The sequence below is a fragment of the Kitasatospora sp. DSM 101779 genome (genome assembly GCF_025655475.1).
Taxonomy (GTDB): domain Bacteria; phylum Actinomycetota; class Actinomycetes; order Streptomycetales; family Streptomycetaceae; genus Kitasatospora.
Genome location: NZ_JAHTIK010000001.1, coordinates 8,124,606 through 8,239,948, shown reverse-complemented (window position 1 = coordinate 8,239,948; position 115,343 = coordinate 8,124,606). Strand labels below are relative to the sequence as shown.

At 71.1% G+C, this 115,343-nt stretch carries 83 protein-coding genes and 12 pseudogenes (1 of these 95 only partly in view); 60 read left to right on the top strand and 35 right to left on the bottom strand.

Going from position 1 to position 115,343, the window contains the following annotated elements; genetic code table 11:
* Both KSNIM_RS37705 and KSNIM_RS37700 read left to right on the top strand, forming a co-directional pair.
* Positions 1 to 600: the 3' portion of an alpha/beta hydrolase gene (locus tag KSNIM_RS37705; RefSeq protein ID WP_263107689.1), read on the top strand. The gene continues 369 nt to the left of window position 1, outside the view; the window shows 600 of its 969 coding nt (coding positions 370-969); its start codon lies off the left edge, out of view; it ends in the stop codon at positions 598 to 600.
* A gap of 173 nt (positions 601 to 773) precedes the next feature.
* The gene (locus KSNIM_RS37700) at positions 774 to 1,361 is read left to right on the top strand and encodes a histidine phosphatase family protein (RefSeq protein WP_263107688.1); all 588 of its coding nucleotides are present in this window, start codon (positions 774 to 776) and stop codon (positions 1,359 to 1,361) included.
* A 13-nt stretch (positions 1,362 to 1,374) separates the two neighbouring features.
* On the opposite strand, the gene KSNIM_RS37695 is transcribed toward KSNIM_RS37700, so the two are convergent.
* A protein-coding gene (locus KSNIM_RS37695; RefSeq protein WP_411543912.1) for an IS5 family transposase occupies positions 1,375 to 2,174 on the bottom strand; the annotation gives its coding sequence in 2 pieces (ribosomal slippage) (positions 1,375 to 1,841 and positions 1,841 to 2,174; 801 coding nt in all).
* 321 nt (positions 2,175 to 2,495) lie between these two features.
* Between KSNIM_RS37695 and KSNIM_RS37690 the strand changes: the two genes are divergently transcribed.
* Entirely contained in the window at positions 2,496 to 3,278 is a 783-nt protein-coding gene (locus KSNIM_RS37690) for an IS5 family transposase (RefSeq protein WP_263107687.1), read from the top strand.
* Here KSNIM_RS37690 and KSNIM_RS37685 read toward each other — a convergent pair.
* On the bottom strand, positions 3,244 to 3,738 hold the full coding sequence (locus KSNIM_RS37685) for a hypothetical protein (protein ID WP_263107686.1): 495 nt from the start codon (positions 3,736 to 3,738) through the stop codon (positions 3,244 to 3,246). The genes KSNIM_RS37690 and KSNIM_RS37685 overlap by 35 nt on opposite strands.
* A gap of 345 nt (positions 3,739 to 4,083) precedes the next feature.
* Positions 4,084 to 5,334 (bottom strand): hypothetical protein, encoded by a 1,251-nt coding sequence (locus KSNIM_RS37680; protein ID WP_263107685.1) that lies wholly within the window; start codon positions 5,332 to 5,334, stop codon positions 4,084 to 4,086.
* A 161-nt stretch (positions 5,335 to 5,495) separates the two neighbouring features.
* Here KSNIM_RS37680 and KSNIM_RS37675 point away from each other — a divergent pair, with 161 nt between their 5' ends.
* The 7 genes and pseudogenes from KSNIM_RS37675 to KSNIM_RS37645 all read left to right on the top strand — a co-directional run.
* Entirely contained in the window at positions 5,496 to 8,504 is a 3,009-nt protein-coding gene (locus KSNIM_RS37675; RefSeq protein WP_263107684.1) for an AfsR/SARP family transcriptional regulator, read from the top strand.
* A 206-nt stretch (positions 8,505 to 8,710) separates the two neighbouring features.
* Positions 8,711 to 9,217, top strand: coding sequence for a hypothetical protein (locus KSNIM_RS37670; protein ID WP_263107683.1), 507 nt, complete (start codon positions 8,711 to 8,713; stop codon positions 9,215 to 9,217).
* Between the two features lie 911 nt (positions 9,218 to 10,128).
* Positions 10,129 to 10,311: a hypothetical protein gene (locus tag KSNIM_RS37665; RefSeq protein WP_263107682.1), complete on the top strand. Its 183-nt coding sequence runs from the start codon at positions 10,129 to 10,131 to the stop codon at positions 10,309 to 10,311.
* A gap of 692 nt (positions 10,312 to 11,003) precedes the next feature.
* Positions 11,004 to 12,020 (top strand): sigma-70 family RNA polymerase sigma factor, encoded by a 1,017-nt coding sequence (locus tag KSNIM_RS37660; protein ID WP_263107681.1) that lies wholly within the window; start codon positions 11,004 to 11,006, stop codon positions 12,018 to 12,020.
* 47 nt (positions 12,021 to 12,067) lie between these two features.
* Positions 12,068 to 12,478 (top strand): SgcJ/EcaC family oxidoreductase, encoded by a 411-nt coding sequence (locus KSNIM_RS37655; RefSeq protein ID WP_263107680.1) that lies wholly within the window; start codon positions 12,068 to 12,070, stop codon positions 12,476 to 12,478.
* 275 nt (positions 12,479 to 12,753) lie between these two features.
* On the top strand, positions 12,754 to 12,963 hold the full coding sequence (locus KSNIM_RS37650) for a transposase (protein WP_263107679.1): 210 nt from the start codon (positions 12,754 to 12,756) through the stop codon (positions 12,961 to 12,963).
* A gap of 138 nt (positions 12,964 to 13,101) precedes the next feature.
* Positions 13,102 to 13,182, top strand: a pseudogene (locus KSNIM_RS37645) (hypothetical protein); the annotation flags it as partial.
* 34 nt (positions 13,183 to 13,216) lie between these two features.
* Here the strand turns inward: KSNIM_RS37645 and KSNIM_RS37640 are convergent.
* On the bottom strand, positions 13,217 to 13,516 hold the full coding sequence (locus KSNIM_RS37640; RefSeq protein WP_317634122.1) for a hypothetical protein: 300 nt from the start codon (positions 13,514 to 13,516) through the stop codon (positions 13,217 to 13,219).
* A gap of 39 nt (positions 13,517 to 13,555) precedes the next feature.
* Between KSNIM_RS37640 and KSNIM_RS37635 the strand changes: the two genes are divergently transcribed.
* The 4 genes and pseudogenes from KSNIM_RS37635 to KSNIM_RS37620 all read left to right on the top strand — a co-directional run bounded on the left by KSNIM_RS37635 (position 13,556) and on the right by KSNIM_RS37620 (position 17,385).
* Positions 13,556 to 13,786: a helicase associated domain-containing protein gene (locus tag KSNIM_RS37635; RefSeq protein ID WP_263107678.1), complete on the top strand. Its 231-nt coding sequence runs from the start codon at positions 13,556 to 13,558 to the stop codon at positions 13,784 to 13,786.
* A gap of 215 nt (positions 13,787 to 14,001) precedes the next feature.
* Positions 14,002 to 15,448: pseudogene (locus KSNIM_RS37630) on the top strand (NF041680 family putative transposase).
* Positions 15,449 to 15,662: 214 nt separating this feature from the next.
* A complete protein-coding gene (locus KSNIM_RS37625; RefSeq protein WP_263107677.1) occupies positions 15,663 to 16,277 on the top strand; it encodes a hypothetical protein in 615 nt (204 codons plus the stop codon).
* A gap of 325 nt (positions 16,278 to 16,602) precedes the next feature.
* Entirely contained in the window at positions 16,603 to 17,385 is a 783-nt protein-coding gene (locus tag KSNIM_RS37620) for an IS5 family transposase (protein WP_263107676.1), read from the top strand.
* Here KSNIM_RS37620 and KSNIM_RS37615 read toward each other — a convergent pair.
* Positions 17,351 to 17,833 (bottom strand): hypothetical protein, encoded by a 483-nt coding sequence (locus KSNIM_RS37615; RefSeq protein ID WP_263107675.1) that lies wholly within the window; start codon positions 17,831 to 17,833, stop codon positions 17,351 to 17,353. The genes KSNIM_RS37620 and KSNIM_RS37615 overlap by 35 nt on opposite strands.
* A gap of 262 nt (positions 17,834 to 18,095) precedes the next feature.
* Here KSNIM_RS37615 and KSNIM_RS37610 point away from each other — a divergent pair, with 262 nt between their 5' ends.
* The 4 genes and pseudogenes from KSNIM_RS37610 to KSNIM_RS39585 all read left to right on the top strand — a co-directional run bounded on the left by KSNIM_RS37610 (position 18,096) and on the right by KSNIM_RS39585 (position 21,616).
* Positions 18,096 to 20,375 (top strand): ATP-dependent RecD-like DNA helicase, encoded by a 2,280-nt coding sequence (locus KSNIM_RS37610; protein ID WP_263107674.1) that lies wholly within the window; start codon positions 18,096 to 18,098, stop codon positions 20,373 to 20,375.
* A 105-nt stretch (positions 20,376 to 20,480) separates the two neighbouring features.
* A pseudogene (locus KSNIM_RS39590) lies at positions 20,481 to 20,651 on the top strand (hypothetical protein); the annotation flags it as partial.
* Positions 20,652 to 20,698: 47 nt separating this feature from the next.
* Entirely contained in the window at positions 20,699 to 20,905 is a 207-nt protein-coding gene (locus KSNIM_RS37605; RefSeq protein WP_263107673.1) for a DUF6283 family protein, read from the top strand.
* A gap of 369 nt (positions 20,906 to 21,274) precedes the next feature.
* On the top strand, positions 21,275 to 21,616 hold the full coding sequence (locus KSNIM_RS39585; protein WP_411543911.1) for a Uma2 family endonuclease: 342 nt from the start codon (positions 21,275 to 21,277) through the stop codon (positions 21,614 to 21,616).
* A 335-nt stretch (positions 21,617 to 21,951) separates the two neighbouring features.
* On the opposite strand, the gene KSNIM_RS37600 is transcribed toward KSNIM_RS39585, so the two are convergent.
* The 3 genes from KSNIM_RS37600 to KSNIM_RS37590 all read right to left on the bottom strand — a co-directional run bounded on the left by KSNIM_RS37600 (position 21,952) and on the right by KSNIM_RS37590 (position 24,051).
* Entirely contained in the window at positions 21,952 to 22,806 is an 855-nt protein-coding gene (locus KSNIM_RS37600) for an NmrA family NAD(P)-binding protein (RefSeq protein WP_317634098.1), read from the bottom strand.
* 114 nt (positions 22,807 to 22,920) lie between these two features.
* On the bottom strand, positions 22,921 to 23,385 hold the full coding sequence (locus KSNIM_RS37595) for a hypothetical protein (RefSeq protein ID WP_263107671.1): 465 nt from the start codon (positions 23,383 to 23,385) through the stop codon (positions 22,921 to 22,923).
* Positions 23,386 to 23,532: 147 nt separating this feature from the next.
* Positions 23,533 to 24,051 carry a MarR family winged helix-turn-helix transcriptional regulator gene (locus KSNIM_RS37590; protein WP_263107670.1) on the bottom strand — a complete coding sequence of 173 codons (519 nt, stop codon included), beginning with the start codon at positions 24,049 to 24,051 and terminating at the stop codon, positions 23,533 to 23,535.
* Between the two features lie 269 nt (positions 24,052 to 24,320).
* On the opposite strand from KSNIM_RS37590, the pseudogene KSNIM_RS37585 reads away from it, so the two are divergent.
* Together KSNIM_RS37585 and KSNIM_RS37580 are read left to right on the top strand one after the other, a co-directional pair.
* Positions 24,321 to 24,485: pseudogene (locus KSNIM_RS37585) on the top strand (transposase); the annotation flags it as partial.
* A gap of 33 nt (positions 24,486 to 24,518) precedes the next feature.
* A complete protein-coding gene (locus KSNIM_RS37580; RefSeq protein WP_263107669.1) occupies positions 24,519 to 25,238 on the top strand; it encodes a DUF6193 family natural product biosynthesis protein in 720 nt (239 codons plus the stop codon).
* 61 nt (positions 25,239 to 25,299) lie between these two features.
* On the opposite strand, the gene KSNIM_RS37575 is transcribed toward KSNIM_RS37580, so the two are convergent.
* Together KSNIM_RS37575 and KSNIM_RS39580 are read right to left on the bottom strand one after the other, a co-directional pair.
* A complete protein-coding gene (locus KSNIM_RS37575; RefSeq protein WP_411543910.1) occupies positions 25,300 to 25,917 on the bottom strand; it encodes an IS5 family transposase in 618 nt (205 codons plus the stop codon).
* The gene (locus KSNIM_RS39580) at positions 25,811 to 26,143 is read right to left on the bottom strand and encodes a transposase (protein ID WP_411543909.1); all 333 of its coding nucleotides are present in this window, start codon (positions 26,141 to 26,143) and stop codon (positions 25,811 to 25,813) included. The genes KSNIM_RS37575 and KSNIM_RS39580 overlap by 107 nt, the downstream gene beginning before the upstream one ends.
* A gap of 759 nt (positions 26,144 to 26,902) precedes the next feature.
* Here KSNIM_RS39580 and KSNIM_RS37570 point away from each other — a divergent pair.
* The 3 genes from KSNIM_RS37570 (at position 26,903) to KSNIM_RS37560 (ending at position 31,945) form a co-directional block, all read left to right on the top strand.
* Positions 26,903 to 28,453: an alpha-L-arabinofuranosidase B gene (locus KSNIM_RS37570; RefSeq protein ID WP_263107668.1), complete on the top strand. Its 1,551-nt coding sequence runs from the start codon at positions 26,903 to 26,905 to the stop codon at positions 28,451 to 28,453.
* A 147-nt stretch (positions 28,454 to 28,600) separates the two neighbouring features.
* A complete protein-coding gene (locus KSNIM_RS37565; protein ID WP_263107667.1) occupies positions 28,601 to 30,154 on the top strand; it encodes an alpha-L-arabinofuranosidase B in 1,554 nt (517 codons plus the stop codon).
* Between the two features lie 138 nt (positions 30,155 to 30,292).
* Entirely contained in the window at positions 30,293 to 31,945 is a 1,653-nt protein-coding gene (locus KSNIM_RS37560) for a glycoside hydrolase family 27 protein (RefSeq protein WP_263107666.1), read from the top strand.
* Between the two features lie 76 nt (positions 31,946 to 32,021).
* Here the strand turns inward: KSNIM_RS37560 and KSNIM_RS39575 are convergent, their stop codons facing one another.
* The 3 genes from KSNIM_RS39575 to KSNIM_RS37545 form a co-directional block, all read right to left on the bottom strand.
* Positions 32,022 to 32,840, bottom strand: a complete 819-nt coding sequence (locus KSNIM_RS39575; protein ID WP_411543828.1) for a helix-turn-helix domain-containing protein — start codon at positions 32,838 to 32,840, stop codon at positions 32,022 to 32,024.
* 279 nt (positions 32,841 to 33,119) lie between these two features.
* Positions 33,120 to 35,828 (bottom strand): beta-L-arabinofuranosidase domain-containing protein, encoded by a 2,709-nt coding sequence (locus KSNIM_RS37550; RefSeq protein WP_263107665.1) that lies wholly within the window; start codon positions 35,826 to 35,828, stop codon positions 33,120 to 33,122.
* A gap of 568 nt (positions 35,829 to 36,396) precedes the next feature.
* A complete protein-coding gene (locus tag KSNIM_RS37545; RefSeq protein WP_263107664.1) occupies positions 36,397 to 37,743 on the bottom strand; it encodes a PHB depolymerase family esterase in 1,347 nt (448 codons plus the stop codon).
* 452 nt (positions 37,744 to 38,195) lie between these two features.
* On the opposite strand from KSNIM_RS37545, the pseudogene KSNIM_RS37540 reads away from it, so the two are divergent.
* The 3 genes and pseudogenes from KSNIM_RS37540 to KSNIM_RS37530 form a co-directional block, all read left to right on the top strand.
* Positions 38,196 to 39,656 (top strand): annotated as a pseudogene (locus KSNIM_RS37540) (endo-1,4-beta-xylanase); the annotation flags it as partial.
* Between the two features lie 171 nt (positions 39,657 to 39,827).
* Complete coding sequence (locus tag KSNIM_RS37535) at positions 39,828 to 41,261, top strand: non-reducing end alpha-L-arabinofuranosidase family hydrolase (protein WP_263107663.1); 1,434 nt, start codon at positions 39,828 to 39,830, stop codon at positions 41,259 to 41,261.
* Between the two features lie 1,073 nt (positions 41,262 to 42,334).
* Positions 42,335 to 42,589: a hypothetical protein gene (locus KSNIM_RS37530; protein WP_263107662.1), complete on the top strand. Its 255-nt coding sequence runs from the start codon at positions 42,335 to 42,337 to the stop codon at positions 42,587 to 42,589.
* Positions 42,590 to 42,716: 127 nt separating this feature from the next.
* On the opposite strand, the gene KSNIM_RS37525 is transcribed toward KSNIM_RS37530, so the two are convergent.
* Positions 42,717 to 43,127 (bottom strand): spore-associated protein A, encoded by a 411-nt coding sequence (locus KSNIM_RS37525; protein ID WP_263107661.1) that lies wholly within the window; start codon positions 43,125 to 43,127, stop codon positions 42,717 to 42,719.
* Between the two features lie 654 nt (positions 43,128 to 43,781).
* Here KSNIM_RS37525 and KSNIM_RS37520 point away from each other — a divergent pair.
* Positions 43,782 to 44,102, top strand: coding sequence for a hypothetical protein (locus KSNIM_RS37520; RefSeq protein WP_263107660.1), 321 nt, complete (start codon positions 43,782 to 43,784; stop codon positions 44,100 to 44,102).
* 224 nt (positions 44,103 to 44,326) lie between these two features.
* On the opposite strand, the pseudogene KSNIM_RS39570 reads toward KSNIM_RS37520, so the two are convergent.
* The 8 genes and pseudogenes from KSNIM_RS39570 to KSNIM_RS37485 all read right to left on the bottom strand — a co-directional run.
* A pseudogene (locus tag KSNIM_RS39570) lies at positions 44,327 to 44,650 on the bottom strand (STAS domain-containing protein); the annotation flags it as partial.
* A gap of 421 nt (positions 44,651 to 45,071) precedes the next feature.
* The gene (locus KSNIM_RS37515; protein WP_263107659.1) at positions 45,072 to 46,790 is read right to left on the bottom strand and encodes a DUF4012 domain-containing protein; all 1,719 of its coding nucleotides are present in this window, start codon (positions 46,788 to 46,790) and stop codon (positions 45,072 to 45,074) included.
* Positions 46,791 to 46,878: 88 nt separating this feature from the next.
* Positions 46,879 to 47,439 (bottom strand): hypothetical protein, encoded by a 561-nt coding sequence (locus KSNIM_RS37510; protein ID WP_263107658.1) that lies wholly within the window; start codon positions 47,437 to 47,439, stop codon positions 46,879 to 46,881.
* Between the two features lie 232 nt (positions 47,440 to 47,671).
* Entirely contained in the window at positions 47,672 to 48,886 is a 1,215-nt protein-coding gene (locus KSNIM_RS37505; RefSeq protein WP_263107657.1) for a DegT/DnrJ/EryC1/StrS family aminotransferase, read from the bottom strand.
* A 77-nt stretch (positions 48,887 to 48,963) separates the two neighbouring features.
* Positions 48,964 to 49,632, bottom strand: a complete 669-nt coding sequence (locus KSNIM_RS37500) for a hypothetical protein (protein ID WP_263107656.1) — start codon at positions 49,630 to 49,632, stop codon at positions 48,964 to 48,966.
* 16 nt (positions 49,633 to 49,648) lie between these two features.
* Entirely contained in the window at positions 49,649 to 51,151 is a 1,503-nt protein-coding gene (locus KSNIM_RS37495) for a polysaccharide biosynthesis tyrosine autokinase (protein ID WP_263107655.1), read from the bottom strand.
* Positions 51,152 to 51,312: 161 nt separating this feature from the next.
* Entirely contained in the window at positions 51,313 to 51,483 is a 171-nt protein-coding gene (locus KSNIM_RS37490; RefSeq protein WP_263107654.1) for a hypothetical protein, read from the bottom strand.
* 38 nt (positions 51,484 to 51,521) lie between these two features.
* Positions 51,522 to 51,764 (bottom strand): annotated as a pseudogene (locus KSNIM_RS37485) (glycosyl hydrolase family 28-related protein); the annotation flags it as partial.
* A 767-nt stretch (positions 51,765 to 52,531) separates the two neighbouring features.
* Here KSNIM_RS37485 and KSNIM_RS37480 point away from each other — a divergent pair.
* Positions 52,532 to 53,342 (top strand): annotated as a pseudogene (locus tag KSNIM_RS37480) (IS5 family transposase).
* A gap of 330 nt (positions 53,343 to 53,672) precedes the next feature.
* Here KSNIM_RS37480 and KSNIM_RS37475 read toward each other — a convergent pair.
* The gene (locus KSNIM_RS37475) at positions 53,673 to 53,894 is read right to left on the bottom strand and encodes a hypothetical protein (RefSeq protein ID WP_263107653.1); all 222 of its coding nucleotides are present in this window, start codon (positions 53,892 to 53,894) and stop codon (positions 53,673 to 53,675) included.
* A gap of 7 nt (positions 53,895 to 53,901) precedes the next feature.
* Here KSNIM_RS37475 and KSNIM_RS37470 point away from each other — a divergent pair, with 7 nt between their 5' ends.
* Genes KSNIM_RS37470 through KSNIM_RS37450 form a run of 5 tightly spaced genes read left to right on the top strand, consistent with a single transcriptional unit; the run spans position 53,902 to position 59,839 of the window.
* Positions 53,902 to 55,350, top strand: coding sequence for an SDR family NAD(P)-dependent oxidoreductase (locus KSNIM_RS37470; protein ID WP_263107652.1), 1,449 nt, complete (start codon positions 53,902 to 53,904; stop codon positions 55,348 to 55,350).
* The gene (locus tag KSNIM_RS37465; RefSeq protein WP_263107651.1) at positions 55,347 to 56,060 is read left to right on the top strand and encodes a sugar transferase; all 714 of its coding nucleotides are present in this window, start codon (positions 55,347 to 55,349) and stop codon (positions 56,058 to 56,060) included. The genes KSNIM_RS37470 and KSNIM_RS37465 overlap by 4 nt, the downstream gene beginning before the upstream one ends.
* Positions 56,053 to 57,303 carry a DegT/DnrJ/EryC1/StrS family aminotransferase gene (locus KSNIM_RS37460; protein ID WP_263107650.1) on the top strand — a complete coding sequence of 417 codons (1,251 nt, stop codon included), beginning with the start codon at positions 56,053 to 56,055 and terminating at the stop codon, positions 57,301 to 57,303. Before KSNIM_RS37465 ends, KSNIM_RS37460 begins: the two co-directional genes overlap by 8 nt.
* Before the next feature lie 35 nt (positions 57,304 to 57,338).
* On the top strand, positions 57,339 to 58,472 hold the full coding sequence (locus tag KSNIM_RS37455) for a Gfo/Idh/MocA family oxidoreductase (RefSeq protein ID WP_411543827.1): 1,134 nt from the start codon (positions 57,339 to 57,341) through the stop codon (positions 58,470 to 58,472).
* Positions 58,472 to 59,839: a nucleotide sugar dehydrogenase gene (locus KSNIM_RS37450; RefSeq protein WP_263107648.1), complete on the top strand. Its 1,368-nt coding sequence runs from the start codon at positions 58,472 to 58,474 to the stop codon at positions 59,837 to 59,839. Before KSNIM_RS37455 ends, KSNIM_RS37450 begins: the two co-directional genes overlap by 1 nt.
* Before the next feature lie 219 nt (positions 59,840 to 60,058).
* Here KSNIM_RS37450 and KSNIM_RS37445 read toward each other — a convergent pair whose 3' ends face one another.
* Complete coding sequence (locus KSNIM_RS37445; protein WP_263107647.1) at positions 60,059 to 61,369, bottom strand: glycosyltransferase family 4 protein; 1,311 nt, start codon at positions 61,367 to 61,369, stop codon at positions 60,059 to 60,061.
* Positions 61,370 to 61,522: 153 nt separating this feature from the next.
* On the opposite strand from KSNIM_RS37445, the gene KSNIM_RS37440 reads away from it, so the two are divergent.
* Entirely contained in the window at positions 61,523 to 61,705 is a 183-nt protein-coding gene (locus KSNIM_RS37440; protein WP_263107646.1) for a helix-turn-helix domain-containing protein, read from the top strand.
* Here the strand turns inward: KSNIM_RS37440 and wecB are convergent.
* A complete protein-coding gene (gene wecB / locus KSNIM_RS37435; protein WP_263107645.1) occupies positions 61,632 to 62,744 on the bottom strand; it encodes a non-hydrolyzing UDP-N-acetylglucosamine 2-epimerase in 1,113 nt (370 codons plus the stop codon). The genes KSNIM_RS37440 and wecB overlap by 74 nt on opposite strands.
* Positions 62,745 to 62,940: 196 nt before the next feature.
* Here wecB and KSNIM_RS37430 point away from each other — a divergent pair, with 196 nt between their 5' ends.
* The 4 genes from KSNIM_RS37430 (at position 62,941) to KSNIM_RS37415 (ending at position 69,113) form a co-directional block, all read left to right on the top strand.
* Entirely contained in the window at positions 62,941 to 65,754 is a 2,814-nt protein-coding gene (locus KSNIM_RS37430) for an O-antigen ligase family protein (protein ID WP_263107644.1), read from the top strand.
* Complete coding sequence (locus KSNIM_RS37425; RefSeq protein WP_263107643.1) at positions 65,751 to 66,974, top strand: glycosyltransferase family 4 protein; 1,224 nt, start codon at positions 65,751 to 65,753, stop codon at positions 66,972 to 66,974. The genes KSNIM_RS37430 and KSNIM_RS37425 overlap by 4 nt, the downstream gene beginning before the upstream one ends.
* Before the next feature lie 149 nt (positions 66,975 to 67,123).
* Positions 67,124 to 67,933, top strand: a complete 810-nt coding sequence (locus KSNIM_RS37420; RefSeq protein WP_263107642.1) for a D-glucuronyl C5-epimerase family protein — start codon at positions 67,124 to 67,126, stop codon at positions 67,931 to 67,933.
* Complete coding sequence (locus tag KSNIM_RS37415; RefSeq protein ID WP_263107641.1) at positions 67,920 to 69,113, top strand: glycosyltransferase family 4 protein; 1,194 nt, start codon at positions 67,920 to 67,922, stop codon at positions 69,111 to 69,113. Before KSNIM_RS37420 ends, KSNIM_RS37415 begins: the two co-directional genes overlap by 14 nt.
* 232 nt (positions 69,114 to 69,345) lie before the next feature.
* Here the strand turns inward: KSNIM_RS37415 and KSNIM_RS37410 are convergent.
* Positions 69,346 to 70,032, bottom strand: a pseudogene (locus tag KSNIM_RS37410) (IS3 family transposase); the annotation flags it as partial.
* 109 nt (positions 70,033 to 70,141) lie between these two features.
* Complete coding sequence (locus tag KSNIM_RS37405) at positions 70,142 to 70,810, bottom strand: hypothetical protein (protein ID WP_263107640.1); 669 nt, start codon at positions 70,808 to 70,810, stop codon at positions 70,142 to 70,144.
* Between the two features lie 420 nt (positions 70,811 to 71,230).
* Between KSNIM_RS37405 and KSNIM_RS37400 the strand changes: the two genes are divergently transcribed.
* The 6 genes from KSNIM_RS37400 (at position 71,231) to KSNIM_RS37375 (ending at position 80,312) form a co-directional block, all read left to right on the top strand.
* The gene (locus KSNIM_RS37400; RefSeq protein WP_263107639.1) at positions 71,231 to 71,788 is read left to right on the top strand and encodes a TetR/AcrR family transcriptional regulator; all 558 of its coding nucleotides are present in this window, start codon (positions 71,231 to 71,233) and stop codon (positions 71,786 to 71,788) included.
* Positions 71,785 to 72,678 carry an aldo/keto reductase gene (locus tag KSNIM_RS37395; RefSeq protein ID WP_263107638.1) on the top strand — a complete coding sequence of 298 codons (894 nt, stop codon included), beginning with the start codon at positions 71,785 to 71,787 and terminating at the stop codon, positions 72,676 to 72,678. Before KSNIM_RS37400 ends, KSNIM_RS37395 begins: the two co-directional genes overlap by 4 nt.
* 24 nt (positions 72,679 to 72,702) lie before the next feature.
* Entirely contained in the window at positions 72,703 to 73,722 is a 1,020-nt protein-coding gene (locus KSNIM_RS37390; RefSeq protein ID WP_263107637.1) for an NADPH:quinone reductase, read from the top strand.
* A gap of 762 nt (positions 73,723 to 74,484) precedes the next feature.
* Entirely contained in the window at positions 74,485 to 76,590 is a 2,106-nt protein-coding gene (locus KSNIM_RS37385) for a SpoIIE family protein phosphatase (RefSeq protein WP_263107636.1), read from the top strand.
* 1,744 nt (positions 76,591 to 78,334) lie between these two features.
* Positions 78,335 to 78,580, top strand: a complete 246-nt coding sequence (locus KSNIM_RS37380; protein WP_263107635.1) for a hypothetical protein — start codon at positions 78,335 to 78,337, stop codon at positions 78,578 to 78,580.
* Between the two features lie 439 nt (positions 78,581 to 79,019).
* Entirely contained in the window at positions 79,020 to 80,312 is a 1,293-nt protein-coding gene (locus KSNIM_RS37375) for a hypothetical protein (protein WP_263107634.1), read from the top strand.
* 51 nt (positions 80,313 to 80,363) lie between these two features.
* Here the strand turns inward: KSNIM_RS37375 and KSNIM_RS37370 are convergent, their stop codons facing one another.
* On the bottom strand, positions 80,364 to 81,431 hold the full coding sequence (locus tag KSNIM_RS37370; RefSeq protein WP_263107633.1) for a peptidase: 1,068 nt from the start codon (positions 81,429 to 81,431) through the stop codon (positions 80,364 to 80,366).
* Positions 81,432 to 81,459: 28 nt separating this feature from the next.
* Entirely contained in the window at positions 81,460 to 81,990 is a 531-nt protein-coding gene (locus KSNIM_RS37365) for a hypothetical protein (protein WP_263107632.1), read from the bottom strand.
* Positions 81,991 to 82,595: 605 nt separating this feature from the next.
* Between KSNIM_RS37365 and KSNIM_RS37360 the strand changes: the two genes are divergently transcribed.
* Entirely contained in the window at positions 82,596 to 83,534 is a 939-nt protein-coding gene (locus KSNIM_RS37360; protein WP_263107631.1) for a virginiamycin B lyase, read from the top strand.
* 638 nt (positions 83,535 to 84,172) lie between these two features.
* On the opposite strand, the gene KSNIM_RS37355 is transcribed toward KSNIM_RS37360, so the two are convergent.
* A complete protein-coding gene (locus KSNIM_RS37355) occupies positions 84,173 to 87,496 on the bottom strand; it encodes a S8 family serine peptidase (protein WP_263107630.1) in 3,324 nt (1,107 codons plus the stop codon).
* Between the two features lie 140 nt (positions 87,497 to 87,636).
* A pseudogene (locus tag KSNIM_RS37350) lies at positions 87,637 to 87,933 on the bottom strand (YibE/F family protein); the annotation flags it as partial.
* A 106-nt stretch (positions 87,934 to 88,039) separates the two neighbouring features.
* Here KSNIM_RS37350 and KSNIM_RS37345 point away from each other — a divergent pair.
* Entirely contained in the window at positions 88,040 to 88,270 is a 231-nt protein-coding gene (locus tag KSNIM_RS37345; RefSeq protein WP_263107629.1) for a hypothetical protein, read from the top strand.
* 102 nt (positions 88,271 to 88,372) lie between these two features.
* Complete coding sequence (locus KSNIM_RS37340) at positions 88,373 to 88,729, top strand: hypothetical protein (RefSeq protein WP_263107628.1); 357 nt, start codon at positions 88,373 to 88,375, stop codon at positions 88,727 to 88,729.
* 407 nt (positions 88,730 to 89,136) lie between these two features.
* Here the strand turns inward: KSNIM_RS37340 and KSNIM_RS37335 are convergent, their stop codons facing one another.
* Positions 89,137 to 89,622: a hypothetical protein gene (locus tag KSNIM_RS37335; protein WP_263108250.1), complete on the bottom strand. Its 486-nt coding sequence runs from the start codon at positions 89,620 to 89,622 to the stop codon at positions 89,137 to 89,139.
* 496 nt (positions 89,623 to 90,118) lie between these two features.
* Here KSNIM_RS37335 and KSNIM_RS37330 point away from each other — a divergent pair, with 496 nt between their 5' ends.
* Both KSNIM_RS37330 and KSNIM_RS37325 read left to right on the top strand, forming a co-directional pair.
* The gene (locus KSNIM_RS37330) at positions 90,119 to 90,826 is read left to right on the top strand and encodes a hypothetical protein (RefSeq protein WP_263107627.1); all 708 of its coding nucleotides are present in this window, start codon (positions 90,119 to 90,121) and stop codon (positions 90,824 to 90,826) included.
* A 93-nt stretch (positions 90,827 to 90,919) separates the two neighbouring features.
* Entirely contained in the window at positions 90,920 to 91,657 is a 738-nt protein-coding gene (locus tag KSNIM_RS37325; RefSeq protein ID WP_263107626.1) for a class F sortase, read from the top strand.
* A 763-nt stretch (positions 91,658 to 92,420) separates the two neighbouring features.
* Here the strand turns inward: KSNIM_RS37325 and KSNIM_RS39565 are convergent.
* Positions 92,421 to 92,564 (bottom strand): annotated as a pseudogene (locus KSNIM_RS39565) (IS630 family transposase); the annotation flags it as partial.
* 826 nt (positions 92,565 to 93,390) lie between these two features.
* Between KSNIM_RS39565 and KSNIM_RS37320 the strand changes: the two are divergent.
* The 3 genes and pseudogenes from KSNIM_RS37320 to KSNIM_RS37315 all read left to right on the top strand — a co-directional run bounded on the left by KSNIM_RS37320 (position 93,391) and on the right by KSNIM_RS37315 (position 99,571).
* Positions 93,391 to 97,470: a Pls/PosA family non-ribosomal peptide synthetase gene (locus KSNIM_RS37320; RefSeq protein ID WP_263107625.1), complete on the top strand. Its 4,080-nt coding sequence runs from the start codon at positions 93,391 to 93,393 to the stop codon at positions 97,468 to 97,470.
* 163 nt (positions 97,471 to 97,633) lie between these two features.
* Positions 97,634 to 98,367 (top strand): annotated as a pseudogene (locus tag KSNIM_RS39560) (serine/threonine-protein kinase).
* Positions 98,368 to 99,220: 853 nt separating this feature from the next.
* Complete coding sequence (locus tag KSNIM_RS37315) at positions 99,221 to 99,571, top strand: zinc ribbon domain-containing protein YjdM (RefSeq protein ID WP_263107624.1); 351 nt, start codon at positions 99,221 to 99,223, stop codon at positions 99,569 to 99,571.
* Positions 99,572 to 100,111: 540 nt separating this feature from the next.
* On the opposite strand, the gene KSNIM_RS37310 is transcribed toward KSNIM_RS37315, so the two are convergent.
* Together KSNIM_RS37310 and KSNIM_RS37305 are read right to left on the bottom strand one after the other, a co-directional pair.
* Positions 100,112 to 100,804, bottom strand: coding sequence for an ester cyclase (locus KSNIM_RS37310; RefSeq protein WP_263107623.1), 693 nt, complete (start codon positions 100,802 to 100,804; stop codon positions 100,112 to 100,114).
* A 777-nt stretch (positions 100,805 to 101,581) separates the two neighbouring features.
* Positions 101,582 to 103,126, bottom strand: a complete 1,545-nt coding sequence (locus KSNIM_RS37305; protein ID WP_263107622.1) for an FMN-binding glutamate synthase family protein — start codon at positions 103,124 to 103,126, stop codon at positions 101,582 to 101,584.
* A 664-nt stretch (positions 103,127 to 103,790) separates the two neighbouring features.
* On the opposite strand from KSNIM_RS37305, the gene KSNIM_RS37300 reads away from it, so the two are divergent.
* The 8 genes from KSNIM_RS37300 to KSNIM_RS37265 form a co-directional block, all read left to right on the top strand.
* The gene (locus tag KSNIM_RS37300; protein WP_263107621.1) at positions 103,791 to 104,081 is read left to right on the top strand and encodes a hypothetical protein; all 291 of its coding nucleotides are present in this window, start codon (positions 103,791 to 103,793) and stop codon (positions 104,079 to 104,081) included.
* A 1,047-nt stretch (positions 104,082 to 105,128) separates the two neighbouring features.
* The gene (locus KSNIM_RS37295; RefSeq protein ID WP_411543908.1) at positions 105,129 to 106,625 is read left to right on the top strand and encodes a sugar transferase; all 1,497 of its coding nucleotides are present in this window, start codon (positions 105,129 to 105,131) and stop codon (positions 106,623 to 106,625) included.
* Between the two features lie 73 nt (positions 106,626 to 106,698).
* Entirely contained in the window at positions 106,699 to 108,015 is a 1,317-nt protein-coding gene (locus tag KSNIM_RS37290) for a nucleotide sugar dehydrogenase (protein ID WP_263107619.1), read from the top strand.
* Positions 108,005 to 109,270, top strand: coding sequence for a glycosyltransferase family 4 protein (locus tag KSNIM_RS37285; protein WP_263107618.1), 1,266 nt, complete (start codon positions 108,005 to 108,007; stop codon positions 109,268 to 109,270). Before KSNIM_RS37290 ends, KSNIM_RS37285 begins: the two co-directional genes overlap by 11 nt.
* Entirely contained in the window at positions 109,267 to 110,664 is a 1,398-nt protein-coding gene (locus KSNIM_RS37280; protein ID WP_263107617.1) for a polysaccharide biosynthesis protein, read from the top strand. Before KSNIM_RS37285 ends, KSNIM_RS37280 begins: the two co-directional genes overlap by 4 nt.
* A complete protein-coding gene (locus tag KSNIM_RS37275) occupies positions 110,661 to 112,190 on the top strand; it encodes a Wzz/FepE/Etk N-terminal domain-containing protein (RefSeq protein ID WP_263107616.1) in 1,530 nt (509 codons plus the stop codon). The genes KSNIM_RS37280 and KSNIM_RS37275 overlap by 4 nt, the downstream gene beginning before the upstream one ends.
* A 3-nt stretch (positions 112,191 to 112,193) precedes the next feature.
* Positions 112,194 to 114,128: an asparagine synthase (glutamine-hydrolyzing) gene (gene asnB / locus KSNIM_RS37270; RefSeq protein ID WP_263107615.1), complete on the top strand. Its 1,935-nt coding sequence runs from the start codon at positions 112,194 to 112,196 to the stop codon at positions 114,126 to 114,128.
* A 36-nt stretch (positions 114,129 to 114,164) separates the two neighbouring features.
* Positions 114,165 to 115,343 (top strand): zinc-dependent alcohol dehydrogenase (locus KSNIM_RS37265; protein WP_263107614.1); only part of this gene is annotated, 1,179 nt, incomplete at its 3' end.

Sequence of the window (115,343 nt, the reverse complement as noted above, 5' to 3'; positions counted from 1 at the left end):
CCCGAGTCCACCGGCACCATCCCGGTCGACGACTGCTACCAGGGACTGCTCTGGATCGCCGACCACGCCGCCGAACTCGGCATCGACCCCGCCCGGATCATCGTCGCAGGCGCCAGCGCGGGCGGCGGCCTCGCCGCCGGCGTCACCCTGCTGGCCCGCGACCTCGGCACCCCGCCGATCGCCGCCCAAGTCCTGATCGGCCCCATGCTCGACCACCGCAACACCACCACCTCCAGCCTCCAGTACTCGAACGGGCCCGGCGTCTGGACCCGCGAGATGAACGGATTCGGATGGCGCTGCCTCCTCGGCGACCTCACCGACGACGAGGTACCCGCATACGTCTCACCCGCCCTGGCCGACGACCTCGCGGGCCTGCCGACCACCTACATCGACACCGGCTCCGCCGAAGTCTTCCGCGACGAGGACACCGACTACGCCACCCGCATCTGGGCGGCCGGCGGCCAGGCCGAACTCCACGTCTGGGCAGGCGGCTTCCACGGATTCGACGCCCTGTACCCGCAGGCACCCATCTCGGCCACAGCCCGCCGAACCCGCACCGACTGGCTCGCCCGGCTCCTGCCCACGAACCCCGCCGCATAGGTGAAGTCGACGAGTTTCGGTCGTACGCTTCAGCCTTGGCCTAATAAGTCATCTCATTTGGCTGGCTGGCGAGGATGGGTTCGGTCATGTCAGGCTCCGCGCGTCCCGGACCGTGCTCTCCATGAATTGACCTCCGGGGCTGGCCGACGGGTCATCAGATATCGTGCACGGCCATGGGAGAGTTGATAGTTGTCCGGCATGGCCAGACCGAGTGGAGCCTGTCGGGCCAGCACGCCGGCCGCACCGACGTTGCGCTGACCGATGCGGGTGAGGCCGCAGCCAGGGCGCTCGCTCCGAGGCTGGCCCAGCGCCGTCTGGCCGCTGTGTTCAGCAGCCCGCTGAGTCGTGCGATGCGGACGGCCGAGCTTGCGGGCCTGACTGGTGTCAAGCCTGATCCGGACCTGGTGGAGTGGGATTACGGCGGCTACGAGGGGCTGACCTCCGAGCAGATCCAAGGGACGCGGCCGGGCTGGGACCTGTGGCGGGACGGTGTCATTGCCGGGGATGCCGCCCATCCTGGCGAGCGGCTCCAGCAGGTGGCCGCGCGCACGGACGCGGTGCTGGACCGGATTCGGCCGTTGCTGGGCGGGGGCGATGTCGCCGTGGTCGCGCACGGTCATCTGGCGCGAGTGATCGCCGTGCGCTGGCTCGGGCTCGATGCGTCCGCCGCCCGCCTGCTCGGCCACCCGCACCCGGGCTCTCTCAGTTTCCTGGCCATTGAGCACGGGCAGCCGGTCATCTCCGCCTGGAACGTCCCGTAGCGGCAGGCCGGCGTCACGTCTGCCGTGCGACGCGCCGGTAGCAGATGAGAGCCGCGGCGATGCTGGCGAACCCGGCGAAGTGGTCGGCCTTGTACTCGTAGCGGCGGTGGAGGCGGCGGAAGCCGTTGAGCCAGGCCACGGTCCTCTCGATTACCCAGCGGTGCCGGCCGAGGCGGGTGGAGGACTCGACGCCACGTCGGGCGATGCGGGCCGTGATCTGCCGACGGCGCAGGTAGGAGCGTATGAACCGGTGGTCGTAGGCTTTGTCGCCGTGCAGTTTGCCGGGTCGGCGTCGCCTGGGTCCGCGCCGAGAGCGGATCGGTGGGATGGCGTCGGTCAAAGGGATCAGGGCCTGGCTGTCGTGGACGTTGGCTCCCGAGATCGCGAGCGACAGGGGCAGACCGGTGCGTTCGGTGAGCAAGTGGATCTTCGACCCGTACTTGCCCCGATCGACAGGATTCGGACCCGTCAGTTCCCCCTTTTCAGGGCCCGCATGTTGACCGAGTCGACCGCGCACCGGGACCAGTCCAGCTCACCCCTGGAGCCGAGTTCGTCCAGGAGGACCCGGTGGAGCTTGGCCCACACTCGGGCCTTGCTCCACTCAGTGAAGCGGCGGTGAGCCGTCGGGCCGGACGGGCCGAAGCACTGCGGCAGCTGGGCCCACGTGCAGCCCGATGTCGCAACGAACACGATCGCTGCCAGCACCTCACGGTCCCCGTACCGACGTCGGCCACCGCCCTGCGGGCGCACCGGAGCCGTCGGCACCACCAACTGGAACAGCTCCCACAACGCGTCCGGCACCAGGCGCTCCACGATCGTCACGCCCCGCAGCCTACTCAACCGCCCAAATGAGATGATCTCTAAGTGACCGTTGCTCTATCGATCTTGGTGGACGTGGGTTCGACTGGAACAGCTCGGTCGGGTGATCTTGCCGCGTGCCGTGCATGAAGACAGGGCCTCTGGTGCAGCTCGGGGTTGTCGAGACCGTGAGCACGCCAGGAGGCCCTGTTGTCGTTGTTGTACGCCCTCGCACCGGCTGGATCCAACTCGGCTGCCCGGGAGTGTGATTGCCTCGCTCACCGGTTCGGGAATGCCGGGGATCGTCCGTACAGACGGCCGAAGTATCCCTCGGACATGAGCCATGCGGAGTGGGCGGTGGTGCGCGATGCATTGCCGGTGCCGGGCTGGCTGGAGGGCAGGGGTGGGCAGCCGGAGGGCTATTGCCACCGGCAGATGGTGGACGCGGTGCGCTACCTGGTCGCGGGCGGCATCGCCTGGCGGGCGATGCCCGCGGACTTCCCCACATGGGACCGCGTCTACGCCTTCTTCCGGCGCTGGCGGGACAAGGGCCTGGTCACCGAGTTCCACGACCGGCTGCGCGACCGGGTCCGTGAAGCAGCGGGCCGGGATCGGGAGCCGACAGCGGGGATCATCGACGCCCAGTCGGTGAAGGCAGCCGCGTCGGTGCCGGCCGCCACACGGGGATTCGACGGCGGGAAGAAGGTCAACGGCCGCAAGCGGCACATCGTGGTCGACACCCTCGGCCTGCTGCTGGCGGTGATGGTCACCGCGGCGTCGGTCACCGACCGCGAGGCCGGCGGGACGCTGCTGGCCCGGCTGCGCGAGCGGCACTGGCGCATCACGATCGTGTGGGCCGATGGCGGCTACACCGGACGCCTGGTCGACCTCGCCCGCGACGTCCTGCGCGTCGCGCTGAGCGTGGTCAAACGCAACGACGACACCACGGGCTTCGTGGTGCTGCCGAAGAGGTGGCTGGTCGAGCGGACGTTCGCCCGGCTGATGCACTCACGCCGCCTGGCCCGCGACCACGAGGGCCGCACCGACACGTCCGAGGCGATGATCCGCTGGTCGATGAGCATGGTCATGAGCCGCCGACTCGCCCGGCGGGCACGCTGAACAGCCCCGGGCGTCCCTCGGCCAGCCAGCCCCGCGCGGCCAGGCGCTTCGCCTTCGACCGCACCCCCTCGACCTTCCCGGGAACCACCTCCAGCCCAAGTGCCGCCGCGAGTTGGCGACAGTCCATCGCCCCGCCGACCGTCCCGCTCCCGTCGTCCAGGACGTCCATGATCCGCCGATAGTCCGGCGCCAGCACCGTCGGAGCGAACCCCTCCCGCCAGTGCGGCACCACCGACCCCGGCACCGCTGCCGCGATCGGCGCCGGCCGCTCACCGTCCACCACGGCCCGCGCCACCTCCTTGCCGCCGGGAGATTCCGCCAGGACCTCGCCCACCGTCTCGCGGGCGATCACGAACCGCTCCCACACGGCCTCCGCCTCCCGCAGCTCGGCCTGAAGAGCCTCCACCCGCTGCCGGGCGGCGCGTTCGCGTTCCTCCAGCAACCCCATCACCGACGGCATCCCAGCACCTCCACCGAAGAGTCGAAACGACACCCCGTCCCTGCCGCTGAAGCACCAGCCCCATGTCTGACCAGCGGAAACGCGCCCATCATTCTCGGAAAGACAACGGCTTCTGAAGGTCAACCGGGGTCTGGACGCTCCCTTCCGGAGCGTCCAGACCCCGGGTTCAAAGGTCTGGTGATCGCGTGAGTCCGCATGTCGCGGCCGCGCAAGAGGTGCGCCACCTGTTCATGGCGGTGCTGCAGGTCAGCGCCTTGGCAGTCGTCGCCGGCACTCGCGCGTCTAGCGGCGGCGGCCAGCGGGTCGGCCGTACAAGTCGGTGACGACGTTCGGGAGGGCGCATGACTACCACTGGCCGACGATGGGGGTGTCGCCGGGGTTGCCGAAGCGGGCGCTGTAGATGACGGTGTTGGAATCCTTGGCGGCGCCGTAGAAGTCGGAGTAGGCGGGCCGGTAGACGCCGACCTTGTCGGTGCCGGTGCCGTCCCAGTCGCCCTTGATCGGAACGTCGCCGGGGTTGCCGAACCTGATGGAGTGCTGCACGGTCGCCGAGGTGGTCGAGTCGGTCAGGTAGAAGGCCTGGTCGGAGGGCCGGTACACGCCGATGGTGTCGGTGCCGTTGCCGTCCCAGTCACCGACGATCGGCTTGTCGCCCAGGACGCCCATCCTCAGCGCGTACGCCACGGTCGCGTTGTCGTTCGACACGTAGAAGGTCTGGTCGGAGGGCCGGTACACGCCGATGGTGTCGGTGCCGTTGCCGTCCCAGTCACCGACGACGGGTACGTCGTCCGGGTTGCCGAACTTCCGGGCGACCGCCACCGACGAGTTGTCGTTGGTCAGGTAGAAGGTCTGGTCGGAGGGCCGGTACACGCCAAAGGTGTCCTTGCCATCGCCGTTCCAGTCGCCGGTCAGCGGGACGTCGCCGCTCGCGCCGAATCCCGCATAGCCGCTCATCGCACCACTGGTGTCGCTGACGTAGAACACCGAGTTCGACGACCGGTACACACCAGCAGTGGACTTCGTCACGCCGCCGACGATGTTGTTGTAGCGGAACGGCTTGAATCCGCCATCGGTCATTTCGGATTTGTACATTGTCCGGGTCCGCGCAGTCGTCCCGGCGTGTGCCTCCTCGTAGATCACTGCGGCCGTGCGGCTCGAATCCGTCCAGCGTGCGAACAACACCATGTGGGTAGAGATGTTGTTGATCGCGTCGCCCGGCTGGAGATCGTCGAGGCTGGCCAACTGCGTCTCGTACGGCCCGGCCGTGTCGGTAGTGAACCCGAAGTTGGTTCCTGCCGTGTTGATGTGCCAGGCCATCGAGACGAGTCCCGAGCAATCCTGGCGGTACTTGCCATTGCTGTCGCTCCAGTAGGAGCTCTGGCTGTACGGCACACCCTGGTCGACCCAAGATTGCGCACGCGCCAGCACCTCGCTCCGAGTGATCTGGCCGCCGACGCTGGACGAGCCGACGGCGTGCGCAGCGGTAGTGGTGAGCGCGGTGGTCGCTATGGCCCCACTGACCGTGATGGCGGTGGCCAGGAGGGTGGCGGCGAGCTTGGAAGTCTTGGACGACGTGGCGATGGTCCTTGCTGGCACGGGTGCGAGCTCCTTGTGTGTGAGAGGTAAGGCGGGACGCTGCGGGTGTTTCCAGGCGGCGCGGCCTGTGGGGATGACCCGGGTGTCCCGCGCTCGCCGACCCGACGATCGTCGTGGGGCCCTCAAACGGATCGACAATGCCCGTCCGTGGTCTGAGACTCGTGCGGCAACGTCGCGACAACGGATGGATAATCGGATCTTCATGCGGCCTGAGTTCTCATTCGAGTGCTCCGAGGGAGGCCGTTCAGGTTCTATGGGGCGGGTGGTACGTGCGGTTCGGTCTCTTGGGCGATCTGCTGATCCAGGACGAGTCGGGCGCTGCGGTCCCACTGGCCTCGGCCCACGGCCGCGCTCTGCTCGCAGCGCTGCTGCTGGCACCGAACCGGCCGGTGTCTCGCGAACGGCTGACCAGCGCGCTGTGGGGCGACAGTCCGCCGCCCACGGCTGCGACGGCGCTCAGCAACCAGGTCGTCCGGCTGCGCCGGGTCCTCGGCCCGCACGGCGGCGATCGCCTGCAGACCGTGCCGTCCGGTTACCTGCTGCGGATCGGCCCGGCCGAGCTGGACACCGAGGAGTTCATCCAGGCGGTCGCCGCCGCCGACACCGCGCGCCGACAGGGCGACTGGCACGGTGCCAGTGGCTCTGCGCGGTGCGCGCTCGGCCTGTGGCGAGGCACGCCGCTCGGTGAGCTTCCCTTGCTGGCCGAGGAAGCGCTCCCGTCCGTCCGGTCCTTCGAGGAGGCGCGGCTCCAGGCCGCCGAGTGGTTCTTCGAGGCCGAGTTGAGCCTCGGCCGGCACGCGAGCGCACTCGTGGAGCTCACCCGCTGGGCGGCCCTCAATCCGCTGCACGAGGGCCTCCACGCCCACTTGGTCACCGCGCTGTACCGCAACGGCCGGCAGGCCGACGCGCTCGAAGCCTTCGAGGGCATCCGGGCCCGCCTCGCCGAGGAGCTCGGCGTCGACCCGGGGCCGGCCCTTCGCACCGTGCACCAGCGGGTCCTGCAGGCAGACCCGGACTTCCTGCAGCCGCCGGCGCCTACCGCTGCTGTCCCCCAGGGCGTCGCCGGCCCGGCCGCCGCACCGGAGTGTCCGACGGCGCCCGAGCCGGCAGAAGCAGAACCGGCCTCCTGGCCTGCTCCGGCACAGCTCCCAGCAGATATCTCCGATTTCACCGGCCGCGCCGACGGACTGACCGCGCTCACGAGCCGGTTGGAAGCGGCCGCTTCCAGCGCAGGCACCTGTGTGCTGGCCGTGTCCGGCATGGGCGGCGTCGGCAAAACGGCCCTGGCCGTCCATACCGCGCACCGGGTACGACACCTTTTCCCGGACGGGCAGCTCTACGTCGACCTGCACGGCTTCGGCAATGCCGAACCGCGCGAAGCACACGACGTCGTGGCGCGCTTCCTGGGAGATCTCGACTCCGAGCTGCGAGGCACTCCGCTACCCACGCACACCGACGACCGCTCCGCCCGCCTGCGCAGCGTCCTGGCCAACCGCCGGGTCCTCCTGGTTCTGGACAACGCCCGTGACGCCGAACAGGTGCTCCCCCTGCTCCCCGGCCACGGCCACTGCGCCGTGCTCATCACCAGCCGAACCACACTGACCGACCTGCCGGGCGCCGTCCACGTACCTCTGGAGCCGCTGGACGTCGACGAGCAGCGCGACCTGCTGGCCCGGGTGTGCGGTGCCGAGCGCGTCAACGCCGAGCCGAACAGCGCTCTGCGGCTCCTCGCGGCCTGCGGCGGGCTGCCGCTGGCCCTGCGGATTGCCACCGCACGACTCTGTTCTCGGCCCTCCTGGTCCCTGGGCCTCCTGGCCGACTTGCTGACCGGCGACGGGGCACGGCTGCGCACGCTCGCGGCGGGGCACCTGTCCGTGCGAACCACCTTGGCCTCCAGCTATCTGGCCCTTCGAGACAGCGATGACCCCGTGGAACGCGATGCGGCCCGCCTGTTCCGGTTGCTGGGCTTGTGGCCGGGGCTGATGTTCGGTATCAAGCAGGCCTCGGCGCTGGCGGAGCGCCCGGAACACGTCACGGCCGAACTGCTGGAGACTCTGGTCGACTTCCAACTGCTGCAGAGCCCCGAGCCCCTGCGGTACCGCTTCCACGACCTGCTGAGCGAGTTCGCCGCGGAGAGCGCCCTCGCAGAGGAGAGTCGCGAGGACCGCGACACCGCGCAGGTACGGCTCATGGTCTGGTACTGCGCCGCGCTGCAGAACGCCGCACGCACCCTGCTCCCGGGTGTATGGCGTTTCGCCGTCCTGACGGAGGAGCCCGCTGCGGCGCCGCCCGACTTCGCCGACGGTCCGCAGGTGACGGCATGGTGCACCCAGGAACTGAGCAACATCACTGCAGTGGTCCGTCAGGCCGCCGCTTCCTCCCGCCCCGACCTCGCCTGGCGGATCGCCTCCGGTCTCACATGCCACATGACCGCCGACTGGTGGACCGGCGCAGCCGACGAATGCCGCGAGCTGGCTCTGCGCACCGCCGAGCGGGAAGATGACCTTCTGGGCCAGGCCCTGATGCTCGAACGGATCGGCGTCGTCCACGGCAGTTCCGACCGCTATCCAGAGGCCTCCGACGCTCTCACGGCCGCCCTCGAAAGGGCCGAACGGGCCGGCCGTGACAACGTCACGACCAGCATCCTCAAGAATCTCGCCGCCCTCCACAACCAGCTCGGCGACGGCAAGGCCGCACTGGCGTACGCCCGGCGGGCCCTCGAACTCGACGAGGCGTCGAGGGAGGACAGCGTCATGCTGACCACCATGGCTGCGGTCCACCTGAAAATGGCGGACTTTGCATCGGCCGAGGCCGGGTTCCGGCGAGCGGCCGGAATCTGGCGACGACACGGAAACCTGTACAACACCGCCGTGGCCTTGGCCAACCTCGGCGACAGCCTACGAGCACTAGGGCGCCGCGACGAGGCCCTGGCCGCCCTCGACGAGGCCCTCCACATCAACGAGCAACTCGGCAACCTCAAGAGCACCACCGACTGCCTGCTGATCACGGGCCGCACCCACCTCCACTTCCGCCAGTGGGACGAAGCCGCCGCCGCCTTCCAACAGGCCGTCGACCTCGCCCGCGAACAACGCCTGCCCGCCTACGTCCAAGAGGGCATCGAAGGACTCGACAAACTCCAACGCCTCCGAGCCGGAGCCCCGCCGGCCTGACCACCAGCCGAGTGCCCCTCAGGGATACCATGATCACTGCCCGAAACCGAGCCGTCGGCGCCGCGTCGTCGCCGGTGCGCAGCGTGGTAGCCCAGGTAGTCGGGGCGAGAGAGCGGATACCCAGCCAGTAGGCGAGCTCCAGGACACCGCCAGTGTCGGCGAAGGCCCCCGGTAGGGCTGGGCGGACCGCACCCCTGCCGCCGTGGATGTCGCAGCACACCACCACGGTGCCGGCGGGTGAGCCGGGGGCACTCGACCCGGAACGCAGGGCGGCGCTGGAGGAGATCGACCCGTGGTGGTGCCCGAGCTGGCCGATCACCTGGCAGCGCACCCACGCCACCGCCCGGCAGTGGTGGCTGGAGTGCGACGGCCAGGTCGACTGGGCCGACCTGCCGATGGAGACCGAGTTCGGGTACGAGCAGTCGGGCCGGTGGGTGCGGGCGCAGCGGGCCGGCTTCGCTCAGCTCGACCAGGAACAGCAGGACCTGCTCGCGGCGATCGGCATCGCCGCGGACCAGGAGCCGGCCGCGGCGCGGGCGGCGGTTGCGGCCCGGCCGAAGGTGTCCCGCACGGACCGCTTCCAGCAGGGCTCGGCGGCCTTGGCGCAGTTCGTGGAGCGGGAACGCCACGCAAGCGTCCGGCGCCCACACAATCGAGGTGCTGCGCGCCGAAGCCCGCACCACTGGCATCGTCGCCGGTCAGACTGGCCTTGAACTCGCGTCTTGCCGCGCCGCCTGTCGCGCCCTGCACCGCCGCCTTCAGGACACCTCTCCCGGTGCAACGCGGCCCGGCCGCACGGGGGGAGCGGCCGGGCCGGGCATCCAAGGGGCAGCGGCGGCAGCACGTCGCCCTGCGCCCTCGACGATACGGCGGCGTCCGGTCGGCTGGAGGCAGACTCGCTCGAATGCCCGCCCGCAGGACAGCGATCGGCCTACGGGCGGGTGCGGGCTTCCTCGTGATCGTGCAGGTGCTCGTCAGGGAGGCCGAGTTCGGTGTGCAGGAAGCGTGCATAGGTCTCGAGCGCGTCGGTGCCGGCGTGCGCCCCGGTGCGAGGGCCAGCGCGATCCTGGCGGCGAGGTCCTCCTCGCGCTGGAGCGAGCCGAAGGTGACGAACTGCCCCCAGAGCCACCAGACCGGGTGGCGGAGCATTCGCAGCACGCCCTCCGGCTTCATCCGGAATGGGACCGCCTCCCCTGGCTCTGTCGGCTCCTCGGACGCGAGGCCGAGAACGCTGCCGAGGATGGCCACCGTCTGCAAGCTGGTGGCTGTGAGCGTCGCCCGGGCTGCCCGCAGCAGTTCCTCGTCGGACGCCACGGCCACTGCCACGATCATCGACTCGGCATCGAGGGCAGCGGCGGGCGGGGGCCACGGGTTCTCGCCACGGTGCAGCGCCTCGATCTCGTGGGCGGCGGCCGAGCCCACCATGTCGTCGATCTTCTCCTCGGGCAGACCGAGGGCGTGGCCCACGGCCTCCGCGATCTCGTCCGGTCCGATGGCGTCTGGTCCGCCGGCGAAGAGCCGTAGTCCGGCCGCCAGCAGGTGGCCCGGGGTGTTTCCACTCGGGTATCCGCGGGATGCCGTGGGTGTCCACGTGCTGCTCGGCGGCCATGTCGAGGAGGAAGGTGTGGGACTCCAGCAGGCCTCCGGCCGCGCTCTCGGCGTGCCGGTGAGCAGTGGCGAGCAGGGCCTCGGCGCGTGCGTCGTCCGCCGCCTCGCCCGACAGGCTGGTGCCCGGCGTGTGGGCGGTGAGCTCGGCGATGGAACGGCGCAGGGCCGCGGTGACGGCCTCGCGCAGCGCGGCGGGTGATGAGTCCCGCAGTCTCGGCAGGAGAGGGCCGGCGGCGAGGGAGGCCGGGGCGCGGCCCTGGCGGGTGGTGCGGGCGAGCATCTCGGCCTGCGCCACAGTGGCCGGCAGGAGCACGGAGCTGCTGCCGCGTCCCCGGCCGAGACCGCTGCGGGGGTGGCGCGCAAGGAGCCCGGCCGTGCGCCAGCGCTCCAGCTGGGGCACCGTCACGGTGACGCTGCCGTCCGCGAGGGTCTTGATCAATTCGGTGTCTGCGCCGGACGGCGGGGTTCGAGGCACCCCGCGATTACAACCCCGCGAAGTTCACGGCAGCAACACGCCTGCGGCATGAGAAGCCGTTGTCGTACCGATCATGGTGGGCATCGGTTCGAGCGGGGAGCCACGGTGGAGTGATCTGCGGCCAGTGTGCGCATGAAGGCAGGGCCTCCTGGTCAGCTCGGGATTGTCGAAGTCCGATGCCCAGGAGGCCCTGTGTTGCAGTCTTGCGCTGTCTTGCCGGTGGAGTCCAACTCGGCCGCCTGGTCGTGTGATTGCCTCGCTCACCGGTTCAGGAATGCCAGCGACCGTCCGGATCGCGAGCCCTGTTATCCCTCCGACATGACGGACGCGGTTTTCCGGCGCCGCCTCACGCCAGGACGCCCCCGCCGGAGCCGCTGGATATAGTGGCCGCGAGTGGAGCGGTGAAGGGCGGGGGCATGACGGCGAAGGTGGAGAGCTTCGATCGCCTGATCGAACCGTTCCGGACAGAGCTGCTGGCGTACTGCTACCGGATGCTCGGCTCGGCTCACGACGCGGAGGACCTGGTCCAGGACACGTTCCTGAGGGCATGGCGGGCGCGGGAGCAGTACGACGAGACCCGCAGCTCACTGCGCACCTGGCTGTACCGGATCGCGACCAACGTCTGCCTGACCGCCTTGGAGGTCCGCGGCCGCCGGCCGCTGCCGGCGGGTCTGGTGGCCGCGTCGCACCCGCTCGGGCCACTTGTCCGGGGCGAGAACGCTGTCTGGCTCCAGCCTTTGCCGGACGCGCTGCTGGACGCGGGCGATCCGGCCGCGGCCGTCGTCGACCGCAGCAGCCTGCGGTTGGCGTTCGCCGCCGCTTTGCAGCATCTGTCGGCGCGTCAGCGCGGAGCGCTGATCCTGCGTGACGTGCTCGGCTTCTCCGCGTCCGAGGCAGCAGACATCCTCGGCGCCACCGTCGCCTCGGTGAACAGTTCCCTGCATCGGGCGCGTACCCGGGTACAGGAAGTCGAGGCCCAGCCGGAACGTCTCAGCGAGCCGTCCGCGGCCGAGCAGCGCGCCTGGGTCGACCGCTACATGAAGGCGTTCGAGCAGGCCGACGTCGAGGGCCTCAAGCGGCTGCTCACCGAGGACGTCATCATGGAGATGCCGCCGATGCTCAACTGGTTCACCGGCCCCGGCAACTACGGCCTGTTCATGGAATGGGTCTTCCAGGCGGCCGGAACGGACTGGCGCCTCACCGCGGTCACGGCCAACGGCCAGCACGGGTTCGCCGCCTACCGACGCGTCGGCGACGGATACGAACTGCACACACTGCAGATCTTCACCGTCACCGCCGAGGGCATCAGCCGGAACTCGGTGTTCCAAGACTCCGAGATCTTCGCCTCCTTCGGTCTGGCCGCCGAACTCGACCCCGGAGAATTCCCCGCCGCGGACGCGAACAGTTCCAGCCCAGCCGCCGGTATGTACTGACGAGTTCGCCGGAGCACCCGGGCGAACCGCTCACAAGGGAGACTCCGATGTCAGACAACCGCGCGGCAGACGCGGCCGCCATCCAGGCCGTCCTGGTCGACTCCTACAAGGCATGGGAGGCCGGCGACGCCGACGGCATGGTCGCCGACTACACCGCGGACGCGACCGCCATCATGACCGGCTCGCTGCGCGACAGCCGCGACGCCATCCGCGACGCCATGGCCATGGCCTTCGCCGGGCCCCTCAAGGGCACCTCGACCTACAACAAGCAGCTCAGCCTGCGCTTCGTCGGCAGGGACGCCGCGATCGTCATCAGCGAATCCGGCATCCTGTTCGCCGGCCAGGCCGAGGTGCCGGACGCGGGCAAGGTGAACGCGACCTGGGTCTTCGAGAAGCAGGACGGCCAGTGGCTGATCGCCGCTTATCACAACAGCCCGGTGCTGGCGACTGGAAACTGAGCCCTTTGCTGAAGCCGTTGTCGTACTGATCATGGTGGGCATCGGTTCCAGCGAGGAGCCACGGTGGAGTGATCTCCGGCCAGTGTGCGCATGAAGGCAGGGCCTCCTGGTCAGCTCGGGATTGTCGAAGTCCGATGCCCAGGAGGCCCTGTGTTGCAGTCTTGTGCTGTCTCGCCGGTGGAGTCCAACTCGGCCGCCTGGTCGTGTGATTGCCTCGCTCACCGGTTCGGGAATGCCGGCGACCGTCCGGATCGCGAACCCTTTATCCCTCCGACATGACGGACGCGGAGTGGGCGGTCGTGCGGGACGCGATGCCAGTGCCGGCGTGGCTGGAGGGCCGTGGCGGGCAGCCGGATTGCTACTGCCACCGGCAGATGCTTGACGCCGTGCGCTGTGGGATCACCTGGCGGGCGATGCCGGCGGACTACCCCGCCTGGGACCGGGTCTACGCCTTCTACCGGCGCTGGCGGGACCAGGGCCGGTAGAAGGCGTAGACGCGGTCCCAGGGCCTGATCAAGGAGCTCCACGACCGGCTGCGTGGGAAGGTCCGCGAGGCCGCCGGGCGGGATCCGGAGCCGACGGCGGGGATCATCGACGCCCAGTCGGTTCCGGCCGCCGCGTCGGTGCCCTCCGCCACGTCCGGCTACGACGGAGGGAAGAAGGTACCGGGGCGCAAGCGGCACATCGTGGTGGACAGCCTCGGGTTGCTGCTGACCGTCCTGGTCACCGCCGCATCCGTCACCGACCGCGACGCCGCCCGGACTCCTCACGGAAGCTCATCTCACCGGCGCTCAGGACCTCTTCGCCGCCGGCGCACACCACGTGCTCGCTGCGGCGCGGAGCCAGTCGCAGCACCCCGCCGGCATCGACGACGAACGTGAACGGCTCGGCCAACTCATCCAGGGTCAGCGCGGAGACGCACTCGCCCAAGTCCGCCGACGAGCGGACGCTCCGACCCTCACCACCCGCCCGGACGAGCGCCTTCAGCTCCGCCGGACCCACATACCGATACATCCGCCCCCGCATCGTCACGCTCACCAACCTAGCCCCTCACACAGCCACGACCTGGGGAATTGCGTGACCAGAGCTCTTGGGGAATTACGTGACCGTCCACACGGGACTGGTGGCGGCCAAGGCCGCAGCCGACGCGAAGCCGAAGGTGTCCGGGAGGGCCATGCGCGTGTGCCCAGGCCCCATCGCGAGGGCGGAACATCGCTGGGCACCTGGTTGAACAACCAGAAGAGCAGACGAGACAAGCTCACTCCGGAGCAGCTCGGGCGGCTGGAGGCCCTGGGCGTGGCCTGGTAGGCCCGCCCAGGGTAGGGCCACCGGGATCGTGCTGGCTCGCGCCGTGGGCTGGCCTTCGGGGTGCGCTGGCGGGCTGCACCCTGACGTTAGCTTTCCGTTTAACCTCGCAGGTCACCCGACCTGCTGATCCGCGGTTCTTCCCGGGACAGCGGAGGCGGCCGTTCTCCACGCTTCGAGATGTCTAGTCACGAAGCACGAGAGAACGGCCGCTGCGTATGAGTCTCCCCCTCGATCCGCCCGCAGGCGACGGGTTGGGCATCTTGTCCCGCTTTCGGGTTGAGTTCTACGACTGCCTGTACGCCCGCGCTGACGCGCTCTTCGAGCTCACCGACGCGGTGCTGTGCACGGACGGGCCGGTGAAGACGCTGGTCGAGTTGTCGCTCGCGGCCGAGCACCGGCGCGGGCACGGCGCGTTGTACCAGGCGCTGGACCGGGGCTGGATGGAGCCGACGCGGCTGCGCCGCACTCTGGCCGGGCTGCCGCTGCCGCGGCTCGCGGACGGGAGGATCGCTCTGGCCGTGGATGTCTCCAACTGGCTGCGGCCCGACGCCCCGACCAGCGACGAGCGCCTGTTCTGCCACGTCTACGGTCGCGGGCGAAGCGCCGATCAGCTCGTCCCCGGCTGGCCGTACTCCTTCGTCGCCGCCCTGGAGTCCGGGCGCACGTCGTGGGTCGGGCTGCTGGACGCGGTCCGGCTGGGACCGGCCGACGACGCGACCGCCGTCACCGCGGCCCAGCTGCGCGAGGTCGTCGACCGCGTCATCGCGGCAGGCCACTGGCGCCAGGGCGATCCGGACATCCTCGTCGTCATGGACGCCGGCTACGACGTGACCCGCCTGGCCTACGTCCTGGCCGACCTGCCCGTCGAGCTGATCGGCCGACTGCGCTCGGACCGGGTCATGCTCCGCGACCCGAGCGAGCCCCGCTCCGGCCCCAAGGGCGGACGCCCGCGCAAGCACGGCGGCGTCTTCACCTTCGCCAAGCCCGACAGCTGGCACACCCCGGACGCGACCACCACCACGGACACCACCCGCTACGGCAAGGCCGAGGCGAGATCGTGGGACCGGATGCACCAGCGCCTGCAAAAGCGCGGGCCGTGGCTGGACCACCAGGGCGAAATCCCGCTGATCCACGGCACGTTGGTCCGCCTCAAGGCCGAGCACCTGCCCGGCGAACGGGACGCGAAGCCACTGTGGTTGTGGTCATCCGCCACCGGCATCGACGCCGAGCACCTGAACCGGATCTGGCGCACGTTCCTACGCAGATTCGACCTTGAACACACCTTCCGGCTCATGAAGCAGACACTCGGATGGACCGCCCCGAAGATCCGCCGCTCGGACACCGCCGACCTGTGGACCTGGCTGATCATCGCCGCACACACCCAGCTCCGCCTCGCCCGCCCCCTCGCCGAGGACCTACGCCGGCCCTGGGAGAAACCTGCCCCGCCGAACAAGCTCACGCCCGCCCGAGTCCGACGCGGGTTCCGCAACATCCGCGCGAAGACGCCCTGTCCGGCAGCCGTGCCACAACCGACACGCCCCGGCCCCGGCCGCCCCCGGCGCGAAGAACCGCAGGCCGACACCCCGCTACGACGTCGGGAAGACCGTCAAACGCGAACCCACGCTCGAAGCCCACCTCGCCAAGATCGCAGCAGCAGCTTAAAAATCAAGGTTAGAAGCCGTTGCTCAATCGAGCTTGGTGATCGTGAGTTCGAGTCTGCTGCCTCGGTCGGATGATCCTCTGGTCGTCTGGGCATGGAAGTGGGACCTCCCGCACAGTTCGGGTGCCAGGACGCTGCGGGGCTGGGCCCTGCCGCCTGCGGTGTCACCGCAGGCGGATAGCCTCCGGCGGGAACGGGCGACCGATGGGAGTGGGCATGGACATCGAGGAGATGCTGGATCGACTCGGCGTGGTGATCGGGCCGCCGCCCGCGGACGGCGTGACCCCGGTCCCGTGGGAGCTCGCACCTGCGGCGATCGGCTTCCAGCTGCCCGCGGACTACCGGGCGTTCGCCGACCGGTACGGGTCGGTCAGCATCAGCAACGAGCTGCACATTTTCACACCAACGGAAGTCCCCAGTCCCCACGCCGCGGTGCCGTCCGGCTTCGAGGGGTTCCTGTACGACACGACGGAGCCCTACGGATACTGTGCCTGGCTGGCCGAGTGCTACCGGGACGGGGACTACAGGGAGTGCCCGTATCCGCTGTTCCCGGCCGAGGGCGGCCTGCTGAAGTGGGGTAACAACTACAATTCCGACCACTTCTTCTGGCTGATGCGGGGCCCGGATCCGGACCGGTGGCCGGTGGCCGCCAAGTTCCACTCGATGTGGGAGTGGGACGTGTTCGAGGGCGGCTTCCTGGAGTTCCTGCTGGCGGCAGTGACCGAACAGTATCCGTACCACGGGGACGTCGTTCCCGGCGGGACGAAGCAGGTCGGTGACAGCCGTGCCTATCGCCCTCGGGGTGACTGGTCGAAAAACCTTCGGGAATGAGCCCGCGGACACGGTCAACGGCCGGCTCCGAGCGGCTCCGGCTCGGTGACCTGGCCAGCCGTTGTCGTCCCGAGCTTGGTGGGCACGAGTTCGAGTGGATCAGCTCGGTCGGGTGACCTTGTCGCGTGCCGGGCATGAAGGCAGGGCCTCTGGTGCAGCTCGGGTCTGTCGAAGACCTTGAGCACGCCAGGAGGCCAGGTTGCCGCCGTTGTACGCCCTCACGCCTGCCGGTTCCAACTCGGCTGCACGATCGTGTGATTGTCTCGCTCACCGGTTCGGGAACGCCGGTGACCGGCCGCACAGGCGGCCGAGGTATCCGTCCGACATGAGTGACGTGGAGTGGGCCGTCGTACGCGACGCGATGCCCGTGCCCGCCTGGTTGGAAGGCCGCGGCGGGCAGCCGGAGGGCTATTGCCACCGGCAGCTGGTCGACGCGGTGCGCTACCTGGTCGCGGGCGGCATCGCCTGGAGGGCGGTGCCCGCTGACTTCCCCGCCTGGGACCGCGTCTACGCCTTCTTCCGGCGCTGGCGTGACAAGGGCCTGGTCGTCGAGTTCCACGACCGGCTGCGGGACCGGGTCCGCGAGGCGGCGGGCCGCGATCCGGAGCCGACCGCAGGGATCATCGACGCGCAGTCGGTGAAGGGTGCCGCATCGGTGCCGGCCGCCACGCGGGGATTCGACGGCGGGAAGAAGGTCAACGGCCGCAAACGACACATCGCGGTGGATACCCTCGGGCTGCTGCTGACGGTGCTGGTCACCGCGGCCTCCGTCACCGACGGCGACGCCGGCGGGACGCTGCTGGCCCGGCTGCGTCAGCGGCACTGGCGCATCTCGCTGGTGTGGGCCGACGGCGGCTACACCGGACGCCTGGTCGACCTCGCCCGCGATGTCCTGAACATCGCGCTGACAGTGGTCAAACGCAGCGACGACGCCACGGGCTTCGTGGTGCTACCGAAAAGGTGGCTGGTGGAACGGACGTTCGCGTGGCTGATGCGATCACGCCGCCTGGCCCGCGACTACGAGACCCGCACCGACACCTCCGAGGCGATGATCCGTTGGTCGATGAGCGTGGTCATGAGTCGCCGGCTCGCCCGGCGAGCACGCTGAAAATCCCCGGGCGTTCCTCGGCCAGCCAGCCCCGCGCGGCCAGGCGCTTCACCTTCGACCGCACTCCCTCCACCTTCGCCGCGACCACCTCCAGACCCAGGGCCGCCGCGAGCTGCCGACAGTCCATCTCTTCCCCGCTTCCCGCCAGGACCTCCACGAGCCGCTGGTAGTCCGGCGCAAGCGAGTCGAGAGCGAGCCCTTCCCTCCAGACCGGCACCACCGATCCGGGCACGGCACCGACGACCCGCGCAGGCCGTTCACCAGCTGCGCCAGCCGGCGGCACCTCCTCGCCCGCAGCAGGTTCTGCCAGGACTTCGGCCACCGTCTGACGGGCGATCACGAACCGCTCCCACGCGGCTTCCGCCTCCTGCAACTCGGCCTGCAGGACCTCCACCCGCTGCCGAGCAGCACGCTCGCGCTCCTCCAGCAGCCCCATCACCGACGGCATCCGGCACCTCCACCGAAGAGACGACACGACACCCCGCCTCTGCCACCGAGGCACCAGCACTATGCCTGACCAGCGGAAACGCACCCGTCACAATCGGAAAGACAACGGCTTCTAAGCGGGCCCGGTCACAGCCCCGAGTCCGGCGCAACATCACGCACCCCGACGGCTGAGGACATCCTGCTCAGCCTGTCTGTGACAGGCGGTACACCGGAGGGAGGTCTTTCCGCCGACACGAAGCAGAGACCGCAGCGAAGGGTGGGACATGGCAGAGCAGCAGCTGGAGACGGTGGACGGCATCGTCGAGCGGATCCTGTACGTGAGCAGCGGCGGCTTCACCGCGCTGCGTCTGGGCCTGGAGCACGGCGGGAGTCTGACCGCGAAGGGTGAGGCGCTGCTGGGGGTGCAGCCCGGGGAGACGCTGCAGCTGACGGGTCGTCGGGGTCGGCACCTGGCGTACGGCGAGGAGTTCCACGCCGTGGAGTGCCGTTACCTCGAGCCGGCAACGCTGCAGGCGATCCGCAAGTACCTGGCTTCCGGGTTGGTGCGGGGCATCGGGCCGAAGCTGGCGGACGCGATCGTGGACACCTTCAAGCTGGACACCCTGCAGGTGATCGACACGACGCCGGAGCGGCTGCGCGAGGTACACCTGATCGGGCCGGCCCGGTACACGGAGATCGTCGCCGCGTGGCAGGTGCATCAGGAGATCCGGCAGCTGATGGTGCTGCTGCAGGGCGCCGGTGTCTCCCCCACCCACGCGCCGCGGATCGCCCACCACTTCCGCACCGTCCGCCGGGAGGCCCACGACGTCGCGGACGTCCTGGACATCGTGCAGGAGCACCCCTACCGGCTCACCGAGGTCTACGGGATCGGCTTCACCACCGCCGACAAGCTCGCACTGTGGCTCGGCCTGCCGGAGCGCAGCCCCGAGCGGCTGCGGGCGGCCCTGCTGCACGCGCTCGAGACGGCGGCGGTCCGCGACGGCCAGTGCTTCCTGTTCGAACGCCAGCTGCTCCACCGCACGCTGCAGAACCTCCGCGACGAGACGCTCGCCGAGCTGCTGCCCGACCAGCTCGGCGTGCTGGTCGCCTCCGGTAGCGTCGTGGTGCAGGACGTCCCGCGGGACGGACGGCTGCAGGCGGCGGTGTTCACCCCTCGCCTGCACGCCGCCGAGGTCTCCGTGGCCGCCCGGATCGCCCGCCTGCGCAGCGCCACCACCCGCCTGGCATCGATCGGGCCGTGGCGCGGCGGCGGCCCGCTGCCCGTGTTCGACAGCGCCCTGGTGCTCGCCCCGGCGCAGGAGACGGCGGCACGGATGGCCCTCACCGAACCGGTGTCCGTGCTGACCGGCGGCCCGGGCTGCGGCAAGTCGTTCACCGTGAAGACGATCGTCGACCTCGTGGAGGCTGCCGGCGGCCGGGTGGGGCTCGCGGCGCCCACCGGCCGCGCAGCCAAACGTCTGCAGAACCTCACCGGCCGCACGGCCACCACCGTGCACCGCATGATCGGCAATCGCCGCGACGACGACACCGGGCCCCTGAACCTCTTCGACGCCTGGGACCCGCTCGAGGCGGACCTGATCGTCATCGACGAAGCATCCATGCTCGACCTGCCCCTCCTCGACCGCCTCCTCGGCAAACTCACACCCGGCGTCCACCTGCTGCTGGTCGGAGACGTCCACCAGCTCCCCAGCGTCGGTCCCGGCCAGGTCCTGCGCGACCTCCTCGCCGTCGACGCGATCCCCCGCACCGAACTCGACGAAGTCTTCCGCCAGAGCGCAGACAGCGCCATCATCCGCAACGCCGCCCAGATCCGACACGGGCAACCCATCCGCAGCGGCGGCGACTTCTGGTTCCTCCCCGTCCCCGACCCCGAAATCCCCGCCACCGTCGTCGACCTCGTCACCCGCCGCCTGCCCACCACCTACGGCATCACCCCCGACGACGTCCAGGTCCTCGCCCCCAGCACCAAAGGCCCGGCCGGTACCCAAGAACTCGCCGCCGCCATCCAGGCCAAGGTCAACCCCCACCACGACGGCCAAGCGCAGCACTGGGGCGACGGCCGTCCCTTCCGCCTGAACGACCGCGTCATCGCCGTCCGCAACGACCTGCGCAAAGGCGTCCTCAACGGCTCCACCGGCCGCGTCACCGCCATCGACGACAAAGACCGCCACATCCACGTCACCCTCGACGACGACGGCAGCACCATCCTCTACGCCTTCGAAGAACTGGACGAACTCCTCCACGCCTACGCCATCACCGTCCACCGCGCCCAAGGCAGCGAATACCCCCACGTCATCGTCCCCCTCACCAAGACAGGCCCCTCCTACCTCCTGCTGCGCCGCAATCTCCTCTACACCGCCGTCACCCGCGCGAGGCAGATGCTCGTCCTGGTCGGCGACCCCGAGGCCCTGGACACGGCGATCAAACAGCCCGCGGCCGGCCGCAACTCCTCCCTCGCCGTCCGGCTGCACGAAGCCCTCACCAGTACCGCGGTCCTTCCCGACCCCGTCCGCACCAACAACGCCCCGGCGTCTCTGTACTGAAGCAACTGGCTGGCTTCCCGGCACAGCAGCAGCCGCACCACCCGGTCGCTGGGCGCGGCCGCGCGACCAGCCGTCGCGCGCAGCCACCGCTCCGGCATCCACGGCGTGCGGCGGCGAGCCCAGGACTGCGCCGTCCACGGGACGGGGCGCAGGCGTCTCGAGCACACTGTCCGGGGCCGCATCGTACGAATCCAGGGGTCTGCGTGGATAGGAGGGCCCGCGCCGCGGCCGTGCGAGAGCTGCCCGCATCGACGAGACGTGCCAGCGGGGATTTGGGCGCCGGAGGAGTACGACAAGCTCGTCCGGTACGACGCACCGACTCCGTGGCGCTGCGAATCGCAGTGGTGCAGGGTCGACTCGATGCGGTCACGTACCGGGCGATCGCCGAGTATGTGTCGCTGGTGCCCTTGTTCTCCTCAGGCACTGAAGCGGCCGAGCACGGCCTGTCCGGCATCAGCGAACCCGGCGACGAGGCCCGCCGAGTCATCGGCAAAGTCACCCGAGTCCGTTCGGACCTGCGCCAGTCCTGAGATGCGGACGGTGGCGGCGAGGTCAGCGACGCCGCGCCCAGCGCCAAAGGGCTGCGAACCAGCCACCACGCCACCGTCGCAACCGCCCGCACCGCACGAGCCCCCGCCACTCCGCCGCACCCAGTCCGGAAGCCGACACCCAGCACCGGGGCCCCATGACGCCCCACACCATCCCGATGCACACCCACCCGGGTGCGCCTCGCAACAGTGCTTCCTGATGGTCCCGACTGCTCACTCGATGCCGAGTACCCTCACACCGAAGGACTGGAGTGCCGCCATGAGTCAGCCTGTGCACGACGGAGCCGAGCCCATCCCCCGGCCTGAGCAGAACCCCGCCGCGCTCAAGGCCGCGCTGGCAGTGGTTGTGTAATCGTGCCCGACGGTCTGCCCGTCCCGGACCTGCTGGTTGCCGACGCGACCACGGCCGCCAAAGCCACCCGCACTCAAGGGGCCGATGCCATCGTGGTCGCGATCGAGATCACCACGCCGTCCACACGCGTGGGCGATACCGTGCTCAAGTCCGCGCTGTACGCCGCGGCCGGCATCCCGCACTACTGGCGCCTCGAGCTCGACCCCGCCCCCGGCTCTACCTCGGCCACCTTGAACGCGGCACTACACCGACCGCCTCGTCCAGGCCAGCGATGCCACCGCGCTCACCGATCCCTTCCCTCTCGACCTCGGCCCCGCGGCGCCGCGCCGGTAGCGCGATGAGCAGGGACTTGGCGGCCCGGGAGTCTCTGATCAACGGTGTAACCCGATCTGACAGGGTGGGTCGCTGACGTGCCCGGGAAGAGGAAGCACCGCATGGCTGACGTGACGATTCAGGCTTCCGGTACTGGTGGGCTCTCGCATTCAACTGTCACCGGTTCTCCGCTGATCCCAACCGCACGGTGACCGTGTGTGATACCCGGCGGTGTATCGGTCGCTCCACGTGCGCCCGGCCGTGCGGAGATTCACCCGCTTCGCCCACCACACAGCCGATGTCTGATCATCTGCCTTGTGTGGCAGAACGGTTCGCGGTTTCGTGGCCAGGCGTGAGCGGCGTCTTATCGGCGGAAGTGGGCGTGGTGTTCGTGCAGGAAGGCGTCGACGGTGCGGGGCCGGCGGCCGAGGATGTCGGTGACAGTGGTGGTGGGGGTTTCGGGTCGGGCGATGGCAAGTTGCTGGATCTCCGTCACGTGGTCGGCGAGCCAGGTGGGCATATGGGCGTTGCGGATGAGGTTGTCGCGCAGTTCGTCCGGGGTGAGGTTGAGGTAGCGGATCTGGTGGCCGGTCAGAGCGGTCAGTCGTGACGCGAGTTCGGGGAATGCGACGGCTTCGGGTCCGGTCAGGGTGTAGGTGCCGCCGGCGATGTCGGGCCTGGTGAGGGCTGCGGCGGCGACGTCGCCGATGTCGCGGCAGTCGATGTAGTTGCAGGGCGCGTCGCCCATCGTGCCCAGGATGATGCCCCGGGCGACGGAGGGGGCCAGGCGCAGGAGGTTTTGCATGAACGCGTAGGGGCGCAAGATGGTATGGCTGAGGCCGCTGGCGCGCAGGTGTTCCTCGACGGCGTGGTGTCCGCGGGAGATGGCGACCGGGGAGTCGGGTTCGGCGGCGGGTGCGGAGATCTTGACGATGTGTCCGATGCCCGTGTGGGCGGCGATGTCGATGACGCGGGTTTCGAGTTCGACCTGCGCGGGGCTGTTGGCCATGGCGAGGAAGAGCTGGCTGGCGCCGTTGAAGGCGGTGCGCATCGAGTGGGGGTCGGTGGCGTCGGCGTACTGGACCTCGACGGGCGGTCGGTGTGGGCCGGTTATGCCGGGGATCGGCCTGTCCGGGGTGCGGGTCAACGCGCGGACGGGTGTACCGAGCGTGAGGAGGCTGTGGAGCAGGGCGTTCCCGGTTGCTCCGGTCGCTCCCATGACAACGATCATCGTGTGCTCATTCCTTGACGACTTCCCGGCGGCGGGTGCTGCCGGGGGTGGGCTCGGTCGGGCTTGGGTTCGTGGGGTGGGTGGGCCCGGTGCCGGGGTGGGCTATGTCGGGGATGCTGCGGCGGTGCTGCGCCAGCGCAGTGTGACGATGGTGGTGGCGAGGGCTGCGGAGACGGGCAGGTCGATGCGCAGGCGCTCCAGCCACGGGGTGGCGGGGATCGGGGTATGGGCGGGTAGCCATTGGGCGGTGAACCATCCCAGCAGGGCTGCCGCGCCGACGGCGGTGATGACGAGTGCCGCGATCAGGGCGACGCGGGGCGTGGTGATGGTCCACCGTCGGGGCTGCCCGCCGTGCCGCAGCCAGGTGCCGACCAGGAACGCCACCACGGCGGAGGTGCCGGCGATGGAGGTGCAGGCAGCCACGGCCAGGTCCTGCTGCCCGGTGACGACTCCGGCGGTACCGGCCGTCAGCGCGGGGGCGGCGTAGGCGGTCAGTACCTCGCGCCACAGGGTGAACGGCCGGGAGGCTGCCCGGTTTCGGCTGGTTCTGTCCTTCTTTGCGGGCACGTTGGCCCCTTTCTCGTTCGTGTGAGGGAAGCGAAAGGTTGCGGTGGGGAGCATCAGGCTTACTCGGCCAAATTAATTAGGCACCTAACTATTGCCTCGAAAAAAGGGCCCTACCCGGAGGGCGGGGCCAACCGGCTGAGAGCCGGGTCAGTCAGCGGCCAGGGCTGCACTGCCGCGCACCACGCGGGCGAGCAGATCCAGGAACATCGCACGCTCCTCGACGGAAAGCCCACCCACCATCGCCTCCAGCCGCCCGAAGTGCTCGGACGCCATGTCACGCAGGCGCTGCGCACCGCGCGCGGTCAGGACGGCCACCGTGCCCCGGCCGTCCTCTGCGGACGGGCGGCGGGCGATCAGGCCTGCTCGCTCGAGGCCATCCAGCAGGCCGGTGACCGTGGCCCTGGAGACATCGAGGTCGAGTGCAAGGCGTGAGGGGGATTTCTCCCCGCCGTGGTCTTCGAGGTCGGCGAGCAGGCGGTAGCGCCCCGTCGACAGGCCGAACTTGGCAAAGTGCGCCTCGGCCGCCCGGCCGACCCTCGCGCCTGCCGAGATCAGCCGCACCGCGACCAGCACCGCCTGCGGATCGACCTCCAGGCCGTAGCGCTCGACCTGCCGTCTGGCCTGGTCCAGCGTGGGTGTCTCGCCATCGATGCCATCCCTCGTCATGCACATAATATGGCGGCTAATCACTTTGCCTGTCAAGGCGCCCCGATTACTGGTGGGCTCTCGTACTCAACCGTCGCGGGTTCCCTCGGGAGCCCAGCCCGCCGGTGACCGGCTGCGGTCGCCAGCGGCGTATCGGCTCCAGGTCCCGCCGCTTTCTCTGAGGAGGCGGCTGGCGGCCTCGTCGTGCTAAGGCGTGTCTCTTTGATGGGCTGAGCAGTTGATCGGACGTTGCTGTCCTGCTGGTGGTCAGTGATGCGATGTGAGGCCGGATCGAGCCGTTGGTGCCGGCCTGTCCGGTCCGGGGCGGTGGTGGGCCGACCATCGGCGCACGCCAGGGCGATCGCGTGGAAGTACCGCACGTCCTCGCCCTGGCGTGGCCTTCCGGAAGGGCTCGGACTCGTTCAGGACCGCGCAAGAGGTTGCTGCGGTGGGCGGTCCGTTGACACGCTCGGCGGCATACTGAGCGGATGAACTTCGGGGTGGGGTCTGGCAGGAGCAACTGGGGTCGCGGGGTACTGCGGGAGCTGCTGAGGCAGACCGCAGAGGGGGTCGGGGTCGTCCTGCACGAGTCGGACGATGAGTGGGGGTCCCTCGCGAAGTACGTCGACGCGGGGCTCGGTCGGCGGGTGACGGTGTATCCGCCCGACGAGCAGCGCCGGGCCTTCCGGGTGGTCCTCGCAAGCGACCTTCCGAGTAACTTCCCGCGTCTGGCCGGCGGGTGGACCGCCGATCCGGCCGAGGTGGTCAGGGCGGTGGTGACCTGGACCGGCGGAGCGGGGCTCGAGGAGACCAAGGCGCAGGCCCCGTGCATCGAATTTCGGCCCTGGGCCCTCGTGCACGAGCGGGAGCCGTTCGGCGGGGTCGAGTTGGAGTGGCACCTCCAGTTGGACCGCATCCACTTTCCGCCGGGCGACCGAGACCTACGCACGCATGCGTTGCTGGCTGCGGCGTACGCCGAGCCGGTGCTCCGCCGGCTGACACCGGCGACCAGCATGATGAACGTCTGGTTCTCCACCAGTGTCAGGGCGAACTGGAAGACTCATGTCGGGCACATCCTGTGGGTGCACGAAAAGGGGGTCTACGGGGTGCACAACGGGAGCGAGGTGATCGCGCGCTTCGAGACGGCGCAGGAGGCCGTCGCCCTGGTGGTGGCCACCCTGCCGGAGGGGATCGGGCCGGCACGTTAAGGGTGGTCGGTCACAGGACGGGCACGCTTCAGGCGAGGCAGGGCCTACGGACTCTCCTAGGTCATCTGCGGAGCCAGATGAGGATGGCTGCGAGGTGGAGTGCGGCCTGGTAGGCGATGGCGAGTTTGTCGGTGCGCATGGCCAGACCGCGCCACTGCTTCAGGCGGCTGATGCACCGCTCGACCGTGTTCCGCTCCTTGTAAGCCTCACGGTCGAAGCCGGGGGGGGGCGGCCACCGCGTGAGCCGCGCCTCAGCCGGTGGCGGACCTGGTCCACCGGTTGCGGGATGACCGCACGGATGTGCCGGTCGCGCAGGTGGGAGCGGATCGAGAGCCGAGTAGGCACGGTCCGCGATCACCGTGTCGGGCCTGGTGCGTGCCCGCCCGGGACCTGTTCGAGGAACCCTGATCGCGGCCATGACGGCCGTGAACGCGGGTGCGTCGCCAGCCTGTCCGGCCGTCACGACGAGGGCCAGCGGCCGCGCCCGGGCATCACTGGCCAGGTGAACCTTGGTGCTCAGGCCTCCACGCGAGCGGCCGAGGGCGTGATCGGCAGGCTCGCCCCGACCGCGGTCACCCTTTGCGGGCGCCGGCGGCGTGCTGGTGGGCCCGGCACACGGTGGAGTCCACCGATGCCGTCCAGCCGATGTCGTCGTTGGCGTCCGCCGCGGCCAGGACAGCAGCGAAGATCCGCTGCCACGTGCCGTCGACCGCCCGTCGCAGCAACCGCTTGTGCGCCGTCTGGAACGGCCCCAGCTCCTCCGGCAAGTCCCGCCAGGGCGAGCAGGTGCGGTACCTCCATGCGATCGCCTCCAACGTGCGGCGATGGTCCGCCCATCGCCGCCCACGAACCGGATCGGCCGGCATCAACGGCTCGATCCGGTCCCACATCGCATCACTGATCACCAACCGGACAAACACATCCGATCAACTGCTCAGCCCATCAAAGAGACACGCCTTAGCCGAGGGCGTCCGCGACGCCTCTCCGCCGTGGAGCACGTCGTCGACCGTCAGCTGGACGATCCGGGTCAGCAGCACCCGCCCCTCCAGCGGAAGACACCGCGGCCGGCCCCTCGGCGGACCATCCACTCTGTTGGGGATCTTGATTTCCGGCTGCCTGTGATCATGGTTCTGCGGCAGTCTCGCGGGCGCATGGGTCCGATCTCGTCTCTCCGCACCGGGCGGTGCGGAGGGACCAGCGCGCCCGGTCCGCACTCGCGGCCCGGCTCACCCAGGCAACACAGGCCGGCACTGTGCCACTCGAAGTCCTGCCCGAAGTCCCTGTAATCGTGCCCGACGGTCTGCCCATCCCGGACCTGCTGGTGGGGCTTCGCCCTGATGCACTCCGGTGGTCTGACCGTCCTCCTTCTCGGCCAGAGCTCCCCCCTCCCCCGCACGAGTGCAGTGTCCCGTCGAACCCGGCTCGGATGCCGGGAGTGGAAGGATCCGATCACGACCTTCACCGCGCGAACTGCCATAGCTTTTGTGTGCGTTAACAGTCCGATGCCTTGACGGTACATCAGCGTGTAGCCATAGTGATGGTCGGCGCAGCACTACCAGGGGGTTCCGACCCGTCTTGCGTGCACCTCTTCCTCGCCAAAATTGTTAGCGCTAACAATTTGGGGAGCGTCTTCTTCCTTCTCCCACCCGCGAAGGAGTTCGTTCATGACCATGCGATCGTGGCCGAGCCACGCCCGGCGGGCGCTGACGGCGGCCGGAACGACGGCCGTGCTCGTCGTCGGTCTGCTCACCGGAGCGGGTCCCGCCCGGGCCGCCACCGAGGGCCCATGCGACATCTACGCGGCGGGCGGAACACCGTGCGTCGCGGCCCACAGCACCACCCGTGCGCTCTTCGCCTCCTATAACGGCCCGCTGTACCAGGTGCAGCGGGCGTCCGACGGCATGTCGCAGAACATCGGGGTCCTGTCCACCGGAGGCATCGCCGACGCCGCCGCGCAGGACTCATTCTGCGCGGGCGCCGAGTGCAGCATCACCCGCCTCTACGACCAGACCGGCGGCGGCAACACCCTGGTCTACCAGGGACCCGGCGGAACCGGCGGCGCCGACACGGCGGCCACCGCGACCACCGAAGCGGTCACCGTGAACGGCCGGAAGGCCTACGCGCTCTACATCAAGCCCGGCAACAGCTACTTCGCCTACAACTCCGCCGGGGGCGTGCCCACCGGCAGCTCGCCCGAGGGCGAGTACATGGTCACCAGCGGCACCCACGTCAACAACGGCTGCTGCTTCGACTACGGCAACACGGAGATCGACCACAAGGCCGACGGCAACGGCGCCATGGACGCGATCAACTTCGGCACCGAGTGCTGGTTCGGCGGTTGCAGCGGCACCGGGCCGTGGGTGCAGGCGGACCTGGAGAACGGCCTGTTCTCCGGCGGCAGCAGGACGTGGAACCCCAACCAGGTCTCCCAGACCAGCCGCTTCGTCACCGCGATGCTCAAGAACAATGGCACCACCCAGATGGCGCTCAAGGGCGCCAACGCCCAGTCCGGGAGCCTCACCCAGCTCTACAGCGGCTCGCTGCCCGGCGGATGGAACCCGATGCACAAGCAGGGCGCCGTCATCCTCGGCAGCGGCGGCGACTGCTGCCAGACCAACCGCAATGCGAGCGCGGGCACCTTCTACGAGGGCGCGATGGTCAAGGGCTACCCCTCCGACGCCACGGACGCCGCGGTCCAGGCCAACATCGCCGCGGCGGGCTACAGCACCATCACGACCCCCTTCGTCCCGGGAGCGAAGGTGTCGCTGCGGGCCACCACCTCCTGCTGCACCGGCGACTACCTGCAGCACGACACGGGCGACGACAAGGTGGGGATCGCGCCGGTGACCCCCGGCAGTTCCGCCCTCGACAAGGGCAACGCCACCTGGATCGTCCGGGTCGGCCTGGCCGACAGCACCTGTGTCTCCTTCGAGTCGGCCAACGCCCCCGGTAGTTACCTCAGGCACTACGCCTTCCAGCTCCACCTCCAGCCCGCCGCCGGCACCGGCCAGTTCGCCGCGGACGCCACCTTCTGCGTCAAGCCGGGAAACAGCGGCACGGGCTACTCCCTGCAGTCCCTCAACTACCCGGCCAAGTACCTCCGCCACTACCGCCTCACCGGCTACATCGCGAGCAACGGCGGCGCCAATACCTGGGACAACCCGTCGTCATGGACCCAGGACTCCAGCTGGCTCGCCGTCTCCCCCTGGGGCTGACGAGCGGCCCGTGCCGGCCGGCCGTCGAAGACGGCCCTCGCCGGAAGGCACCCGGAGGCGTCAGCGCGGACCACGCCGTCCGCACAGCCGGACACCGGCAGATTCCGCGGACGCCCACCCCACCCCCACCCTGTGAAGGAGATCTTCATGGTCAAACTGTCGATCCGTAGGCTCGGGCGAGCTCTCCTCGCGACGGGCGCGACCGCCGCACTCGCCGTCGGCATGCTCACGGCCACGGCCGCGACCTCGCAGGCGGCCACCCAGGGGCCCTGCGACATCTACGCCGCCGGCGGCACCCCCTGCGTCGCCGCGCACAGCACCACACGCGCCCTCTACGGGGCGTACAACGGACCGCTGTACCAGGTCAGGCGCGCCTCCGACAACGCGACCAGGGACATCGGCCTGCTGAGCGCCGGCGGATACGCCAACGCCGCCGCGCAGGACGACTTCTGCGCCGGCACCAGCTGTGTCATCACCGTCATCTACGACCAGTCCGGCAAGGGCAACCACCTCACCCAGGCGCCCGCCGGCGGCGCGGCCGGCGGGCCGGACAACCTCGCCAACGCCTTCGAGGCGCCGGTCACCGTCGCCGGACACAAGGCGTACGGCGTCTACGTCGCGCCCGGGACCGGCTACCGGAACAACCACACCAACGGCATCGCGACCGGCGACCAGCCGGAGGGCATGTACGCGATCTTCGACGGCACGCACTTCAACGGCGGCTGCTGCTTCGACTACGGCAACGCCGAGACCAACAGCCTGGACACCGGCAACGGCCACATGGAGGCCCTCTACTTCGGCAACAACAAGAGCTGGGGCTCGGGCAGCGGCAACGGCCCCTGGGTCATGGCCGACCTGGAGAACGGCCTGTTCTCCGGGGTCAACCGCGGCTTCAACGCCGGCGACCCCAGCGTCAGCAACCGGTTCCTGACCGCCATGCTCAAGGGCGGCCCGAACCAGTGGGCCCTGCGCGGCGGCGACGCCCGGTCGGGCGGCCTGTCCACCTTCTACAACGGGGTGCGGCCCAATGCCACGGGTTACAACCCGATGCACAAGGAGGGCGCGATCATCCTCGGCATCGGCGGCGACAACAGCAAGTGGGCCCAGGGCACCTTCTACGAAGGCGTCATGACCTCGGGCTACCCCTCGGACGCCACCGAGAACGCCGTCCAGGCCAACATCACCGCCGCCGGCTACAACAGCGGCTCGACCGGCACCGGCACGCTGACGCCCGGCTCCCGGATCTCCCTGCAGGCCACCACCGCGCCGTGCTGCACCTCGCACTACCTCCGCCACAACGACGCCGACACCAAGGTCGTCATCTCCGCCTACAACGGCTCCAGCCCAGCCATCGACAAGGCCGACGCCACCTGGATCGTCCGCGCCGGCCTGGCCGACACCTCCTGCGTGTCGTTCGAGTCCGCCAACAGCCCCGGCCAGTTCCTGCGGCACTACAACTACCAGCTCAACCTGAACACCGACAACGGCGCCGGCGCGTTCGCGCAGGACGCCACCTTCTGCCCCACCGCGGGCAACAGCGGAGCCGGTACCTCCTTCCGGTCCGTCAACTTCGCGACGAAGTACCTCCGCCACTACAACTACACGGCCTACATAGCGAGTAACGGCGGCTCCAACGCCTGGGACAGCACCAACAGTTGGGCCGCCGACACCAGCTGGCTGGTCACCCAGCCGCTGGGCTGACCCGCACCGCCGTCTCAGCACGCTCGCCGGCCCGGCCGCAGGCCCCCGACCCGTGGCCGGGCCGGTGCAGGGAGCCGGTCGAGGGCACCGATCGGCTCCCTGCCACGTCGAATCCGCCTCCCAGGAAGGAACCCCTTCATGGTCCCCCGACGGTTCCACGGGCGGCGGCTGCGTCTCCTCGCAGCCGCCGCACTGATGCTCACCGCCTGCGTCACCGCGTCCACCGCCACGACCGCCCAGGCCGCGCCGGGCAGCCCTGCGCCCACCCCGCCGCTGGGCTGGAACAGCTGGAACAGCTTCGGGTGCGGTGTCGACGAGTCGAAGGTCCGCCAGGCCGCCGACGCGATGGTGTCCTCCGGTATGAAGGACGCAGGCTACCGGTACGTCATCGTCGACGACTGCTGGTTCGACCCTCAGCGCGACGGCGCGGGCAACCTCCGGGCCGACCCGACCAAGTTCCCCGGCGGCATGAAGGCGCTCGGGGACTACATCCACAACAAGGGCCTGAAGTTCGGCCTCTACGAGGCACCCAACGAACGCACCTGCGCCCAGGCCGTGGGTTCCTACCCCGGCTCCACCGGCAGCAAGGGCCACGAAGCCCAGGACGCCACCACCTTCGCCTCATGGGGCGTGGACTACCTCAAGTACGACTGGTGCTCGTCCAACGGCACGCTGGACCAGCAGGTCGCGCAGTTCACCCTCATGCGCGACGCCCTCCGCGCCACCGGCCGTCCCATCGTCTACAGCATCAACCCCAACAGCCTGCACGCCATCACCGGCTCCTCGTACAACTGGGGTGAGGTCGCGGACCTGTGGCGGACGACCGAGGACCTGCTCGACATCTGGCAGAACGGCAACACCAACAGCTACCCGATGGGCGTGGGCAACGTCCTCGACGTCGACGCGCCGCTGGCCGCCCAGTCGGGCCCCGGCCACTGGAACGACCCCGACATGCTCGTGGTCGGCCGCCCCGGCCTGTCCCTGACCGAGTCCCGTTCCCACTTCGCCCTCTGGTCGCTGCTCTCGGCACCCCTCATCGCGGGCAACGACATCCGGACCATGTCCGGCGACGTGAGCGCGATCCTGCGCAACCCCCGCCTGCTGGCGGTGAACCAGGACGCGCTCGGCGCGGGCGGGCGCCGGGTGCGCGACGACGGCGACACCGAGGTGTTCGCCAAGCCCCTGTCCGACGGCTCGGTCGCCGTCGGCCTGTTCAACCGCGGAAGCGGCACCGCGACCGTCTCCGCCACGGCCGCACAGGTCGGCCTCACCGGAGGGCCGTTCACTCTCACCGATCTGTGGACCGGCGACACGTCGAGCACGTCCGGCCAGATCTCGGCCGGCGTCCCGGCGCACGGCGTCGCCGTGTACAGGGTGTCCGGCGGCAGCCCGCTGGCCTCCACCACCGCACGGCTCCGCGGCACCGGGTCCGGCCGTTGCCTGGATGTGGACCGGGCCGCGACGACGGCCGGGACGGCGACGCTGATCTGGGACTGCCACAGCGCCGCCAACCAGCTGTGGACCACCTGGACCGGAGGCGAGATCCGCGTCTACGGCGACAAGTGCCTGGACGCTTCCGGCCAGGGCAGCACCGACGGCACGCAGGTCATCATCTGGCCCTGCAACGGTCAGAACAACCAGAAGTGGACCGTGCAGGCCGACGGGTCGGTCCGCAACGTCCACGCCGGGCTGTGTCTGGACGCCGACCACGCGGGGACCGCCAACGGCACCCCGGTCATCCTGTGGACCTGCAACGGCCAGAACAACCAGAAGTGGACGACCCTCCGGTAGCCACCCTCTCGTCTGCGAGAAGTGAACGGGAGTACGGCGGAGGCGCGGTCCGGCCGGGCCACGCCTCCGCTGCGGTTCAGGCCGGGTACGGGAGGTGGGCCTCCGGGGTGCCGGCCGGCCGACTGTGCAGGGGGCCGTCGGGGCCTCCGATGCGCACGTGCCACGAGTGCGGGCTGTCGGTGGTGACGGTGAGCCGCTCGCCGGTGGCGCGCAGATGGAAGCGGGCGGCGTCGCCGAGGCCTCCGGTGCGGGGGACGGTGACGGTCCGCTCGGCGCCGTCGGCAAAGGCGAGGACGCGCAGTTCGACGCCGTCGGCCCACGCGGTGACCGGGCGCTGGTCCTCGACGGCGAGCGGGCTGACGGAGTCGGGGCGGGCGAGCAGCGGCAGGGTGTGGAAGCCGTGCCGTTCCCGTCCTGCGCACTTCTGCGAGCATTTCGCGCAGCCGATCCGGATCGGTCGCGGTCCAGGGCGTGAAGGCGGGGAGCCCGGCGGCCGGGTACTCGTCCTGGAAGGTGCGTGCGCCCGCAGCGCCAGACCCACGCCTGTGGTGTGCAGCGGCCAGTGCGCGCCAAGGCGGGTCCGCACTCCGGCCGAGGACCGTCCGGCCAGGCGCTCGACGTCCACCGCGTGCCCGGCCTCCCGCACCGCCAGCTGCACGTTCTCGGGGGTCGCCTGGCACAGGTCCTCCAGGAACGGCAGCGCCGCTTCGCGCAGCACCGGGCCCCGCGGGGCGAGCGTCCCGAGCTCGAACAGACGCAGCCCCACGTGGTACACAGCGTCGGTGTCCCGCTCCAGCGCTGCCCAACCGCTGAGCTCGGACCGCCGCCGGTGCGCGGTGGGCAGGGAGAGGCCGGCACGCCGGCTGATCTCGCTGAGCCTCAGGGCGGGAGCCACGCGATCGAAGGCGGCCGGCACGGACAGCAGCCGTCCGGCGGCGTTGGTGGCCGGTGTCCGGACAGTCGTGGGCGCGACCGCAGACCTTCGGACGGCACCCCGACACGGGCGGCGGCAGATGCACGACCCGAGGTCGACGGGCGGCGTGCCGGGTCGCCCAACAGATCCTGCGCCTCCTGGGACCGGCTGCCCACGCGGCAGCGGGCAGCCGGTGCCCGGTCCGACCATCGACATCCCGCCTCCCACGGCCACGGCCACACCGCGGGCGCGGGCACCCGGTCAGAGGAAGCGCCAGAGGTGGTCGGACGTGCCGTTGTCGTCCCACAGGACGACCTGGGCGCCCTGGACGGCGGACGCACCGGAGACGCCGAGGACGCGGCCGCTCATGGCGGACTGGATGCGGAAGGTGTCGCCGCCGCCGTGGCGCAGCCGCCAGCGGTGGTCCGCGGCCCCGTCGTCGGTCCACTGGACGATCCTGGCGCCGTTGGGCGTGCCGCCGCCCTCCACGGCGAGGACCTTGCCGCTGTGGGAGTTCTTGAGCCGCAGGTAGCCTCCGGAGTCGACCACGGCCGTCCACAGGTGGTCCGCGGTGCCGTTGTCGCCCCACTGGATCACCTGGGCGCCGTCGGCGGTCGACATGGTCTGCACGCCGAGCAGCAGCCCGCTGCCCACGTTCTGGATGCGCCTGGTCCCGGTCGGGACGAACCACCACCGGCTGGTGGCCGAGCCGGTGTCCGGGACCTGAACGGCGAACGCGCCCTGGGTGGTGGAAGCGCCGGCGATGCCCAGCAGCTTGCCGCTGTTGGCGTTGCGCAGGCCGTGCGAGCCGTCGGCCGTCTCGACGACCGTCCACCGATGGTCGGCGGTGCCGTTGTCCGACCACTGGAGCACGGAGGCGTTGTCGCCGGTGGACATGTTCTGCACGCCCAGGACCTTGCCGCTGTTGGCGTTGCGCAGGCGCAGCGCGTTGCCGTCGACGACCAGGGCCCAGTCGTGGTCGGCGGTGCCGCTGTCGCCCCACTGGAGGGCGGGGCCGCCGTCCGCGGTGGACATGTTCTGCACGCCGAGCACGAGCCCGCTGCCCGCGTTGAGCAGGCGGAATCCACTGCTCCTGGTGTTCCAGTAGACGGAGTAGTTGAAGCCCTGCGCGTCGTGGAAGGGGCCGAGGCCGACGGACGAACCGTTGGCGGTTGCGGTGAAGGCGAGGCCCGTGGTGCCGGTGCGGGTGACCGACGCCGGGTCCAGGGCCGGGAGTGCGGACAGCGCGGTGCTGCCGTAGTTGCCGCACAGCACGACCGGGCCGTATGTCACCGCGGCGACGTCCGGGTTGTCGTTGGCGGCCCGGAGCGTGACCCGCATGGGCAGCTTGACGGTCACGGTGTCGCCGGAGGCCCAGGCACGGGTGACGGTGGCGTAGCTGCCCGGCGTGGTGGCGATGTTCTGCACCGCGCCGTTGACGCTCACGGTGGCGCCGGCCGTCCATGCCGGGATCCGGATGCGCATCGACCAGGTGTCGCCTGCGCTGCCGACGACCTTGAGGGTGGTGGTGTCCTCCGCGGGGTAGGCGGTGGTCTGGGTGATCGTGAGGCCGCGCTCGGCCCAGGTGAGGACCGTGGGCGTGAAGAGGTTCACGATCAGCGTGGTGCCGTCGTGGAAGTAGACGGAGTCCGCCAGTTTGGTGTTGGACTCCATGCCGGTGCCCTGGCAGCACCAGAAGGAGTCGTAGTCGGTGCTCCAGGTGCCGCCGCCCCAGGCCGGGCCGACGCCGCGGCGGCCGCCGGGCTTGAGCGGGGTGAAGTAGGTGATGTGCCCGTGCGGGTCGGCGGGGTTCTGCGCGCCGACGACGTGGTTGAGCAGGGTGCGCTCGTAGAAGTCGAAGTAGCCGGCCTGGCTCGGTTCCAACTGCCACAGTTCGCGGGTGAGTTTGAGCATGTTGTACGAGTTGCAGAGTTCGCAGTTGTCGTTGGTCAGCTGGGTGGCGATCGCGTTGGGTGCGCGGAAGTGCTCGGCCTGGCTGTTGCCGCCTATGGCGTAGCTGTGCGCGGTGGTGCAGATGTTCCAGGCCTGGAAGGCGATGTCGCGGTAGCGTGCAGTCCCGGAGGCGCGGTACTCGCGGACGGCTCCGATCCACTTCGGCACCTGGGTGTTGGCGTGCAGGCCGTTCAGCTGGTCCTGTCCGGCGGCCAGCGGGTCGAACACGGCTGCGTGGTCGAAGCGTTGGGCAGCCGTCAGCCAGCGCGCGTCCCCGGTCTGCAGGTGGAGGTCGGCCAGGACTTCGTTCATGCCGCCGAACTCGGTGCCCATGAGCGCCTGCATCTGGCTCCGGGTGAGCCGGCCGGTGCGCAGGTCGACCCAGCCGGCCATGCCCAGCAGGACGTCCCGGGCCTGGTTGCTGCCCAGCAGGCGCCACACGTCGAGCAGGCCGGCCATGGTCTTGTGGACGCAGTAGTAGGGGACGTTGCCGTTCTTGAGCGAGCCGGACTCGAGCTGGGCGAAGTCGTTCTCGGGGAAGCCCGACAGGTAGCCGGCGGAGAATCCCGCTGCGGCGTTGTTGGCCTGGCACTTGGCCAGCTCGGCCACCATGTACGCGGCCTTGTCCCGGCAGACGGTGTCGCCGGCGCCCGCGTACGCCTGGGCCCACGCGCTGAGGAAGTGCCCCTGCACGTGGGTGCGGAACGGGAACGACGGGGCGTCCCAGCCTCCGGTTGCGGCAGCGGCGTTGGTGGACAGCCGGTGGTTCGCGCGGAAGTTGTAGAGCAGGCGGTCGACGTCGACGAAGCGCAGGTACGCCAGGGTCCGGTCCTGGTTGTCGCGCAGGCGGCCGGGCGTAAGCCGGACCTGGCCGAGGTCGAAAGGCTGCGTCGAGGACCCGGCGGTTACGGCTGCCTCCGCAGCCGCCGGGGCGAGGCCGAGGCCTATGGCAGGGGCGAGGGACAGCACGCCGGTCGCCTTGAGCAGGCTGCGGCGGTTCAGGGGAACAGGCGACATCGCGGGGACTGGTCCTTCCGGGTGGGGAGGAGACCGCTGCACAGCACGACACAAGTGTTAACGCTAACAATCTACTTCGAACGAGAGCGCGCCGAGACGGCGGAGGCACACGTGGAGATGGGCGTCGAAGGACCGCGGACCGCGGAGAGCGCCAGGTCCTACCTTTCGACGGGTGCCACGTTTATACCCTGCCGTCCCGACCCCGTCCAGAGGTGCGACAGAGCGCCGCGGCTTCGAAACACTTCGATCCCCATCGCCTCCGTCGGCCCGGGCTGCAGCTCCATGGCCGATCAACTGCACTCGGGCGCCCGACTATTGGCTAGGGTCCGTCTTCAAAGTTGATCAAATGGTGGGATCATGACGGTGTGGTTCGTCGTCATGAGCTGTCGGATGCCGAGTGGGCTGTGCTCTCGCGGTTCCTGCCGAGTTCAGGGACCGCGGGCAGGCCCGTGCTGCCCGGCCGGTTGCCGCCGACCTCTCCGACAGACCTGCAGGAGCCGACCCGGCGCACGCGGCCGGCCCGCGGGAGCGCCACCCCCGTGGGCGCTCCCGCGGGCCGGCCGATGCGTCACCCCATCGCCCACTGCTGGTTCGTGCCGCCGCTGCAGCTCCACAGCTGGACAGGGGTGCCGTCGGTGGTGCCCAGCCCGGCCACGTCCAGGCAGAGCCCCGACTGCACGCCGGTGACGGTCCCGTTCGGGTTGACCTGCCACTGCTGGTTGGACTGCCCGTTGCAGGACCAGACGATGACCCTGGTGCCGTTGGCGGTTCCCTTGGCGCTGGCATCCAGGCACAGGGTGCTGCCGCCCACGGTCACGGTCAGCTGGTTCGACGCTGTTCGGGTCCAGGTCTGGTTCGCGCCTCCGCTGCAGGCAGAGATCTGCTGCTGGGTTCCCGCCGTCGTGCTCGGGTCGGTCAGGCACTTGCCTGCGGCCACCGCACGCAGCGCGCCTGTCCTGCTCCCGGAGGAGGCCGCGTCGAGTCCCATGAAGTGAACCGCGTTGGCGGCCATCCCCGCCCCCTGGACCGGCAGTTGGTGTCCGGCGCTAGCGATGCTGTACGCCTCGACCTGGGTGGCGCCGGCGCTGTTGTTGTACCGGGTCCGGGTCCAGCCGGAGGCGGGGGTGTCGGTGGCCGACGGCGTCTGGCTCACACCGAGGACGTCGGTCCACTGCTTGATCTCTTCACCGAGGTTGTTGTAGTTCAGGATGCCGTCGGCGGTCCCGTGCCAGAGCTGCACGCGCGGCCGCGGACCGGTGTAGCCGGGGTAGGCCGTGTTACGCACCAGGCCGCCCCACTGCTGCGGGGTCATGGACACCCGGCCCTGAGCACACGCCGAGTTCCACCCGCGTACCGTTCCGGTGGCGAAGCAGTGGTAAGGCACTCCCATGAAGGCCGCGCCGGCCTTGAACACGTCGGGGTAGTCGGCGAGCATGACGTTGGTCATCATGCCGCCCGAGGACTCTCCGGTGACGTAGACGGCGTTGGCGTTGCCGCCGTAGTGCTGCTCCGCGTAGGTGATCATCGACATCAGCCCGACCGGGTCGCTGCCGCCGTTGCGGGTCAGTGCCTGGTCCGAGGAGACGTCCCAGCAGCTGCCGCTGGGGCTCGTCGAGGGATAGATGACCAGGAACCCGTACTGGTCGGCAAGCGAGGCGAAGTCGGTGCTCGAGTACATGTAGGGGCCCGTGCCCTGGCAGCCGTGGAGGGCCAGCAGGATCGGCGGGTTGGGCTTGACGCCGGCCGGCACGTACACATGCATGAGCAGGCCGGTCGGGTTGGTGCCGAAATTCGTGATCTGGGTGAGCGAGGCGGCGGCGGCCCGTGGGGCCGCCTGCAGGCTCAGGCCCACCGCGAGGCCGACCACGGCGATGACGCCGATCAGCATGGACACGAACGAGCGGGATCGGGGCATGGGACCTCTCCGTCGATTGCATGAGCGTGAGAAGGTTCCGGCGCCACCACGGATGAAACGCCAACGATACTCGTGCCAGTCGGTCATCGGCGTCAACTACCGCGCAGCGAAGGCACGGTGGGAGAGCCGCCGACAGCCTCCGACGGCCTGGGGGCCCGACGGCCCGGACCGTCGGCCGGTCGCCCCGGGCTTCGGGTGGCCCGCTGCCCGGAGTATTGACAACTCGCAACGCCTGATACAGATTTCACCGAGGCAAACTTGGAGAGGCTTGCCTTCAAGAAAAATTGTTAGCGCTAACAGGAGTGCTCGGAGGCCCGGCGCCCACCCCTTCCCACCGAGCCCCTCCCACCCGCTTTGCGCGCCACCCGGCGGAACACGCGCGCTCGCACGACCGCCGGCACGTCCAGCCTCTCCCGGCGCGCGGCATCCCCACCCAAGGAGAACGATCCGTCATGCCATGGCTCAACGGAACGACCCGTCTCCACAACGTTCTGACGCCGACTGCCTGTACCGCAGTCAGTGTGATCGCCGTCCTCATTCCTGCTCCCGCTGCGCAGGCCGCCGGGGCAGGCACCCTCGGTGATGCGGCGGCCGGGAGCGGCCGCTACTTCGGCACCGCGGTGGCCGCCGGAAGGCTGGGCGACGCGACGTACGCCACCGTCCTCGACCGGGAATTCAAGATGGTCACCCCGGAGAACGAGATGAAGTGGGACACCGTCGAACCATCCCGCGGCTCGTTCAACTTCGCCCCCGCAGACGCGATCGTCAACCACGCCACCGCCCACGGCCAGCGCATGCGCGGCCACACCCTGGTCTGGCACTCCCAACTCCCCAACTGGGTCAACACCATCGGCGACGCAAACACCCTGCGCACCGTGATGAACAACCACATCACTGCTGAAATGACCCACTACAAGGGGAAGATCTACGCCTGGGACGTGGTCAATGAGGCCTTCGCCGACGGCGGCAGCGGCCAGCACCGCCCCTCCGTGTTCCAGAACCTGCTGGGCAACGGCTTCATCGAGGAGGCCTTCCGCACCGCCCGCAACACCGACGCATCGGCCAAGCTCTGCTACAACGACTACAACATCGAGAACTGGACGGACGCCAAGACCCAGGGCGTCTACAGGATGGTCAAGGACTTCAAGTCCCGTGGCGTCCCCATCGACTGCGTCGGCCTCCAGAGCCACTTCGGTGCCGGCGGCCCGCCGGCCGGCTTCCGGACCACGCTGTCCAACTTCGCCGCGCTCGGCGTGGACGTGCAGATCACCGAACTCGACATCGCCCAGGCGGCCCCCGCCGCGTACAGCGCGGCCGTGCAGGCCTGCCTGGACGTCGCACGCTGCACCGGCATCACCGTGTGGGGCATCCGCGACAGCGACTCCTGGCGCACAGGAGAGAACCCGCTGCTGTTCGACAACAACGGCAACAAGAAGCCCGCCTACAACGCCGCGCTCACCACCCTCGACGGAGGCAGCAGCACCGGCGGCATCGTCTCCGGGGCCGTCTACTCACTCACCGACGTGGCCGCCGGACGCGTCCTCGACGAGCCCGCCGGGCAGAACGGCAACGGCACCGCGCTCCAGGTATGGGACGCCAGCGGCGCCACCAACCAGCAGTGGCGCGCCGGCCAGAACAGCGACGGCTCCTACACCCTCACCAACATCGCCAGCGGCCGCGTCCTGGACGAACCCGGAGGCAAGACCACCAACGGGACAAGGATGCAGGTCTGGGACAACAACGGCGGCGCCAACCAGCACTGGAAGGCCACCCGCAATGGCGACGGCTCCTACACCCTCACCAACGTCGCCAGCGGCCGAGCACTGGAAACCCCGGGAGGCCAGACCGCCAACGGCACTCCCGTCCAGATCTGGGACTCCACCGGCGGCACCAACCAGCACTGGAACCTCAGGTGAGCCCAGCCACGGGGGCGATGTCGCCGCAGCCACCCGATGAGGACCACGAAACCCCACACCATCCAGGGCACTGACTGACGTGCGTCAGGCGTGTGCGCCCACGGCGGCCGTGCATATGCGCGCTCACAGCAGCCCTGTAGCAGATATCCGTACTCTCAGGAGGTTTCCGTGCGCAGACGACGTTCCAGCCGCCGTCGGCTGACCGTGCTGTTCACAGCGCTATTTGCGGCCGTGGCGGCCTTGGCGACGGTGCTCGTCGCCAACCCGGCCCAGGCGGCCACCACCGGCACCCTGCGCGGTGTGGGGTCCGGTCGGTGTCTCGACGTGGCGAACGCCAGCCAGAGCGACGGCGCATCAGTGCAGATCTACGACTGCTGGAACGGCGCCAACCAGCTCTGGACGTCGACCGACGGCGGCCAGCTGACCGTGTACGGCAACAAGTGCCTGGATGTTCCGGGCCACGCCACCACGGCCGGCACCCGGGTGCAGATCTGGACCTGCAGCGGCGGCGCGAACCAGCAGTGGAAGGTCAACGCCGACGGCACGATCGTCGGCGTCGAGTCCGGACTGTGCCTCGACGTCACGGGCGCCGGTACGGCCAACGGCACGGCCGTGGAGATCTGGACGTGCAACGGCCGCAGCAACCAGCAGTGGACCGGCCTGTCGTCCACCCCGACCACTCCCCCGACCGGGACGTGCGCCCTCCCGTCGAGCTACCGCTGGACCTCGACCGGTGCGCTGGCGCAGCCGGCGAACGGGTGGGCGTCGGTGAAGGACTTCACGAACGTCGTGTACAACGGCAAGCACCTGGTCTACGCGTCGAACGTGTCGGGCTCGTCGTACGGCTCGATGATGTTCAGCCCGTTCACGAACTGGTCGGACATGGCGTCGGCCGGGCAGAGCGGGATGGGCCAGGCCGCGGTGGCGCCCACGCTGTTCTACTTCGCGCCCAAGAACATCTGGGTGCTGGCCTACCAGTGGGGTCAGTGGCCGTTCATCTACCGCACCTCCAGCGACCCCACCAACCCCAACGGCTGGTCCGCGCCGCAGCCGCTGTTCACCGGCAGCATCCCCGGCTCCGGCACCGGCCCGATCGACCAGACCCTGATCGCCGACGGCCAGAACATGTACCTGTTCTTCGCCGGTGACAACGGCAGCATCTACCGTGCGAGCATGCCGATCGGGAACTTCCCGGGCAGCTTCGGCTCCTCGTACACCACGGTCATGAGCGACACGGCGAAGAACCTGTTCGAGGCGCCGCAGGTCTACAAGGTCAAGGACCGCAACCAGTACCTCATGATCGTCGAAGCCCGGGGCGCGAACGAGCAGCGCTACTTCCGCTCCTTCACCGCCACCAGCCTCAACGGCACGTGGACCCCGCAGGCCGCCACCGAGAGCAACCCCTTCGCGGGCAAGGCCAACAGCGGTGCCACCTGGACCAACGACATCAGCCACGGCGACCTGGTCCGCACCAACCCCGACCAGACCATGACCATCGACCCCTGCAACCTCCAGCTCCTCTACCAGGGCAAGTCCCCCACCGCGAGCGGCCCCTACGACCAGCTGCCCTGGCGACCCGCCGTCCTCACCCTGCAGCACTGACCCGCCCAGGGTGACCATCACCGGACTCCGCCCGCTGACACCCAGCCGAGAGGCCCATGGCACAGGCGGCCCCGCCCGCTGACCGTCACCCACCGCCCTGGGTGAACCTCGGCCGGACACCGGCCGAGGTTCACCTGTGGATGAGGCACCACTCGGTTACGGCCTGTCCGACGGATCTTGGATGAGTGACGGCTGTGGTCCGTTGGCCTCGTATGGGACGAGGTGATCTGACGAATGCAGAGTGGGCCTGTCAAGGGAAGGAGTTGGCTCTGGCGCGAGTTCCGTGAAACGCCCGGGACGTGTCAGCAGTCCGGGCAGCCGTCCATTGCCGGGGCGTCGGGGAAGGTGCGGTTTCCTTCGAGCCAGTTATCAGCCATTCGGCCAAGGCGAACCTCTCGGGGAAGAACCAGTGACGCGGGCAGCGGCTGTTCGGGTCCATCCCCCACATGCTGCCGTTCGGTGTGTTCAGGTCGATGCACCACCAGATGCCGCACCCGAGGGTCACGAGTGGCACCACGTAGCGTGGACGGTTCACCTCGCAGTCCGGCGGCAGGGTCAGACCGGACCGGCTTCCGGACCCACCACGACCACCGCCGGTCCCACGGCGGCTTCCCCGGCCCGCCAGCCCCCGGCCGCGCCCCAGGCCGGCGGCCCCTTCGCCGCCCGGATCGCCCGGTCCGACGACGACGGAGGAGGCGCCCCGTGCAGCACCGTCACCCACGTCTACAACTCTCCCTACCCGGGGCACACCGAAGCGGGCAAGTTCGACCTCGGACAGTCCGTCACCGTTGTCTGCCAGGTCAGCGGAGGCTCCGTCATCGCGCTCGGCAGCCCATATCGCGGCCCGACCCCCCACCGTGACGGCATCTGGTACAAGATCACCTACAACGGCGCCTGGGCACCCGCCGTCTACGTCGACGTCCCCGGCTCCAACGTGCCCACCTGCCCGTAGCCACGGCCGCGGCACCCCGTACAGACGGGAGCCACCATAGAAAGCTCCCCGGCAGGCAATGGCGTGCAGCCGGGGAGCGGCCTTGATCCTCCCACGTATCGTCAGACGGAGTGCCGTAGGGGTGGCCACTGTTGCCGTCGCCGGGCAGCTCGGCGTCGTGCAGCGGACCGTCCAGCGCTGGCTCAGGGGCACCGCGTCTTCGAAACCGGCCGCCGCGCAGGGGATCGCGGATGCGGTCCGGGTCGGCTGGCAGCCGCGGGTGCGGCAGCGAGTGCGCCGGGGCGTCCGAGGACGACCAGGCGACGGCGGCCGCCGCGCGTCCGGCCTGGATGTCGAGTTCACCGGGATCCAGTGGGCCGACTTCGGCGTCCTGTGACCGGGGGCCGGGCGGGCTGGTGCTCGCGGGTGAAAGCGCTGCCGGTGGGCGCGGTAGCCCGCTCCAACAACCCGCCGTCCCTGGGCCGTGTGGGCCGTGGGACGGACGGTGTGTACGGGCGTCGCGGTCAGCCGCAGTGGGAGTTGAACTGGTGGTTGATCTCGCCGTTGATGCCGCCCTCCCAGTCGATGCACGAGCCCGGCGCGTGCAGGTACACGGGGCCGGCGTAGGTGGTGTAGAAGTCCAGGTCCTGCTTCCACTGCGTGGTGCCGGACTTCTTGATCGACGCCGACATGTCCACCAGGTAGGAGCTCGGGTGGGTGCGGACCGTGACGACGCAGTTGTTGCCGTTGGAACGGTTGTAGGTGAGGAAGACCGTCCCGTCCTGCAGCGGCAGGGTGTCGATGACGCTGTAGCCGGAGCCGCATACCCCGTTGTACGTGGCGGCCTCGGCCACCGCGGGGGTGACGGCCACGCCGGCGGCCGCGACCGTGGTCACCGCCGCACCCAGGGCGGCCCGCTTGAGGAGCTTCTTCATGCTTCCACCTGTCTTCCGTGTTCGCTGCTGGATCGGCGGGCGGCCGACGTCGTTCCGGTGGGGGATCGCCCGGCCGGCCCGCGATCATGCTGCTGGCCCGCGGTATCGTCACGGTCGCGTCCGTGTAGCGCCGGCGGCTCCGCTGCCGTCGCCGGGCAGCTCGGCGTCGTGCAGCGGACCGTCCGGCGCTGGCTCAGGGGCACCGCGTCTTCGAAACCGGCCGCCGCGCAGGGGATCGCGGATGCGGTCCGGGTCGGCTGGCAGCCGCGGGTGCGGCAGCGAGTGCGCCGGGCCGCCGAGCAGCGCGGGTTCGTGCCGAGCGCGAGCGCGCACTTCGGGATCGCCGGCGCGGCCGGCTCAACCGGCGACCCCAGATTGCGCCTGACCACCCAGCACCTGCCCGGCGCGACGTCGCGGCCGAGATTTTCGCTGCCCGGAACGCCGCGGCGTCCGAGGACGACCAGGCCCCGCGTACTCGCCCGCGGGCCGCAGGAGCACCATGTCCGCGACGGCGACCGCCGCGCGTCCGGCGACCCAGGGGCCGCCGACGGCACCCGGCGACTCTTGGCCGAAGGCCGCCGGGAGGGCCCTCGGGACGCCGCAGCCGGGTCCATGGCTGTGCGGGTTCTTCCGGCCGGCTCCACGCTAGAAGGCGTGAGCGAGCGTTCCTACGACGGCGATGCCGTCCTGCACATTGGCGGAGCGGAGTACCAGTGCCGGGCCTCACTGGTCTGGTGGACAGACCCGGCCCCCGCCCCGGCGCAGGCCTCCAGGCCGGCCCGCGGGCCGCAGAATGTGGGCCGGTGGGAGGGCAGGCTCCGCCTGCAGAGCGACGACGACGCCGCCAGCGCCTGGTTCGCCTCCGACGAGCGCCACGCCCTCGTCCTCGTCCAGGGCCGGTTCGCAGCCGTGAAGGTGGCCGATATGGACGGCCCGGTCCTGCACGTGGACGGCGCCGGGTCCCCGCCCTTCTGACCCTCCTGGAGCGCGCTGTGCCTCTCGCGTGCGCGCACGGGCGCCCCTACGCGTCGGGCCCCGCCGCGGACGCGTATGTGCTGGCGAAATTCGCCAACGGGGTCGGTTGCGAAGTCCGGTGTCAGGGCCGCGGCCCTGCCTACCGGCCCGGGCGCCGTGCTCTGCACCGCCGGTGCCGCCCGGCCGTCACCCCCGCCTCGAGAGTGGCGCAGTGCCTGGTCGAGGGCCGGGTAGACGGGGAAGACCTGGTCGACCTGGGTGATTTCGAGGACGCTTTGGGCCATGCGGCGCGGGGCGGCCAGGACGATCGGGATGCCGTGAGCCATGGCGGCGAGGCGGGCGGCGAGCAGGGCGTTCAAGGCGCTGGAGGTGAACAGCCTCACCCCGGACAACTCGACGGCGACCAGGGCCGGGCGCTGGGCGAGCGCCTCGTCCAGGGCGTGCCGCACGCGGGCTTCGTTGTCCATGTCGAGCTCTCCGGCGAAGGAGCACACGACGCTGTCACCGACGCTGGTGATCACGACCGTCAGGTCGGGGCCGGGCGGCATCCCGTGGACCGGGACTGCTTGGGGAAGGCCATGATGTGCCTCCTGGCCCACCGGAGGCCCCCTATCACGGCGGTCCGGGCCTCCGTGTCCTCGCGCGGGCCGGGCCTCCGTGTCCTCGTGGGTGCGGGAGACAGCGCGGCGACAGCCGGCGGGCGGCCACAATGGCACCACACCGCCACCACCCGCCCGGGCCCTGTGCGCCGCGCTGGCCATCAGCGCCGGGATCCTGCTCTCCCGGGCCGCAGGCCTGGTGCTCGCCGTGATGGTCGCGAACGTGGTCCTCCTCGCCCGCGCCCTACCCGCCCCCCACACACAACAGCCGGCCCGCCCCTGTTGGTGGAGCCTGCGGTGGGCTCGGAGGGCGCTGCGGCCTCGACGTCGGCGTCGACACCGCGCCGGGCTGCAACCGGCCGCGGTGGCGTCAGTTCGGCTCTTGGCACGGTGCGGCGACCACCTGGGTCGTCTGCGGCCGCACCAATGGCTGTACCGGCACCATCGGTGGCCGGGCCGAGGCGGGTTCGCGCAGGTGGATGACCAACTCCCGTACCTGGCCCGGCTCGAGTTCGACCTCGCTGGCCAGCACCGGGTGGCTGCGTTCGGTCTCGAGCGACATCGGCAGCAGTCGTCCGTCCAGCTCGGCGCCCCTGAACTGCGCTCCCACAGTGGCGTAGAGCGAGACCCAGATCCGTGTGGAACCGGGCGAATGCGGGTGCGTGCGGTCGTCGGAGCGGAGCCTGACGTACTCCGGCAGGCCGGAGACCGGGGCGTTGTTGGCAAGCCGGACGCGGATGAGGCTCTCGCGCATCCCGGCGACGCAGGGCGCCAGTTCGTAGCGCAGTGACCGGTCCAGATAGTAGTCCAGCTTGTTTCCGGCGGAGTTGTTGACCACCAGAGCCGCGTAGGGGTCGTCCCGCTGCGGCACGCTGCCGGCCAGTTCGGTGTCCTCGAGAGCCTCCTGCGTGTGCGGGTCGGTGCTCCACATCCGCAGTCGGCCGTCGTCGGCGAGCCGGTGCAGTGCCCGTAGCAGTGCGACCGGGTCGTGCCGGCCGTGCAGCAGGGCCTCGGTGACCGACTGGGCGGCCTGGATGAGGAAGCCCTTACGGGCTGATTTGTCGGTGTAGCGGGTGTAGGCGGTGCTCTCGGTGAGCGCGACCGCGTTGGCGGCGGTCAGCTGTTCTCCGCCCGGTAGCTGCACCGGGCCGGTGGCCTCCAGGAGTCGAGCCAGCCCCACCGGGTCGGTGGCGATCGCCCCGTCCAGCTGCTGGCCGGTCTTCTGGCGCCAGAAGCCGGTCCAGATCTGCGCCGCGTACGGGAAGTGCGCGGAGAGGTTGGAGTTGGCCATCAGCCGGGTGCTGTCGCCTGCCGCGTACCTGCTCTCGAAGTCCGGGCCGAGGTCGGCGACCGGTTCGGGGGCGGACGTCAACGCGTCGTCGGAGGACAGATCGTGAACGGCGATCCGCCCGTGGTCGGCGGTGAGGATGCCGAAGACGCCGACGAGGCCGCCGGTGCCGCGGGCCTCGGCATTGGTCTGGAAGGCGAAGAAGTACGAACGCGGGCTCGATTCGCCCAGCACCGGGGGGAGCAGCCGCACCGCCGTGCGGGCACTCTCGGCCGAGCGTGTCAGGTGCGCCGCCTGTGCGGTCAGTCTGGCTCGCGCGGCGTCCAGCCTGCCGATGCCGGTGGCGCCCGGCAGCGCGGTCAGGTTGTGCCCGATGTGTTGGAGGCTCGTCTCGATGCGGGCCAGCACCGGCTCGGCCGCCGCCAGCCGCTCGAGTTCCACGCCGCCGTCCTGGCGCATGATCCGGGCCGGGTCGGCCACCTCGCGCAGCCGCACCGCGTCCGGTAGCACCTGCGTGGCCGCCTCGTCGGCGGCCACGCTGATGCCGTGCACGGTGCGGAAGGGTCGGCCGGCCAGCGGGAGTTCGCCGAGCGCCGTCCACCAGGGCGCGGAGGTCGCCCGGCGGGCGGCGCCGGTGTGCTCCCTGAGTGAGGCCAGCTCGTGCTCGGAGGGCGTCGCGCCGCGTTCGAACGTGGCGGCAAGCCGGGCAACGTCCTGTTGCGCTGCGGAGAGGTGCGCGTGCACCGCCCGTGCCTGGAGCAGCACACCGCCGCTCAGTGCCGCCAGGGGCAGGAGGATCACGGCGGCCCCGAGAAGGATCTGGCGGCCGGGCCTACGGCGCTTTGTCGGCCCGGCCGCCTGCTCGGGCTCATCCGCCCGGTGAGTGAGCTCAGCTCGCACGTGCCCGCCGACGACGGCTGCGGACCAGGAGCAGGGTCAGGCTTCCGACGCTCAGCAGAAGCCCGGCGGCGACCACGGTGAAGGTCGTGCCGGAGAGCCCCGTCCCGGCCAGCCCGCCGGCCTCATGGCCTCCGGTACCCGCCGGCGGGGAGGGCGGTGCTCCGTGCCCGTCTTCGCAGACCTCGATGCCCACTTTCTGGACACGCTCGGTCCCGTCCGGGTTCTCACCGGTCAGCCGGATCGTGTGCGGGCCCTCTTCGATCGCCTTGGGGAGGGTCACCTCCGCCACCACGTCGCCATTGCGGTCCGCGCGGACGGTCGTCAGATGGACGACCGAGCTCAGGACGTCGATGGACACCGGCGATTGGGGGGCGAAGCCGCAGCCGAGGACGGTCAGCGATCCGCCCTGGGGCACGAGCGCGGTGCTCACCCTTGCCGCGCACGAGGACGGCGGATAGGCGATGCCCGGTGGGCGGTGGGCCTGGGCCGACGGCGCTGCGCCCAACGCCGCGCCCAGGGCCGAGATGAGGAACACGATGAGGATTCCCAAGGAGCCACGATCCCACCGCAGGGTTGTTCGGAAACCGGTGGAGCGTCTGTCCTCTGCTACCACGGATCTGCTATTCATTGAAGGATTCCTTCCGAGTACTCGGCCGCATGGCCGGCGATGCATCCAGAGAATGCGCATCCCCACGTAAACACGCTGGTCGCGGTGAATCTCACTGGTGACCGGCGGATGGCGGTCACCGTTGACCGGAACGAGCTACTCCGCGGACGGCACGTCAGGGCTTGGGGTGTGGCTCGGGGCCCGGGCTTACCAGCGTCCGCCGCACGGCGTCGATCACCCGGTCGAGGTCGGTGTCGGTCAGGCGGGGGTGGACCGGCAGGGACAGCACCTGGCGGGAGATCAGCTCGGCGCGCGGTGTGTCGCCACGCGCGATCCGGGGGTGGTCGCGGTAGCAGTCATGGTCGAAGGCCAGCCGCGGATAGAACACCCGCGCCTCGACACCGGCCTGGTCCAGCGCCTCGATCACTTCGTCACGCCCGGCCCGTGCATCGTCGGTGAGACGGACGGTGTACTGGTGCCAGACGTGCAGCCGGTCGGCCGGCTGCCGAGGGGTGATCAGCCCGGGGACGCCCTCCAGGCCGGTGGTCAGCCGGGCCGCGTGGGCGGCGCGCCTGCGGTTGATCTCGGGCAGGCGGCCGAGCTGGACCGAACCGATCGCGGCCTGCATCTCGGTGAGCCGGTAGTTCGAGCCGGCCATCAGGTGCTCGTAGCGGTTGCGCATGCCGTGGTTGCGGATCAGCCGCAGCCGGTCGGCGATCCGGGCATCGGGGGTGGTGACCACGCCGCCCTCGCCGCAGGTGATGTTCTTGCTGCCGTACATGGAGAAGGTCGCCGTCGAGGCGGCTGCGACGGACTGCCCGGCTACCAGGGCGCCGTGTGCCTGCGCGGCGTCCGCGATCACGGTGAGCCCGTGGCGCTCGGCCAGCCTGGTGATTTCCGGCATGTCCGCCGGCAGGCCGTAGAGGTGGACCGGCATGATGGCCCGGGTCCGCGGCGTGATCGCGGCGGCGACGGCCGCCGGATCCAGCAGGAAGTCGTCGTCGATGTCGGCGAATCGCGTGGCGGCACCCACCTCGAGAAGCGCGTTCAGCGTCGCTCCGAAGGTCAGCGGTGTGGTGATCACCTCGTCGCCGGGCCCGATGCCGTGCGCGCGCAGTGCCGTGACCAGCGCCGTGGTCCCGCTGCTGACCGCGACGGCGTGCGCGAAACCGTGGGCCGCGGCAAAGGCCTGTTCGAACTCCTCCACGCGGGGGCCGCTGGTCAACCGTCCGGACCGGAGCACCGCGAGGACGGCGGTCTCCTCCTCGACACCGAGCAGTGGCTCGCTGATCCGGATCCGGTGCTCCTTTCGACCCGGCGGGCCCGTGGAGACGTCGGCGCGGACGGTCTCGGCTGGGTCGTGGTCGGCGCCGGCGGCCGGAGGCACCACCGGTCCCGTCCGCCGCTGCCGCGCGGGGGATGCCGGACTGTTCTCAAGCTCTGCGGCTGTCTCGGTGGCCCCTGGGTTCATGATCGCGAGCCCCTTCCGTCGATCGGGATGATGGTCTGCACCGGCACGGTGGCGGGCTGCGGTGGCGGGCCGAGCAGGGCGGTGACGATCTGGGTCACCGCCCTGTCGATGTCCTTGGCGCACGCGGTGAGCACGGCTTCGGTGCCGTCCGGATCGGCGATCTCGTCGAGGGCCGGCTCCTGCCAGGGCATCCGGCCGCGGTATCGGGCCGCCGCCGCTACCAGTTCCCGCGCCCGCGCTGCCTGCTCGGCCGCGGGCCCGTCGGCGGCTCGTGGTGCGTGCAGGCCGCCGGTCACCGGGGGGTGGCGCACCAGCCGGGCGAACTCGCGGATCAGGAAGGTGCGTCGGGAGGCGGTCGGACACAGGGCGATGACCGCGTCCCGGTGCGCCAGTTCGGCGGTCAGCACCAGGTCGTCGCCGGCCACCATGGCGGCCGTCAACCGGCGGCTGGTGAACCCGGCCGGATCGGCGCCGATCCCGGTCAGGAGTTCCGCGGCCGGCAGATGCATCGGCAGACCGTCCTGGCCGTGGGTGCCCGCACTGGTCACGGCGAGCCACGGCTGCCCGGCGGCAGCGGGCGGCATCCTCAGCTCGGTGATCCGTTCGGCCAGGGGTGATCGGCACAGGTTCGCGGTGCAGACGTAGCGGAGGCGAAAGGTGGTCACTGGGGCCCGGCCGTGGTCAGTGCGCGACCGGCGGAGCCGTGTCCGCGTCCACGGCGCTGCCAGGGAGTTGACGGCCACCCGCCGGGGCGCCCGCGCCGGTCCTGGTGCGTTCGGCGCGTGCACGGGCCACCAGGGCGCCGTATCTGCGGGGCTTGTCGGCTTGGTAGTAGCGGTAGCCGTACAGCCAGCCGCCGTCGGTGTCCCGTCGCTGAGGCGCCATGCACAGCACCCCGGCGAGCACCGGAGTGCCGGCCGCGGTCAGCGATTCGACGACCCTGCGCAGTTGCTCGACGCGGGTCCGGCCGTGCCGGGCGACGACGATCGCGCCGTCGCAGTGCCGGCCCGCCGCGGCAGCGTCCGCGAAGGCCAGCGTCGGCGGCAGGTCGAGCATGACGACCTCGTAGCGCGATCGCAGCTCCTCGATCAGCCGTTCCATCCGCTGGGAGCCGAGCAGGTCGCCCGGGTTGGGCGGCAGCGTGCCGCTGGTCAGGACGTCCACGTCGTCGTCGCCCCAGGTCTGGACGGCGTCGTCCAGGGAGGCGCGGCCGAGCAGGATGTCCGTGAGACCGGCCCCGTTCGGCAGCCCGAGGTATCTGCCGACCTGAGGCCTGCGCAGATCGCACTCGACGATGATCGCCTTGGTGCCGGCCGTGCCCAGCGCGGCCGCCAGGTTGCAGACCGTTGTGCTCTTGCCGTCATGAGGCATTGCGCTGGTGAACATGATCACCTTGCGTGGCGCGTCAACCTGGACGAACCCGAAGGCGATCCGGAGCTTGCGGAACGCCTCCATCCTCGAACCGACCAGATCGGCGTCGTACAGCACCGGGGTGCCCCGCGCGGCCGGGTCGTACGGAATGGCGCCGAGTACCGGCTTCCCGCCGAGCGCATGGGCGACCTGCTCAGCGGTCTTGAGCGAGGTGTCCAGCGTGCGGGCGATGGCGGCCAGGCCGAGCCCGGCCAGCAGGCCGAGGGCCAGGCCGGCGGCAAGGTTGCGGACCGGCTTCGGCGACACGGGCTCGGGAGAATAGCTGGGCTGGGCGACCACCCGGATCACCACTGTGGACGCCCCGCCGGTCTCCGGACGCTCCAGCTGGTTGATCTGCTGCGGGAAGACGACCGCGATCACACGCGCGATCTCCTGCGCCTGCGCTGGCGAGTCGCCGGTCACGGTCGCCCGCAGCAGCACCGTCTGCGGGACCGCCTTCGCGGAGATCCGCGACTGCAACTCGGGCGCACTGAGCTTCAGTTCACCCGTCTTGACCACGGCAGCTGCCAGCATCGGGCCGGTCAGCAGGTTGGCGTAGGACTCGAGCTTCTGCTGGGACAGGAGGCCCGCCTGGTAGGCCTGCATCACATTGGACGAGTCGACCTGTGCCGAGACCAGGAAGGTGAGGCTGGAGGAGTACGTGCGGGCCGCCCGCGCGGTCAAGCCCGCGCTGACGGCTCCGGCGAGCAAGGTCACGAGGACGATGAGCTTCCAACGATCCCTGATCAATCCGAGGAGACTCCGCAATGCCATACCCGTCTCGCCTTCTTCACCGTGTCTGCAGGTGCGCGGTCAGAAATCCCAGCTAATGATCAACATTACCATCAGTAGTCGTTCCACTACCCTGCCACATCGGGCGCGGTTCGTACCAGTACCACAGGCGGGGCGTTTGAACGGAGAATGAACGATCCGGCTTAAAGGTCGAATCCGGCAGCGCCGCACTCGTTCGCGGTGACGTTCGTCAGGTCGCACATGACTGGGTCCTGCACCGCCGACCCGGAGCCGGGAAACCGGCGGATCATGACATTGGACATGGGCCGATAGAACATGCCGATGTTGGCGGCCTTGGCGCTGGCGATGTGCATGCCGTCGGACGCTGCGGTGCCCTTCGGCCTGGAGATCATCAAGTCTCGGACGACCACGAATTCCCGTCCGCGCCGACCAGTCCGTGGGCGCCGGCCCCGGTCTGGTTAATGGCGGTGGATGCCATGCCGTCGCCGACCAGGGTGAGGCTCGAGCGGAGCCTGAAAGGAGCCGTGATCTTGTATGTTCTCGCGGGTAACCGTACAACGGGGTCGCCGCGGTCCACCGCGGTCTGGATCGCGACGGTGTCGTCCGCGACGCCGTCGCCCACAGCGCCGGAGTCTTTGACGCTGACGCTCGCGGGGGTTCACGGCACGACGGGCGGCCGCGGAGACCAGGCCCCCGCACCGGTGGTGAGGCCTGCCGCATTCACACTGCCGGCCGGAAAGCTGCGTCTGTCCATCCCGAAGTCTCCTGTCTTCTACGGTGGGGAACCTGCACGAGTCGGCGTACAGCACGACGCCGGCCCGGTGCTGCTCCGGAGAGCCGGCGGCAATCCCTTCCCAACCGGCCTTCAGATTTGCTCGCCGGGTCGGAGCGCGGTGGCCCACGCACACCCGGCTCGCTCGGCGCCACCGAACCGATTGGCGCCCCCGCGGCATCGACCCGGAGCCCAGCCGCTGCATGTGGTCCACGGCGAAGGATCCAGTGGGCAATCAAAGCGGATCGACACCGCATTCCGGAAGTGACACGCCATGCACGAACGAACCTGTAAAAGCGGGGATTTGGGAGCGGGTGGTCTCGCCCCGGCCGGCCTGCGGCCGGGACGCGGGGACGTGCGGCCACAGGGAGGCACCGGCCTTCGCCGGCCGATCTCATCCCTTCCGGAGACTACCTGACCGAAAGCTTGAATCGCCCTACGAATGTGAATTCGCCTTCGCTTGGCGATTTTCCGCTGTCGCTACACGAATCTCCCCAACGGGCTGGGCAGGCGGATCGACCTCTCGTCCTAGGGTGCAGATGTGGACGAACGGAGTCTGATCAGAATCGTGCTGCCGGCCATCGGCATCGGATTAGAAGTCATCTCATTCGGGCCTATACGCTGCTCGCGTGACGATTGTGGAGCGCCTGGTGTCGGCTGAGTTGTGGGAGCCGTTCCAGCGGGTGGTGCCGGCGGCGCCGGCGCGGCCGCAGGGCGGCGGCCGACGCCGCCACGGGGACCGTGAGGTGCTGGCCACGATCGTGTTCGTGGCCACGTCGGGGTGCACATAGGCCCAGCTCCCTCCCTGTTTCGGACCGTCCGGGCCGACCGCGCACCGGCGGTTCACCGAATGGACTGCGGCCCGGGTACGGGCGAAGCTCTACCGCCTGGTCCTGGACGAACTCGGCGCCCGGGGCGAACTGGACTGGTCCAGGTGCGCGGTGCGCGGTCGACTCGGTGAACGTGCGCGCCACCAAAAAGGGGAGCTGACAGGTCCTCCGAATCCTGCCGATCGGGCAGGTTCGGGTCAGAGATCCACGTGCTCACCGAACGCACCGGTCTGCCCCCGTCCCTTGCGGTCTCCGGTGCCAACCTGCACGACAGCCAGGCACGGATCCCGCTCGTCGAGGCGATCTCGCCGATCGGCTCCCGCCGCGGGCCCCGGCGGCGCAGGCCTGGCAAGCTCCACGCCGACAAAGCCTACGATCACCGCTTCATCCGCTCCTACCTGCGGAGACGGCAGATCGCACACGCATCGCCCGTCGCGGCGTTGCGTCCTCGGGCCGCCTCGGCCGGCACCGCTGAGTCATCGAGCGGACCGTCGCCTGGCTCGGCGGCTTCCGCAGACTCCACCGCCGCTACGAACGCGAGGCCGACCACTTCGCGGCCTTCGCCACCATCGCCGCGGCGATCATCTGCCACCGAAGACTCACCAAATGAGATGATTTCTTAGTCGGGAGCCACGTTGCACGGGGAATGTGCCAGTCATGCGGTGGTCCGCCCTGCCGCAGCCGCCGAGCAGACCGACCGCGAGCGGCCACCTGCCGACGCCGTCGGCCGGTCTCACGTTGCCGCTCGCCGTCGCGCGCGGGTGGCGTGGGCCGCCGCCGACGCACTCGCCTGGGCGTGCAGTCTGCTGATCGTCGGCCCGAACGGCGAAGGCGGTACCGGCCTGTCGGCCGTCAGCGGTCCTGTGGTCTTCGCCTGCCTCGTCACCTCCGTGGCCGCGGTCCTGGCCGGAGCGGTATGCGGCCTGTACTCCGGGCGGTTTCAGCTGGAGAGCGGCGCGGAGCTAGGCGCCGTGCTGGGCACCGCCGGGCTGACCGCGCTGTGCCTGGAGACCGTCGGCAGCGACCGGCTCCCGCTGATGGGCGGAGAGTCGGCCGCGGCGGAGATCACCGCCATGGTCAGCGCCCTGGGGATGATCACCGCGCGGGCTGCGGTCGCCGCCGTCCGGCGCAGGCCGAGACGGCCGGCACCGGCTGCGGTCAAGGTGATCGTGTTCGGCGCAGGCAGTGCGGGCACCCAGCTGGTACACCGGCTGGCCGGCCAGCGCGGCGCGCGGTATCAGCCGGTTGCCCTGCTGGACGACGACCCGGGCAAGCACCGGCTGAGGATCTGCGGTGTCCGGGTGCGAGGTGGCCGGGAGCGGCTCGCCGAGGTCGCGGCCGAGACCGGGGCCCAGATCGTGGTGATCGCGATCGCTGGCGGGCGCGGCGACGGTCGGGTGATCGCGGACCTGGTGTCGCTGGCCGAGTCAGCCGAGCTGACGGCCAAGGTCATTCCGCCGGTGCACGAGCTGGTCTCCGGCTCGGCCAAAATCGACGGCGTCCGCGACCCGCGGATCACCCACCTGCTGGGACGCGAGCCGATCCGCCTCGACCTGACGGCGGCTGCCAGCCGTTTCGCCGGGCGGCGAATCCTGGTCACCGGCGCCGGCGGTTCGATCGGCTCCGAACTGTGCCGTCAGCTGCACCGGCTGCACCCCGCGGCACTGGTGATGCTCGACCGGGACGAATCCGCCCTGCACGCGATCCAGCTCGCGCTGCACGGCCGTGCGCTGCTCGATTCCGACGAGACCGTGCTGGCCGACATCAGAGACACGGCCCGGATCAACGAGGTGTTCGCGCAGGCCCGGCCGGAGATCGTGTTCCACGCCGCAGCGGTCAAGCATCTCCCCCTCTTGGAGCGGTACCCGTCGGAGGCGCTGAAGACGAATGTGGCCGGCACGCTGAACGTGTTGCGAGCGGCGGCCGCCTGCGGTGTGCAGTCCTTCGTGAACATCTCCACCGACAAGGCCGCCGACCCGGTGAGCGTGCTCGGCACCTCGAAGCGGATCACGGAGCGGTTGACCGCGCACATGGCCGATCAGGCTCCGGGAACCTGGGTGTCGGTCAGATTCGGCAACGTGCTGGGCAGCCGCGGCTCCCTGCTCGACTCGCTGTCCGCGCAGATCGCGGCGGGCGGCCCGGTCACCGTGACGCATCCGCAGGTCGCCCGGTACTTCATGACGGCCACCGAGGCCGTTCAGCTGGTCCTGCAGGCAGTGACCGTGGGGCACAGCGGCGAGGTGCTGGTCTTGGACATGGGCGAGCAGGTCCGCATCGCCGACCTCGCGCGCCGAATGGCGGCCACGGCGTCGCACCGGGTCGAGATCGTGTTCACCGGGCTGCGGCCCGGCGAGAAGCTGGTCGAGGACCTGCTGGGCGCCGGGGAGCGCGACCACCGGCCACAGCACCCGCTGGTCAGGCAGGTGCCCGTACCGGCGCTCGAACCCCGTGAGGTGACGGACATCAGTCACCTCACCGATCCCGACGAGGTGCGCGCGGCCCTCGTCCGGCTCACCGCCGCGCCCGGCCCGGCGCCGATGCCAGAACCGGTGCCGGGGAAACCAGCGGCACTACCTGCCCGCCCCGCGACGCCCGAACCAGCGGAGGCCGGCCAGTGACCGCGCGGGGGACGCGGCGCCGACGTGGCGCGGACACGCCCGTCCGGGCCGCCACCGCAGGGCCGGCGTTCGCCACCGCTGCCAGCAGCCGGCCGTCCTACCAGGGCAAGCGACAGTTCGACCTCGTCGTGACCTGCCTGCTGATCGGGCCGGCCGCGGTGATCTGCGCGGCGGCCGCGCTGACGCACTTACTCGCGCACGGCAGGCCGGTGCTGTTCCGGCAGCGCCGGGTCGGCCGCGACGGACAGCTGTTCGTCCTGCTCAAGCTGCGGACGATGGGGGATCCGCCGGGCGGCGCGGCCACGCCGGAAAGTACCCGAACCGCACGGGTGACCGCGGTCGGCCGGTTGCTGCGTCGGCTGTCGATCGACGAACTGCCACAGCTGATCAACGTGCTGCGCGGTGAGATGAGCCTGGTCGGCCCCCGGCCCACGCTTCTCTACCAGGTTGGCCGGTACACCGACCGGCAGAGGCTGCGGCTGCGGGCGACACCCGGCCTGACCGGCCTGGCACAGGTACGCGGACGGCAGCAACTGAGCTGGCCGGAACGGATCGAGTGGGATCTGCAGTACCTGTGCCGGCAGAGCCTGCTGCTCGACCTGACGATCCTCCTGCGCACCGTCTGGACGGTCCTGGCGCGGGGCGGCGCCACCGCCAGCCACGACGGCGATCCGATCGCTCGCACACCAGAAAGGACCCTAGGTGCCTGACAACAACGCCCGGATCCGGCTCGCCAGCCCCGACCTCGGTGAGGAGGAACTGGACGCGGTACGCCGCGTGCTGCGCAGCGGTGTACTCACCAACGGCCCGGAGAACGAAGCCTTCGGTCAGGAGTTCGCCGACCGCCATCGGGCGCGGTTCGGCGTGACGTTCTGCACCGGCACGGCCGCGCTGAACGCGATGCTGCTCGCCGAGGGCATCGGCCCTGGCGATGAGGTGATCGTTCCGTCGATGACCTTCGTCTCCACCGCCACCGCGGTGTGCCACGTCGGTGCCAGGCCGGTGTTCGCCGACATCGACCCGCAGACCTTCAACCTCGATCCGGCTGTGGTCGCCTCCCGACTCACACCGGCCACCCGCGCGGTGCTGACCGTGCACTATGCCGGGCAGCCCGGCGACCTGGACGCACTGGCGGGGCTGTGTGCCGAAGCCGGGGTGTCACTGTTGGAGGATGCCGCGCAGGCGGCCGGTGCCGAGTACCGGTGCAGGCCGGTCGGCACGTTCGGCCGGTCGGCGATGTTCAGCTTCACGCCGACCAAGAACATCACCACCGGTGAAGGCGGCATCGTACTGACCGACGACCCGGACGTCGCCGAGCGGCTGAAACTGCTCCGCAACCACGGTCAGACCGGGCTGTACCGGCACGAGAGCCTGGGCCACAACTGGCGGCTGACCGAGATGCAGGCCGCGATCGGCCGGGTGCAACTCCGTAGGTTGGACGGCATCCTGGAGCGCAAGCGCGCGATCGCCGAATCGCTGACCCGGCGGCTGGCCGGGGTGCCCGGCCTGACCACGCCGTACCAGGCGCCCGAGGCCCGCGGCACCTGGATGCTGTACACCTGTCTGCTGCCCAAGGTCCGCGACCGGGTGCTCGCGGACCTGCTCGGCCGGGGCATCGAGGCCAGGGTCTATTTCCCGCCGGTGCACCGGCAGCCGCTCTTCGCGCGGTGCGGCGCGGGCGGGGGGGCGATCGCGGACGGCGGGCCTGCCGAGCTGCCGGTCACCGAGGCGGTCGCGGAGGCGATGCTCTCGGTCCCGGTGCACCACCGTCTGACCGAGGCCGACGTGGCGGAGATCGCCGACGCGGTGATCGCCGCGGTGGGCCGGGCCGCGGCGGCGCCGCCCGGTGCCGTCTCGGTGCCGTCCGCTGCCGTTCCGGCGGGCCGCGCATCCGCTGCGGGGGGCGTGCCGCTGGACGCGGTGAGCGCCCCGAAGCCGGTCGGTGACCGGTGACCGCGCTCCGCGCCGGGGTTGTCGGGCTCGGCACGATGGGCAGGCACCACGCCCGGGTGCTGGCCGCGATGCCCGGCGTACGTCTGATCGGTGCCTGCGATCCGGCCCCGCAGGCCGCCCGTCACGCCGTCGCCGGCCTGCCGGTCTTCCCGGACCTGGACCAACTGCTCGGTCTGGGCCTGGACATCTGTGTGGTGGCCGCACCCACGCTGGCGCATGCCGACATCGGCACCCGGCTGGCCCAGGCAGGCGTACACGCCCTGATCGAGAAGCCGCTCGCCGCGAGCGCCGAGGAGGGCCGGGCGCTGGCGGATGCCTTCGAGCGGGCCGGGCTGGTCGGCTGCGTCGGGCACATCGAGCGGTTCAACCCGGTGGTCCGCGCGATGAGGGACCGAATCGCCCGGGGCGAGATCGGCACCGTGCTCCAGGTCACCACCAGCCGCCAGGGACCGTACCCGCGGCGCATCCGCGATGTCGGGGTGATCCTCGATCTGGCCAGCCACGACATCGATCTGACCCGATGGATCACGGGGTCGCCGTACCTGAAAGTGTCGGCGGTGACCAACCAGGTCACCGGTGGCAGCAGCCACGAGGACCTGGCCGCGGTCGCCGGTGTGCTCGAGGACGGCACTGTCGTCAACCACCTGGTCAACTGGCTGTCGCCGGTCAAGGAGCGGCTGGTGACGGTGACCGGCCAACTCGGCTGTCTGCGCGGCGACCTGCTGGCTCTCGCACTCCGGCTGCACCGCCACGACCTCCGCTCCGCACCCGACGACCGGGCCGCCGGGCCGGTGGCCGACGACCGGGGCATTGCCTGCGAGCTGGCCGCCCACGAGCCGCTGAGGGCCGAGCTCGAGGGTTTCGTAGCCGCCGTGCACGGCCGGCCCGAGCACATCGTGCCCATGCGCGCCGGCGTGGAGGTCATGGACGTCACCAGCGCCATCCTCTCGGCGCCGCGGGTCGGCGTCGAGGTGCCGCACGGCGGGGCCGATATCGCCCCTCCCGGCCCCGAGCGGGTCGTTGCCGTCGTCCCGCCGCGGCCGGGCGAGGACGGTGCCGTGCCCGGGGCCGCGTTTGCGCGCGCGGAGCCGTCCGCCGCATCGCACGGGGACCTGCCGGTACTGGTCGCGGGCTACGTACCGGCCCTGAACTCACGGAGGTTCTTCTGATGGCCATGGTCACGGTGGTCGGGCTGGGCAAGATCGGTCTGCCGCTCGCGGTCACGATCGCCGCCGCGGGACATCACGTGAGGGGCGCCGACATCGATCCCCGGGTGGCGGCCGCCGTGGCGGCCGGCGTGCCGCCGTTCCCCGGCGAACCGGGTCTCGCCGGGCTGCTCGCCGAGGTCACGGGCGAGGGGACCCTGCGGGCCACCACGGACACCGCGGCCGCGGTGGCCGACAGCGAGCTGATCGTCATCGTGGTGCCGCTGGTCATCGGCGCCGACCGGCGGCCGGACTACGGGGCACTGGACGCGGCCGTGGACGCGGTCGGCGCCGGTCTGCGGCGTGGATCGCTGGTGATCGTCGAGACCACCCTGCCGGTGCACACCACGCGACAGCGGATCACCCCGCGGCTCGCGGCCGCATCAGGGCTGCGCCCGGGCACCGACTTCGGCGTCTGCCACAGCCCGGAGCGGGTCTCCAGCGGTACCGTTTTCGCCGACCTGGCCCGGTACCCGAAGCTGGTGGGCGGTATCGACCGGACCAGTGGGGAGCGCGCGTCCGCGTTCTACGCTTCCGTGCTGCGCTTCACCGAGCGGCCCGACCTGCCACGTCCCAACGGGGTCTGGGACCTCGGTTCGGCAGAGGCGGCCGAGCTGGCCAAGCTGGCCGAAACCACCTATCGCGACGTCAACATCGCGCTCGCCAACGAATTCGCCTGCTTCGCGCAGGACGCGGGGCTGGATCTGCTGCCGATCATCGAGGCGGCGAACAGCCAGCCCTTCAGCCATCTGCACCGGCCGGGGATCGCGGTCGGCGGGCACTGCATCCCGGTCTACCCCTGGCTGTACGCCGTCGGCGATCCGGCGGCCCGGATGCCGGTACTGGCCCGCGAGATCAACGACGCGATGCCGGCCCGGGCGGTCCGGATGCTGGTGGCACTGGCCGGCGATCTGCGCGGCAGGCGGGCCGTGGTACTCGGCGCCGCCTACCGCGGCGGCGTGAAGGAGACGGCGTTCAGCGGCGTGTTGCCGGTCGTCCGCGCGCTGGCCGAGCACGGCGCGGTCCCCCTGGTCCACGACCCGCTGTACGACGACGCGGAGCTGACCGCGCTCGGCCTGCGGCCCTACCACCTGGGCGAGCCGTGCGATGTCGCGATCGTGCAGGCGGACCATGCGGAGTACGCCCGGATCGGGCCCGCTGACCTACCGGGGGTCGCCGCGCTGCTGGACGGCAGATCGGTGACCGATCCGGCGCTCTGGTCCGGCGTACCCCGGCTGGCCATCGGAACGGGCGGCACGGCCAGTCCTGGGCCGGAGGCCATGGCCCGGGACGGTCAGTACGCCTTCGCGGGGGCGCCGACCGTGACCTGACCAGCGGCGACATCGACCGGTCGCCACCGGTCCACGGCCCGGTCCCGGGCGGCGGGCCGGGCCGGTGCCCGTTGAGATGAGGGCTCGGCCGGTCCGGCGCGGGCAGTGGGCAGTCACCGACAGGCGTCGCGTGTGGGTGCGGACGGCGGCGGTCACCACCGCCGCCGTCCGCACCGTTTCCGCCAGCCGGCCGAAGCCGGCGCCGGCGATGTCCGGAGGTCACGCGCGTACGTCGGTGACCGGGCGGCCCTCGGACGGTTCGAACGGTTTTGAGACGGCGGCGAGGAACGCGTCGGCCAGTGCGGTCATGCCGTGGTTCAGGTACACCCATCGGCGGCCGAGTTCGCCCATCCGTTTGCGCTCGGTCTCGCCCATCGCGGCGAGCGCGGACAGCGCGTCGGCCATGGCCGGCGGCGACTCGGCCGGCACGCACAGGCCGCCGCCGGACTCGCGGACCGGGCCGCCCGGCGCGTTGCTCGCGAACAGCACAGGTCTGCCGGACGCCAGATAGTCGAACAGCTTGTTACTGCTCAGGCCGTACTTGAACACGGCGACGTCGCGCACGCAGAACAGCGTCACGTCCAGTTCCGCCAGCACGGCCGGTACCGCCTGCTTCGGCACTGGCGGCCAAAACAGCACGTTGTCCAGACCGTGGCGGTCGGCGAGCTGCTGGCACGCGGCCTTTTCCTGGCCGTCGCCGACCAGCACGACGGCCACCCGCGCTCCCCTGGTGCGCAGTTCGGCCGCAGCCTCGACGACGGTGCCGATCCCGTTGGCCGGGCCGTGCGAGCCGAGATAGCCAGCGGTGAGAAAGCCGTCCTTGCGAAGGCGCCTGATCCGCTCGATCAGCTCAGCGGCCCCGCTGCCCGCGTCCGGTAGGTCGGGGAGGGCACGCTCACCGGTGCCGTCGGCCCCGGGCTGTTCGCTGATCCCGTTCGGCACGTAGTGGATCTTGTCGCGCGGGACGCCGCGGGCCTCCAGGTAGCCGGCGGCCCCGGGCAGCAAGCAGATCACGGCGGACGCCCGCCGGTAGGAGAAGGACTCGGCGAGCCGGAGCAGGCGGGCGGGCAGCCCGTTCGGGCGTAGCGCGCCCATGTCGATCAGGGTCTGCGGCCACAGGTCCCGCACCTCGACGACAAACCGGGCATGGCGGCGGCGGGCCGCCAGCCAGGCGGCGAGCACGGCCGCGGGGTGGACCGATGAGCCGACGATCACGTCCGGCCGCTCCAGGCGGCGCTGCGCCGGCAGCACCCGGGCCGTGTAGGCGAGCATGTTGAGCACCCGTCGGTATCCGTTGCTCAGGTAGGACGGTGTGCGGACCCAGAGGAAGCGGACGCCGTCGATGGTCCGCATGGCGGTCCTCTCGCCGGGCGCGAGCCGCTCCTCGCGTCTGCTGAAGTGGCTGAAGCTGCTGGCGAAGACGGTGACCTCGTGCCCGGCCGTGGTCAGTGCCCGGCCGATATCGTAGTGCCGGGTGCCGGCCGCGCAGTCGGGTGGCGCCGCGTAGTGGTTGAAGATCCAGATCCTCATCCGGGCTCCTTCGGGGGTACTTCCGGCTTCAGCCGGGGAGGAAACGAAACTCCCGCGCGTAGCGGGACGGGGAATGTCAGGCCACCGCCAAGGCGGTGATGGCGTCTTGGCGGGTGATCGCCCACGCGTGATCGCGATCTGACGGCGTCCGCCGTGGGCCATGACGGCCGCTCACATGAGGCGGCCTGCGAGTTCCGCTTCTACCCGGACGATGCGCAGACGGCCGAGCCGTCGCGCACGTTCGGGTGCGTCCGGGAGGACATCACGTCGTCGCCAGGGCCGGGGGCGCGCCGGGCGCGGTTGCGGCGCCGGTCCGTGAGGTCAGCGCGGCGATGATCCGGGCTGCGGCCCCACCGTCGCCGAACGGGCTCGGTGGCTCGCCGGCGGGCCTCGGCCGGGCCACCGCCGCCGGCAGGTCGCGGGGGTCGGGCACCAGGACGTTCCAGCCGTCGTGGAGTGTCTCCGGCCATTCCGTCTCGGCGCGCAGGGTGGAGCACGGGACGCCGAGCGCCAGTGCCTCCTTCTGGAGGCCGCCGGAGTCGGTGATCAGTCCGCTTGCCCCGGCCAGCGCGGCAATCATGCTCCGATAGGGCAGGGGGTCTACCGCCCGCAGCGCTCCGCGTGAAAGGTCGATGCCGAACGCGCCGCACCGGGCGGCGAGCCGTGGGTGCACCAGCAGCCAGACCGGCTGTGGGCAGGCGGCAAGCGCGGCCACGACGGCGGCCAGCCGCTCGGGATCGTCGGTGGTGGCCTGCCGGTGCACCGTGGCGAGCAGGTACGGACCGGGGCTCTCGGTGAGAAACGGGGGCGGTTCGTCCCCGCGGGGCCTGGCGGACCGGTCCCTGACCGTCTTCAGTGTGTCCAGCATCAGATCGCCGACGAGTACCGCGCGGGCGCCCAGGCCCTCGGCGGCCAGGTTGGCCATTGCCGCCGCGGTCGGTGCGAGCAGCAGGTCGGCCAGGTGATCGGCGACGATCCGGTTGCGTTCCTCGGGCATCCGCCGGTCGAAGGATCGCAGCCCTGCCTCCACATGCGCGATCGGCAGGTCCGTCGCGGCCGCGGCAAGGGTTCCGGCGAGGGTGGAGTTGGTGTCGCCGTAGGTCAGTACCCAGTCGGGACACGCCTTGGCGAGGACCGGAGCGAGCCCGGCCAGTATCCGGGAGGTCTGCTCCGCGTGCGGGGCCGAGCCGACTTCCAGGTTCACGTCCGGCGCGGGGAGGCCGAGGTCGTCCAGGAACGACTGGGACAGCAGGTGGTCGTAGTGCTGGCCGGTGTGCGCGATCAGGTGGTCGTCGCCGCGCGCGGCCAGCTCCCATGCGATCGGGGCCAGCTTGATGAGCTGCGGACGTGTGCCGACCACACTGAGCACCTTCACGATGGCTTCTCCCTGTCGCGCCGGTCATTGTGCCGGGGAGCCACCCGGCGGCACATGGCTGTGCCCCGGCTCGCCCGGCAGCCGAAAACGAATGCTACGGTGCGTGTTCGTGCTATGACGATGTGTACACGCCGAGGGGATGCCCGTCGGCTTTCCCACTCCTGTCCCCGATGACGATTTCGGAGGTCACTTCCTGGTGCGGCGAATCATCGAGAGCCTGCGCTGCCGGTTGCCCGGGATGAGCCCCGCCGTGCTCGGCGGCACGCTGACGACCCGTCTGCTGGCCACGGCGATGAGCTTCGTGGCGGGCGTGATCGCCGCCCGCGACCTGGGGGTCCATGGCCGGGCAATGCTCGCCCTCATGGTCTCCGCCCCTGCCGTTCTCAGCATTCTGACGGTCCTCGGCATGGACAACGCCAACGCCCGGTTCGCCGGCACCTCGCACACGGCGTTCCGTCAGATCGTCCGGGGGAGCCTGGCGTTCTCCCTGATCGCCGGTTCGGCAGCCGCCGGGCTCTGGCTGCTGCTCGGTCATCACTGGCCGGTGCTGCTGCTCGGCCTGCCGTTCCGGTTCGCGTTGCTCGCGGCGGCCATGTGCCCGGCGACCCTGCTGACCACGCTGCTCGGCACCGCGGAGATCGGCCGCGGCCGGGTCATGACGTACTACCTCGCGACCGCACTCCCCTCGCTCTGCTACCTCGCCGGAGTCATCGGCCTGCGGGCAACCGGATCGCTGACCGTCACCAGCTGCTTCCTGGCGGCACTCGCCGGGCATCTGGCGGCGGCAACCGCGCTCCTGGTCGCCGCCACCGTACGCGTGCACCCCGACGGCGAACGGGTGCCGGCCCGGGCCTTCGGCAGCTTCGCGCTGAGGGCCTATCTGCCGAACCTCATTCACTACGGAATGCTGCGCCTCGACGTGCCAGTGATCCAGCTCCTGGCCGGGTCCACGGCGGTCGCGATGTACGTGGTAGCGCTGCCGGTGGCCGAAGGAATGCTCCTGATGCCGACCACGGTAGCGCTGATGATCTTCCCCCAGGCGACGTCGGGTTCGCTGGACGCGCACGCGGTGACCCGGATCACCCGGACCGTCCTCGGCGTCGCCGCCGTAACGGCCGCCGGGGCGGCGGTGGCCGCGCCCTTCGTGGTTCCCGCGGTCTACGGGCCGCTGTACGCCGCGGCGGTTCCGGTGATCTGGGTCGTCCTGCCCGGGTTGGTGCTGTTCAGCGCGGGTCGCTCACTCCAAGCCTATCTGGCGGCCACGGACCTGCTCCGGCCGGTGATCATCGCGACCGCCCTGGGTGCCGTCGTCAACGTCGTGCTGCTCGGGGCGTTGACCACCTCCTTCGGTGCGGTCGGTGCCGGTGCCGCCGACTCGGCCGGATTCCTGGTGTTCGCCGCGCTGCTCGGCCGCGCCATCCGGTCGCGAGTCCGCTCCGGGCACGCTGCCGGGAAGCGGCCGGCGGCCGCCCGTCCGTCAGCTCCGTCGGTGCGGCAAGAACGGCGAGAGCCGAGAACCCGACCGGTCTGGGCCGCGCTGACCGGGCTGGTCGGCGAGGCACGCCGGCACGCGCACTCGTGGCGGGCGGCGGGCGTCCTGGCCGACAGAGCACCTCTGGCCGCGGCGGCACTGCTGGCCGCGGCGACGGTCGGATATCTGGCGACCGCATCCAGCCCCGTAACCATCGCGAGCGGGCTGACGGTCATCGTGCTGACCTGCGTGCTGACCCCGAACGTGGGCCTCTACACCCTCGCGGCCGTGATCCCGCTGTCGCAGTCCACCGTCGGGTCTTCACTCGTCACCTCGAACCGGCTGGTCGCGCTGATGCTCGTCTGCCTGCTCAACCGCGCCCTCACGGGCCGGGAGATCGTCAGGCCGAGGCCGGCCGGCACACTGATCACCGTCGGCACGGTCGGCTGCCTGGTCGCCGCCACCGCCGTGGCCGGCGGCACCACGCGGTTGGGCACCGGGACCTGGCAGTACCTGCTGCTGGCCTGCGCGCCGTTGCTGCTGCTGCCGCTCGTCGCCGGACCCGGGCCGACACTCGACCGGGCGCTTTTGGTGTTCTGCGGCGGCAGCGTGATCCTTGCCGTGATCGAGATCGCACGGACCGACTCCGTCTTCGCGGCCCGCACGGACCTCGCCGCGGCGGACAGCGCCGTCCTGGCCATCACCCAGCCGGGCATCGCCAACCACAACGCCGTGGCCGCACTGTTCATCATGGCGGCGGCCGTACTGCTGGCGCGCTTCCAGACGATCCGGCCACGCCTGCACAGGTGGGCGATCGGCGGCGGAATCGTCGTGCTCACCATCGGGATCGCATACTCGTTGAGCCGCGCGGCATATCTCGCCGGGATCGCGATGCTGGTGGTCTACGCCTATCGCCGGGCGCTGCGCGGCATCCTGGCGTTGGGATTCGGCGCGGCCTGCCTGGTACCGCTCATGCCCGCCGCGATCGCGGCCCGGTTCGGCCTGGTGCTCGGTGGCAGCACGCTGGACACCGACTCCGCGGTGCGGCTCGATCTGTGGAGCAGCGCGCTGCGGATGTTCGACGCGCACCCGCTCTTCGGTGTCGGCTATCTGAACTTCGCGGGGCAACTGCCCGCCTTCTACCACGCCACGGGTCATTACAACGTGATGTTCCTCCAGTTCCCGCTCCTCGACTTCGCCCACAACACCTACCTGACGGTGCTCTCGCAGACCGGACTGGTGGGCGCGATCGGCTTCGGCTCACTGGCCGCGCTCGGCGTCCGCCGGGCGTGGACCGCGCTCCGATCGGGTGATCATGCGGGTGAGGCGGCGCTCCTGGCCATGGTCGGTACGGGGATCTGCTCGGTGTTCGGCGAGGTGCTGCTGGTGCCCACCCTGTTGTCCGGTCTCGTGCTGATCGTCCTCGCCGCGAAACCGGCAGCGGCTGATGAACCGGTGACAGCCGGCAGCCTGGTGCCGGCCAATGAACCGGTGACAGCCGGCAGCCTGGTGCCGGCGCCTGGTCAGGTGACGCGATGAGGCGACCGGAGAGCGGGAAGCCGCCGCTGCGGATCCTGCAGATCACCTCGACGGCGGTCGGCGGCAGCTGGTTTCACGACCAGGTGCGGGGCCTGGCCGAGCTCGGGAACGAGGTGTGCGCGGTGCTGCCGCGCGAGGGTCCGCTCGCCGACCGGCTGCGAGAGATCGGCGGTGTACGGGTGGAAATCATTCCGTTCGGCCTTTCCCGGCGGATCAGGCAACTGCCCGGCCTGCTCCGCGCACAGTGGCGGCTGACACGATTCGTCAGGGAGTACCGGCCGGACGTCATCCACTCGCATCTGATCATCGCGATGCTGGCGGGCCGGGTGGCCTCGATCGGCTGGCGGTCCGCGCTCGTGGTGTCCCAGGTCCCGGGCCTGGTGCACTTGCGGATGGCGCCGTTTCGCATCCTGGACCGGCTCTCGCTGCACCGAGACGACCTGGTGCTCGGATCATGCCAGGAGATCGCGCGCCGCTATCAGGCGATGGGCGCGCGGTCGGTCGCGGTCAGCTACTACGGCTGCGACGTGCACCGGTTCGATCCGGCCACACCACCGGATCCGTTCCGCCGGGAGTTCAAGATCAGCGACGACACACCGACGGTCGGCATGGTCGCCTACATGTACCCGAGCACGTTCCGGGACTTCCGGGAGATCGGCGTCAAGGGGCACGAGGTCTTCATCGACGCCGTCCCACTGATTCTCCGTCAGCATCCGGGCGCCAGGTTCTTCGTGGTCGGCGACGAGCTGATCGGGGACGGGAAGTACCGGCGAGAACTGGAGCACCGCGCCGCTCGGCTCGGCGTCGCCGACCGGATCCGGTTCACCGGGTTCCGCTCCGACATCAGCTCGGTCATGGCTGGACTGGACGTGCTGGTGAACCCGTCGATGGACGAGTCCGCGTGCTACACGGTGGTGGAGGCGATGCTGATGCTCAAGGGCGTCGTCGCGACCAATGTCGGCGGCCTGCCCGACACCGTCCGGCACGGGAAGACCGGTCTGCTGATCCCGCCGGCCGATCCGGCCGCCCTGGCGCAGGCCGTGAACGAGCTGATCGCCGACCCTGCGGCGCGGCGCCAGCTCGCAGGCCGCGGCCGTGAACTCGCACTCCGCCAGTTCGACATCACCGGGACGGTGAACCAGGTGAACGAGCTCTACCACCGAATGTCGGCCACCCACGCGGCACGCAGGCGGCTCCGCCGCCCGGAGCACCCGGCATGACGGGCCCGACGACGGGACCGACGCTGGCAGGACTCGCCCGCAAGGCGGTGCGCGACCTGCGACGCCCCAGTTTCCCGGTCGACGCGGCCTCGCGACCGGGCGGAATGCCGCCGGGCCCGCCGGACAGGTACCCACTCGACCTCAGACCGATGACCGCCGGATCCCTGCTCGATCACGAAGGCCTGGTCGTGACACGCACCGCGACCGGCGATACGTACCGCAACCCCGTCTCGATCAGCCTGTACGCGCTCGGCCGGCACACCGGCGCACTCGCCGCCGGCCAGTCCCCCACCGACCAGCCCCCGGCCCTGCGGGCACTCCTGACCCAGGCCGCCTGGCTACGGGCCGCGCAGGACGGCAACGGCGGCTGGCGCTACCCGGTATCGGTACCCCGATACGGGGTGCGCCCCGGGTGGTACTCCGCGATGGCCCAGGGCCTGGCGGTATCCGTGCTGCTACGCGCGCACGCGGTCACCGGCGAACGCTCCCTCCTCGACGCGAGTGAGGGTGCGGCAGAGCTGATGCTCCGGCCGCTGGCCGACGGTGGCTGCGCGGACTACGACCGGCAGGGCCGCCCGTTCCCCGAGGAGTGTCCGTCGGACCCGGCCAGCCACATTCTCAACGGCGCCGTCTTCGCGCTCTTCGGCCTCCTCGAACTCGGCCGGGCCCAGCACCGCCACGCCCACCAACCGATGGCCGACCGGCTCCGCGACTCGCTGACCGACTTCGACCTGGGGTACTGGACGAGATACGACCTCCAACACCATGCGCCCGCCACTCTCGCCTACCACTGTCTGCACGTCGCGCTGCTGACCGCCGCCGGAAGGGTACTCGCCGACCGGCAGTGGCTGACCGTGGCAGCACGCTGGGATCGCTACACCCGTAACCCGGCCGGACGGTTGCGGGCCGCCGCAGGCAAAGGCCGCTTCGTGCTGAGGGAGTACCGTGCCGAATCCTGACCAGGACCGACAGCGTCCCGGCAGCGGCCCCGCGTCCGCCGCACCGCTGCGCATCCTCCTGCTCGCGCCGGCCGCCTCGGCGCACACACGCCGCTGGGCCGATGATCTGGCCACGCGCGGGCACACGGTTTCGGTGTGCAGCTGGCACGATCCGGGCCCCCGTCCCGCCGACTGGCGAGTCGCGTCGGCACCCGCGGCCGGATCATGGTGGCCATGGCGGGCGGCGCGCGCGGCCGGCTGGCTACGCCGCGAGGCGCGCAGGGTGCGTCCGGACATCATCCACGTGCACTCCCTCGGCGTCCACGGCGCGATGTCCCTCGCACTACCGGCACAGACCGCACCGTGCCTGATCACTCCCTGGGGCTCCGAACTCCGCGCGGCAACCCGGCACCCCGGCCGGGCGCTCGTAGCCTGGCTGACCCTTCACAGGGCCGCCTGGGTCGTGCCGACCTCCCACGAGGTCGCCGGACACGTGGAACACCGGTACCGCATCCCTCGATCGCGGATCACGACCCTGTCCTGGGGAGTACCAGACGCACTGCTGGACGCCCGGAACAACGCCGACCCGGGACCGGTTCGCGCCAGGTACGGCATTCCAGCAGATGCCACGGTCGCCCTGTCAATCCGCAGCACGGCCGAGGTCTACCGAACGCACGAGATCGCGGCGGCCTTCACCCGCGCCGCACGCGTCCGGTCCGACCTCTTCCTCGTGGTGCTCGCCGGTCACCGGCCCGCCGACGCCAAGGCCAGACGGGCGCAGCACCAATACCTTGCGAGGGTGCGTCAACGTATGGCAGAACAGGCCGACCGGACTGTTCTGATCGAAGAGCCGCTCAGTCAAGCCGAGATGTTCAGCCTGATGCGCGCAAGCCACTTCGCAATCTCGGTACCCCGGAGCGACCAACGCAGTTCATCAGTCCTGGAAGCGGCGGCCGCCGGCTGTCGCCTGCTGCTCTCCGACATCCCGCCCTACCGCGAACTGGCAGCGGACGGCCTGCACACGGATCCGCTCCCCGACCCGCTGGAAGCCACACTGACCGACGCGCTGACACACGCACAGCCGCTGACCGCCGACGACCGGCAGGCGAACCGGGAACTGATCGACCGGACCGAACGCGGCTCAGTAAAGATCGCGCAACTGGAGCAGCTGTACCGGGACTTGACCCGGCCGTCAACTTGACCTGGCCCTGCTATGCAAAACGTTGTCAAGAGGGCGCGCTTGTTCGACCTCCTCAGAGGCTCTCCGTCGGCGTGATAAACGTCGTGCCGAGCGCACGTCGTGCCGTTCGGCACCCGCAGGTAGCCAGACAGCTCGAGGAAGTCGAGGTACTGGTTGAGCAACTTTGGCATCCACGGGCGGCAGGTCGATACCGTGTGGCATCGAGCTTCCCCGCTTGAGCGGGCGGTGGTGATTACCTGGCCAGGATGGGTTCGGGCAGTTCGACGGCCACTGGTTCGGCCCTCGCCTGGTCGGCGCAGTACTTCGCCTGGTGCTCGTCCGGGCTGAGCCAGCCGAGGCGCTGTTGGACGCGGCGGGTGTTGGAGAAGCCGTCGATGGAGACGAACAGGGCGAGGTCGGCGTCGGTGCGGGTCGCGAAGGTCGTGCGGCGCACGCACTCGGTCTTCAGGACTCTCCAGAAGTTCTCCGTGAGGGCGTTGCCGTAGGAGTCGCCCACGCTTCCCCTAGTCGGCTCGATTCCCGCTTTCAGCAGGCGAGTTGTGAGCTTGATGGACGTGTATCGACACCCGTGGTCGCTGTGATGGATCAGCTTCCCGGGTTCGACGGGCCGGCCGTGCAGGGCGTACTCCAGCGCGGTGAGCACAAGGTCGGCGTCCGCGCGCTCGGAGGTGTGCCAGCCCACGATCCGGCGGGAGAAGGCGTCGCGGATCGTGGCCAGCCACCACGGTCCCTCGCCGGTCGGGATCAGCGAGACGTCGGCGACCCGCAGCCGGTTCGGGGCGCCCGCGGTGAAGTCGCGCTGGACCAGGTCCGGGGCGAGGTCGGCCGCCGGGTCGCGGCGGGTGAGGGAACGGGGCCGACGCGGGCTCACGCCCTGCAGGCCGGCCTGGCGCATCAGGCGCTCGACCCGTTTGCGGCCGACGGTCGGGTCCGCGGCGTCCGCTCCGCCGCTCGGCGTCCACGGGCTCGGGGATGGCCTGCACCCGTCCGGCGACCTGGTGGACTGACCGCGCGACTCGGTCGGCGTGTCAGTCGGACGCCGCGGCCGGTCGGTGGTGCCGGCAGGGGACGGCGGGCGCGACCTCGTGGCCGGCCAATGGTGCCATTCCCGTCGTCCACCCGGGGGTGCCGTCGACGCGGCCGACGACGAACACCCGGTTCTCCCCCGACGCCACGTGGTGCCGGTAGGCGTGGATGAACGGCGCGGCGTCCAGCTCCAGGAGGTGGGAGAGGACGTTCTCGACCAGGCAGTACGGGCAGCCTTCGGTGAGCCGTACGCGCGGCGGTGCACCGTCCTCCAGCGGAGGCTTGTCCGGAAGGATGACGCCGCCGTCCGCGGTCACGCCGAGCATGAGGCTGCCGGAGGCGGTGTGCGTGGTGGCGATGATCCGGCGGAACAGCCGCGTGGACGTGCCGGTGCGCGTCGCCCGGCCGCTCGCCGGCGTCCGGAGGGCCCGCACCACCGGGACGACCAGCAGCAGCGCGGCGGCACCGAGCAGCACGCAGGCCACCGGCACCAGGAAGGCGGGGCCGCCGTGCGAGCCGACGTACAGGGTGCCGCCGCTCCAGATTCCCAGGCTGACCAGGTTCCCGAACCGGGGCGCTTCGGACCGGCTGACGCTCACCGCGATCCGTAGGACGTCCCAGACAGCCAGCGCGGGCAGACAGAACGAACCGAGCGCCATCACGACGTCCACGCGTCCACCCCCCAGCCGCGGCGACCCTGTGCGGACTCGATTGGACCGCTCGGCCTGACGCCGTGTCAATCTCGGTGGCGCAGCGGTCTGGTGTTCTCCGCCCGGCACCTGAGCTGTCCCACAGTCGCCGTGACCGGGTGCGCCGGCCGGGACTCGTTCCCGGTCGGCGCACCCGGTCCCGCTCAGGCGGCGCGGCGGCCGGCCGTCACTGGCCCACCCGTCCGTCGATGCGCTCGCGCAGCGGATCGGCGTGCCCGCAGTGCGGGGGCCTGCCGTCGGGCAGGAGCTCAGCGCGGGCGAGGCGGCCGAGTTCGCCCCCGAAACGTGATCCCCGCCACATCTGTCGCCGGTGCAAACAGAACAACGGTTCTTTATAGTGAGGCCACAAGCAGAACCGCGATTCTTTTTGCAGGGGGTGTGGTGCCTCGACTCACCGACGCACGCAAGGAACTCCGGCGCGCCCAGATCACCGAGGCCGCCGTACGCTGCTTCAGCCGCAACGGCCTGGAGCGGACTTCGATCGCCGACATCACGGCCGAGTCCGGCCTGTCGACGGGCTCGATCTACGCCCACTACCGCAACAAGGCCGACCTGGTGCAGGCCTCCGCCCACGCGGTGCTCGCCAAACGCGCGGAGGCCCTGGGCGCGTACGCCCGTAGCGACACCCCGCCCGACCCCGACGAACTGCTCGCCCGTCTCATCGCCGGCATCGACCCCGTCGAAGCCCGGGTCGGCGTGCAGACCTGGGGCGAGGCGACCAACAACCCTGCCATTCACGACATCGTGGTCGCCACCATCGACGGGATGCGCGCGATGGTGCACGACAGCGTCACTGCCTGGCTGGTCAAGGTCGAACACGTCGAACCGGCCGAGGCCGCGGAGCGCGCCGACCCGATCGCCCACCGGGTGCAGAGCCTCTACCTGGCCCACCTGCTGTACACCGCCCTGCAGTCACCGGCCGAGGAGACCGCGTCATGACCACCCTGACCGCTCCCTTCGCCGGCCGCACCGTCTTCCGGGTCGGCTACGGCGCCCTCCAGCTCGAACGCCTGCACCACAACCGCGGCGAGGCCGTCGCCCTGCTGCGCCGCGCGGTCGAGCTGGGCGTCGACCACGTGGACACCGCCCAGTTCTACGGCTTCGGGTTCGCGAACCAGGTCATCCGCGAGGCGCTGCGCCCCGAGGACGGCGTCCTGGTCGTCACCAAGGTCGGTGCCGACCCCGACCCGGGTGGGCCGATGCCGCTGCGTCTCGCGCAGCGGCCCGAACAGCTGCGCGCCAGCGTCGAGGACAACCTGCGCAGCCTCGGCGTCGACCGGCTCCCGGTGGTCAACCTCCGCCGGCTCGACTCCGGCCCCGGCCTCCGCCCCGACGGCGACCAGGTGGTCGACCTCGACGACCAGCTCGACGTGATGATCGCCCTGCGCGACGAGGGCAAGATCGGCGCGATCGGTCTGAGCAGCGTCACCCTCGGCGGCCTTCGCCGCGCCCTGCCGGCGGGCATCGCCTGCGTGCAGAACGCGTACAGCCTCGTCGCCCGCGACGACGAGGACATGCTGCGGCTGTGCGCGGCCGAGGGCATCGCCTGGGTGCCGTTCTTCCCACTCGGCGGGTCCTTCCCGGGCCTGCCCAAGGCGACCGACGAGCCGACGGTGCACGCCGTCGCCGAATCCCTGGGCGTCACACCCTCCCAGGTCGGCCTCGCCTGGCTCTTGCACCGCGCCCCCAACGTGCTGCTCATCCCCGGCACCGCCGACCCCGCTCACCTCGAGGCCAACACGGCCGCCGGCGGGATCACTCTCGACGCCGCCACCCTGGCCACCCTCGACGCCGTTGAGTCCCGCTCCGCCGAAGTCCCCATCGGCTGACCAGCCCCCGACCAGGACGGAATCATGAAAGCCATCGTCTACCGCGACAACGGCGGCCCCGACGTTCTCCAGTTCGTCGACCGCCGCCTGCCCGTGCCCGGCCCCGGCGAGGTTCGCGTCCGGGTCGCCGTGTCCGGGGTCAACCCGACCGACTGGCAGGCCCGCTCCGGCCCCGCCCATACCAAGCGGTTCTCCGAGGTCACCCCGCACCTCGACGGCGCCGGCACGATCGACGCCGCCGGTGAGGGTGTCGACCAGAGCCGGGTCGGTCAGCGCGTCTGGCTGTTCATGGCCGCCGCCGGGCGGCCCACCGGCACCGCCGCCGAGTTCACCGTCGTGCCCGCCGAACAGGCCGTACCGTTGCCCGACGAGGCCGGCTTCGACGTCGGCGCCGCACTCGGCGTCCCCGCGCTGACCGCGCACCGCGCGCTCACCGTCGCCGAGGACGGGCCGCGCCGCCTGCGGCCCGGGGCGCTGGACGGCAAGGTGGTACTCGCCGCGGGCGGGGCCGGAGCGGTCGGGCACGCGGTCATCCAGCTCGCCCGCTGGGCCGGCGCCACCGTGATCAGCACGATCAGCGGCCCGGAGAAAGCCCGGCTGGCCACCGCCGCCGGCGCCCACCACGTGATCAACTACCGCGAGGGCGACCCGGCCGCCGAGATCCGCACTATCGCCCCGGACGGCGTCGACATCGTCGCAGAGGTGGCGCTCGGCGCGAACCTCGCACTGGACCTGGCCGTACTGCGAACCCGCGGCACGATCTCGACCTACGCCAACGACGGCGGCAAGCCGGTCAAACTGAACGTGCCGCACAACATGGTGCTCAACACGCGCCTCCAGTTCCTGGTGCTCTACACAGCCGGTCCGGAGGCGCGCGCCGCGGCCGCCCAGGACGTCGCCGCCGCAGTACGCGACGGCGCCCTGCCGGTCGGCGAGGAACACGGCCTGCCACTGACCCGCTTTCCCCTCGACCGCACCGCCGACGCGCACCGAGCGGTCGAGAGCGGCACGGTCGGCAAGGTCCTGGTGGACATCACGTCCTGACGCCACCGTGCACCCCACCTCGCCGTGAGGGCAGATCCCGCCCCGGACCGGCGCTGTCAGCCGGCGGCGGCCTCGGCAGCATGACGTGCGTCCAGGAGCGCGGTCTGTTGCTCGGTCAGCTTCCCTTCGGTGCGGGCCGTCGCCTGCTCGCGCAGCCACGCACCGGGCCGGAAGGACGGGTCGTCGCCCAGGCCAGTGCGGCTGCCGGGCCGGTGGCGGCGCCGCCGCCGGGGAGGTGGCAGAGCATCCGGTGGTGGGAGCGGTTCCAGTCGGGGTCCGGGCACCCCAGCGGGACCATGGCGGTGAGCTCGGCGTCCAGGCCGCGGACGAGCTCGTCGGCCTTGCGCTGGCAGGTTCACTGCAAAGTCCCGGTGATCGTGTGAGTCCGCAGGTCGCCGCGGTGCGAGGAGTACGGGCCGAGCCGTCACGAACGCATCGAAGCTCCGGTTGAACGGGGTGACCTTCCCAAGTCGCCTCGCACCACCGGAGCTTCGATGTGCCGCCAGTCTGCCGCCGTCTACCTGATCAAGTCGCCCGCTCCGGACAGCGTGGCGGGATTGTCGCTGGTGGAGCGGCAGCGGGAGAAGCCGAGATCACACCCGTCATTGATGAGGGTGCGGCGGCGGGCGAGGTCGCCTGAGCTGTCCAGCGGGCCTCCGCCGAGAGACGATGGAGGGCAGCGGGACGGAAGGCGAGGTCGAGCGACGCGACTGGATCGGACGAGGCCGCCAGTATCGGTGGCGGGCAGAAGGAAGGCCGGGAATGAGCGCCTCCGATACGGGCCCACCTCCGGTCGGCACGGTACGGGCTGCCGCGTCCGAGCCCGGTGGCCTGCTGGACCTGCTGGGTGTGGCCGCAGCGGTGTTGGACGCGGATGGGCGGGTCACCCTGTGGAGCCCGCAGGCCCAGGATCTCTTCGGCTGGAGCGCCGAGGAGGCGCTTGGCCGGTACGCGGCCGAGCTACTGGTCGCCGAAGAGAACCGGGGGCTGATCCTCGAGCTGTTCGCCGAGGTGATGAGTGGAGGCGGGCGCTGGGCGGGGGTGTTCCCGGTACGGCACAAGGACGGCAGCACCCGGCTGGTGGAGTTCCGCAACATGCGGCTGCAGGACGAGCGCGGCTGCCTCTACGCCTTGGGGATCGCCACCGACGAGGCCACGCTACGTGACGTCGAGCGCGATCTTGCCCTGTCGGCGCGGCTGGTGGCCCAGTCCCCGATCGGGCTGGCGGTGCTGGACACCGACCTGAGGTACGTCCTGGTCAACCCGGCACTGGAGCGCATCAACGGCCTGCCGGCCGAGCAGCACCTCGGTCACGAAGTCCGCGACGCGCTGCCGTTCCTCGACACCGGGGCCGTCGAGTCCGCGATGCGCCAGGTGCTGGCGACCGGCAAGCCGCTGGTGGATCAGTTCACGGTCGGCCGCACGCATGCCGATCCGGACAGCGACCACGCCTGGCGAGCGTCGTACTTCCGGCTGGAGGACCCAGCCGGGCAGGTGATCGGCCTGGCCGTCACGGTGGTGGACGTCACCGAACAGCACCACGCGGCCGCCGAGGCCGCCCGCGCCCGACAGAGACTGGCACTGGTCGCCCAGGCGTCCATACGGATCGGCACCACCCTCGACCTCGGCCGGACCGCCCAGGAACTGGCCGACTTCGTCATCCCCGACCTCGCCGACGTCGCCGCGGTCGACGTTCTCGACTCGGTCCTGCGCGGACGCCCGCCCACACCCGGGCCGGTCGCGGGGCCGGTGACCCTGCGGGCCCTGGCCGTGGCGGCGGCCTACCCCTCCGACGCCTTGCGCGCCGCCGACCCGGTCGGGGAGATCGCCAAGTACGAGGCCAACCGCCTGGTGACCCGGTGCGTGACCACCGGCCGTCCAGTGCTCGTGGCCCACGTGACGGGCGAGGACCTGCCGGGCATTGCCCGAGACGGCGAGGCCGCAGCCGTGCTGGCCCGAGCAGGCCTGCGCTCCTACCTGGCGGTGCCGCTGATCGCCCGCGGCGAGGTGCTCGGCGCCCTGGACCTCAAGCGCGTGCGCGATCCGCTGCCGTTCGGCGAGGACGACATCGTGCTGGCCGAGGAGCTCGCCGCCCGCGCCGCCGTGTGCATCGACAACGCCCGCTGGTACCAGAGCCAACGCAACACGGCCCTGACCCTGCAGCGCCACCTGCTGCCGCACGTGCCCACGCGGCCCGTCGGTCTCCAGGTCGCCTCCCGGTACCAGCCCGCGGGACGCGCCGCGCTGGCCGGCGGTGACTGGTTCGACGCCATCACGCTGGCCGGCGACAAGACCGCCCTGGTCGTCGGCGACGTGATGGGCCATGACATCAACGCCGCCGCCCGGATGGGCCAGCTGCGCACCGCCACCCGCACCCTGGCCGATCTCGACCTCGACCCCGCTCAGGTGCTGCACCACCTCGAACGCGTCACCGCCGAACTCGGCGAGACCACCGCCACCTGCGTCTACGTCGTCTACGACCCGCACAGGAGGCGGTGCCGCATCGCGCTGGCCGGCCATCCGCCCCCCGTGCTCCACCGCCACAGTCGGGCCCCGGTGCTGCTGGAGCTGCCCCCGGGTGCGCCGCTGGGCGTCGGAGGCGTCCCGTTCGAGTCCGCCTGCGTGGAGCTGGCGCCCGGTGACCGACTGCTCCTGTACACCGATGGCCTGGTGGAGACCCGTGACCAGGCCATCGACACGCGCCTTGATGCCCTCATGAGCCTGCTCCGCGGACCCAGGCTCTCGCTGGAAGCAACCTGCGACCGTCTGCTGACCGCATTGCGGCGGGCGGACGACGACGATGACGACGTGGCCCTGCTCATCGCCGAGGTCCACTCCGCGCCGGGTCCGGTCGGACACACGCTGTGAGGGATGCGGACGCCGATCCGAGCGGCCCGTCAGCCGGTCCCGGGCAGGCGGGTGGCGCCGTGCTCGGCCCACCACGCACGAGGACGGCCGGGAGGAGAACCACCACGGTCACAACGGGCCTGGTCCTCGCACTTCTCGACGGCCGGCACCGGGGGCAGGCCCGGAAACGCACAGCGATCCGCACATCCGCGCCCCGGCATGACGCCACTGCCTGTCGCCAACAGGTCGGCATCACTATGTCACCGGCTCCGGGCGCAGCTACGAACACGCCGGTCAACAGCCCGCACCCACCGGGCACTCCCTCAGTGACACATGCGCCGATGCAGTGACATCCGACGGCAGATCTGCAGGCGGGCCTGCGGGTGCAGCAGCCCTGCCCGGCCGCGCCGGACAGCAGGGCGGACAGCGCTGGCCGCGGCCGGCGGCCCGGCCCTCGTCGGCGGAGACCTGGGCCGGACTCTCGGAACATCTCCGCCAAGCCCGAATCGGGGAAATTTAACGAGCATCCCCGGGGAATTTGTGATCGAGTTATCAACGCCGCTCACCCACTGGCCCATTGCCACATCTGCTGGCGCGGCACCACTGAATTCCCTTGTTCCGCAGTCGATCTGAGGAATCGATTCCCCTGCACGTGGTAACTTGTTCACCCGACGCGGTGAAACGCCGGAGACATCAAATCGGAAAGCACTGTGAGCGCCGCACGATGAAGGTCCAGATGTTCCAACTGCCCTGGGAGAGTCAAAGGCATCCCGGCACGCCCTTGCCGCCGCCGCGCTGATCGCGTTCGCCATGACCGCCGGCGCGGCCGGTACGGCCTGCGCCGGGAACGGCATCCACCAGCACGTCGAGGTCGGCCCCTCCCGGAGCGCCAGGGTCTGACCGCCACGATTACCGAGGATGACAGTGACGACGCCCCGAACGACATCCACCGGTACGTCACTGTTCGCCCGGGCCAGGAGATCAGGGTCCGGACGGTCGCCGTCGTCGATGCCGAGGACGCCTCACCGTCGCCGCCACCGACCCGACCGTCACCGCCCGCGGTCTGCACCGGCTCCGAGTCACCAAGGTCCGGAGGTCGGCGGTGGATCCGTCCCGTACTGGCCCGAATTCCCGGGGCGCCAGGTGCTTCGACCCACACGATCGGGGGCCGGGGCGGCATTGACCTCGAGGACCCGCACGTGGCCGGCCCCGCGCCGGGACGCCCCCGCCCACCGGGTCCCCGACCACCCCGGCGCCGTCGCGGCCGGGAATCGCGTGCGCGCCTGCGGCATCGAGGGGAGAACGGCGTCACGGCGCCGGGTCCTTTCTCCTTGCACACCTTGGGGCGGGGTGTCGGCCCCGGGACGAGTCGTACTTCCGTCTCCCCGGCGGGTTCGCCGGGGAGACGGACCCGCCGCCGACGTGCCGGACCTCGCCGTGACGGTGGTGCCCGGAGCCGGGCCGGTTCACGGCCCCGGGCGGTGGGATTTCCCGGCACGGGCAAGGAGGCCGGGGCCGTACCGGCAACGGCCCGGTCGGCCGCCTCCGCCCATGGCCCGGCGGCGTCTCACCGGCGATCCGAGGGCGGTGACCCTCACGTGGACTCGAGACGCAGCCCCATCCCGACCAGGGACACCTGGTGTCCGTGGGGCGGGGCGCCCCAGGGTGCGCCACCGACAGCCATCGCAGTACACGCGCCGTTCCACGGCGCCTGGCCACGGCCCGGAGAGCCCGGGTACCTGTTCAACGGAGTCGAGGACGACTGATGAGTGGAGACAGCGTGAGTCCGCTTCCCGAGGCGGAGCACGCGGAGACGAACGGGATGACCCGCCGCAGCTGGTACGTCTCGAACGAGGCCGGTGCCGCGTTCGCCGCCGCGGTCGACCGCATCTACTGGCAGATCCGCAAGCCGAAACACCGCATCGTCTCCGAACTGTTCCAATTCGCCGTGAACCACAGCGAAGAGATCGCCGCGGACCTCGGCTCTGCACCGCCCCTGCCGTCAAGTTGACCTGATCCTGAACGGCCGGGCGCCCTCGCGCCTGATCTGAGGCCAGATTCCGTTCCCTGCAGGATGATCCCTCGTGAATGCGTTGGATGGCGAATGGCTTCCCGGCGCGGTCGATCTGTCGGCTCGACGGGCTCGACACGCTGGGACGGCATCACTTCGCACAGGAATATGCGTCCCGCATGTCGCATTTGATATGTTTTCAGCCATGCCGACGTTGGTGAACGTGACGATGACACTCACCGCCGGACGGTCGGGCACCGCCCGGGTGCGGGCCGGACGGCGTGCAGGCGCCGGCCGGCCTGCCGGCGCGCCGGGGCGCCGTCCTGACGTGTCCCGGGCGCCGGGGCCCTGGCCTGTGGCCGTGCGTGGACGCGTTCCGGTCCGCGGCCGTGGGCGGCGCTGCGCGCCCCGGACGGTCTGCGCCACGGTGCTTGCCTTCGTGACCGCGCTGGCCTGGGCCGTGGCCGGTCCGTCCCCTCTCGCGCGGGCCGCGGGCGAGTGCACGGCGAGCCTGTGCATCCTCAGCCCGAACGCCGCGAACGCCCTGCACGTCCACCCCGGCAGCCTGCAGGTCACCGGCAGTATTCTGGTCAACTCGACGAACAGTCAGGCCGCGCTGGTCAGTGGCACCACGGTCACCGCGACCGGGGGAACCATCGGCGGTCCGGCAGCGCCGGCCGGGTTCGCCACCTCGAGCGGCGGCTCCTACAACCCGACCCCGACCAACCAGGCCGCCGGCACCGACCCGTACGCCGCCCTGGCCCAGTGCCCGGCCGCCACGGCCTGCCCCACCACACCGGCCACGCCCTACCCCACCATCAACCACATCACCGGGAACCAGACGATCAGCCCGGGGGTGTACACCAGCATCACGAACCTGGGCGGCACGCTCACGCTCAATCCCGGCACGTACGTCATCACCAGCATCGCAGGCATGACGATCTCCGGCGGGAAGCTGAACGGCACGGGAGTGACGATCTACCTCGGCTGCCCGTCCTACCCGACCGCGTGCGCGGCGGGCACCAGTGGTGCGGCCTTCACCGACCAGACCAGCGGCAAGACCACGCTCAGCGCACCGACCACGGGGGCCTTCTCCGGCATGACGTTCATCGCCGACCGCAACAACACCGCGGGCGTCGCGGTCTCGGGAAACGGCACGCAGATCACCGCAGGCGGCGCGATCTACACCGCCGCCGGGAAGCTGTCGGCCGCCTCCGGCGGCAAGGCCAGCTTCACCCGCGCGGTCGTGGACACCATCGAGACCAGCGGCAGCAACAGCACCCAGATCAGCGTCATCCCGAACACGGGCACGCTGTCGATCAGCCTGCCGGCCACCGCGGCCCTCGGCAGCGCGGCGCCCGGCGGCACCCTCAGCGCGGCCCTCGGATCGGTGACCGTCTCGGACCAGCGAGGAGTGGCCAGCAGCACCTGGGCCGCGACGGTGTCCGCCACCAACTTCACCACCGGCGCCGGGGCACCCGCCCAGACCATCACCACCGCGAACGTCTCCTACTGGTCCGGGCAGGCGACCAACGTCAACGGCACCGTCGTCGTGACACCGGGCCAGTCCGACGCCGCCGCCAAACAGGCACTCAGCGCCTCCAGAACCGCCTTCAGCTCCACCGGCAACGGGAACAGCTCGGCGAGTTGGACCCCCACAGCGGTGGTCACGATCCCCGCCGCCGCCGTGGCCGGCACCTACACCGGCACCATCACCCACTCCGTCGCCTGACGCGCAAACGCGCCCGCCGGCCACTGTGCCGACGGGCGCGTGGGCGAGGCCTCAACCCGTCCGTCGGCGCCGCACCACCCCGTAGCCGAACGCGGCCAGGACGACGGCGCCCAGCGCGACGGCGGAGACGCCCGCCGTCATCGAGGCGGAGTCCACCGCATGCGGAGTGACCGGCGCGCCGGCGGCGAAGCCGGCAGGAAAGGTGACGGTGGCGGTGACGGTGTGACGGACCAGGCCGCTGGCCAGGGTGAGGCGAACCGTCCACGGGCCCGCCGGGAGTTGCCGGTCCAGCAGCACCGTGACGCGCCCGGTGCTGCCGATGCCGAGGGTGGTGCCGAGGCTTGCCGGGAAGGGGCCGGCACTGAGTGAGCCCGGACCGTCGGCCAGGGACACCGATCCGGTCATGTCGAGGGCGCGCTTGCCGGTGTTGCGGACGGTTGCCACCACCTCGGGGGTGCCGTCGGGGGCGCGGGCGGGGGTCACCTCCCCGATCTGGAAGTCGGACGGTGGCTCGCCCCCGGGGCCGACGTCGAGGTAGATCCGCACTCCGACCCGGTTGACCATGCGGACGTTCCCGGCCGGATCAGCGGGGCCCGCGACCTGCGCCCACACGACGGCGTACCGCTCGCCCGCGGACGCCTTCGGCGGGACCCGGACGCTGAGGTCGACCACGGCCGTGCCGTGCGCCGGGACGTCGCGCACGAGGGAGCGCGGCGCCGACGGCGTGGCCGCGCTGCTATCGCGCGGGGCGCCGCACTCCCCAGGTGTGGCGGCCACCGCCTTCTGCGCGGCGCAGTCGTCGACCGAGACCCAGGTCGTGAGCTCGTTCTGGGTGCGGTCGGGGTCGGCATTGAAGGTGCCGCCGTCGATCGCGGCGGAGGCGGCGTAGAGGTCGACACGCTGGTCGGTGTCGGAGGTGTTCGTCACCTGCAGTCGGCGGTGGATGACGGTGCCGGGGGCGAGATGGTCGACGATGTACATGTGCGCGCGGGGGTCGGCTTCGCGGCCGCGGGGCGCGTCGAGGAGTTTGAGGCCGATGCTGCCCTCGGCGGACGGCGCCGCCTGAATGGGGCGGGCGGCCGCGGCGGCGCACGGGCCCCAGGCCAGCGTGAGCACCACCGCGGCCGCGCTCAGCGCGCGCGCCCGGCTAGGCGATCGAATGTGTCACCGTCCCGGTGTAGGTGCCGTTCACCGCGGCGGCGGGGAGGGCAACGACGAGCGTGGGGTTCCACGTGGCGGAGTTGTTGCCGGTGCCGCCGGAGAGGCTGAAGGCGGTGCGGCTGCTGCTGAGGGTCTGGGCGTTGGCGGAGGCGGCCTGGCCGGGTGTGAAGGTGCCCGTGCCGGTGGTGGAGGTCGCCGTTCCCGACCAGTAGGAGACCGCGCTGGTCGGAACGGTTTCCGCCGGTGTGCCGCCACCCGTCGTGAAACTGGTGGAGGTTACGGACGCGACCCAGGACGCGGTGAGCAGGGCGCGGGCGTCCGTGACGGTGACGGCGCCGAGCTGCGCGTTGATGGTATTTCCGGGCAACCCGCTCCCCAGGCTCGCCGAGCTGGGGACGGAGATCGACAGCGCCCCGCCCGAGACGGAGAACGTGACCGTCGTGTCGGCGGCGCTGGCCACTCCGGCGATGGCAACGGCGATGGCGGCGCCGGCGGCCACAGAATATCGGATTCGCATGAACTTTCTCCTTCTCGACCTGACATGGACAGCAGTGCTCGAAATGCCTCCCCGTCGGCAACCCGGATTATTATCCGCACACGCACGGCATCGAAACGCCAATTCCCTCGTTCGGCCGAGAACGGCCCCGAGGCCCGGTCAGGCCGGGCAGCAAACTTATCACCACCGCTCCGGAACTGCTTAATGAATTCGCATCGATGACCGCCTCTGCACTGGGCCGATCCGCACCGGAATCCACCCGGAAGAGATGCGCCAGTATCACTTTTCGCACCATGGTCTGGATTGATGAAAAGTCGGGATATCACTCGTCTCACTGTTTCGGCCCCGGCCCGGCGGGGATTGTGCGTGCGCGGCGCGATCGCCTGGGCGGTCCCGGCCTGCGTGCGCCGATCCGGCCGCGGATCGCGGTGTTCTCGTCTGAAAGGTGTTCCATGTCCCACCGTCCCGGCCGCCTCCGGCGGCTTTCTCGTGTGTTCGCCGTCCTGGCTCTGACGGGCGCGGTCGGCGCGCCCAACGCCGTTGCCGCGGCTGAAGCTCCGCCCCGTCCCGTGCCCCTGCGACCGTGGGTGAAGTCCTGTCTGCGGCACGGGGGGCCGTCGGGACTCGTGAGCTGCCTCGCCCGGCGCGGCCGGCCTGCGGCGCCGCCGCAGGCCCAGCGGATCACCTCCCTCACCGAATGGGCGACGCCCACCTCCGCCTCGGGTCCGGTCGGCATCACCGCGGGGCCCGACGACGCGCTGTGGTTCACCGAGAACGCCGCGAACGCGGTGGGGCGCGTGACCACGGGCGGCTCGTTCACCGAATACGCGGTGCCGACCTCCGCCTCGGGTCCGGCCGGGATCACCGTCGGGCCTGACGGCGCCCTGTGGTTCACCGAGTCGAACACCGACAAGATCGGCCGGGTCACCACCGGAGGCACGTTCACCGAATACACGCTGCCCACCTCCGGCGCCTACCCGTGGGGCATCACCGCGGGTCCCGACGGCGCCCTGTGGTTCGCCGAGCCCGGCGCCAGCAGCATCGGCCGGATCACCACCGGCGGCACGGTCACCGAGTACGCCGTCACCACCGCCGCCTACCCGCTGAGCATCACCGCCGGCTCCGACGGCGCCCTGTGGTTCACCGAGGTGCTGAACGGAAGCATCGGCCGGATCACCACCGGCGGCACGGTCACCGAGTACGCCGTCCCCGCCCTGGACTCGCTGCCCATCGGCATCACCTCGGGGCCGGACGACAACCTGTGGTTCACCGACGCCGGGGCTTCGCAGATCGGGCAGGTCACCACCGGTGGATCATTCACCGGCTACAACCTCACCGACGCCGTCTTCCCGTTCCCGTGGGGCATCACCAACGGCCCGGACGGCGCCCTCTGGTTCACGGAGAACGTCGGCAACGACATCGGCCGGATCACCACCGGCGGCACGATCACCGAAACGGCGATCACGACGTCCGGCTCGAACGCGCTGGAGATCACCACCGGATCCGACGGCGACCTCTGGTTCACCGAGAACTCCGCGAGCCAGATCGGACAGGTCGCCCCCTGACCGAGCAAGCAATCCGACCGGTGGTCCAGCTGGCCCCGCCCCCCGTCGGCCCCGGACAGCAGCATGGAGACCCGGGGTCGACGGTCGGGGGCATCAGAAGGGCACGGAAGGCCTGAGTCCGGCGGCTGACCTGCGGCGATGGGCACGACGAGGCTCCGGAGCAAGACGGGGAGCAGCCGGGCCGACGATGCAGGCGACAGCACTGCCCGCACCACCGACCGTACGGGTGGCGGGGGGCATGGATCCGTCAGGCCGGGCCGGGTGTGCTGCCACAGGTGCGGGCGGATGACCAGGACGGTGATGACCTGGTCGGTCTGGCCCTGGTCGTCCGTCTCGTCGGGGCCGTAGGTCCAGGAGATCCGCCAGGCGTCAGGGGTGTGGTTCCCGACGTAGGAGTCCCAGACCTTCTGGTCGGTGTGACCGGGGAAGTTCTCGTACTGGTGGGAGTGCGGGCCGGGGTGCGGGGGTCGGTCTGCAGGAGTGCCAGCGCCTTGCGGGCCTTCTTCAGTTTGACCGGGTCGGCCTTGGGGCCGGCGGCCAGGCGCTGGAGCACCTCGCGCGCAGGTAGGCGGGCAGGGCGGGAAGCCCGAAGGGCCGGTGCGAGCACCGGCCCTTCGGTTCCTCTCCGTACCACGGGACTACGGGAGGACCTTGTCGATCTGCACGCTGCCGGTGCCGGCGGCGGTGCCGCGGGCGTTGAGCAGCTGGACTTGGCCGAAGAACTGTCGGCCCTCGGGGGCCGCGGCGCTGACCAGGACGTTCGCCGAGACCGCCGTGGAGGCGCCGTTGGCGAGGTTCACCGCGGTGGCCTCGTCGACCTGGACGGAGCCCAGGGCGGCCGAGAAGTACACGTCGCGGTAGTCGTAGGTGGTGGAGCCGGAGGGGACCGCGTAGCCGAACACCTTGATCTGGTAGGTGCCCGCGGCCGGGTTGACCAGGCTCACGGCCTCTTCGGAGTCGCCGTCGGCGGAGGATCCCACCTTGACGCCGTCCTTGTAGATGTCGAGGTCGAGGTCGGCGGCGGTGTCGGAGACCTTGCCGATCGCGATGTCGAGGCGGGAGACGCCTTCGCCGATCGTGACCTCGGTGGTCTGGGTCTCACCGCTGGCGATGGTCGGCCTGGCGACCTTCGCGGAGCCGAGCGGGCCGCCCTTCAGCTTGCCGCCGGAGATGGCCGCACCGTCGTTCTTGACGGTCCACTGGACCGGGGCCGGGGTGCCCAGTTTCGCCTCGGGCAGGACCTTGACCGCGGGGTCGAAGGCCGCGCCGAGCAGGGAGACGTTCAGCTTGAACGGGTTGTCGAGGAGCGGCGAGGTGCGGCGCGACTCGACCTCGACCTCCCAGACGCCCGGCTGCGGGTCGGCGTACGACCGCAGGTCCGGGCGGCACTGGTTCGCCGGGTTGTCGTAGTTCGGGTAGCACTGGGTGGTCGCGCTGTCCTCGATGCCCACACCGTACGGGTGGATCGAGATGAAGCGTGTCTGGCTGCCCGCGGCGAGACCGCCGAGGGCGACCTCGAGGGTCTTCGCGCCCTGCGGCACGGTGACGAAATACGACTTGTGGCTGTTGCGCTGCACGGACGAGGTGTCCGAGAAGGTGTAGGCCGGGGCCGCCAGCGGGGTGGAGGCGATGACCGTGGTCAGGATCTGCTTGTCGATGCCCTCGGTGGTCTCGTCGTCCAGCTGCAGGATGCCGCTGTGCACGCCGGCCGTCCTCGGCTTGGCCTCGACCTTGATGGTGACGGGCTTGTTCAGCGGCAGCCTGACGGAGTCGGAGCCTCCGATGATCTTGAACGTGCCGTCGTTGTTGCGCCAGCTCAGCTTGGTGCGGGTGCCGTGCTCGACGCCGGTGGTGCGCGTGACGACGACGTCGTAGACCTTCTTCTGGCCAGCCTTCAGGCCGCCTTCGCGGTCGTAGAGGCCGGTGCCGAAGCCGGGGGTCTTCAGGAACTGGTCGATCGCGGTGTCGACCGGCGCCTTGACGGTGAACTCGTCGGACTTCGCGCCGTGTTGGATGGACTCCCACGCGCCGAGGACGTTGACCAGACCCGAGCCCTGGGCGTGCGCCGGAACATCGTCGATCTTCTTCGCGGTGCTGGTGAGCGCGGTGCGCAGGCTCGCCGGGGACAGCGCGATCCCGTGCTGCTTGGCGGCCGAGATCAGCAGGGCGCTGGCGCCCGCGGCCTGCGGCGAGGACATCGAGGTGCCCTGGAGCATGCCGTAACCGGCCGGGAGGCTGTAACCGGCCTCCTTCACGGGCGCGCCGGGCAGCCAGGTCTGGATGGTGTTGATGGCCGCGCCGGGGGCGGTGATGGTCGGCGTGAATCCGCCGTCCTCACGCGGGCCGCGCGAGGAGAAGGGGAACATGTTGTACTTCTTGGTCACGCCGGAGCCGTAGTTGGCGGCCCAGGTCTCCTTGGAGACCGCCGCGCCCACGGAGATGACCTTGTCCGCGAGGCCGGGGTCGCCGATGGTGTTGACACCGGGGCCCTCGTTGCCCGCCGAGATGACGAGCTGGACACCGTAGGTGTCGATGAGGTTCCTGTAGAGCTCCGCACGGGCGTTGTTGCCGTCGTTCAGCGCCGGCAGGCCTCCGATGGACATGTTGACGATGTCCACGCCGCGGTTGACGACGAGGTCGATCATGCCCTCGGTCAGGGCGATGTTGGTGCAGCCGCCGGACCAGGTGCAGGCACGCGAGGAGACGATCTTCGCGCCCGGCGCCTCTCCGTTCATCCTGCCGCCGAAGAGGCTGTTGGCGGCGGTGATGCCGGCGACGTGCGTGCCGTGCTCGGACTCGATGATGCCGATGTTGACGAAGTCGGCCTTCTTGCCGATCCAGTCCCCGCCGAGCGGGTCCATCGGGACGTCCTTGCGGATCTGGATCACGAACGGGATGCGCTCGGCGACGTCGGTCGCCGGGTTGTCCGTGCCGAACCAGCCGATCTGGTAGCCGTCCTTGTACGGCCTCATCGGCTCGTTGTTCGTGAAGTCGTTGTCCTGGTCGGTGTCGACGCGGACGGTCCCGGCGGCCGCGTCGTAGAGCATGCCGAACCGGTCGGTGGTGTCCCCGTCCCGGTTGACATCGCCCTTCATGTCACCGTTGGCGGTGATCGACTCGCTGAAGCGGCTCCACTGGTAGCTGCCCTCGGGCGCCTTCCAGGTCGCGCCGCCCGCGGTGAAGGTACCGCCGGAGGTGGTGACCGGGGTGATCTGGGCGCGCCAGGTGGCGTCGCCGTCGGCGATCGGGTCGGTCGCGGTGACCCAGTCGACGATCTTGCGCTCGCCGGTGGTGGTCTTCTGCAGGGCCGGGTGGCTCACATCGACGCCCGAGTCCAGGATGCCGATGGTCACACCGCGGCCGTCGGCCTGCGGGTTCCTCGCGACGAAGTCCACCGCGCCCGTCTCGAAGGACGGGTTGTACGGGTTCCTCGCGGGAGTGTTCTTGTCCGGTGCGGGGTAGGACTCCACGGCGGTCTTCTGGACCGAGCCCGACCCGCCCTTGGCGTCGGGGCGCGGGTCCGGCAGCTGGATCTCGTGCCGCAGGTCGATGCCGTGCACGGACGACAGCTTGGCGGCCGCCTTCAGCGCACCCTCCGCCTTGCCGGTGGGCAGGGTGGCGCGCACGTAACCGAGGCTGTCGTAGACCTGGCCCACCGAGGCGCCGGGGACGGCGTCGAGCTGGTCGGCGACCTGCTTGGTCTGGCCGGGGGCCGTGGCGACCATGACGGTGACATTCGCGTCACCCTTGGCCTTGGCCTCCTGCAGGAGCTCGGCATCGGCCGAACCCAGCTTCTGATCGGCGGACTTGACGGCAGGGCCGGAGCTCGGAGCGCCGTTCCCGTCCGCCGCCAAGACAGGCGCCGCGCCGGTGGCCGCGAGGACGGCCACCAGAGCCGCCACGGCCACGACGCGCCCTACGCGTCTGGCCGTGGGTATGGAGCCGGGGGATTCGAGGGTCATCAGCATCCCTGGTGAGTAGAAGATTCGGTCCCGATTTCGGTTCCAGATGACCGGTCAGCTTTGCGCAAACACCAGCCATTTGAGGAGAGTTGCCCTTGACCAGATCCCGCCATGGCAGACACCCGCCAGCACCGCGCGGGCGCTCATGGTGGGGTCGGCCTGTTTCAGCTCCCACACGGCCGATGTCTGGGTGACCGTCACGTCGTCCAGCACGCCCAGGGAACCGATGATGAAGCCGGCCAGCACAGTCCGCGGATCTCGATGTTCGGGTAGAGGTCGTGGATGAGGCCGGTCTCCTCGGAGGTATTGCCGGTCAGGTGGGCCCAGTTGGTGAACACCGGGCCGAGCACGCCGATGAGCACCAGCGAGATCAGGGTTCCGAGTACGGCGACCGAGGTCCGCGCGGACAGCCCGTGGCACAGGAACAGAGCGATCCGAGCCGCTCGCCACGCCCGAATGACCGGCGTCCCAGCCACCGGCTCTGCCGCTGTTCCCGTCGCAGGAGACCTCGACCTCCCGTAGGAAGTACGAGCCCTCCGCGAGATGTGCGCGGTCTACTCCTCCCCGCTCGCCACCCGATTCACCGCCACCACCGCAACCGCCCAGGAGCCCCGCTGCATGAGGACGCTCGCCCCGCCCGCACCCCCGGCTTTCAACGCCTCCTCAGGCACCGAGAACGCCGCCCGCATCCTCACGGACGTCCTCGCACCGGCCAACCTCGTCACTGCCCTCCTGCTTCTCATCGGCTGGCACAGCACGGACAGCCGGACCTGACTGGGCTGGGGACTGCTCGCCGCCCCGTACTGCGGCGTCATCCCGATCAGCCTCATCCTGTTCGGCGTACGTCGCGGCGCTCTGACGGACAAGCACATCCGCATGCGGCGCCAGCGCCTCCTGCCGATGACGGCGGGCCTCTCCGTCGTCGCAGGCCTCGCCCTCCTCCACACGGTCGGCGCACCGCGCGACGTCTCCGCCCTGGTCGGCGCCATGCTCGTCGGCCTTGTCTACTCCACGGCAGTAACCGTCTGGCAGATCTCCATCCACAACTCCGCGGCCGGCACCACAGCGATGACCCTGATACTCGTCTTCGGCCCGACGATGGTCCTCTCCCCCGCCGGTGCCGCAGCCATCGGCTGGTCCCGCCTCGCTCTCAAAGCCCACACGCCTGCGCAGGTTCTCGCCGGAACTGCACTGGGCGGCGCAGCAGCCCTCGCCTTCGCGCTCCTGCGGTGAACGACCAATGTCTTGGGTGACGGGCGAGGCCGCGTCCAAGCGAGCAGCCGTCGTGACGCGGCCCCTCGGGGGCAGCTGGTCGGCGCCATTCAGAACCTGGGGGCGAGACAACGAAGCGACCCCCGTACGCCCACCGATCGGTTCGGTGGTGCCGCGGAGCAGGAGGGCTCAAGCTACACGGACAACTGCCCGGTGCGCTGCGCCGCGAGCCGATGGGCCGGGCTCGTGGCGGTGGAGCGGGCGGATTTCGCTGCCGCTTCTGCAGCCTGACCGATGCCGGGCGGACGGCGCTGGACGCCCAGGCGCCGGTTCCTCAGGGGTCGGCCTGAGGCGGCACGGGTTGTCGGCGGTCGAGCTCGCCATGCTCCGCGACGGGACCTTCTATGAACCCCGGCCCGCCGAAGCGGTCAGCTGAGCTGCGGGTCCGCCATCAGCACCACGCGGTCGACCGTGGGATCGAACCCGAGCACCCGGTTCCCGAAGTCGCCTTCGGCAGTCATCACCACCCGCTTGCCCAGCCGACGACCAACCGCCGCCAGGAACCGGCACAGGATGTCCACTCCCGCCTGGCCCTGCAGCTCGCGAAGGTCGACATCGAAGTCGATCTCCTCCGCAGACATCGGGCGGAAGATCGCCAGCACGCCCGAAGTCGGCCAGACCTGCAGATTGACCGTTTCGGAGTCGGCTGGACGCGACAAAACCTCCGCTGCGGGAGGCAGCGGCACCGCGACGCGGCCCTCCAAGTACTCCCACGCCCAACCGCTCGACCGGACCAGGTCGAACACGGCCTGCCAGTCGTCAACCGAAGTGCCTTCCACAGACACGTCCGGCAGAGCTCCCATCAGGTCAGGGTCGAAGAAGTCCTTGACGTCGTCCCACAGCAGATCCGGCATCCCGCCATGCTGCCCGCCAACGCCACCCGACCGCAGCCCGATTTCCTTGACGAACCCCATAGAGGCACCCCCCGCGTGGCGTCGCGCCCCAGGTGCGCACCTGGAAGTGACCTGGCACTAAATCAGCCTGTCGGGCCAGCCCGGACAGTAAAACGGCTTCAGCTCGTCGCCCGGGCCACCCGGGGTGAGGTCCGCCCTCGAGAACAACCTGTCCACCTCCTCCTTGAGTCTGCGGACCTGGCAGGGCACGTTGGGGGTGGGGACATCGGGTGGTCTCCTTCGGTCGGCCGGTCCGTCCTCCGGTTTCCGGCCGCTCCCCGGCTCCCTGCGCTCACCTGCGCAGACGGCGGCAGGGTCACCGCGCCACGCCCGACCAAACGGCGTAGGTGGCAGTCCGTCAGGTTGCGGGGCTGACGACCTGTCGGTTTCCTCGGGCACAGGGCACGGAAGAGGCGCTGGACAGCCCGGCCGCGTGCCCGCTCGGAGGAAAACACCTATGCACATTTCACGCGTCGTCACCGGTTCCGCAGCCCTGGCCCTGGGCGCCCTCGCCCTGGCCGTGCCCTCTGCCGCGGCAGAGGACTCCGGCTTCACCATCAGCCCCCGGAGCGCAAGCCCAGGCCAGACCGTCACCATCAGCACGACGGCCTGCGGGCCGGACGTGACGTACGGCAAGGCCTTCTCCGATTTGACCGACCAGATCAACCTCCTCGCGGGCGACCAGAAGGGCACTCTGGTCGGGACGTTCCAGGTGCCGGAGGACGCCGCGCCCGGCGACATCGGAATCACGGTGAAGTGTCCGCCGCGGATCCAGATGACGGGCACGCTCACGATCACGCCCCGCCCGAGCGACGCGGCCGCGGCCGGTCCCGGCGGCGCAGCGGACAACTACCCCCACCCGAGCGACGCGGCCGCGGCCGGTCCCGGCGGCGCAGCGGACAACTACCCCCACCCTAGCGACGCGGCCGCGGCCGGTTCCGGCGGCGCAGCGGACAACAACCCGCACCCGAGCGACGCGGCCGCGGCCGGTTCCGGCGGCGCAGCGGACAACTACCCCCACCCGAGCGGTGCGGTCGCGGCCGGTTTCGGCGGCGCAGCGGACGCCGACGGCAGCCAGGTCGCACTGGGCGGTGTGCTGCTGGCCGGCGCCGTGGCCGGCGGTGCCGTCAAGATCCGCCGCCGTCTCGGTGCCGCGCGGCTCTGAACGGCCCGCCGCCGTCGCACCGGCGCCCCGGACGTCATCGCCCGGGGCGCCGGGCGCATCCCGCCCACGTACGCGAACAGGGGCCTGACCTGTATGGACGCCGCGCACCGCACCCCGCTTCCCAAACGCTCGACCGCGCCTTCGACCGTCCTGGTGGTATGTGCGCTCGCGATCGGCAGCTGGCTGGTGGGCCACGGCGCCCACGCCGAACGACCGCCGCAGCCCTCCCCGGCCCAGGCCTTCCCCACGCCCGGCCTCCCCGCCCCGGCCGCACCCACCTCCGCCCCGCCCGCCGGGGCTCCGGCGACTGCTGCCGCCTCGGGTGCCGCTTCAGGTGCCGACGGGTCGGCCGCGTCTACGCAGGTCCGTCCCCTGCCGCCGTCCGATCCTGCCGGCGTCCGCATCCCCGCCATCGGTGTGGACGCCCCCCTGGCGAAGCTGGACCTCGACGCGGCAGGCGCCCTGCAGCCGCCTCCCCCGGACAACCCCCGCCTCGCCGGCTGGTACGGCGGCGGCCCCAGCCCCGGGTCGACCGGCACGGCCGTCATCACCGGCCACGTGGACACCCGCTCCGGGCCTGCGGTCTTCTTCCTGCTCGGCGCCCTCACCAAAGGCAGCACCATCGCGGTCGACCGCACCGACGGCCGGACGGCGGTGTTCACCGTCGACGCCGTCGAGTCCTATGCGAAGAAGGACTTCCCCGACCAGAAGGTCTACGGGAACTCCGGCCTGCCCGAGCTCCGGGTGATCACCTGCGGCGGCGGCTACACCAAGGCCGGCGGATACGAGAACAACATCGTGGTCTACGCAACACTCTCCGCCGTCCGGTAGCGGCGCAGCCCGCGGCAGTGCGGCAGTCAGCTCCTGGTGGCCTCGATGAGGACGCAGATGGGCCGGTCGAGGCAGTCCTGCGGGCCCGCGCGGGATCCGGGCACGGCGCAGCGGCCGGACGGCGGCGCTCGACGCGGAGCGGCGCGGCTAGGATGCCGGGCCAACCCGGCCGTCCCCGTCCCCCCACGCGGCCGGGCCACCCTCTACGGGACCCGGCCGGTGGCGAAGCGGCGGCACCCGCGCTCCGGGAAGTCCGTCCGACCACCACCAGCCTTGCAGCCCTCGTCCAGGACGCCCCGGACCCGCACCATCGATGTCGCCAGCCGGCCGAGTATCTGCCTCGTCGCCACTGCCGGCAGTTCAGTCGTCGTCGGGTCCACGGTCGGCGAGCACGAGCCCTGGACGATGGCTCTGGCCGCCGGGCCGCACCTGCACGTGGAGCCCACGTCGCCGTGCTTCGACTCGTGCCACCGATAACCGCGCGCCATAGCGGATCTGCGGCGGCCCGGGATCCGCACCTCACTCCGAGCCGGCTATGCCCAGATGTGCGGCGTAAGTGTCACCCGCAGCAATGCTGTTCGTCGCGCTGAGGCCAGTGGACTACCACCGTGTTGCCCGGGGCTGCCGACAGCGGGGACGCAGAGTGCACTCGACCTACCGTCGCGATCTGTCCGAACGACCATTGGGCGGGTAGAAGTTGGTCGTGTGCCTCCGAGTGCGCGCCAGCGCTGGACGGTGCGCTGCGAGACACCGAGCTATCCCGTGGGGCACGGTTCCCGCCGGCCGAGGCCAAGCAGCATCATCGCCCGTCGATCGCGCACAGAACTCGTGCTGCCTCGCCGCACGATCCGCTGCAGGCGCCGGCCTCCCGATCGGTCAGCCTCCGCACCCTGACCAGCTCCGCCACCACCCCTCCCGACTTCTCGTTGACCAAGACGTCCGACCCGGGCCGAGCACTAACACCCCAGCCACAACCGGTGAACCTTCCCGGTCACCGCACTAGGGAATTTCACAGAGCGCCTTGTGCTGCCCCCCTGCCCCCAATCCCCTACCCCTATCCCCTATCCCCGCCGAGCTTTTGGAGGGCTTCGACTGGGACAGTAAGACGGCAGGTGGCGGGCCGGCAGCACCTCACGAATGTCAGCATCGCTGTCTCCTTGCGCAAACCGGCGCACGCTCCGACCCTCGGCGTCCCGCATGCCGGAGCGCCGCCGGAACGCCTCTGACATCCTTCATTACGCGCCCGGCGCCAAACGGTCGAACATCCCTTCGCCCACACAGCCCACGCCCTGCTCGGCGGCGTTCCGCCGAGCGGACGAACGCGAATTCACCCTACCGGCGGCACGCCTTGCCGAATCTTTATCGCGAGCTCCACCCGGCCCCCCGCGCGCGCACGGCCGGAGCCGTCCAACGCACTGAACCCGCACAAGAAATGCGTACACCCATTCGGATTCCCGCGCCGGTAGTCCACCCCGCAGCGCAGTAGTCTCATTCTTTGGTGGCCGTCCATTGCGGATTCGGCCCGACGTCGCGCACGGCCGAAACCCTCGCACGGCACTTTCGAGACTGCGGATGAGAATTTCCTTTGAACTCGCCTGCCCATCATCCAGTCACCACTGGAGCGCGCCAGGGCGAATGGGAACGTAATCACTGGCACGCACCCTCATTCCCGTGCAGGGGAGAGCTCTGTCCGCGTCGTACTCGGCAGTACATGGAATCGAGGAAGAGACCTGATGGAAACACGCGAGAACCCGGCGGGTGTGTACACGCTGAGCCGACCCTCGCCGGGCCCCGGCGTCGGTTGGCCGGTGGCCGCGGCACCGGCGGCCCGCAGCCTGTTCGACATCATCTCCGCCACCGCCGACGCCCATCCGGACGCGCCGGCGCTGGACGCCGGTGGCACGGTGCTCGGCTACCGCGCGCTGCTGCGTGCCGTCGACGAGTTCGCCGAGCGGCTGACCGGCCACGGCATCGGGCCGGCCGACCGGGTCGGCATCCGGGCGCCCTCCGGCACCCCCGACCTCTACATCGCCATCCTGGCCGCGCTGCGTGTCGGGGCCGCGTACGTACCGGTGGACGCCGACGACCCGGACGAGCGCGCTGCACTGATCTGGCAGGACGCGCAGGTGAGCGCCGTGGTCGGGGCGGACGGGCAGCTCGCCCCCGGCACGCGGCCGGCCTCCGGCGCCGTGCCGGGCCCCCTCCCGGCCCCGCCGACCCCGGCCGACGACGCCTGGATCATCTTCACCTCCGGCACCACCGGCCGTCCCAAGGGCGTCGCCGTCACCCACCGCAACGCCGCCGCCTTCGTCGACGCCGAGGCCCGGCTCTTCCTGCGCGAGCGCCCTCTCGGCCCCGGCGACCGGGTCCTGGCCGGTCTGTCCGTCGCCTTCGACGCCTCCTGCGAGGAGATGTGGCTGGCCTGGCGGCACGGCGCCTGCCTCGTCCCCGCGCCCCGCTCCCTGGTGAAGGCCGGCACCGACCTCGGCCCCTGGCTGGTGGAACGCGGGATCACCGTCATCTCCACCGTCCCCACCCTCCTCGCGCTCTGGCCCGAGGAGTGCCTGGACGCCGTCCGGCTGGTGATCGTCGGCGGCGAGGCCTGCCCGGCCGACCTGGTCGAACGCCTGGCCGCCCCGCACCGGGAGTTCTGGAACACGTACGGGCCCACCGAGACGACCGTGGTGGCCACCGCCGCCCAGCTGCTTCCCGGGCAGCCGGTGCGGATCGGCACCCCGCTGGACGGCTGGGAGATCGCCGTCGTGGACGCCGCGGGCCGACCGGTCGGCTGGCACGAGACCGGCGAGCTACTGATCGGCGGCGTCGGCACCGCGCGCTACTTAGATGCGGCCAAGGACGCCGAGAAGTTCACCGCCCATCCGCACCTGCACTCCGAACGCGTCTACCGCAGCGGCGACCTGGTGCGCAACGAACCCGAAGGCCTGATCTTCGTCGGCCGCGCCGACGAGCAGGTCAAGCTGGCCGGCCAGCGGATCGAGCTCGGCGAGGTCGACGCCGCGCTCCAGGCGCTGCCGGGCGTCCGGGCCGCCGCCGCGGCCGTGCGGACCGCCCCGGCCGGCGGCCAGCTACTGGTCGGCTACCTCGTGCCGCAGGCCGCTACCGAGCTCGACCTCGTCGCGGCCCGCGCCACCCTGCTGGAACGGCTGCCGCAGTCGCTGGTCCCCGTCCTGGCCGTGCTGGACGAGCTGCCCACCCGCACCTCCGGCAAGGTCGACCGGGCCGCCCTGCCCTGGCCGCTCACCACCGGCCCGCAGCCGGGCACCGGCCCGCGCGCCGCCGGCACCGGCACCGCCGGCTGGCTCGCCGAGCAGTGGGAAGCCCTGCTCGGCCTGCCGGCCGGCGCCGACGGGGACTTCTTCGCCCTCGGCGGCACCAGCCTGACCGCTGCGAAACTGGTCTCCGCGCTGCGCGCCCGCTACCCCGGCGTCTCCGTCGCGGACCTCTACGCCCACCCCACCCTGCTCGATCTCGCCGCCCGGCTCGACGAGTTCGCCACCGGGCCGCGCGAGCACCGCCAGGTGCACCGCACCCCGCTGCGCGCGGGTTTCTGGCAGACGCTCGTGCTGGCCGCGCTGTACACCGTCGTCGGGCTGCGCTGGGTGCTCACCCTCGCCGCGCTCGACAACATGACCGGCGGCACCCTGCGGCGGACCCCGCACACCCCCTGGTGGCTGATCATCACCGGCCTGCTGCTGCTCTCCAGCGCCCCCGGTCGCCTGCTGCTCGGCAGCACCGCCGCCCGGCTGCTCACCGCCGGCCTCAGACCCGGCAGCTACCCGCGCGGCGGCGCCGTGCACCTGCGCCTGTGGGCGGCCGAGCGCATGGCCACTGCCTTCGGCGTAGTCGGCCTGACCGGCACCCCCTGGGCCCGGCACTACGCACGGGCGCTCGGCTGCAAGGTCGGCAAGGGCGTCGACCTGCACACTCTCCCGCCGGTGACGGGCCTCGCCCGGCTCGGCGCGGACTGCAGCGTCGAACCCGAAGTCGACCTCGCCGGCTGGTGGTTGGACGGTGACGTGCTGCGCCTCGGCGCGATAGAAATCGGCGAGGGCGCCCGGGTCGGCACCCGGTCCACCCTGATGCCCGGCGCGCGCGTCGGTGCCGCCGCCGACGTCGCCCCCGGCAGCTGCGTCCTCGGCACCGTGCCCGCCAGCGCGCACTGGCACGGCTCCCCGGCCCGCCCCAGCACCGAACCGCGCCCCGACTGGCCCGCGCCGCACCGCCACCACTACCGCCGCTGGGACCTCGCCTACGGTGCGGGGCTACTGGTACTCGGCCTGCTGCCCGTACTCTCCTCCCTCCCCGCGTTCGCCATCCTCTACCCGCTGACCGACACCGACCCCACCCTCGGCACCGCGCTGATCCAACTCCTGCCCTCCACCGTGCTGTTGATCGCCATCACGCTCACCTGCTACGCCACGCTGGTGGCCCTGCTGATCCGCGTCCTCAGCCGTCCGATCCGCCCGGGCTTCCACCCGGCACACGGCAGGGTGGCCTGGTGCGTATGGGCCGTCAGCCGACTGTCCGACACCGCGCGCCGCTCGCTCTTCCCGTTCTACGCAAGCCTGTTAACGCCCGTCTGGCTGCGGCTGCTCGGCGCCAGGGTGGGCCGCCGCGTCGAGGCCTCCACGGTGCTGGCGCTGCCCGGGCTGATACGGGTGGACGACGGAGCGTTCCTCGCGGACGACACGCTGATCGCGCCGTTCGAGGTGCGCGGCGGTTGGCTGCGCATCGCACCCGCGCGGGTCGGGCGGCGCTCCTTCGTCGGGAACTCCGGCATCGTCGGCCCCGGCCGCACCCTCCCCGACGACGCGCTGGTCGGCGTCCTCTCCGACGCCCCCGCGCACAGCGAGCCCGGCTCCTCCTGGCTGGGCCGCCCCGGCATCGCCCTGCCCCGGGTGGCGGACACCGTCGAGGAGAGCCGCACCTACGACCCTCCCCGGCGGCTGGTATTCGCCCGGGCCGCCGTGGAGCTCTGCCGCTTCATCCCGCTGGTCATCACCGCCGTGCTCGCCGACCTCGTCTTCGGCGCGCTCCAGACCCTGCGCGACCAGGACGGCCTCGCCCCCACGCTGGCCGGCGCCGGGCTGGTGATGGCCGGTGCCTCGCTCGCCGCCTGCCTGGTCACCACCCTCGCGAAGTGGCTACTGGTCGGCCGCTTCAAGGCCGCCGAACACCCGCTCTGGTCCAGCTTCGTGTGGCGAAACGAGCTCTACGACACCTTCGTCGAGGAGCTCGCCGTACCCTGGGGCGGCCAGCTCTTGCTCGGCACCCCGTACCTCAACCTCTGGCTGCGCAGCCTCGGTGCCAACATCGGCCGCGGCGTGTGGTGCGAGACGTACTGGCTTCCCGAGAGCGACCTGGTCACCGTGGAGGCGGGTGCGAACGTCAACCGCGGTACGGTGCTGCAGACCCACCTGTTCCACGACCGGGTCATGCGTCTGGACGCCGTCCGGCTCCAGGCCGGCGCCACCGCCGGTCCGCACTCGATCGTTCTGCCGGGTACCACCGTCGGACCGGGCACCACGATTGGTCCGGCCTCACTCGTCATGCGCGGCGAGGAGGTCCCCTCCGGCACCCGCTGGCTGGGCAACCCGATCGCCGTCTGGCCCACCGAGCACGCCGAACCCGCGGGTCCCCGCCCTCGCCACCTGCATGGGCCTGATCGCGGCCGCGGACGCGGCGGCCGGCCGCTCCGCCTCTCCCCTGGTGCGCGCCACCAGCCCGGGCATCGCCACTGGCGACGCGATCACCGCCGCCCTGCTCAAGTCCGCCACCGGGAGCTTCCCTGACCACGGAGCGGCGGCCCTCCGGGCCGGTGGGCGGGGAGCCGGGCAGCGCGGTCTGCGGCGATCCGAAACGGGCACCGGCAACCGACCGACACGCACGCTCCTCCGGACCGAAGGGTTTCGTCGCACGGAGGAGCGTGTTCCCGGGAATCGCGGGTAGGCGGCGGTGCGCACGCATCCCATCGGTGCGCAGACAGCCAGTGACCTCCGGCATCGGGAGACCGGCACGACCGTGACCGCCGGAAGCACTACCGCGACGACACTGTTCGCGCAGCGATACCGAGTGTGTTCGGTGTTGGGCCGGGGTGGCGGGGCCGATGTCCTGCGCGCTGTGGACGAGCGGTTGAACCGCGAGGTGGCCCTCAAGGTCTTCCGGCCCGGCGCGAGTGCGGACACCGCCCGGCGCTTCGGCACGGAGGCACGACTGCTGGCGCGGCTCCGCCACCCGGGCCTGATCGAGGTCTACGCCTACGGGGTCGTGGCGGACCGGCCCTACCTCGCCCTGGAACTGCTGCGGGGCCCCGCACTGGCCGCACTGCTGCGGGCCGCGCCGATGCACGCCGACCGAGTCCGTCGGCTCGGACGCGAACTGGCCACGGCGCTGGCGCACGTGCACTCCCACGGGTCGTCCATCGGGACGTCAAACCCTCCAATGTCCTGGTCGGCAGCGACGGCCGCGCCAGGCTGGCCGACTTCGGCGCCGCCCGCCTCCTCGACGAAGCAGCCGCCCCCGGTGACGAGGCACTCACCGGCACCGGCCTGGTCATCGGCACCCCGGCCTACCTGGCCCCGGAACAGATCCGCGGCCAGGGTGCCCTGGCGGCAGCCGACGTCTACGCCCTGGGCCTCCTGCTGATCGAGTGCCTGACCGGCAACCGCGAGTACACCGGGCCCCCATAGAGGCAGCTGCGGCACGCCTGCACCGCCCGTCCGCCCGCCTTCCGTCCCTCGCTCCCTGCCCCACGACCTCGCGAAGACCCAGGTGGAGGACTGCGGCGGCCACATGATCGAGCAGAGGACCGCTTCCTTCGACTGCCCGCTTGAAGCGACGGGAGGACTGGCAGCTGCGGCTGCCTGGCTACTCGAGCGCGAGACTGCCGAACCGCTTCAGTCATGGCATGACCGGGACGAGCCCGGTAGCCACCGGCCGAGCGCAATCCTCTGCCCGGACACCGCTGCCCAGGGCCGATGACGTGTTCCGGGTACGACGCGATCGCCGCCTGCGGCACTGCGGACCGGAACACCGGTTCGCCCCCGTCGCTCGGCAGCCGGCTGCGCCCGAGACAGTCGGCGAGGAACCGCAGAGCTGTGCCGCCCACGCAGGGGCGTCCGGCCGTCAGCACCGCCGACAGTGCTCAGCCCTCACGGGTTGAAGGCCCGGTCCGCCACCGCCGGCGGATCCCGTCCAAGTCGGGGAAGGCCTCGGCGCCGGTCTCGTCGACTGCAGCCCGCTGGACGGCCGGCTCGTTCAATGAAGCCATGGCACGGCGCGGCGGGCACCTGTTCGGCCGGCCGGGGCGGGCGCGTCCAGACCCGCCCACCACCAGCTCTCAGATCGGGGCGGTGGCCGCGTTCTGGGCTGTGGCGCCCGGGCTGCCGCGGTGCAAGACTTGCAGAGTTTTTCAACTGATAAACTTGTTGTGTCGGTGGCTTCCTGGTGGTGCCGCCGGAGCGGGCTCGCAGCGCTATGGGGGTGCAGCGGGCCCGCGCTGTTTCCCCCGGGATAGTGCGACAGACAGGGAAGATCGGGTTCATGAGCGAGAATCTGCCCCCGTGTCCGAAGTGCTCGAGCGAGTACACCTACGCGATGGACGCACTGGTGGTGTGCCCCGAGTGCGGACACGAGTGGGCTGCCGCCGAAGGCGACACGGAGGCCTCCGGCGACCGGGTGGTCAGGGACGCGGTCGGCAACGTGCTGAGCGACGGCGACACCGTGACGGTCGTCAAGGCGCTCAAGGTCAAGGGCAGCGCCTCGGGCATCAAGGCGGGGACCAAGGTCCGCAACATCCGCCTGGTCGACGGCGTGGACGGGCACGACATCGACTGCCGGATCGACGGCTTCGGCGCCATGCAGCTCAAGTCGAGCGTGGTCAAGAAGGCCTGACACCCGCATGGGCTGCCGCGGTCGAGCCTGCTTCATCCGCCGGCGGCGCCATGGGGTCGTGCGCGGACCGGTTGCTCCTGTCCCGGGGCCCGCCTTGGCGGTGAAGCGCCGAGGCGGCCCCCGTGCGTGCGCGTCACCGCGGACGCGATGCCGCGGTCCGCGACGCACGGGCACCGCCTCCTCGGCGCCCGGCCGCTGTCCACATCTCGGCAATGCCACGGGCGTGCGCGCCGGGCCGTGCCTCGCGGGATCTCGGCCGCGCCCCTGCGGTCCCCGGCCTTGTGACCGGGAAACGCAGGGCACGGCCGGCGCATCAGATGTGACCGTGGTGCTTCGCGACCCGCCTGGCCCGGGCGAACAGCATGCCGACGTTGACGGACGTGCGGCACACCACGACAGCGACCGCGTCCTCCACACCTTCCATCCGCAGGAAGAGGTAGGTGAGAGGGCGCGCGAGGCGGCGCCGGTCAGGAGCCTCGCCGGGCTGCGCTTCACCTGCTGCGCCTGCTGCTCCCGGCCAGGCGGGTGGGGTGGCTCCGGTCAGCCGGGCATCATGCCCATCTGCCGCATCATGGCGACGGCGTCCCAGCTCCACCAGCCTTCCTTGGCCATGCCATCCTCGAACCGCCAGATCGTCATCCCGGCGGCCTCGATGATCTTGTTGCTGGCAGGCATACCCATGTACTCGCCGATGTGGGTGCCGCGCCACATCCAGCGGGTGACGACCTGGTCCCCCTCGGCGATCTGGCTCTGGATGTCGAAGGTGAAGTCGAACGCGCGGCGGTAGCCCTCGATCATCTCCTTGACGGCCGCCGGGCCGACCGTGTCGGCGTCCATGGACGGGTCGTGGTCGCGGTAGTCCGGTGCGACGAGTTCGTCGATGACGGTCATGTCGCCGGCCGCGGGTTCCATCAGCAGTCGGCGGGCCGCGGACTTCAGGAGCTGCTCGTCGCGGACCAGGTCGAGGTTGGTGAAGGTGGGCGGCTCCTGGCACAGGGCCACCATCTCCCGGAAGATCCGGTCGGTCTCCGGCAGGCCGGAGTTGCGCATCGCCGCCTCGTACGAGGGGAACTCGACGATCTCCACGATGTGCCGGTCGTCCTCGCGGTCGGAGCCGACCATGGTGTGGGTGGCGGTGCGCTTGCCCTGGGTCTGCTCGATCCAGGTGTCCATCAGCTGGTTGAGCTCGTCCGGCCGCTCCGTGCGGCACTCGACGATCTGCACGAACGTCATTGTGACCTCCGGGTCTCGCGCCGGTGGCCTCACCCACCGGGCGTGCTGGCTCCACTCTGCCCCGGGTGGCGGCGGGCCGCCTTCGATGCGAGGGGGGCGATGCCGACGCCGCTCCACCGCCGAGCTGTCCGGCGGCCGTCGCACTGGCGGTTCCGACCGTGGCCGGAGCCGCGGTCCGGGCCGATGACAGTGCGGAGCTCGGCGCGCTGCCGGCCGGAAGCGGTGGACGAGAGCACGTTGTGTGCCTGCCAGTGGCCGGCCTCCCACGGATCCTCCAGGGCGAGGACGGACCCTATCTCCCACAGCCGGCCGGGCCAGGGGGTGCCCTCGTCGGTGAGACAGCCGGCCATGCGGGCAAGGACATGGCGTGCGTAGAGGTGGGAGCGGAAGCGCCTGATGAGGATCTTTGAATTTCCCCACTTGCTGCTCGGTGGCTGGCCAGACTCGCTCGGGGCCATGGACCGTCGACGACGTCCTGGCCCTGCCCAAGGACACTCGCCACCGCATCGAGCTCGTCGGAGGAGCACGACTGATGAGCCCGAACCCCGGCGCCCCCACCAGCGCGCCGGTTCCCCGCCCGTGGGCACGCCAAAACGCCGCGCTCACAGCCGGCCACGCACCGTACGAGGAGCTGGAAGCCGCCTCGATCCACCTCTTCGTCTGGCCGCTCGATGATCGGAAGGAAAGGGGCCTGGGTCTGACCAGTCGCGAGAGTGCGGCCCGCACAAGCAAGGGTGCGGGCCGCACATCGGGCCTTGGACCGTTCCGGTCGACGCGTCAGACAGGGTGGCTCCGGGACGAGTTCGGCCCGATGGTGAGAAGCGCCGTGATCTCCCCGGCGAGCTCCTGGCCGAGCGATCCCCAGCCGTCCTTGTAGCCGTAGACGCCGGCCAGCGTGCGGGCCTCGTAGTCGCCGTTCATGATCTCGACGTCGTCGGCCGTGATCAGCGCCGGGTGCGCGACGCCGACCGCCGCCGACACCTTCATCAGCTCCCGGCGCAGGGTACGCAGGTAGACCGCGGCCCGGGTCGACTTCGAAGCCGGATCGAGACCGCGGGCCAGCCACGGGTTCTGGGTCGCGATGCCCGTCGGGCACTTGTCGGTGTGGCACTTCTGCGCCTGGATGCAGCCGATCGACAGCATCGCCTCACGGGCCACGTTGATCATGTCGACACCCAAGGCGAACGCGACCGCGGCGTTCTCCGGCAGGCCGAGCTTGCCCGAGCCGATGAAGGTCAGTTCGTCGGTCAGCCCCAGCTCGGCGAAGGTGCCGTACACCCGCGAGAAGCCCATCCGGAACGGCAGCGACACCGAGTCCGCGAACATCCGCGGCGCCGCCCCCGTGCCACCCTCACCGCCGTCGACGGTCACGAAGTCCACCCCGCGGTCACCGCGTGCCATCAGCGCGGCCAGCTCCTGCCAAAAGCCCATCTCCCCCACCGCGCTCTTCACCCCGACCGGCAGCCCGGTCTCGGCGGCGACCAGCTCGACGAAGTCCAGCATCGAGTCCACGTCACCGAACGCGCTGTGCCGCGACGGCGACGCGCAGTCCTGCCCGGCCGGAATGCCGCGGATCGCGGCGATCTCCGGGGTCACCTTCGCCCCCGGCAGCATCCCGCCCAACCCCGGCTTGGCACCCTGCGAGAGCTTGATCTCGATCGCCTTCACCGGCGCGCCGGCGACCACGTCCTTGAGCTTGTCGAGGTTGAAGCTGCCGTCCGCGTCACGGCAGCCGAAGTACGAGGTGCCGAGCTGGAGGACCAGGTCACCGCCGTTGCGGTGGTACGGGGAGAGGCCGCCCTCGCCCGTGTTGTGCAGCGCGCCGGCCAGCGCCGCGCCCTCGTTGAGCGCCGTGATGGCCGCACCCGACAGCGACCCGAAGCTCATCGCCGATATGTTCACCACGCTCGCCGGCCGGAACGCCTTCGCCCGCCCGCGCGGCCCGCCCAGCACCTTCGCCGAGGGCAGCAGGGCCTGCGGGTCGTGCACGTCGGGCAGCGGGCCGGCGAACGTCCGCTGCTTCAGGTACGCGTGCCCCTGGACGTGCTCCACATCCACCTCGGTACCGAACCCGAAGTAGTTGTTCTCCTCCTTCGCCGAGGCGTAGATCCAGGTCCGCTGGTCACGGCTGAACGGGCGCTCCTCCTCGTTGGAGGCAACGATGTACTGCCGCAGCTCCGGCCCGATCCGCTCCAACAGGTACCGGGCATGCCCGACCACCGGGAAGTTCCGCAGCAGCGCGTGCCTCTTCTGCACAAGGTCGCGGACAGCCAAAACCGCCACCGCTGTCGCAGCGGCCGCGCCGATCTTCCGGGCATTCACAGGCGTTCCCCCTCGATGTGCACAGCTCCGTCGTCGTGCGATGGTGCTGATGCTAGAGGGCCGCACGAATCGACATGCGGTCAGGGCTCGGCGCCGGCGGCTTGGTGCCCGGAGTCCCACTCGACCACCCACCGCCAGCCCGCAGCGGGGGCTTCGCCCGGCCGCCGCTGCCCCGGTCGAGCGGCACTTCGCCACCTCGCCTCGGGGCTTTGCCTGAGCGCCCCCGGCCACACCCTGCCTGCCACACGACCCGTCCTCATGCCGGGTCTCTGCGGGCAGCAGGCGGCGGTGACGGTGGCGTAGGAAGGAGAAGCTCCAGAGGGAACGGGCAGATGCCGGGCGATGGATAGCCACCTGCCCGGCGCGGCCGGCGACCGCCGCCAGCAGGGCATGCTCCCGGTCGAACCACTCCAGCGCCGCCGGCAGGATGGGGCACCGCGATGCAAACGGGCGCGGTGGACGTGCCGGGACGGGCATCGGCCAGCCTGCCGCCCGCTCGGCGAGGGTCGTGGAGCAGGTCGGCCGCCTCGTCGGCCGTGCGTCGATGCCACGTCAGGAGCCGCGCCAGTGCAGCCGTGCGGTCCTGCGACCACTCTCCTGGTCAACGGGCTCGTCCGCCGGGTCCGGTGGCCACCCGGGCGGGGAGGCCGAGGAACCGCGAGACGTGCCCAAGACGCTCGCCATCAGCCCCCGGAGCGGATCGACGCGTACGACCGTCACCCTCACCGGCTCCGGATTCATCCGCAACGGGACGGTGAGGTTCGTCTTCCACGCGAGCCGGATGGGTGAGACCGGCACCGACGGCGAGGGGCGCTTCACCGCGCGGCTGTCACTGCCCCGCCCCGACTTCTACGCCCACTTCGCGGGCCAGACGTTCTCCATCAGCACCACCGAGTACACCCGGGCCGGGGAGTACCAGGGCAACGGACCGTCCGTCGGATTCCACGTCAACTGACCGGCGGCGAACGGCCCGCGGCTCCCGGTCGCCGATGCGGACGCGGGGCGGCGCACCCGGCACCCGGCGGCCGGCGGCCGGGCGCCGGGAACGAGGACGGGCGGCTGCGGGTCGCCCGCCGTGCTGCCGGAGGAGCGCGGAGGCTCGCCCTGCGGGTGCTCGACCACGCTGACGAGGTGGTCCCAGGCCGTACTCGACCGGCGGGAAGTGCACCTCGCCGGCCTGGTCCGCCCCTCCCCTGCCGCTGCCCCCGGCCGGCGCCGTGGCCCGCCCGGTCGTCCGTCATGACGGTGCGCTCCCCTCGCTCCGGCGCCGGTGGTGACGGGTCGCCCTGTCCCGGTCCAGCGCGTCGGACATCGCAGCAAATTCGACACGAGTCGCTCGTCGGCCACCTCCGCGGCAGCCACCCGAGCCGCCTCGGCAGCAGCGACGGCATGGCGCTCCGCTGCTGCACCGCGCAGCCGAACCCGGCGCCCACGCCACCCGGCGGACGAGCCCGTTGACCAGGAGGGCAGATCCGGAAGGGCTGGCAGAAACCCGGGCCATGCTCCGCCAGGCGCTGGCCGCGTGAGGTGCGACCGACCTCCGGCTGCGCCGCCTCGGACCGGGTCCTTAACTCCCGCATCACACGTCACAATACATGTCCTATTTCTCAATAAACCCACGCGACAACCGTTCCGTAGATCAAGTTCAAATATCGAGCACGCGTTTCACACATCGCCCCCGCCGGGCGTCCCGATGCTCTAGATTGATTGTCGCTTCGCACAGTTGGACGCGATGCGCACTAACGATCCATAGGTCCGGCGACGACGGTTTCCCATGCACCTCGGGACTCCGGCGGGACATACGAGCCTGCCGGCGTCCGGGTGGGATGTTCACGAAGCAATGCGGTAGCCGGTTTGCCATGCGGGGGGCGGGGCCTATTGAGAGGTGGGAACAGCACGGAACGGGAGGCGGGGGCCTCCCGAGGGGAGGAACCGTGCGGGAGGCGCAAGCCTCCCGGGGGGAGGAACCGTGTGGAGCGAACACGTCGAACCCACTGCCGACCTGGAAGGGGCCGTCAAGCAGGGGCAAGGAGAATTGATCAGTCCGTTTCCACCGGCGCGGGGACGTCGGACGAACGGGAGGATCAGCCGGCCCGAGAGTGACTGGGAGCAGCGGTACCGCCTTGCCGTCATCATCAGCGATATCGTGGCCACCGCCTTCGTGGTGGCGGCGATAGGCCGCTTCTTCGGGATTCGGGACGCGGCCAACTGGCACGAGAAATGGGGAATTCTCGCCTTCGGCACCGAGCTGTTGGTGCTGGCAGCGCTCGCGACGACCCGGTCGTGGGCTGCGGCCGTGCTCGGTCAGGGCGCCGAGGAATTCCGGCGGCTCGGACGCTCGCTGTTCACGGCGGCCGTCGTACTGGCGCTCGGCGGGATCGCCCTCACCTCGCACAACATCAAGCTCTGGATCTTCGTCGCAATCCCGGCGATCACGCTCGTCACCATGACCGAGCGGTATCTGCTGCGCCTGTGGCTGCACAAGCAGCGGAACGAGGGCCGGTGCCTGCGCCCGGTGCTCGCCGCCGGGAGCCCGGCCACCGTGCGCGACCTGATCGCCCGGACCCGCAAGTTCCCGCACATCGGCTGGCGGGTCGAGGCGGTGTGTACGCCGCACGGTCTCGGCTACGAGGGTGGCCGGTTGGACGGCGTGCCGGTCGTCGGCCGGCTGACGGACGTCGCCAACCACGTCCGCCGCGACGGCTACCGGGTCGTTGCGGTCACACCGGATTCGTACTGGTCACCGGACCGGCTGCAGCGCCTGGCCTGGAACCTCGAGGGCGGCGATGCCGAGATGGTCGTGGCCCCCGTGCTGATGGAGGTGGCCGGCCCGCGGCTGCACGTCGACGCGGTGCTCGGGATCCCGATGCTGCGGGTCAGCATGCCGACCTTCACCGGGGGCCGCCGGGTGGTCAAGGAGGTCGTCGACCGGCTGGGTGCCGCGGTCCTGCTGGTCCTGTTCGCGCCGCTGATGGTGGTCGTCGGGCTGCTCGTGCTGGTGGACAGTCGGGGCGGGGCCTTCTACCGACAGCACAGAGTCGGCAAGGACGGCCGCCAGTTCACCCTGGTCAAGTTCCGCACCATGGTCGCCGGGGCCGACAGGGCACGTGCCGAGCTGGCCGACCGCAACGAGGGCGCCGGCCTGCTGTTCAAGCTCCGCCGGGATCCACGCGTGACCCGGGTGGGAGGAGTGCTTCGCCGGTACTCGATCGACGAGCTCCCGCAGCTGCTCAACGTGCTCACCGGCTCGATGTCGCTCGTCGGTCCGCGGCCTCCGCTGCCGGAGGAGTCCGCCGCGTACGGCCCGGACATCCGGCGGCGACTGCTCGTCAAGCCCGGGCTCACGGGCCTGTGGCAGATCAGCGGGCGCAGCGACCTGCCGTGGGAGGAGGCGGTCCGGCTGGACCTGCGGTACGTGGAGGACTGGTCGCTCGCCCTGGACACGGTGATCTTGTGGAAGACGCTGCGTGCGGTGCTCCAGGGACAGGGGGCCTACTGATGCGTGGGGGGCGTCGTCCGATCGGCGCGCGGCCGGCCGGCCGTAAGGGCCTGCTTGAGGGGAGGAACGGGTCATGAGGGTCAGTGTCCTGGGGCTGGGCTACGTGGGCTGTGTGTCGGCCGCGTGCCTGGCCAGGATGGGTCACGAGGTCATCGGGGTGGACGTGAACCAGGTGAAGGTCGACCTGGTCAACGAGGGCAGGGCCCCGGTGGTCGAGGAGCGGATCGGCGAGCTGATCGCCGAGGTCGTGCGGGCCGGAGCGTTGCGCGCCACCGGCGACGTCCGCGAGGCGATCATGGGCAGTGAGGTGTCGCTGGTCTGCGTGGGCACGCCGTCGGAGCCCGACGGCAGCCTGTGCACCACCTACCTGGAGCGGGTCACCGAGCAGATCGGTGCCGCGGTGGCCGAGCGGGGTGGGCGGCAGACCGTCGTGTTCCGCAGCACCATGCTCCCGGGCACCTGCCTGGACCTGCTGGTACCGATCCTGGAGAAGTACGTCGGCGGCACGGCCGGGGTGGACTTCGGGGTCGCGGTCAACCCTGAGTTCCTGCGCGAGGGCACGAGCGTGCGGGACTTCTTCGACCCGCCCAAGACCGTCATCGGCGAGCTCGACCCGGCGAGCGGCGACGTCGTCGCGGCGCTGTACGACGGACTGCCCGGCGAGGTGTTCCGGGTGCCGGTCCCGACGGCCGAGGCGATCAAGTACGCGGACAACGCCTTCCACGGGCTCAAGATCGGCTTCGCGAACGAGCTGGGCGCGGTGTGCCGGGCGCTCGGGGTGGACTCGCACCAGGTGATCGACGTGTTCCTGGCCGACCGCAAGCTGAACATCAGCCCCGCCTACCTGCGGCCCGGCTTCGCCTTCGGTGGCTCCTGCCTGCCCAAGGACCTGCGGGGCCTGGTCCACGCGGCGCGGCGGGCCAACGTCTCGGTGCCCATCCTCTCCCATGTGCTGCCCTCCAACTCCGACCATCTGCAGCGCGCGGTGGAGCTGGTCGAGCGCACCGGCAAGCGTCGGGTGGGCCTGTTCGGCCTGTCCTTCAAGCCGGGCACCGACGACCTCCGCGAGAGCCCGCTCGTCGAACTGGCGGAGAGGCTCTTCGGCAAGGGCTACGACCTGCGGATCCACGACCCCAACGTGAGCCTCTCCCGGCTGCTCGGCGCGAACCGCGAGTACATCGAGACCCGGCTGCCGCACCTCGCGCAGCTGCTCGCGGAGTCCGTCGACGAGGTGCTCGACCATGCCGAGGTGTGCGTGGTGGGGACCAGCGACCCGGCCGTGCTGTCGGCGTTGCCCCACGGTGGCAGCCCGGTGATCGTCGACCTCGTCCGCCTTCCCGACGCCGAGGCGCGCCGGACCGAGCCGGGGTACGCGGGCCTTGCCTGGTGACACAACGGGCGGCGACGGGCGGGGCCGTCGTGCGCTGATCCTGGTGGAGAACCTGTCGGTGCCGTTCGACCGACGGGTGTGGCAGGAGTGCACGACGCTTCGCGACGCGGGCTGGACGGTGGACGTCATCTGCCCGCGGGGCAGCAAGCGGGACACCGAGTCGGAGGCGGTGATCGACGGGGTGCGGATCCACCGGTACCCGTTGCGCGCGGCCACCGGAGGGCCGGCCGGCTACCTGCGGGAGTACGGATCCGCGTTGTGGCACACGGCCCGGCTGGCCCGCAGGGTCGGCCCGGTGGACGTGGTCCACGCCTGCAATCCGCCCGACCTGCTGTTCCTGCCGGCCCTGTGGTTGAAGCGGCGCGGCGCCCGGTTCGTATTCGACCAGCACGACCTGGTACCCGAGCTGTACCTCTCCCGGTTCGACCGCGGTGAGGATCTGCTCTACCGCGGCGTGTGCGCGCTGGAACGGCTGACCTACCGGGCCGCGGACGTCGTGCTCGCCACGAACGAGAGCTACCGGGACGTCGCACTGCGCCGTGGCGGCCGGCGCCCGGACGACGTCTTCGTGGTGCGCAGCGCGCCCGACACCGGGCGGTTCCGGCCGGTGCCGCCCGAGCCGGAGCTGAAGCGCGGCAAGCCCCATCTGCTGTGCTACCTCGGCGTGATGGGGCCTCAGGACGGCGTCGACTACGCCCTGCGGGCCCTCGCGAAGCTTCGCGACGAGTTCGGGCGGACCGACTGGCACGCGGTGTTCGTCGGCGGTGGCGACACCTTCGACGCGATGGTGGAGCTGTCCCGGCGGCTCGGGCTCTCGGAGCAAGTGGAGTTCACCGGGCGCGTTCCGGACGCCGACCTGGTGCGGTACCTGTCCACCGCGGACGTGTGCCTCTCCCCCGACCCGCGCAATCCGCTCAACGACGTGTCGACCATGAACAAGGTCCTGGAGTACATGGTGATGGGCCGGCCGATCGTCTCCTTCGACCTCCGCGAGGCGCGGGTCTCCGCCGGTGACGCCGCCGTCTACGCGCCCGCCAACGACGAGGCCCGATTCGCCGAACTCGTCGCACTGCTGCTGGACGATCCGGAGAAGCGGGTCTTGATGGGCAAGGCCGGCCAGGAGCGGATCAACGGGCCGCTCGCCTGGCGGAACTCGCAGGCCTCGCTGCTCGCCGCCTACGCCGCTGCCTGCCGTGACCACGCCCCGGTGTCGGCGGGCGGCCGGGGCCGGGCCGGGAAGAGGCCGCGCCGTTGAGCGACGAAGCGATACGCCTGGTGACGGTCGGTCAGATCTTCCGTCGGCGCTGGCGGCTCCTCGCGGTCCTCGCGGTGCTGGGAGCGTTCGTCGGCTACGGCAGTTCCCTGCTGTTTCCGCCGCGCTACACGACGTCGGCCTCGGTCCTGCTGCCGGGGGCGTGGCAGGAGCGCGAGTTGACGACCCAGACGCAGATTGCCACCAGTTCGGTGGTGCTCGACCGCGTGGCCGCCGCGCTCGCCTGGTCCGGGGCCGGCGGCGACGAGCTGCGGGACCGGGTGAGCGCCACGGCCGCGGACGGGAACATCATCAAGATCTCGGGTACGGCCGACACCCCGGAGCGCGCGCAACAGCTCTCCGATCAGGTGGCCCAGGAGTTCGTCACGTTCGCCGCGCGGTACTCGGGCGACGGCACCGCCGCCGAAGCGGCGCAGCCCGAGGCACTGCGGCAGTTGGTGGAGCAGGCCGGCCGCCGCATCACCGACCTGGCCGACGCGGCCGGCTCGGGGCAGAGCGTGGAGAGCGTGCAGACCCGCACGGAGCTCGTGAAGCTGCGCACCGCGCTGCAGGACGCCGTCAAGAAGCTGGACCAGGTCGACCCGGCCGCCACCAGGACGGTCAACCTGGTCGTCATGGGGCCTGCGGCCCGACCGACGGGGGAGGCACCGCCGACGAGGATGCAGCTCGTCGCGGGCGGGGCGGCGCTGTTCCTCGTGCTCGGGGTCGTCGGCCATCTCACCGCCGCACGGATGAGCCGCCGACTGCGCACCGAACCGGAGATCGCCGCGGCGCTGGGCTCGGTGCTCCTCGGCACCGTCGATGTGCCGGGTGAACGGTCCGCCCACCGGCCGGAGGGCCGTGGCCCGCGGGCCCTGATCCGCCGGCTGCTGGGCACCGACGTCCGGTGGGACCTGCCGACCCGGCACGCTCCCGGCGACGAGGCCGGTCGGCAGCTCCGCTTCCGGCGGGTCTGCGACCGCCTCCGGGACCGGCTGCCGGAGCCCCGGCCGCTGTTGGTCATCGTCCCGGACGGGGACGAGATGGCCGGCCGGGCAGCCGGGCAGCTCGTCGCCGAGGCGGAGGGCGGTCCTTCCCCAAGCTCTTCGAGCAGGGGATACCCCGAGCTGCGGGTGGTGGGGGTCTCGGTGTCCCGGCCGCTGGTGCCGGACCGCGACGACGAGTCCGGCGCGCTGGTCGTGCTCAGTGCGGGCTGCTGGACGGCGGCGGAGCTCGCCGGTATCGCGGAGGCGTGTGCGGACGCCAGGCACGAGATCGTCGGCACCGTCGTCGCCGACGTGGTCCGGGCCCGTCCGGGACGGTCCGCCGGCCGTGATCCGGACGGCGCCACGCCGGTGCTCGCGGCCGGCGGCGACACGAGGAGCGCCGCGGGGTGACGACGAGTACGACATCGGAGTCGTCGGCCGCCGCGCCGCTGGTGGACCTGCAGGCGCTGGTGGTCGCAGTGCGCAGGCGGCGCCGTTTCTGGTGCGCGACGGCGCTGCTCGGGCTGCTGGTCGGCGCTGCGCTGGCCGTCCTGCGGCCGCCGCCGCCGACCGCGCTGGTCAAGGTGCTGGTCGCGCACCAGGCGGACCAGCCGAACGACCCCGGAACGCTGATCCGCACCGACGTCGCCCTGCTGCAGACCACGGGGATCGCCGGCAGGGCCCTGCAGTCCCTCGGGTCCTCGGAGAGACCGGAGGACCTCATGAAGGACTACGGGGGCATCGGCCTCACCAACAACGTGCTGCAGATCACCGTGACGGGTCACAGTGAGGGGGAGGCGGTGGCCCGGGCCAAGGCGCTCGCCGACGCGTTCGTCGCGGACCACGTGCGACGGATCCAGGAAGCCGCGGACGCCCAGGCCAAGGCCCTGCTCGACCAGCGGGACCGCCTGCAGGAGGAACTCGCCCAGGTCAACCGGACGATCGGCGACGGTTCGCAGCAGAGCGGGCCGAAGGCGTCGGCGAGCCTGGAGTCGCTCTTCGCCAGCCGGGCCGAACTCACCGCGCGGATCACCGACTTCGGCCAGCGCGCGGCGGAGGCGCGGGTCGGCACGCCCGGGCTCGTCGCCGCCACGCAGATCGTGGACGCCCCGCGCCCGGTGCGGCAGTCCCTGACCGGGACCGCCGCCACCGACGCCGCGATCGGACTCGTCCTCGGGCTCGTCCTCGGGCTGGCGGTGGCCGCGGTCGGCACGGTGGTGGCGGACCGCCCCGTGCTGCGCCGGGACATCGCGGCGAACCTCGGCGCCCCGGTCATCGCGGAGCTGCGCCGGGTGCCCCGCCGGCCGGCCGGGCGGTGGCAGGGCCGACGGACCCGGGCGGCACGGGCGAGGCTCGCCACGACCCTGGCCCGCACCGTGCGCGGTTCCGCCGAGGCGGTGTCGCTGCTGGAACTGGGCTGCGCGCGCAGCACCGGCGCGATCGCCCTGGATCTCGCCGGGGCACTGGGGGACGAGGGGCCGGTGGCTCTCGTCGACGAGCTGCCCGGCCCGCGGTTCGCCAAGCGCGGCTCGCAGCCGGGAGAGCCGACCGTGGTCGGCGGCGAGCGTGCGACGGCCGGGGCGGGCCAGGGGCGTCGGCTCGGCGTCGGCTCGGTGTCGCCCGGTACGACGTGGACCCAGCTCCGGTACCTCGGCACCCGGACCGTGCTCGTGGTGCGTGCTGGGCACGGCAGCACCGCGTGGCTGCACACCGTGGCGCGGCAGCTCGCGGACCAGGACATCCCGGTGATCGGTGTGGTGCTGATCGACCCGGATCCGCGCGACCGGACCGACGGCACGCTGTGGGACGGGCCGTTCACCGCGACGCGCGGCCGGTACGAGCGGCCGACCCGGGACACCGGCACGGGCCGGCGGCGGACGGGACCGACGACGATGCGGACCGCGAGGGTCCCGGACAGTGACCAGGAGGTGCGGTAGGACATGTGTGGCATCGCGGGTACGTACCGATGGCCGGACGGGAAGGTCGTGACCGACCTGCTCACCGAGACCCTCGCGCACCGCGGTCCCGACGGCGCGGGCCGGTACGGCCACCCCGTCGGTGACGGCGAGGTGCACCTGGGGCACCGGCGACTGGCCATCGTCGACCTGTCCGGGACCGGCGCCCAGCCGATGGCCTCGGAGGGCCTCGTCCTGACGTACAACGGCGAGCTGTACAACGCGCCCGAGCTGCGTGCCGAACTGGCGGCCAGCGGGGTGCGCTTCCGCGGCACGTCCGACACCGAGGTGTTGCTGGAGGCCTGGCGGCGCTGGGGCACGGACTGCCTGCCCCGGCTGCGCGGCATGTTCGCGTTCGGGATCTTCGACGAGCGGACCGGCGAGCTGGTGCTCGCCCGCGACCAGCTCGGGATCAAGCCGCTGTTCCTGGTCCGGCGCGGCGAGGGCCTGGTGTTCGCCTCCGAGCTGAAGGCGCTGGCCGCCGCCACCGGCGGGTCGCTGGAGGTGGACCCCGCGGCGCTGGTGGCCTCACTGCTGTACTACTGGGTGCCGGACTCACGGTGCGCGTTCCGCGAGGCGGAGAAGCTTCCGCCGGGGAGCTGGCTCCGGTGCCGGCCCGACGGGCGGGTGGACCGCGGCCGGTTCTGGCACCTGCGGGACGTCGCCGCCGAGGGCCGGGAGCGGGCTCTCGGCGGCGAGCTGCCGGACCTCGCCGCGATCGTCGAGGAGTCGACGAGGCGTCACCTGCTCGCGGACGTGCCGGTGGCGACCTTCCTCTCCGGCGGCCTGGACTCCAGCTACCTGACCGCGCTCGCGGCCCGCGAGCGGCCCGGGATCTCCGCCTACACGATCGGGTTCCGCGCCGAGGACGCCAGGTTCGAGGCGATGCCGGACGACCTCCGCTACGCCCGGCAGGTGGCCGAGCGGTTCGGCGTCGACCTGCACGAGATCGAGATCGCTCCGGACGTGCTCGACCTGCTGCCGCGGATGACGTACCACCTGGACGAGCCGATCGGCGACCCCGCCGCGATCAACACCTTCCTGATCTGCTCGGCCGCCCGGGAGGCCGGGGTCAAGGTGATGCTCTCGGGGATGGGGGCCGACGAACTGTTCGCCGGCTACCGCAAGCACCTGGCCAACCGGCTCGCGCTGCGCTACCAGCGCGTCCCGCGGCCCCTGCGGCGCGGCCTGTCCGCGGTCGTGGACCGGCTGCCGGTCGCCACGGCCAGCCGGGGGTTCCGGTCGGTGCGGTTCGCGAAGAGGTTCCTCTCCTTCGCCGAGCTGCCGGAGGAGACCGCGTTCCGGCGCAGCTACACCATGTACGACCGGGACGAACTGCTCGCCCTGGTCGACCCGGACCTGGCCGGGACGGTCGAGGACGTGCTGACCGAGCACGCGGACACCTACCAGGACAACGAGCTCGACGACTTCGTCAACCGGATGTGCCTGGGTGACGCCCGGATGTTCCTGCCGGGCCTGAACCTCGCGTACACGGACCGGTCGAGCATGGCCGCGTCCACCGAGGTGCGGGTGCCGTACGTGGACGTCGAGGTCGTCAGGGCGGCGTTCGCCGTGCCCGGCGACCGCAAGATCGTCGGACGGCAGGGGAAGGCCGTCCTCAAGGAGGCGGCCGCATCGGTCCTGCCCCGGGAGATCGTGTACCGGCCCAAGGGCCTGTTCAGCGCCCCCCTGCGGGCGTGGATGAGCCGGGACCTGGCGCCGCTGGTGCGCGAGGTGGTGAACGACGGCGTGCTCGTCGGCTCCGGGCTCCTGCGCCGCGACGCGCTCGCGCGCATGGTCGCTGCGGACGCCGCCGGGCAGCAGGACTACTCCAAGCACCTGTGGCACGTGCTGACCCTGGAGTACTGGTACCGCGGCGCGACCTCCGGCTCCGGCCACAGCGCCCGGTTGACGGCGTAGCGCTCACTTGACGGCAGAGGAACGAGGGGACTTCCGGTGAAGCAGGTTGTGCAGAACTACAAGAGCGGCGAGCTGGCGGTGCTCGACGTGCCGGTGCCGGGGTGCAAGCCCGGCGGTGTACTGGTCCGCAGCGTCTTCTCGCTGATATCCACCGGAACCGAGCTCATGAAGGTGTCCGAGGCCGGCATGTCGATGCTGGGCAAGGCCCGCTCCCGTCCGGACCAGGTGGCCAAGGTCATGCAGAGCGTGGCCACCAACGGGCTGCCCGCCACCTACCGCAAGGTGATGGGCAAGCTGGACTCCTACACGCCGCTGGGCTACTCCCTGTGCGGGGTTGTCGAGGAGGTCGGTGCCGGGGTCGACGACGTGAAGGTCGGCGACCTGGTGGCCTGCGCCGGCAACGAGCACGCGCTGCACGCCGAGCTGAACTGGGTGCCGAAGAACCTCTACACGCCGGTTCCTGACGGCCTGGCGCCGCGGCACGCGGCCTTCGGCACCGTCGGCTCGATCGCCCTGCAGGGCGTGCGGCAGGGCGAGCCGCAGCTCGGCGAGGTGGCGCTGGTCGTCGGCCTCGGGCTGATCGGCCAGCTGGTGGTCCAACTCCTCGCCGCCGCGGGGGTCCGCGTCGTCGGGGCCGACCCCGACCCGGTGCGCTGCGAGCTCGCCGAGCGCCTGGGTGCCGCGGCCGCCGGCGATCCCGGGTCCGCGGCCGTGGAGGCCGCCGTCGCCGAGCTCACCGGCGGTCACGGTGTGGACCAGGTGTACCTGGCCGCCGGCGGCGGCAGCAACCAGCCCGTCGAGCTGGCCGCCCGGTTGAGCCGGGACCGTGGCCGGGTCGTCGACATCGGCAAGTGCCGCCTCGACCTGCCGTGGAACGCCTACTACGAGAAGGAGCTCGACGTCCGGTTCTCCCGTTCGTACGGCCCAGGGCGTTACGACCCGGAGTACGAGCTGGAGGGGCGGGACTACCCGATCGGCTACGTGCGCTGGACGGAGCGCCGCAACCTGGCGTGCTTTCTCGACCTCATGGCCCGCGGCCGGGTCGACGTTGAACCCCTGATCTCCCACGTCGCCGACTTCGACGACGCCGTCGAGACGTACCGGCGCCTGAAGGACGGTGAGTTGAAGGCCGTGGCGGTGCTGTTCCGCTACCCCGACGCCCCGGGCGGGGGGACGGCGCAGGCCCCGGCGGTGGCGGTGCCCGCGGTCCGGCGC

Coding starts and splice junctions, on each gene's coding strand:
- KSNIM_RS37385 (WP_263107636.1), top strand. CDS start 74,485: ATGAGCGCCTCCGATACGGGCCCACCTCCGGTCGGCACGGTACGGGCT.
- KSNIM_RS37450 (WP_263107648.1), top strand. CDS start 58,472: ATGGCCATGGTCACGGTGGTCGGGCTGGGCAAGATCGGTCTGCCGCTC.
- KSNIM_RS37590 (WP_263107670.1), bottom strand. CDS start 24,051: ATGACGAGGGATGGCATCGATGGCGAGACACCCACGCTGGACCAGGCC.
- KSNIM_RS37655 (WP_263107680.1), top strand. CDS start 12,068: ATGTCAGACAACCGCGCGGCAGACGCGGCCGCCATCCAGGCCGTCCTG.
- KSNIM_RS37325 (WP_263107626.1), top strand. CDS start 90,920: ATGGACGCCGCGCACCGCACCCCGCTTCCCAAACGCTCGACCGCGCCT.
- KSNIM_RS37420 (WP_263107642.1), top strand. CDS start 67,124: ATGACCGCCGGATCCCTGCTCGATCACGAAGGCCTGGTCGTGACACGC.
- KSNIM_RS37550 (WP_263107665.1), bottom strand. CDS start 35,828: ATGTCGCCTGTTCCCCTGAACCGCCGCAGCCTGCTCAAGGCGACCGGC.
- KSNIM_RS37330 (WP_263107627.1), top strand. CDS start 90,119: ATGCACATTTCACGCGTCGTCACCGGTTCCGCAGCCCTGGCCCTGGGC.
- KSNIM_RS37455 (WP_411543827.1), top strand. CDS start 57,339: ATGGGCAGGCACCACGCCCGGGTGCTGGCCGCGATGCCCGGCGTACGT.
- KSNIM_RS37395 (WP_263107638.1), top strand. CDS start 71,785: ATGACCACCCTGACCGCTCCCTTCGCCGGCCGCACCGTCTTCCGGGTC.
- KSNIM_RS37380 (WP_263107635.1), top strand. CDS start 78,335: ATGAGTGGAGACAGCGTGAGTCCGCTTCCCGAGGCGGAGCACGCGGAG.
- KSNIM_RS37545 (WP_263107664.1), bottom strand. CDS start 37,743: ATGCCCCGATCCCGCTCGTTCGTGTCCATGCTGATCGGCGTCATCGCC.
- KSNIM_RS37670 (WP_263107683.1), top strand. CDS start 8,711: ATGTCGCAGCACACCACCACGGTGCCGGCGGGTGAGCCGGGGGCACTC.
- KSNIM_RS37365 (WP_263107632.1), bottom strand. CDS start 81,990: ATGCGAATCCGATATTCTGTGGCCGCCGGCGCCGCCATCGCCGTTGCC.
- KSNIM_RS37560 (WP_263107666.1), top strand. CDS start 30,293: ATGGTCCCCCGACGGTTCCACGGGCGGCGGCTGCGTCTCCTCGCAGCC.
- KSNIM_RS37660 (WP_263107681.1), top strand. CDS start 11,004: ATGACGGCGAAGGTGGAGAGCTTCGATCGCCTGATCGAACCGTTCCGG.
- KSNIM_RS37310 (WP_263107623.1), bottom strand. CDS start 100,804: ATGACGTTCGTGCAGATCGTCGAGTGCCGCACGGAGCGGCCGGACGAG.
- KSNIM_RS37445 (WP_263107647.1), bottom strand. CDS start 61,369: ATGAGGATCTGGATCTTCAACCACTACGCGGCGCCACCCGACTGCGCG.
- KSNIM_RS37650 (WP_263107679.1), top strand. CDS start 12,754: ATGACGGACGCGGAGTGGGCGGTCGTGCGGGACGCGATGCCAGTGCCG.
- KSNIM_RS37700 (WP_263107688.1), top strand. CDS start 774: ATGGGAGAGTTGATAGTTGTCCGGCATGGCCAGACCGAGTGGAGCCTG.
- KSNIM_RS37315 (WP_263107624.1), top strand. CDS start 99,221: ATGAGCGAGAATCTGCCCCCGTGTCCGAAGTGCTCGAGCGAGTACACC.
- KSNIM_RS37425 (WP_263107643.1), top strand. CDS start 65,751: ATGAGGCGACCGGAGAGCGGGAAGCCGCCGCTGCGGATCCTGCAGATC.
- KSNIM_RS37690 (WP_263107687.1), top strand. CDS start 2,496: ATGAGCCATGCGGAGTGGGCGGTGGTGCGCGATGCATTGCCGGTGCCG.
- KSNIM_RS37625 (WP_263107677.1), top strand. CDS start 15,663: ATGGACATCGAGGAGATGCTGGATCGACTCGGCGTGGTGATCGGGCCG.
- KSNIM_RS37615 (WP_263107675.1), bottom strand. CDS start 17,833: ATGCCGTCGGTGATGGGGCTGCTGGAGGAGCGCGAGCGTGCTGCTCGG.
- KSNIM_RS37600 (WP_317634098.1), bottom strand. CDS start 22,806: ATGGGAGCGACCGGAGCAACCGGGAACGCCCTGCTCCACAGCCTCCTC.
- KSNIM_RS37390 (WP_263107637.1), top strand. CDS start 72,703: ATGAAAGCCATCGTCTACCGCGACAACGGCGGCCCCGACGTTCTCCAG.
- KSNIM_RS37620 (WP_263107676.1), top strand. CDS start 16,603: ATGAGTGACGTGGAGTGGGCCGTCGTACGCGACGCGATGCCCGTGCCC.
- KSNIM_RS37610 (WP_263107674.1), top strand. CDS start 18,096: ATGGCAGAGCAGCAGCTGGAGACGGTGGACGGCATCGTCGAGCGGATC.
- KSNIM_RS37495 (WP_263107655.1), bottom strand. CDS start 51,151: ATGGCATTGCGGAGTCTCCTCGGATTGATCAGGGATCGTTGGAAGCTC.
- KSNIM_RS37320 (WP_263107625.1), top strand. CDS start 93,391: ATGGAAACACGCGAGAACCCGGCGGGTGTGTACACGCTGAGCCGACCC.
- KSNIM_RS37565 (WP_263107667.1), top strand. CDS start 28,601: ATGGTCAAACTGTCGATCCGTAGGCTCGGGCGAGCTCTCCTCGCGACG.
- KSNIM_RS37580 (WP_263107669.1), top strand. CDS start 24,519: ATGAACTTCGGGGTGGGGTCTGGCAGGAGCAACTGGGGTCGCGGGGTA.
- KSNIM_RS37290 (WP_263107619.1), top strand. CDS start 106,699: ATGAGGGTCAGTGTCCTGGGGCTGGGCTACGTGGGCTGTGTGTCGGCC.
- asnB (WP_263107615.1), top strand. CDS start 112,194: ATGTGTGGCATCGCGGGTACGTACCGATGGCCGGACGGGAAGGTCGTG.
- KSNIM_RS37570 (WP_263107668.1), top strand. CDS start 26,903: ATGACCATGCGATCGTGGCCGAGCCACGCCCGGCGGGCGCTGACGGCG.
- KSNIM_RS37335 (WP_263108250.1), bottom strand. CDS start 89,622: ATGCCGGATCTGCTGTGGGACGACGTCAAGGACTTCTTCGACCCTGAC.
- KSNIM_RS37345 (WP_263107629.1), top strand. CDS start 88,040: ATGTGCGCGGTCTACTCCTCCCCGCTCGCCACCCGATTCACCGCCACC.
- KSNIM_RS37340 (WP_263107628.1), top strand. CDS start 88,373: ATGCGGCGCCAGCGCCTCCTGCCGATGACGGCGGGCCTCTCCGTCGTC.
- KSNIM_RS37685 (WP_263107686.1), bottom strand. CDS start 3,738: ATGCCGTCGGTGATGGGGTTGCTGGAGGAACGCGAACGCGCCGCCCGG.
- KSNIM_RS37490 (WP_263107654.1), bottom strand. CDS start 51,483: ATGCACATCGCCAGCGCCAAGGCCGCCAACATCGGCATGTTCTATCGG.
- KSNIM_RS37525 (WP_263107661.1), bottom strand. CDS start 43,127: ATGAAGAAGCTCCTCAAGCGGGCCGCCCTGGGTGCGGCGGTGACCACG.
- KSNIM_RS37355 (WP_263107630.1), bottom strand. CDS start 87,496: ATGACCCTCGAATCCCCCGGCTCCATACCCACGGCCAGACGCGTAGGG.